The organism is Geminicoccaceae bacterium (assembly GCA_020638465.1).
Taxonomy (GTDB): Bacteria; Pseudomonadota; Alphaproteobacteria; order Geminicoccales; family Geminicoccaceae; genus JAGREO01.
In genome coordinates this window covers 1-115,343 of record JACKIM010000002.1, presented here as the reverse complement: position 1 = coordinate 115,343, position 115,343 = coordinate 1, and the positions used below count along the sequence as shown (strand labels likewise).

Genomic DNA, 115,343 nt, shown 5'->3' with positions numbered 1-115,343 from the left:
CCGGACGCCATGACGGTCGAGATCCCGCAGGCGGCAGCGGACAGGGCGCATGCGCTGGAGAGCGAGGCAAAGACCGTCGCCTTCATCGCCAATGACGAGCGGTTCGAAGGGCTCATCGCCTATGCCGACACGCCACGCGAAGATGCACGCGACGCCGTTGATCAGTTGCGCCGACGCGGCATCCGTGTCGCCCTGCTCACCGGCGACAACAAGGCCACGGCCAAGATGATCGCGGCGGAACTCGGTATCGACGAGGTCCACGCCCAGTTGCGCCCGCAACGCAAGGTCGAGACCCTTCGCCAGTTGATCGACGAAGGAAGAAGGGTGGCGATGGTGGGAGACGGCATCAACGACGCCCCCGCCCTCGCCGCCGCCGATGTCGGCATGGCCATGGGCAGCGGCTCGGATGTCGCCCTGGAAGCCGCCGGCATCACCTTGATGCGGCCGAGGCCGACGCTGGTGGCGGGAGCGATTGACATCGCGCGCCGAACATCGTCCAAGATCCGCCAGAATCTCTTCTGGGCATTCATCTACAATGTGATAGGGATTCCGATCGCCGCATCGGGCTATCTGAGCCCTGCGCTGGCCGGGACCGCCATGGCGCTTTCGAGCGTCTCGGTCGTCGCCAACTCGCTTCTTCTCAAGCGCTGGAAGATGGAACAGGACTGATGAACATCGGCGAAGCCGCGCAACGTGCGAGCCTTCCCGCGAAGACCATTCGCTACTACGAGGAAATCGGGCTGGTCACGGCCAGCGGCCGCCTGCCCAACGGCTATCGCGACTACGATACCGGCGACGTCCACCGCCTGCGCTTCGTCCAGCGCGCGCGCTCGCTCGGCTTTACCGTCGAGGAGTGCCGCGGGCTGCTGGAGCTCTATGCCGACCGCAACCGTGCGAGCGCCGACGTCAAGGCGATGGCGGCCGCTCGCATCGCCGACATCGACCGCAAGATCGAGGAACTGGCCTCGATGCGCCAGACACTGCACGAACTGGTGTCGCGCTGTCATGGCGACGACCGTCCGGACTGCCCCATCCTCGACGGCCTCGCCGACCACGACGAGCCCTGAGGCAGCGGCAGCTCACGGCAGGACAACGTCCGGATCGAAGGATGCAAGGAACTCGACCAGCACATCCACGGCGACCTGCGCATCGTCGACGGTGATGCTTTCGAGCGGATTGTGCGAGATCCCGTCCCGGCAACGCAGGAACAGCATGGCCATCGGCATCACGCCGCCGATGGCCATGGCATCGTGCCCTGCACCGCTGGGCAATTCGAGAACGCGGTATCCGCAACGCCGGACAGCGGCGGCGAGTGCAGCGCGCATCGACCTGTCGGCAGCAATCGCCGGCTCGTCATAGGTGCGGGTCATGCGCAATTCCGCCCGTCGGCGAACGGCGATGTCCGACAGCTTCCGCTCGATGGCGGCAATGGCGTTTTCGCGATCGTCGTCACGTGGCGAGCGGATATCCAGGGAGAAGCTCACCTTGCCGGGAATGACATTCCCCGCACCTGGCATTGGTCGCAACATGCCAACCGTCGCCACAAGGCCATCACGACCAAGTGCCTCCCTTTCGATTGCCAGGATCATCTCGCATGCGGCCGCAAGCGCATCGCGGCGCAGCTCCATCGGCACCGTGCCGGCATGGCCGGCGACACCTTCGACTTCGATGGAAAATCTCGTTGCGCCATTGATCGCCGTCACGACACCGATCGGCAGCCCGGCATCCTGCAGTACCGGCCCCTGCTCGATATGCAGTTCGACATAGCCCAGCGCCCGGCCGCCGTTTCTTGCAATGGCGGAGATTGCTGTCGGGTCGGGATTGCAGCCAAAAGCCAGAAGTGCCTCGCGCAAGCTGATCCCTTCGGCATCGGCAAGGTCCAGCGTTGCCGGGTCGAACACGCCGGCGACCGCCCGCGAGCCCGACAGGGTCGTCGGGAAACGCACTCCTTCCTCGTCGCCGAAGGCCAGAACCTCGATGGCAAAGGGCAGCCGCCGGCCCTGCCGGTGCAGTTCGTCCACCGCCTGGACCGCCGCAAGCACACCCAGATTGCCGTCATATCGCCCCGCATCGCGTACCGTATCGATATGCGAGCCCACCAGCAGCGCGGGCGCACCGGGCGGCTCACTCTCGTAACGCCCCACCAGCGTCGCCATGCCATCGACATGCGTGGCCAGCCCGGCCTCCGCCATCCACGCACGCACCTGTTCCATGGCCGCCTTGTGTTCGCCGGTCAGGTAGAGGCGGGTGAGCTTGCCGGGCTCGGCGGTGAACTGCGCCAGCGCATCGAGGCGTTGCATCAGCCGCGCGCCGGGTGTTGCCGGAACCGCCGGGTCATCTCCAGACAGTCTCAGCCAGACGATTTTCTCTATCTGCCGAAGGGCCTCATTCAGCTCACTTTCCCGGTCATGGGAAATGCGCTCCTCGAACGCCTTGCGGATCTCGTCCTTGCCACGCCCTTTCACAGCAAAGATGAAGGGGAAATCGAAGCGGGCCTTGTAAGCGTCATTCAGTTCGGTGAACCGGCGCCGCTCCTCGTCGGTGAGCCGGTCGAGCCCGGCCGACGCCTGTTCCTTCGCCGAGTCGGCCGTGAGCCGTCCGGCCGCGGCGAGCCTGCCCGCAAGGTCGGGATGCGCGCGAACCAGTGCCAGCCGTTCCCCGTCCGAGGCCTCGCGCAGGGTTCGGCAGAAGGCGGCGTGCAGGGCATCGACCGCATCGCCGGCACCGACGCTGCCGGAATCGAACGTCCGCTCCACCACCCAGGGAGAATGCTCGAAAAGGTGGGCAAAGCGCGCAAGGAACAGTTCGCGCTGTGCGATCCGGGCGGTATCGGTCATGGCCATGCTCCCTGTTTCTGGCCGCAAGGAGGATAGCAGCGGCCCCGGCAAGGTTTATGCGACATTTTTTGAAAGTCCTTTTGCGGCGTGTCGGCTTCGTCAGCAGTTGAATGTCGGGCCGCAAACCGCTCAAATCAACACAACGGGAACAAGCGGGGACGGTCATGCGCCACGGGATAAGGTTTCTGCTCGGAAACCGGCTTGTCGAGATCGACAGGGCCGATCCCACCATGACGGTTCTCGACTGGCTGCGCCGGGAGGCGGGACTCACCGGCACCAAGGAAGGCTGCAATGAGGGCGATTGCGGCGCATGCACGGTGCTGGTCGGGGAACTTGCCCATGGCAAGGTGCACTATCGCCCGTCCAATGCCTGCATCCGCCTTCTGGCAACCCTCGACGGCCGCCGGCTGGTCACGGTCGAACACCTGGCATCAGCCGATGGCACCCTGCACCCGGTACAACAGGCCATGGTCGAACATCACGGTTCGCAATGCGGTTTCTGCACGCCCGGATTCGTCATGTCGCTCGCCGGGCTGATGCAGCAACATGACCATGCTCCCGATGACCGCACCGTCAACAATGCCCTGTCGGGCAATCTCTGCCGCTGCACCGGCTACGCCCCCATCGCCCGCGCAGCGCGCCGGGCCTTCGAGATCGGCGGCGGCCGGCTGGATGACGATCCGTCCGTGCTGGAGGCGCTGGTGGATGACGACGATCTGGACCTGAGCGACGGAACCCGCCATTTCCATGCCCCGGCGACACTTGCTTCGCTGCTCGAACGGCTGGCAAAGAATCCTCAAGCGAGGATCGTTGCCGGTTGCACGGATGTCGGGCTGTGGATCACCAAGCATCTGCGGGTGCTGGACGAGGTGATATGGCTCGGCCGGGTCGGGGAACTTCACCGCATCGAGAACACTGCCGACGGGCTTGTCATTGGTGCCGGGGTGAACTGGGAGGACGCATTCCATCCGCTCACGAGCCTCTATCCCCACATGGCGGACATGTTGCTCCGCTTCGCCTCGCCGCCGGTGCGCCATTCGGCCACGGTTGGCGGCAATATCGCCAACGGTTCGCCCATCGGCGACGGCTCGCCCGCCCTGATCGCCACTGGCGCCATTCTCCATCTGGCGAGCGTTGACGGATCGAGATCCATGCCGCTGGAAGATTTTTTCATCGATTACGGCAAGCAGGACCGCCAGCCCGGGGAACTGGTGACAGCCGTCACCATTCCCCATCCCAAGGCCGGTTCCGTTTACCGATGTTACAAACTCTCCAAACGTTTTGATCAGGATATATCTGCCGTATTGGGAGCCTTTTTGCTGGAACTCCAAGGCGGAAAAATTTGCGAGGCCCGGATCGCCATGGGTGGCATGGCAGCCACTCCGAAACGTGCGCTCAGGGCCGAGAACGCCTTGAAGGGTCGATCCTGGAACCGTCAGGCCATGGAAGCGGCCCGCGCCGCACTCGCCGATGATTTCACGCCCATCGACGACATGCGCGCCAGTGCCGCCTACCGCATGACGGCCGCAGGCAACCTGCTCGAACGCCTTTTCTTCGAAACCGGCGCGGGCATGGAGGCAACAGCCATGACCCGTCTGCAGGAGGTTTCGGGTATGGAGCACGATGAGGCCATTCCATGAGCAGGCATGGCATGGGGGCCGCCGTCCGCCACGACAGTGCGGTCAAGCATGTCCGGGGCGAGGCACGGTACATCGACGACCTGCTGGAGCCCACAGGACTGCTGCATGCCTGCCTGGGCATCGCCGAAAGGTCGCATGCACGAATCGTCGCCATCGACCTTGGCGCCGTGCGCGATGCGCCGGGCGTGGTCGATGTCATCACCGCGGCAGACATTCCCGGTCTCAATGACGTCAGCCCGACCCATCGTCACGATGAACCGCTTCTTGCCGAGGGCGAGGTCCACTATGTGGGCCAGCCGGTCTTTGCCGTCGCCGCCACCAGCCGGGACGCGGCAAGGCGGGCGGCGAGGCTTGCGCAAATCGCCTATGAGGAGCTCGACTTCGTCATCGACCTGACCGAGGCGCGAGACACGGTCACGCCCGGCATGACCATGCAGCGTGGCGATGTGCGGGCCGCACTGGATGCCGCACCGCACCGCATCGACGGTCGGGTCCGCATGGGCGGTCAGGACCACTTCTACCTCGAAGGACAGATCGGCATGGCGTTGCCGGGCGAGGACGGCGATGTCACGGTCTTCTCGTCCACCCAGCATCCGAGCGAAGTCCAGACGATGGTGGCGCAGGTGCTGGGCATCGCCGCCCACGGCGTGACGGTCGAGATCCGGCGCATGGGTGGCGGCTTCGGCGGCAAGGAGACGCAGGGAAACCTGTTTGCCTGCATCGCCGCCGTTCTGGCACGGCGCAACCGGCGTCCGGTCAAGATCCGTCCCGACCGCGACGACGACATGATCATCACCGGCAAGCGCCACGGCTTCCTCGTGGACTACAGCGTCGGCTTCGACGACGACGGCCGCATCCATGGCGTGGACATGCGCTTTGACGGCGATTGCGGCTGGTCCTCCGACCTCTCCGGGCCCGTCACCGACCGGGCGCTGTTCCACGCCGACAACGCGTATTTCTATCCGGCGGTCCGCCTGCAATCGCGCCCCCTGCGCACCAACACCGTATCGAATACCGCCTTTCGCGGATTTGGCGGCCCGCAGGGCATGGTCGCCTGCGAAAGGATGATCGAGGACGTCGCGTTCGCCACCGGCCTCGACCCGCTCATCGTGCGCAAGCGCAATTTCTACGGGCGCGACGAGCGGAATGTCACCCCGTATCACCAGACAATTGACGACAACATCATCGACGAGATCGTCAGCGAGCTGGAAGAAAAGACGGCCTACGCCCGGCGCAGGGAGGCCATTCGCCGGTTCAACGGCGACAGTCCGGTCATCCGCCGCGGCATCGCCCTCACCCCTGTCAAGTTCGGCATCTCCTTCACGCTCACGGCCTTCAATCAGGCGGGGGCCCTGGTGCATGTCTACAGGGATGGCAGCGTGCACCTGAACCATGGCGGCACGGAGATGGGCCAGGGCCTTCACACCAAGGTGGCGCAGGTGGTGGCCGATGTCTTCGCCATCGACCTCGACCGGGTGAAGATCACCGCGACCACCACTGGCAAGGTGCCCAACACGTCGGCCACCGCGGCGTCGTCGGGTGCCGATCTCAATGGCAAGGCTGCGGAAGCCGCCGCCCTGACCATTCGTCAGCGTCTGGTGGATTTTGCCTGTGAGAAATGGTCTCTCGATGTCGACCAGATCGAATTCGAGGATAATCACGTCCGCATCGGCAACCAGCGCCTGAGCTTTGCCGAACTGGTGGACCAGGCCTATTTCGGCCGGATTTCACTGTCCTCGACCGGGTTTTACAAGACACCCGACATCCACTGGGATCGCGAGGCCGGGCGCGGGCATCCCTTCTATTATTTCGCCTATGGGGCAGCCTGCTCGGAAGTGGCGATCGACCGGCTGACGGGCGAATATCGCGTGTTGCGGACGGACATCCTGCACGATGTCGGTCGGTCGCTGAGCCCGGATATCGACAGGGGGCAGGTCGAAGGCGGTTTCATCCAGGGCATGGGCTGGCTCACCACGGAGGAACTCGTGTGGAAAAGGGACGGCGCCCTCTGGACCCATGCGCCCTCCACCTACAAGATACCGGTCATGGGCGACCGCCCGCCCGTCTTCAATGTCGAGCTGCATGACCGCTCGATCAACAGCAAGGACACGATCTTTCGTTCCAAGGCCGTCGGCGAGCCGCCCTTCATGCTCGGCATCTCCGTCCTCCACGCGCTTTCCGATGCAGTCGCGTCCGTGGCCGGTTACCGGCACAGCCCGAGGCTGGATGCACCGGCGACGCCCGAACGCATCCTGACTGCCGTACGGAGACTGGAAGCCATGACCACATGAACGGCATGGCCGACCGTTTGCGGGACTGGCTGGCCGGCGATGAGCCTGTGGCCATGGTGCGGATCGAGTCGACCCGCGGCTCCACCCCGCGCGACAGCGGCACGGCCATGCTGGTGACACGCGACAGCCTCGCCGGCACCATCGGCGGCGGCTGGCTGGAATGGGAGGCGATCAGGACCGCCCGCGACTGGCTGGCCGGGCCGGCAGCGGAGACCGGCGCCCCGGCGACTGGCCGATACATTCTCGGACCGGAACAGGGTCAGTGCTGCGGCGGCAGCGTCACCATCTCGCTGCGCCATGCCGGTGCCGGCGAACTCGAAGAACTCGAAGAATGCGAGCGAAATTCGACGCTGGGCGATCTCTGCCTGTTCGGTGCGGGGCACGTGGGACGCGCCATAGCCCTGGCCGTGAAGCCGCTGCCCCTCACCCTGCACTGGTTCGACGAACGTCCCGAAGCGTTCGGGCCGGAAGAACCGGGCATCGTCAGCGCCAATCCCCTGACCGAGGCAGCAAGGGCGCCTTCCGGCAGCGCCTATCTCGTCGCCACCCACTCTCACGCACGGGATTTCGAACTGTGCAGCACTATTCTCCGCAGAGATGATTTCGTCTATCTCGGACTTATCGGTTCGAAGACCAAGCGTGCGCGTTTCGAGAACGGCCTGCGCAAGCTGGGGCTGGATAGCGGGCGGCTGACCTGCCCGATCGGAGATGCAAACGTGAAGGACAAGAGACCGCCGGTGATTGCGGCCCTGACGGTCGCGGAACTGATCCGCCGGATGCATGAGGGACGCAGGTCATGAACACCACGCCGCCACCGCGACTTGCCCTGAGGAACATCACCAAGCGCTTTCCCGCCGTGGTCGCCAACAGCGACGTCAGCTTCGAGATCGGCCAGGGCCAGATCCATGCCCTGCTGGGCGAGAATGGCGCCGGCAAATCAACGCTTGTGAAGATCATCTACGGCGTACAGCAGGCTGACGAAGGCGAAATCCTCTGGGAGGGGAAATCCGTCCGCATCGGCGATCCGCGCGAAGCCCGGCAGCTCGGTATCGGCATGGTCTTCCAGCATTTCTCGCTGTTCGAGGCGATGACCGTGAAGGAGAACATCGCCCTCGGCATCGACAATGAGCGCGACATGCGGGCGCTGTCCCGCCGCATCGTCGAGGTCAGCCGGAGCTACGGCCTGCCGCTCGATCCCGAACGTGAGGTGCATTCGCTGTCGGTTGGCGAACGTCAACGCATCGAGATCGTCCGCTGCCTGTTCCAGAATCCGCGCCTGCTGATCATGGACGAGCCGACCTCGGTGCTCACGCCGCAGGAAGTCAATCGCCTGTTCGAGACCTTGCGCCAGTTGGCAAGCGAGGGATGCTCGATCCTCTACATCAGCCACAAGCTTGAGGAGATCAAGGTGCTGTGCGAGCACGCCACGATCATGCGCGGCGGCAAGGTGGTGGGGTCATGCGATCCGCGCAGGGAGACCGCGCGCAGCATGGCCCAGCAGATGATCGGTGCCGAATTGCGCACGGTCGAGCGCCGCACAGGCGGTAACAGCTCCACGACTGGCGAACCGCGCCTTGAGGCAAGGAACCTCAACCTGGAACGATTGACACCGTTCGACACCTCGCTCGACGACATCAACTTCACTGTGGAAACGGGGGAAATCCTGGGTGTCGCCGGAGTGGCGGGCAACGGGCAGGGCGAGCTGTTCTCGGCGCTGTCCGGCGAGCGCCGGCTGGCCCATGTCGGCATGATCCGGCTCGATGGCCGCCCCTTCGGCACCAGCGGTCCCGGTGCGAGACGCCGTGCGGGGCTGTGCTCGGTGCCGGAGGAGCGCAACGGCCATGCCGCCGTGCCCGACATGACCTTGACCGAGAACACGCTGATCAGCGCCCGCCAGAGGCAGAAGCTCGCCGGGAGCGGTTTCCTGCGGCTGGGAGCCGCGCGACGTTTCGCCGCAGATATCATCCAGCGCTTCGATGTCCGTTGCTCGGGCCCGTCAGCGGCCGCGCGCAGCCTGTCCGGCGGCAACCTGCAAAAATATGTGGTCGGCCGCGAAGTCCTGCAGAATCCGGGCGTGCTGGTCGTCTCGCAGCCGACCTGGGGCGTGGATGCCAGCGCCGCCGCCGCCATTCACCAGGCGCTGGTCGACCTTGCCGCGGCCGGTACGGCGATCCTCGTGATTTCACAGGATCTCGATGAACTTCTCACGCTGACCGACCGTCTCGTCGTCATCAACCGGGGGCGGCTGTCGCAGCCCATGCGCACCAGCGACGCGTCGCTCGACGAAATCGGCCTGCTCATGGGCGGGCTGCACGACATGGCCGAACACGATCCCCACCGCGAGGCTGCAGCCCATGGCACTTAAGATCGAACCGCGTACCGAGATCGACCGCCGGCTGGTATGGGTCACACCGCTGCTCGCCGTCGCCCTCACGGTCCTTGTCGGCTTCTTCCTCTTCTGGGCCATGGGCAAGAACCCGCTGGTCACACTCTACCATTTCTTCATATCGCCGGTACGAGACCTTTACGGCGTGTCGGAACTATGCCTGAAGGCGGCTCCCCTGATCCTCATCGGCGTCGGCCTCTCGCTGGGCTTTCGCGCCAATGTCTGGAACATCGGCGCCGAGGGCCAGCTCACCATGGGGGCCATCGCCGGCGGTGGCATTGCCCTCTATTTCTGGGAACAGGACGGAGCCTTCATCCTGCCGCTGATGGTGGTGGCGAGCATCCTCGGCGGCATGCTCTACGCATCGATACCCGCCCTGCTCAAGACCCGCTTCGGGGTCAACGAGATCCTGACCAGCCTGATGCTGACCTATGTCGCCACGCTGTTCTTGAGCATTCTCGTCTATGGTCCGTGGAAGGACCCGGACGGCTTCAACTTTCCTGAAACGAGGATGTTCTCGGAATCGGCGACGTTGCCGCTTCTCCTTGAGAACACCCGCCTGCATGTCGGCTTCCTCGTCGCCATTGCCGTTGCCGTGCTGGCCTGGATCCTCATGAGCCGCACCGTGCTCGGCTTCGAGATCCGCACCGTCGGCGAGGCACCCCAGGCCGCGGGCTTCGCCGGTTTCGATCCGGCGCGTACCACATGGTTCTGCCTCCTGCTGAGCGGCGGCCTTTCCGGGCTTGCCGGACTGTTCGAGGTGGCGGGGCCGATCGGCCAGCTCGTGCCGGTCCTCACCCCGGGCTATGGCTTCACCGCCATCATCGTCGCGTTCCTCGGACGCCTTCACCCCATCGGCATCATCTTCGCGGGCCTGCTCATGGCGCTCTCCTACATCGGTGGCGAGAACGCCCAGGTCGAGGTCGGTCTGCCCCAGGCCGTGACCGGCGTGTTCCAGGGGCTCCTGCTGTTCTTCATCCTCGCCACCGATTTCCTCACGCGCTATCGAATCCGCAGCGTCGAGGCCCCTGCCGCGACGTCGAAGGGAGGTATGGCATGAGCGTCGAACTGCTGGTCACCGTCATCGGCGCCGCCACCCCCCTGCTGTTGGCGGCGCTTGGCGAGCTGGTCACCGAGAAGGCCGGCGTCCTCAATCTCGGCGTCGAGGGCATGATGATCGTCGGTGCAATCACCGGCTTTGCCGTCGCCATGTCGACAGGCAGCGCAACGCTCGGCATCCTTGCCGCGGCGGCCAGCGGCATCCTCATGTCACTGCTGTTCGGGGTGCTGACGCTGACCCTGCTGGCCAATCAGGTTGCAACCGGTCTCGCATTGACGATCTTCGGCATCGGCCTGTCATCGCTCATCGGAGCGAATTTCGTCGGCACGCCGGTCGACCGCCTCCCTGTCCTGCCGATCCCCGTCCTCTCCGACATCCCGATCATCGGCCCTGCCCTGTTCAATCACGATGCACTGGTCTACGTTTCGATCGTCGCCACCGTGGCCATCACCTGGTTTCTCGGCCGCACGCGTGCCGGCATGATCCTCCGGGCAGTCGGCGAGAGCGACATTTCCGCACATTCGATCGGCCATGACGTCATCAGGGTCCGCTACCTGGCCGTCATGTTTGGCGGTCTCATGGCCGGCATTGCCGGTGCCTTCCTGTCTCTAGGCGTCACGCCCATGTGGATCGAGGGGATGACGGCGGGGCGGGGCTGGATCGCACTGGCGCTGGTGGTCTTCGCATCGTGGCGGCCCTATCGCGTGCTGATCGGCGCCTATCTCTTCGGTGGGGTCAGTATCCTCCAGCTCTATGCCCAGGGTGTGGGAGGTGTCGGCATTCCCTCGCAGGTCTTCAGCATGCTGCCCTATCTTGCCACCATTATCGTCCTGACGATCATCTCGGCCGGGCCATGGCGGGGTCGTCTCGATGCACCGGCCTGCCTCGGCAGGCCATTTCGCGCATCGAGCTGAATTTGAACGGCCTTGACGGCGGTACCTGTCAGGGCATCAGCGAGCCGCCATTGACCTCGACGATCTGGCCGGTGAGGTAGCCACCCAGCTTCGGGCTTGCAAGATAGAGGAAGGTGCCGGCACAGTCGTCGCCCGTCCCCAGGCGCTGCAGCGGAATTTTCCGCCGGGTGGCCTCGAGCTTTTCCGGCGTCGAGTAGATCTCGTGAAAGCGGGTCGAGATCGTGCCCGGCGACACCGCGTTCACCCGGATGCCGCGCGGTGCGAGTTCGTTGGCCAGCGAACGCGTGAAGGTCGAGACGAATCCCTTGGAAGCCGCATAGAGCGACGAGCCGGTGCTGCCGCCCGAGCGCGCCGAGATCGAGGTGACGTTGACGATCGAGCCCTGGCTCGCCTCCAGTGCTGGAAGGGCTTCGCGGCAGGCGACGATGACCGAGCGGGCATTGAGATCGAAGACCGCGTCGATGTCGGCATCGCTCATGTCGCCCAGCGGGATGCGGGCCACCATGTGCCCCGCATTGTTGACCAGCACGTCGAGACCGCCAAGGTGGGCGATGGCATCCTGGACGACCCGGCGGACATCGGCCATCCGGGTGAAGTCGCCCTGCAACAGGCAGCTGTGCACAACAGTACTCGCCTCGCCCGGGTCCGAGTTGTAGTGCAGGGCCAGATGCGCACCGGCCGCGGCGAAGGCCCGCGCAGCGGCGGCACCGATGCCGCGGCTCGCACCGGTGATGAGGACACGTTTTCCGGACAGGGCAGTATCGATGGCGGCCAAAGCTTGCTCCCTCGTTTCTTGATCCCCCCAACGCCGTCGACTACGACAGGCCGGTCAGATCTCCAACCTAGTAGGTTTATCCCCGTGTCCGCACCGATTTTCGTCGATGGCCTGCACGCCTTTTTCGAACATTTCGACGGTTTCATCATCGATCAGTGGGGGGTCCTGCACAACGGCTCCGCCCCCTACGAGGGAGCCCTGGAAGGGATCGAGCACCTGAAACGGCACGGCAAGCGGCTGGTCCTGCTCACGAATTCCGGCCGCAGGGCGTCGACGAACGAGCGAAGGATGCGCGAACTCGGCTTCGATACGGGCGTATTGGAGGGCATTGTGACCTCCGGCGAAGCCACATGGTCGGCCCTTCGCGACGGCTTGCTGCCGGCGTTCGGGAATGTGGGAAAGCGCTGTTATTTCGTTACCAACGGTTCCGACATGGGCCCGATCGAGGGGCTCGACATCGAGCCGGTGGATGATATCGGAGATGCCGATTTCCTCTATTTCACCTTTCTCCAGTCGGAGATCGATGACGTTCCGCAATTTGATCCCCTGCTCGAACGGGCCCTTGCCCGAAACCTTCCCTTCCTGTGTTCGAATCCCGACCGCATCGCCGTGACAGCCAATGGCATGACCGCGGCACCGGGCTCGGTTGCCGCCCGCTACGGCGACATGGGCGGCGAGGTGATCTATGTCGGAAAGCCGCATCGGCCGATTTATGAAGCATGCCTTGCGCATCTCGACGGCGTCGACCATTCTCGAATTGTATGCATTGGCGATTCCATCGAACATGATATCAAGGGAGCCAATAACATGAATCTGGCCAGCTGTTTCATCGAGAACGGAATTCACAAGGACGCCTTTGACAAGGGCGCCGATGCCGGGCAAGCGCTTGAAAAGCTGGTCGCCGAACATGGCGGCCGGCCGACCTATGTGATGCCGGGCTTTCGCTGGTGACCTTTTCCATACGGCCGTTCGCACAGGATGATCGGCCGGCCGTGGAACGGTTACTGACGGAGGCTTTCCCGACTCCGACCGAATCCGACCTGGTCGATGAACTCCGCCAGGCGGAGGATGTGATCGTGGAACTCGTGGCAATCGAGGACGGTCAACTCGTCGGTCATGTCCTGCTGAGCCGGCTGAACGCGCCGATGCATGCCCTCGCTCTGGGACCGCTCGGCGTCGCGCCGGACCGGCAGGGGCGCGGGATCGGCACAGCTCTGGTCGAGGCGGCGGTCAGGGACGCGCGACGGCTGGACGTCCAGCTGGTCCTCGTCCTCGGCGACCCCGATTATTATGGCCGTTTCGGCTTTTCGGCCGAGGACGCAGCCTCGTATGACTGCGTCTATGCCTCGCACTACCTGATGGCCCTGCGTCTCGATCCCGCCTGCCCCCGCGATGGCCGGATCATCTACGCGGCACCGTTCAACGCGCTTGGCTGAGCACACGCAGGACGTTGTCGGCGGTGACCGATGAGACCCGCACGTTGCTTTCCTCGGTGACGCCGGCGATGTGCGGCGTGAGGATCAGGTTGTCGACGCCGGCAAAGACCGCCGCGGCCTCCCGGGTCAGCGGTTCGGTCTCGAAGACATCGAGCGCCGCGCCGAACGGCCGCCCGCCGCGCAGGGCTTCCGCAAGGGCTGCCTCGTCCACCACGCCCCCCCGCGCCGCGTTGACAAGGACGGACCCCTCGCGCATCAGCGCCAGCCGCCGCGCATCGGCCAGATGCCGGGTTCCGGCCGTGAGGGGCACATGCAGCGAAACGATATCCGCCTGCTCGAATACCTCATCCAGGGAACGGTGGCCGATGCCTTCCCATGCCGGATCGTGAACACTGACGAACGGGTCATGGGCGATCACGCCCATGCCGAGCGCCGTGGCCCGCGCGGCCACCCCCCGGGCGATGGACCCGAGCCCCACCAGCCCCATCGTCCGCCCGGCAAGCTCGCGGCCCATCAGCGCATTGCGTGGCCACCCGCCATCCAGCATCGCCTGCCGCGAGGTATAGGCGCCGCGCAGCAGCATCAGGGCCGAGGTGATGACATATTCGACGACGGAAAGGTCATTGGCACCGCTCGCCGGGCAGACCTCGATGCCGCGCGCCTTGCAGGCATCGACATCGATATTGTCCAGCCCGACGCCCAGCCTGCCGACGACTTCGAGGCGGGATGCAGCCTCCAGCAGCGTACCGCGCACCTGCGTCCGGTTCCGCACGACCAATGCCCGGCAATCGCCCAGTTGCCGAAGCAACTCCTCCTTCTTGTCGACCAGTGCCGGGTCGTAGACAGTCTCATGGCGGGACTTCAGCCGTTCGACCGCTGTCTCGTCCATGAACTCGGTGATGACGATCGTGGTCATGCCGGTTTCCTCCCCCTGGCGTCCTCATGGCTCCCGCCATCCACGCCCGTCGTCACATGGTGCGTGGACCAGCCCCTTCCCGTCGTGTTATCGCCTTTTGGCAATTGTCGGCAAGCAGGCTCGGCGATGGGCGTACGGGGGAAACGGGACCGTCCATGAAACGAATTCTCACGAGCGGTATTACCGTGCTCGATATCATGTTACCTGTGAAAAAGCTGCCAGCCGGAGATGGCAAGACACTGGCCACAGGCCGACAGGACGTGATCGGTGGCATTGCCGCCAACGCAGCGCTGACGGTGAAGAAACTCGATGGTATCCCGGTCCTGTCGACCCGGCTTGGTGACGATTCGACCGGCGACGAGATCATGCGCCAGCTTGTTGCAGCCGGAATCGACACGTCCGCCGTGGAATGGATCAACGGAGCCCGCAGCTCGCTCACGGCCGCCATCGTCGACGCCAGTGGCGAGCGCATGCTCATCAATCATTCCGATGCCCACCTGTTCCACGGCCAGCCCGACCTGTCTGCGGTCGAGGCGGATGGGGTCATCACCGACACGCGCTGGCTCGATGGTGCATTCGCCTCGCTGGAATTTGCCCGCGAACGGGATATTCCCGGCCTGCTGGACTTCGACATGATACCGGATGCGCGGCCATACGAGCTTATCGCCACTGCCAGCCATGTCGCCTTCGGCGCCCAGGGCCTGCATCAGCTCACCGGCATCGCCGACCCGGCGGACGGCCTCATCGAGGTCCGCAGGCGTTATCCCGGCTGGCTGGCCGTCACGGCGGGCGGCAAGGGGGTCTACTGGCTTGAGGACAACGAGGTATGCCACATACCGGCCTTCGAGGTCGAGGTCGTTGATACGCTCGCGGCCGGCGATGTCTTCCATGGTGCGTTGGCCCTGGCACTGGCCGAAGGGCAGCCGATGCGCCAGGCGCTACGCTTCGCCTCGGCAGCGGCGGCGATCAAATGCACGCAGTTCGGCGGCGGTGCCGGCATTCCGACCCGCAGCCAGCTCGAACGCTTTCTTGGGGAGAGGAGCGGCACATGACGATGACACCCGGCAAGCTCTGGGGCATGCGGCGACTGGCGGACGATGGAGGTTTTTTCCGCATGACCGCCCTCGACCAGCGCCCGCCGATCATGAACCCGATCAGGGAGAAGCGGCGCACGCCGGAAGCGCCGGATCAGGATGTGGCAGCGGTCAAGCGGGTGATCGCCCAGAACCTCGCCCTTGGCTCGTCGGCCCTGCTGGTCGATCCGATATGGGCCTATGGCGCCTGTATCGACGTCATTCCACCGTCGCGCGGTGTGGTGATAACGCTTGAGGATCACCGTTTCGAGGACACGCCGGGCGGTCGCCGTTCGGCGAATATCCCCGACTGGAGCGTGGAAAAGATCCGCCGCATCGGCGGGGATGCCGTCAAGGTGCTGGCCTGGTACCGCCCGGACGCGGCGCCCGACATCATCGAGCACCAGAAGGCCTATGTCCGCGCCATCGGCGAGGATTGCCGGCGCTACGACATCCCGTTCGTCTTCGAACTCCTGGTCTATCCATTCGCCAATGCCGCCAGTGACTATGAGGAAGATCAAAAGAAACATCCCGAACTGGTGATCGAGAGTGTACGTACCTTTGCCGCACCTGAGTATGGCGTCGATATCTTCAAGCTGGAGAGCCCTATCCCGGCAAGATCCGTGCCCGAATTCGGCGGCACCGGCTCGTCCGAGGTCCAGGTCCTTTTCGACGAGCTGAACGAGGCCGCGGGCAGGCCGTGGGTGATGCTGTCCGCCGGCGCAAGCCCGGCCGACTTCAAGCGCGTGCTGCACCATGCCTTCAAGGCCGGTGCCTCGGGCTTCCTTGCGGGACGCGCAATCTGGCTCGAAGCCTTTCGCCATTTTCCCGACCTTGCAGCCATGGGTGCGGAGCTGGCCGCACGGGGTACGGCCTATCTCGATGACCTGCAGGCACTCACCGCCGCAGCCGCGACGCCGTTTCACGAGATCATCGACAGCAAGGCCGTCATGCGCCACACCGGCTTCGACCTGCCGCAGGTCTATGGCGGCATGAAATGACGTGAAAGCCGCAACCGGAACGAGGAGCGAGCGAGATTGAACGAGCGACTGTTGCGCATCATGGCCCCCGTGGCGATCGGCGCCCTGCTCCTGCTTGGCTGGGAAACGCTGGTCCATTTGCGCAACATTCCGCCCTACATCCTGCCCGCCCCCAGCCTCATCGCCTCGACCATGGTGAACGAATGGCCGAATCTGTGGCCGTCGCTCATGGTCACCCTGCAGATCACCACGATCGCCCTCATTGCCGCGGTGATCGGCGGGGGCGGGCTGGCGATCCTGTTTTCGATGTCGCGCCTCGTCGAACTCTCGCTGTTCCCCTACGCGGTCGTCCTTCAGGTCACGCCCGTCGTCGCCATCGCTCCCCTGCTGCTGATCTACATCGACAATACCCTGGTCGTGGTGGTCATCGTCGCCTGGATCGTCGCGTTCTTTCCGATCCTGTCCAACACGACCCTGGGACTCAATTCGGCCGACCACAACCTGCGCTCGCTGTTCGAGCTCTATCGCGCCTCGCGCTGGCAGACCCTGCGCCACCTGCGCATCCCGTCGGCCATGCCCTACTTCCTCGGCGGACTGCGCATCGCCGGCGGACTGTCGCTGATCGGAGCGGTCGTCGCCGAATATGTGGCAGGGACATCGGGAACCGGCACCGGCCTCGCGTTCCGCATTCTTGAGGCCGGTTACAGGCTGCAGATCCCCAAGATGTTTGCAGCACTCATCCTGCTGGCCTTCACCGGCATCGCTATTTTCATCTTTTTCTCCACCATCAGCCATCTGGCCCTGCGCAGTTGGCATGAAAGTGCCGTCAAACGAGAAAGCTGAATTCTCCATGACCCATACCGGAAAACGCTACGATGCCTCCGCCCTTCGCCAGTTCGCGCAAGCGATCATGCAGGCTGCCGGCTTTGAGGACGACAAGGCAGCCGTCACCGCACGCCATCTGGTCGATGCGGACATGATGGGGCACGACACCCACGGGTTGAACCTGCTCGTTCCCTATGTCGACCATGCCGTATCGGGCGGGATGGAGCTCGGCGGCGACGTCGAGGTCATTGCCGACCGGCCGGCGGCCATCACCTGGGACGGGCGCAACCTTCCCGGGGTGTGGGTCACCGACAGGGCCGTGGACGTCGCCATCGAACGCGCCCGCACCTATGGCCAGGCCGCCATTGCCATCCGCCGCAGCCACCACATCGCCTGCCTGCAGACCTATCTGCCCAAGGCCACCGACCAGGGCATGATGGTCCTCATCGCCTCATCCGATCCACATGTGGCGACCGTCGCCCCGTATGGAGGGAGAAAGCCGCTTTATACACCCGACCCGGTGGCTTGCGGCATTCCCACCGACGACGATCCGATCCTCATCGACATCTCCGCGTCCATCACCACCAACGGCATGAGCGGCAGGCTGGCCGCCCAGGGCCGGCAGATGGACTATGTCGCCTATCTCGATGCCGACGGCGAGCCCACCCGCGAGCCCTCCGTCATCACCGCCGATCCGCCCGGCAGCATTCTACCTCTGGGCGGTGTGGATTATGGCCACAAGGGCTACGGCCTCGCCCTGATGATCGAGGCCATGACCCAGGGGCTGTCCGGCTTCGGCCGCTCGGCAATGGCCACGGGCTGGGGAGCCTCGGTCTATGTCCAGGTGATGGACCCTGCCGCATTTGCCGGCGGCGACGCGTTCAATCGGGAAACGGGCTGGCTGGCGCGGGCCTGCCGCGACAATCCCCCCAGGCTGGGCGTGGAAAGAGTCCGCCTTCCGGGCGAGCGTGCCCTGGCACGCATGCGCGATGCACGGGAAAACGGTGTGCAACTCTATCCGGGCATCATGGACAGGCTGCTGACCAGGGCCCGGGAGCTCGGCGTCGCGACACCCGACGGCTGGACAGACTGACATCATGATGGCGGCATCGGCAGGAACGGCAAAATCGCAGGTCGAGGTCATCGGCCTCGTCACCACGGCCCACTTCTTCTCGCATCTCTACATCCTCGCCCTACCGCCGCTCTTTCCCGTGCTCACGGCCGATGCCGGCTACAGCGCGACGCAGCTTGGCGTTGCCATTGCCGTGTTCAACCTGCTCACAGCACTTCTCCAGGCGCCCATGGGCTTTGCCGTCGACCGCTTCGGCTCCGCCGTGATCCTGGCTGCCGGCCAGGCACTCTCCGGCATTGCCTTCATCCTGATCGGCATCATACCCGGCTATGCAGCACTGCTGGCGGCCATGGTGATCGCCGGCATCGGCAATGCCGTCTATCACCCGGCCGACTATGCCATCCTCGCCGGCCGCATCGACAACCGGCGCGCCGGAAGGGCCTTTTCCATACACACTTTCGGCGGCTATCTGGGTTTTGCCATCGCCCCGCCGGTGATGGTCGGGCTTCACGGGATGGTCGGCTGGCAGACCGCCGTGCTGACCATCGGCATAATCGGCCTGCTGTTCGCCTTCGTGCTGATCGCCCGGCAGGGTATGCTGGAGCCACCGCACCAGGACCCCCGCGAACCGCGTGCGTCGGCATCGGATGGCGACAGGTGGCGCCTGCTGTTCTCGCCTCCCATTCTCATGGCCTTCCTGTTCTTTGTCGCGATCGCCATGTCGCATACGGGTTTTACCAATTTCGGAGTTCTCGCGCTGGAACGGCTGCAGGGGCTCGATCTCGCCCATGCCGCCATTCCCGTCACCATCTACCTTGCCGCCAGTGCGGTCGGCGTGCTGATGGGCGGCTGGGTCGCGGATCGCATCAGCGACCATGACCGCTTTGTGATGGTCACGGCACTGGTCGCCGCCATCCTTACCCTGCCCCTGGCCTTCTTCGCCCTTCCCTTCGCAATATCGGCGATATTGTTCCTCTTCATTGGCATCGCCAGCGGCATCATCGCCCCCTCGCGCGACATGATCGTCAGGAAGCTGGCCCCGGAGGGGCGCGCCGGCGTGGTGTTCGGCTTCGTCACGACAGGCTTCAACGCCGGCGGCCTCATCGCGCCGCCCCTGCTCGGGCTGGCCATCGACATGGACCGGCCGGAACTGGTCTTCCTCACCTCCGCCGTCTTCTTCGCCGCCATCATCGCCACGCTGGGACTGCGCCGGACGGCCGCCTGATCCGCGGGCCGGAGCGGGAAAACCGTGGGAGGCCACACGATCCACGACGGGCGCAATCTTTTCGAAACCGCAAAGAGTGCCCATCTCTTGTTGTAGTTCAACAAAGGGAGATTGCGATGGGCCTCGTTCGAACCGGCGTCCTGCTCGCCGCCATGACCGCGTTGTTCCTCGCCATCGGATATGTGCTCGGAGGCGAAGGCGGCATGATGATGGCGCTGCTGGGGGCCATGGCGATGAACGGCTTTGCCTTCTGGGGATCGGCGGACATGGTGCTGCGGATGCACAATGCCCGCGAGGTGGACCGCCGGTCGGCACCGGATTTCTACGGGCTGGTCGAGCAGCTGGCCAGGAATGCCGGGCTGCCGATGCCACGCGTCTTCATCATCGACAGCCCGCAACCCAACGCGTTTGCCACCGGTCGCAGCCCGTCCCACGCCGCCGTCGCGGCCACGACCGGCATCCTGCGGACATTGACCCGCGAGGAGCTGGCCGGCGTGATGGCGCATGAACTGGCCCATGTGCAGCATCGCGACACCCTGCTGATGACGGTCGCGGCCACCATCGCCGGTGCGATAGGCTTCCTTGCCCAGTTCGCCTTCTTCTTTCGCGGGTCCAGCGATGGCGAGCGGACCAATCCCATCGCCGCCCTGCTGATCATGATCCTGGCGCCGATCGCCGCCTCGATCGTGCAGATGGCCATCTCGCGCACCCGCGAGTTCGCCGCCGACCGTCGCGGCGCGGAGATTTGCGGGAACAGCCGCTGGCTGGCGGGCGCATTGCAGAAGATCGAAGCGGCAGCAGGCCACCAGCCCATGCCGTCGGTCGAACGCCACCCGGCAACGGCGCACATGTTCATCATCAACCCGCTGATGCCGGGCGGCCTCTCCGGGCTCTTCCGCAGCCACCCACCGACTGCCGAGCGCATCAGCCGACTGATGGCGATGGCGCAGGCACCCCGCAACACACCGCCGGCACCACGGGGCGGCGTTCGCGCTTCGTCTTCGGCATCCTCCGCTCCCAAGGCATCTCCATGGCCGGTCGGACGCCCGGCAAAACCGCGAGCCCGCCGCTCCAGTGTGCCCTCGTCCGGCCGCGGGAAGCGCTGAATTCCGCACCGGCGAACGGAACACCAGACGAAAAACGCCCCGCCGGGGAGGGTGGCGGGGCGCTCAGCGGACCTGTCTGCCTCCGGGAGGCATGGGGCAGACAGGATATCCGGGTATCGAGTCGATCAGAAGAAAACTCAGGAAGCGAGAGCCTTGACCTCTTCGAGGTTGGCGGCAACGCGCTTGGTGACCAGGTCGACGACCTCGTTCTGGGCCTTCATGCCGAGATCGATCTCTTCCTTGGCAACCTTGACGACCTTCTCGGCCGCGGCCTTGGCATCAGCCATCAGCTCTTCGGGCTTGCGGGCGGTGACATTGCCCTCGAAAGCGCCCTCGAACGCCTTGAGGCTCTCGGCGACCCAGCCGTACTGGACCTTGGAAATCGCCTGAGCGGCGTCGATCAGGATGGTCTGGGCCTGCACGAGGGTCTCGATGTTGGACTTCTGCAGGGCGATCAGCGCATCGGCGTTGAACTTCGGAGCGACAAAACGGGGAGTGACGGGTTTGACGGCCATGGAATGTCTCCTGTTGGCTGGTAGGTTTGCTTTGCTGCGATGCACAATAATTAGTCTGAAGAAGCCGTCACCGCAAGTGTTTTTGTGCAGTGCAGCATGAATTTTTTTGCATCGCACCGATGCGGATTTGCCGGATGACCGGTCGGCCTCGCCTCCTTGCCGCTATCCGGGGAAAGCGGGAGACATGCTGCGGACGGACTTGATCGCGGTGGCGAAAGCGTGGATGGATCGCCGGTACCGTCAGCAGGAGAACACCGTGCCCCCGACCGTCATCCCCGCCAACGCGACCCGGATCAGGGAGAGTTTCGCCCGGCAGACGATGATGACCTCGTTGGGCGCGGAGCTGGCTTCCATCGAGCACGGTCGGGTGACGATCACGGCGCCGGTCCTGCAGGGTTTCCGCCAGCAGCAGGGCTTCGCCCATGGCGGCCTTGTCTTCACGCTGGGCGATACGGCAGCGGGCTACGCGGCGTTGAGCGTCATGCCGGCCGATGTCGAGGTGCTGAGCGTCGAACTCAAGATCAACCTCCTTGCTCCCGGACGGGGGCGCCTTGTCGCCGAGGGACGCGTCGTTCGACCCGGCCGCCGCCTCGTCGTCGTCACTGCCGACGTCTGGTCCGAGGATCCCTCGGGTCATCGCGCCCGGATCGCCCTGCTTCAGGGAACGATGATACCCGTCCGCCCGTGACGACCTTGTCCATGGAGGTAGCCGCTGCCGGTCTGCAAACCCCACCCCGTGTTCGGCAAATCGCTCTCCAGCATCCCCTGACGCCTTCGCACGAGGTTATTTTACACTTAAAAATCGATATTTGATGATCTCACCGCCCGGGCTGTGCGGTCGTCACCCCGCTCCTCAGGAGGGATGGATTTCACACCAGACAATCACGTCGTCGTCGCCGTTCTCCTTCGACCTGCGCTTGGCCGCATACATGGACCGATCCGCCCGGGCCAGGAGATCGTCGATGGTCATTTTCGGATATCCGGCATATTCGACGATGCCGGCACTGACACGGACGGCAAGATCGAAGGTCTGCCGGAGTCTCCCGCCCATGCGTTCGAGCATCTGCTGCGCACCGGCGGCCCGGGTCTCGGGCATGATGAGGACGAACTCGTCGCCGCCATACCGGCAGGCCGTGTCGCAGTCACGGCTTTGCGACTGCATGATTCCCGCCAGTTGCCTGAGCAGCCTGTCGCCGGCATGGTGACCGTGTCGATCGTTGATCGTCTTGAAACCATCGAGGTCGATGAAGACCACCGACAGGGGACGGGAATATCGCTCGCTGCGGATGACTTCACGACGCAGCACCTCGCGCAGCATCCGCGGATTGCCGAGCCCCGTCAGCGGGTCCTTGCGGCTGGCGGCCTCGAGCTGGGCGGTACGTGCCGACAGCATCTCCTTGAGCTGGATGGCATGGGTCTCGGCGGCGTCACGGGCCTCCTTGATCTCGCCCACGAACCCGTTGATGAAGGTGTCGAAAATCAACTGGGTATCGAACATCAGCACCTTGTGGACCGAACGCTGCACGGCGGTCGCACCGTCCCTGTCCGGCCCGAATTCCCGGCTGATGACGTCACAGATCATCATCTCGAGATGGAATACGGCGGCGATATAGAGCCGGGGGGCGACATTCAGGCGATGATGAATCTTGCCGATCCGCAACCGGCTGTTGACATAGGCAATGTCGAATATCCCTTCGAAGATCTCGTTGACATATCGCCGAAGGACCGAACGCAGACGGGCGAGAGTGTCGCTATCGCCGATGATGAGATCGACACGGGGCACCGAAAGCTGGTGTTTGTAAAACCTGTCGACAACCTCGTCAACATGCGGCTTCAGCCTCTGTCTCGCCTCGCGGAGAATGCGCGTATCCCGGTCGTCGAGGAGAAAGAGCTTCTTGCGCGCGTCCAGATCGTGCTCGGTGATCCGGAGCTGTTCCGCCAGCGAGCGACTGGTCAGCGGCGCATGCGAGGCGGGCTCCGGCCGGCAACCGTCGGACCGGTCGGCGTTTTCCTGCCCATCCTCCCGGTCGTCCTCGCGATCCAGGCAACAGGCACGTGGCGGCCGGTCGACGGCCCCCTCTGCATCGGCAATCGTAGGGGAATCATCCTCGGAATCGCTCAAGGGTCAGTGTTCCATGGGCTGGGTCGGATCAGGCGGACCGAAGCAAACCGGATCATCGAATGAGAACGTCTTGTGTTCCCGTCGAACGCGGAACCTTTCGCGACTCTATCAAGGAACCTTTAACAAATGGTAACAAATGACCGTTCGAGGCCGCCGCCTGCGGAAAACGCCCGGCACGAAAAAAGCGGGGCCCGTGCGCGACGGCACGAGCCCCAGTATTTAGGGGGGGGAGTCAAGCGGAACCGGGACACGACCCTATGGCCTCGTCCACGAGGGGAGAGGCGGGGAACCGTCCGGCGACATCGGGGGTACGTTCACGCCTGCGGTTGACCGGTCGTCATGCGTCTCGTTTCCGGCAGTAAGGACGTGCCATGATCGCAGCCCGCGATCGATAGAAGGGCTGTTATCAGCTTTTAACGGGAGCCGGCCGGGGAAGGCGGACGGGCGAAACGGCCGACGAACCCGGACCTGCGACATCAGGCAGCGCCCTGACGGGTTGCCTCGATCCGCCCGAAGCCGGATCCTTGGCGGGCACCCTCTCCGCTTCATCAAGGACATGAAAACCCCATGATCGGCCGTCTCAATCACGTCGCCATCGCCGTTCCCGACCTCGAGGCCGCCCGCTCGGTCTACGAGACCATGCTCGGTGCGAGCGTTTCGGCGACCGAGGATCAACCCGACCACGGCGTGCAGACGGTCTTCGTCGAGCTGCCGAATACCAAGATCGAGTTGCTCGGGGTTCTGGGCGAGGCTTCGCCCATCCGCGGCTTTCTCGACCGCAACCCGCGGGGCGGCATCCATCATCTGTGTTACGAAGTGGAGGACATCATCGCCGCCCGCGACCGCCTGGTCGCGCAGGGCGCGCGCGTGCTGGGCGATGGCGAGCCGAAGATCGGCGCCCATGGCAAGCCTGTCCTGTTTCTCCATCCCGGGGATGTATGCGGCACGCTGACCGAACTCGAACAGGCCGAAGCTGTCATTTCATGAGCACGGCAGGCGGTATCGTCACCTATATCCTTATGTGGTGGCTGTTCTTCTTCATGGCCCTGCCCTTCGGTTCCCGGCCACCGGAAGTGGTGGAGAAGGGCCATGCCACCAGCGCGCCCGAAAAGCCGCGGCTATGGATCAAGGCGGCCGTGGCCACCCTGCTGGCAGCCGCCGCCACCTGGGGCGTGGCCCAGCTCATCGCCAGCGGTCTCATCAGCCTGCGTCCCGCCGGACCCGTCGGCTGACGACCCGTTCGTGACGTTCTTTTTTTTCGAAAGGCCAGGCTCCCGGCACCCATGCGGTGAGGGCCGCCATGGCAAACGGGTTCGGACATGTAGATATTATAGGATTTTATACCTTGTTTAGCAAGAAGTATCATGTGAGGTTTTATTCTTTTTTCGGGAATCGGGGAGATGCGGGAAATTGGTCCTGCGAAATCCTGTACCGATTTTCCACGAAGGTCGACTGAGCCTCATGGACCCGAATTTCGTAATTCTTGCATTCCGGCTTGGCGAGAACATCGGCCGTCAGGAAGGTCTTCTCGGAGTTCGACGCGTGCAATTCTGCTGAGAATTCTTTCGAAACATTCTTGCCGGCATTCCGAACTGGGCACGAAAGGTCTTGCTAAAATGGGAGCTGTCATTGAAGCCCCACGATAAAGCAATGTCCGTCAAGGAGCGCCACCTTGCCGATGTTTCGATATCACGCCGGCAATGTTCCAGCCTCTGCCTGAGAATCCATCGCGACACGGACAGGCCCCGAGTTGAGAACAACTTGTGGAGATAGCGCAGCGAGATTCCATTCGATGCAGCAATGACCGCAGGGGAGAGATCCGGATCGGACAATTGCCGCATGATGAAGGAGCAGACCTTGTCGTAGATGTGCTCGCTGAGTGCGGGACCAGCGTCCTGCTTGGCCCGTACGCCTGCCGCGACCAGTTCGAGCGTCGTGTCTGCGATAAGGCGAAGATGCCGCTCTTCGAGGGAGTGCAAACCGGACAACAATTGCCGGAGATGAGCGCCGACGAACGGCCCCAGCTTCTCACTGCCTTCGATGCGCATCCCCGCGATGTCATCAATCTCTGGCAGGAAACGGCGCATGCAATGCTTTGGTACGAGGATCGTCATCTTTTCCAGTGGTTCGAGGACACGAAACTCCATCGGTTTCAAGCTGTCCCAGATCACGAAGTCGCCAGGACGCAAGGTGGCCTCCTGGTTACCCTGACGTACCGACTCGGTTCCCGCGAGCTCAAACAATATCCCGGTATAGTCGCCATCCGAGTGTTTGATATGTCTTGACGTGCGGAATCCCTCGCACGGATCACAGCGACATCCAATCAACCGCAAATCACCGCAATCACGTGCCACGACCTTCGCATCGAAGTCTGCCTTGCGCCCGACCATTTCCCAGTCGAGATGCGTTGAGTTCAATGCATCACTCCATGCATCGAAGCGTGATGTTGTCGGTAGTCCCTCTGTTGTCCAAGTGTGAACAGGCATCCGCCCCTCCCAGAGCCTTGCCCATCTTCGGGGCGTGAGGGCGATATTCCACCCTGACGCGAGGGTACACCAGAGTGCACTCTCAGACAAGTTCGGGGGGCCGGACGGACAAGACTGCGCTCACGTCCCATGCGATCCTTGCCGCACAAATCCAAACGGGAGGTTGACGCATGAACACGGAACTTGACGGCAAGGTCGTCGTCATCACGGGAGCAAGCACCGGTTTTGGCCGTGGCATCGCCGACAAGATGGCGGCCGAAGGCGCACTGATCGTCATCGGGGACTTGAAGGAGGAAGCCAATCCTTCCGGTTTCGACGAAAAGCCTGAACTCACGACCGTCCAGCTCGTGGAAAGCAAGGGTGGCAAGGCCACGTTCAAGAAGTGCGACGTCACCAAGCGGGCAGACGTCGCCAGCCTCGTAGATCACGCGGTCAGGACTTTCGGCCGCCTCGATGTCATGGTCAACAACGCCGGCATCTATCGCGGTGGCAAGCTTCTCCACGAGTTCGAGGAAGCTGACCTCGACCTCTGCTTCAACGTCAACGTCCGCGGCAGCTTCCTCGGCGCCCAGGAAGCCATCAAGGTCTTTCTGAAGCAGGGTGACGGCGGCAACATTATCAACCTGGTGTCCACTGCCGGCCTGCAGGGCCACCCCAACCAGTCCGTCTATAACATCTCGAAAGGCGCACAGGCCAACCTCACACGCTGCCTGGCCATCGAGTACGGACGCAACAATATCCGCGTGAACGGCATCTGTCCGACCTACGCGAAGACCGCCCTGACCCGTGCCTTCGCTGACGACAAGGACTTCGACACGATGTTCACCGAGAGCATTCCCTTGAAACGGTGGGGCGAGGTGCCGGACATCGCCGACCTGGCGGTGTTCCTGGCTTCGGAACGCTCAAGCTACATCCATGGCGCCCTGGTCCGCATCGACGGCGGCGAGACACTGTGCCGGTATTCCGTTTAACCGAAGGGGAAAAATTCAATGCGGAAAGACGTGGAGTTCAGGACAGAGGATGGCGTGACCCTGCGCGGCTGGCACTACATGCCGGACAATGGCAAGGGTCCGTTCGCGACCATCGTCATGGCGCATGGCTTCTCAGCCGTGAAGGAAATGTACCTCGACAAGTTCGCCGAGGCCTTCGCCAAGGCCGGGATGGCCGCCATCGTGTTCGACAACCGCAATTTCGGAGCAAGTGACGGCGACAATCGCCAACATATCAACCCGTGGACACAGGTATCGGACTATCGCGATGCCATCACCTACGCGGAAACGCTTGCCGAGACGGATGCCACGCGGATCGGGGTGTGGGGTTCGAGCTATTCCGGCGGACATGTGCTGGTGGTGGCGGCGATCGACCGGCGCGTCAAGGCGGTGGTTTCACAGGTACCGCTCGCGAGCGGCCATGAGAACGCTCGAAGGCTGGTCCGGGCCGATTTCATCGCGGGTCTCCAGCAAGCCTTCGAGGATGACCGCCGCAATCGCATGAAAGGCGGAAAGCCTGCCATGATCCCCGTCGTTGACGAAGACCCGAACGCCCCATCGGCGCTTCCCACGCCAGACTCATGGAAATGGTTCAGCGAAACGCACAAGGCTCGCGCGCCGTCCTGGAAGAACGAGGTGACGCTCCAGTCGGTGGAGATGTTCACGGAATATGAGCCCGCGAGCTACATCTCGCATGTCAGCCCCACGCCGCTTTTGATGGTCGTTGCGCTGGGAGATCATCTGACCGTCGCAGATCAGGCCCTTGCCGCATATGAGCGTGCCCTCCACCCGAAGAAGCTCGTGACCCTCAAAGGAGGACATTTTGACGCCTACGTCGCTAATTTCGACAAGGCCGAGCCGCCAGCCACCCAGTGGTTTCTCGAACACCTTGCTGTCAAATGAACCTGCCGCGTTCCGAACAATCGATGAAGGGGATGGAGATGAAGCGCTTGGAAGGCAAGGTTGCCATTATCACGGGCGGTACTGGTGGAATCGGCAAATCGACCGCGGCAAGATTCCTCGAAGAAGGAGCGAAAGTCGTTATCGTCGATTTGTCGAAGACGGAACTGGAGAAGGTCGAAAGGGAGCTTGCCAGTCTTGGCGACCTTCTCGCAGTCCAGGCTGACGTTACCCAGGAAGACCAGGTACGAGGTTACGTCGACCGGACGATCGAGCGATTTGGCACCATCGACATCTTTTTCAACAATGCGGGAATCGAGGGCAAGGTCCAGCCGATCACCGACGTGTCGCTCGACGATTTTGAAAAGGTGCAGGCGGTCAATGTCCGTGGCGTATTTCTGGGCCTCAAACACGTCCTGCCGACGATGATAGAGAAGAAAAGCGGCAGCATCATCAACATGTCGTCCAATGCCGGACTCGATGGCACTGTCAATCTGGGCCCTTACGTCGCCAGCAAGCACGCCGTTTGCGGCCTGACGAAGACTGCGGCCCTCGAAGTGGCTGCGAGCAATGTCCGGGTGAATTCCGTTCATCCGTCTCCCGTCAACACGCGGATGATGCGATCGATCGAATCCGGTTTCAATCCGGCAGATTCCGACACGGCCCAAGAGCAATTCGCGGCTCGCATTCCGCTGATGCGCTACGGCGAAACCCACGAAATAGCGAACTTGGTCCTGTTCCTTGCAAGTGACGAGAGCGCATTCGTCACGGGCGCACAATACAGGATTGATGGCGGCATGGGGGCGACGCCTTAAGACCGGTACACTACCCACGCCCGACATCTGTTCTTCGATGCCGGGTGTGTGGCAGGGGGCGATCCAAAGGGATCGCCCCCTGTGCCGGTGCGTTCGAACGGAAGCGACTAGCGCGATCTCGGACCGGCAAAGAACCATAGCAGCAGGCCGATCACCGGCAGAACCAGGATGATCACGATCCACAGCACCTTGCCCGGGACGGATGCGCTGCTTCCCATGACATTGACGATCGCCCACACGTCAGCGATCAGGATGATGAGGCCGAGCAGGCCACCGCCAATTCCGAAGCTCATGGCAGTCTTCTCCCTTGTTGTAAGCAATCAGGATTATGCCCGTTTCGCAAAGCCGTACAACTTCGACATTCTGCGACGACAAATGAGGCTTTGCGTCCCGATGTCATGAGCGAAGAAGCATAATGGGGAAGGATATTGGTCGGGTGCGAGAATACTCAAGGGATAAAAAGACGCCAACTCGCGCAAGTCAATTCAAGAAAAAAGCCGCGGCCGAAGCCGCGGCTAATTGAATAGGGAGGAAACGCCTCAAGTCGGGTGTCATAGGGAAAACCCATGAACACAAGACATAATGTAAACCTTAAGTAGATATTTGCCAATTAAAAACATCAACCACCGGGCATGTATCGTCTTCATTTGATTCAATTTTAATCGAAAACTTGCCTAAAATGCGACGGGCATGCCCCCGGCATGTATCGCATGCCGGGGCGAGGACCACGAACACCGCCTTGTTCGAGATGGGCTGCCGCAATCGCTGTCAGGCGGCAAAATGGCTTGATATCCTTGCATGTCGCAGCTGCTGCATCGGCGCGTTCAGCGTCCCAATCCGGGCAATTTCATGCCTGCTGACATCGTCCCCTCCCCCAGCCGCAGGAGTGCCCCATGCCTGGCGCACGAAAAAGGGACGGTGCCGGGCACCGTCCCTTTCTCCCCGCACCACGGATTGGTCAGTGGACCGCGGCGGCGGCCTGTTCAACGAGTGTCGAAGCGAGCTTGTCGGGGACTTCCTGGAGGTGGTCGTATTTCCACTCGTAGAAACCCGTGCCCTGTGACAGCGATCTCAGATTGATGATCAGGTCGTGGACCTCGCCCTGAGGCATGTGGACCTTGATCTCGTCCCAGCCGCTCCAGTCCGACTTGGCCTCGTAACCGAGGATCTGCCCGCGCTTCTGGCTCACGAGTTGCAGGGTGCGCGAGGTGTATTCCGATGGAACGGATATGGTGATGTCGAGGATCGGCTCGAGCAGTACCGGACCGCAATGTGGCAGTCCCTCCTTCAGCGCCAGGGCCGCTGCCATCTTGAACGACATCTCGTTGCTGTCGACGGAGTGGAACTGGCCGTCATTGAGCGTCACGGCGATATCCACCACCTTGAAACCGAGCGGACCCTTTTGCAGGTGATCGCGCGCACCCGCCTCGACCGCGGGGATGAACTGCCTGGGCACCGCCCCGCCGACGATCTTGTTGTGGAAAACGAAGCCCTCGCCGCGCGGCAGGGGCTGGATGTCGATCTTGACGTCGCCGAACTGGCCATGACCGCCCGACTGCTTCTTGTGCCGGCCATGTGCGCTCGCGGTCTTGCGGATCGTCTCGCGATAGGGCGTGCGCGGCGGCAAGGTCTCGACCTCGATATTGTACTTGTTGCGCAGACGGTCGAGAGCGACCTTGAGATGCATCTCTCCCTGTCCCCAGAGCAGCGTCTGGTGCATCTCGGGATCCTGCTCCAGCCTGAGCGACGGATCCTCGTCGACCAGCTTGGCGAAGGCGCCCGACAATTTGACCTCGTCGTTGCGGTCGGCCGCCTGGATTGCGAAGGCGAACATCGGCTGGATCTGGCCGGGGTCCGAAACGGCGAATTCGGGATCGCCGCCGCTGGCGGTCAGTACTGCCCCGACCCTGGCATCCTCCATGCGCGCCAGTCCGACGATATCGCCGGCCATCGCCTTCCCGACGGCCTCCTGCTGGTGCCCTATCAGCCGGTAGACACCGCCGACACGCATGCCACCGAGCTGCATGCCATCGCCGACCTCGCCGCGCCACACGCGCACGAGGGACAGCTTGCCGGCATGCGGCAAGTGGAAATTCTTGAGCACCTGGACAGCGGCATCGCCCCCGGCGGCAACACCGAGGAGCTCGGCATGGGTGGAAGGTTCGGGAGCCTCCTTGACCAGCGCCTCAAGGAAACGGCGCACGCCCATATCGCTCTCGGCCACCCCCATGAACACGGGCACCACCTGGTCGGTCCCCAGGGTCTTCTGCATGTCGAGAAGGATCTCGTCCGTGGTAGGCTGCTGGTCCTCAAGCAGCTTTTCCATCAGATCGTCGTCAAAATCGGCCAGCGTCTCCAGCATCTCGGTACGGGCAACCTGTTCCCTCTCACGATAATCGGCCGGCAATTCGATACGGTCGGAGGGGCCATCCCTGTTGTAGCTGTAGGCCTGCTCGCTTATGAGGTCGATGTAGCCGACCAGATCATCGCCCCGTCCGATCGCATACTGGTGCGGCACCACGGGACGGGTGCTGACATCGCGAACAGCCTGCAGAAGGTCACGGTATCGTACTTCGGAACGGTCCATCTTGTTGATGAACACCATGTGCGGCATGCCGTGCGAGTCGAGGAAATGCAGCAGGGGAGCGATGGCGATCATCCGTTCGATGACCGGCTCCACCACAACCACGGCCAGATCGGTTCCAAGGACCGCATTGCGCATTTCCTGCTGAAACTCGATGGAACCGGGACAGTCGATCAGATTGAAACGCAACCCCTCATGTTCGAAGCTGGCGGTGGAGACCTCGGTGCTCATCTGCCGCTCACGCGATTCGGCGCTGTTGTCGCCCACCGTGTTGCGGTCGCTGACCCTGCCCTTGCGCGAGATGGCCCCGGACACCGACAGGAGACTCTCCATGAGGCTCGTCTTGCCGGTACCGTTGGGTCCCACCAAAGCAACGTTACGGATAGCGGCATTGTCTGCCATGAACCCTCCCTGGCTGGTTGGCCCGGAGTACCGGCGGACCGGACCGCCGTGATCCGGGAGCAGTATCGTCTTGATCGCCGGACAGTGTGACGGGTTGCGGGAACAAGGCAACCCCAATTTCATTTCGATGACTGATTGAATTTTCCTTGAATTTCACTCCCTTTTTGATTGCAATTAAAATTTATTGCTCACGATTCATCAATGACATCCTTCAGGGCAGCTGTGGACCGTTGCGTTTATGTGGCGTTTCCTACACATTTGATCGACAATTCGTAACGGTGTGAAAAATCGAGCGGGCGGCCTGCCTTCCGGGACCGTTCCCGCCAATGGCACATGAGGGTGATCATGCACTGCTCTGATCTTGAGCGGTATCTCGAAGCGATCCTGGACGGACGTCTGGGCCGCGGTCGAACTGCGGTGCTGCGCCAGCACATTGCGCAGTGCGAGAGCTGTGAGGCCCGAGTCGAGGAACTGCGCCGGTTCGAGCGTGATCTGAGGCGCCGGTTCCGTGCGATGGGCAACGAGGAATCGCTCTGGGCCCACATCGATGCCCATATGGTCGCCAGCGAAGGAGCGACCCGCACGGCCGAGCGGCCGCCTCGCGGTGTGGTGGCGCTCAAGCCCGTCGAGAGCCGTTCGCCAGCCACCGAGACGCAGGAGTCGCGCGAGATGCTGGTCGCCGATGGCGAAGAGCCGGGCAAGCCGTCGTTTCTGCACAGGCTTGCCCCGATGGCCGCGCTCGTGCTGATGCTCGGCCTTGCCGCCCCGGCCCTGATAGGAGTTGTCGAAGTTCTCGGCCTGTGGCGCAGCGAGCCGGATATCGAGGAGACCTACTGGCTGGTTGCGTCGGGCAAGAAGATGCCGAGCCTGCGCACCGAGGACAGCCGCATGTTGCAGCATTGGCTGGCGGCACGGCTGGGGTACTCGGTGCCCGCGGTTCCGACGGCCGCCGGCTTTCCCATCATCGGTGGAGATATACAGACCGTGGATGGCAACCAGATGGCGATGGTCGCCTATGGTAATGAAAGCAGTCCTGTCCTGATGTTCATGCGGCCCGCCGACGACATCGATACGATCAAGTCCGGCCCATTCTACAGTGCGCAAGACGGACTGAACCGGGTGGTCTGGACAAGCGACGGTTACACCTACGAGATCATCTCCACACTTCCGGGAGAAAAGCTGCACAAGCTGTTCGAGATACAGACCTGACACACGGAACATCCGCTCACTTCCCCGCCCGCCCGGGACCGTTTCCGGCGGCGGACCCGATCTCGTCATGATCGGGAGCAAGACCTTACCCGTTCGGAGTATTGCCCCGACAGGTTGAAGGTCCCCCTTCCGGGACGACATCCTGCTCATCGAGCGCACGCATGCGTTCGAGGGTCCTGTCCAGCGACCGGCGGCGACTGCCATTGAGCTTGCGGATCTCGCCCAGCACCTGCTCAAGCCCCTGCTCCGCACGGTCGGCACGCTCGCCGTAGGCCTGCCAGTCGCGGGTGAAGGTTTCAACCATCTGGAGAAGTTCCCGTGCATGATGGCTGAGCTGCCACTGCCCGGCGATGTGCCTCATCACCACCAGCACGGCAAAGGAGGACATCGGCGAGACCAGCGCCACCCGCCTCGTCAGCGCCTCGTCCAGCAACCCCGGCGCCAGTTCGATCATCGCGCGATAGACACCCTCGTTGGGCACCAGCAGCAGTGCCAGGTCCAGCGTACCGTCCTGGGGCGCGACATATCCCCGCGCCACAATCTCGGCGATCTTCTGCCTCACATCCCGCAGGAATGCCGCCTCGCCCCGTTCGCGCGCCGCCTTGTCATCAGCGTCGAGACTGCGCTGGAGATTGTCGAGCGGAAACTTGACATCCATGTGGAGCGTCCGCCCGCCGGGCAGGAGAAACGTGAAATCCGGCCGCCCACCCGACGCCAGGGATTGCTGGCGGAGAAAGTTCACTCCTTCCTGCATGCCCAGCGACGTCAGCAGATCCTCCGCCATCCGCTCGCCCCACTGTCCGCGAGCCCGGGCATTGGTGAGAGCCCGCGACAGTTTTTCGGTCGTCTGCTGCAGACGCTCGGCACCCTTGCCGGCCTGACGCAGCTGGGCCGTCAACTCGCCGAACTTGCCCGAACGATCCTGTTCGAGCTCGCGCACGAGCTGCTGCATGCGTTCAAGTTGTCCCATGATGGTGGCCATGCGGGTTTCGAGCTCCGCCCGCTCCACCGCCAGACGCTCCCCGTGGGCCCGGCGTTCGCCCGTCAGGGTAACCTGTGCCAGACGCATCACATCGTCGCCCGCTCGACGGAAGGTATCGTTGGAAATGTCGGCAAAGGCGAGCTTGACGCCATCGAGCAGCGCGTCGGTCTCCGACTGGCGGTGGTTTTCCGCACGTTCGAGCATGTCGAGAATGGCCTGCCGGCGCCGCTCGCCCCAGATGAGGCCGATGAGCATGCCCCCCAGTCCACCGATCAACAGGCCGGCAACCATCGCCCAGAACGTCACATCCAACCTCGCATCGTGCCGGGAAACTCGCCCGCAGGAACCCTTGCCGCCCCCGGGACATCCTCGGGTGCGCGTCTCGTCCGGCGCAGGATACACGCCATGGCATCATAAGTTATAGGGAATTGAAGCGCTTGGACACGCCTGCTCCGGTCCGATGGCGAACGGAATGATGGTGGACAGGTACCGGGAACGAGACAGCAACCAGCCTCCCTGGTGCCGGTTCTGTCGAAATGGTGGAAAGGAACAGGATGCGGTCGATCTCACAGGTGCTCGTGCTCATACTGCTTTCGGGCAGTGCCGCCATGGCCGAGATGCAAGTCGAACTCAAGGATGGCCGCAAACTGACGATTCCCTTCGAACAGAACGAAATTGCCGGCATCACCGTCGACGGGAAGCCCATGCGTCTGGTCGATGACAACGCACCGTCCCGGCCTTCCGCGACGGCACAACAGCGCGCAGGTGCAAGCGGCCTGCAGGCAGGACTCGCCACCGAACAGCCGACGACCGAGAATGGCCGCCGTATCCTGAGGGTGGGACCCGGACGGGAATTCCAGTTGCCGAGCGAGGCGGCGGCCGCCGCCCAGGACGGCGACATCGTCGAGATTGATGCCGGCCTTTACCGTGGCGATGTCGCCGGCTGGCCGCAGAACGATATCATCATCCGCGCAGTTGGCGGAGATGTCCATGTGGACGCGGCCGGACGCGGCTTCGGCGACAAGGGGCTTTGGGTCGTGAGCGGTCGCAACGTCACCATCGAGGGCATCGAGCTGTCGGGCTGCAAGGTCAGCGACCACAACTGTGCGGGCGTTCGCGCCGAGGGAGCGGACCTGACCCTGCGCGACGTCCACTTCCACCATAACGAGATGGGCCTGCTCGTCTCGCAGGACTTCACCGGCAACCTGCTCATCGACCGCAGCGAATTCAACGACAACGGTGTGGACTACGAGAGTTACGGCATCCAGCCCGGCCACAACATCTACATGGGCCGCGGGGGACGCCTGACCGTCCAGGGCAGCTACATCCACAACCCGATCGCCGGGCACAACATCAAGTCGCGCGCCGATGAAACGGTGATCCTCTACAATCGCATCGAGGATGGCGAAGGCGGCAACGGTTCCTACCAGATCGATATCTCGGAAGGGGGAAAGGTGCTGATCGAGGGAAATATCATCCGGCAGGGGCCGCTGGCCGACAATCATTCCATCATCGCCTTCGGCGCCGAGAGCAGCAACCGGGCCAATTCCAGCCTGGAGCTGATCCACAACACGATCATCAACGACTTTGGCACCGGTATCTTCCTGCGCAATGACTCCCCGGTGGTCGCGACGGTCGTCAACAATCTCTTTCTCGGTGCAGGCGAACTCACCATCGGGGCGGCCGACGAAGCGGGAAATGTGCGCGTTGACGAAGCGATGTCACTGGCAGCCATCGCGAAATCGGGAATTGGCGTCGACAAGGGCGTGGAACCCGGGACAGTGTTAGGATTCACAACGTTGCCAAAGTGGGAATATCTTGATCCGCGTCAGATAGAGCCGCGTCCGGTCATCGGCGCCGGCCCGGATGCGGGGGCCCACGAACAGGGGCCACGATAGGCCCCCCCCCGCGAACGGGAATGCCGGCAGAGGCGGCGCTGCGACATCAGACCCCTATCGCCGCAAGCGACTGACAACGCGTACCGTTGACATCCCGACCGGGTCCTTCTGAAATGTGTCAACCGCCAACACGCCCAAGGATGGAGGATCCATGCCGCGTCGCCCCAGTCCCATTGCCATGCCAGCCATCAACCGGCGCCATATGCTCGGCGGCACGCTTGCCGTTGCCGCCACGGCGGCGAGTCTGCCCCGCCTCGCTCGGGCGCAGGACCGCATCGTGAACATCTACAACTGGGACACGTATATCGGCGAGACCACGGTCTTCGACTTCACGGACAAGACCGGGGTCGAGGTCCGCTACGACCTGTTCGCCTCGAATGACGAGCTGTTTTCCAAGCTGCGCGAGGGCAATCCCGGCTATGACGTGATCTATCCGTCAAATGACTGGGTCGAGCGGATGATCCTTGCCGGCATGCTGACCGAACTCGACCATGCGAAGATCCCGAACTTCGCCAACATCGACGGGAAGTTCGCCAATCCGGAATTCGATCCGGGGCGCAGGTTCTCGATGCCCTACATGTGGGGAACGATGGGTATCGGCTATCGCAAGTCGGTCGCCTCGCCGAACTCCTGGAAGGATCTACTCACCGATCCCGCGCTGGCGGGCCGCGTGTCGCTGCTCGACGACAAGCACGTCATCCAGATGGCGCTGAAATATCTTGGCCTGTCGCTCAACAGTCGCGACCCGGCCGAGATCGCGGCAGCGGCCGATGCCCTCATCGAAGTCAAAAGCCAGGTCAAGACTTTCACCCCGGATACCGGACAGGATCTGCTGATCTCGGGCGAGGTCGACGCCGCGCACGAATGGTCGGGCGACATCCTGCAAGTGATGGCCGAAGACGACGACCTCAACTATGTGGTGCCCGAGGAGGGAAGCAACATCTGGGAAGATACCATGGCCATTCCCAAGGATGCGCCACATGTCGAAGAAGCGCTGGAGTGGATCAACTACATCCTCGATGCGCAGGTCCATGCCTCGATTGCGGAATACATCCAGTATGCCTGCCCCAATGCGGCGGCCATGCAGTACATTCCGGAATCCGACCGGGACAATCCGGCCATCTACCCCCCGCCCGAGGTTCTCGCCCGCTGCGAAACCCTGATCTACAAGGGCGAGGAAGTGGAATCGCTCTATGACGAGGCGCTGACGCGGGTCCTCGCGGCCTGAACCTTTGCCGACCGGGTGCCGCGCAGGCTCGACACCGTCCCGCGGCGCCCATCTCCATGCTCCATTGCCGCCCGTCTCCCGGACATGCGCCAACGGGGGCGGAATCTTATCAGTGCAGGTTCCACATTCCCGATGCGTGAATGGTTGTCGCCGGTCCGACGAGCTGCTTGCGCGCGACGGTCACGGTGTGCAGGCGACCCTCGATGTTCTCGCACCAGAAATCGAGAAAACGATGCAGTTCGGGATAACGCGGTGCAATATCGTAATGCTGCCAGACGAAGCTCTGCAACACGCCGGGATGATCGGGCAGATGATATACGATCTCGGCCGTCGTCAGCCGATAGCCCTTGAGCTGAAGTTGCATCGCGGATGACACTTCGGGCATGTCATGCTCTCCAATGAACCGTTCGACCTCGTCCATGATTCACGCAAAAAGGTTAAGGTCAACTTTCATTTGGAAAAAATCATTGATTTTCATATTGTTGGCAGCAGGTCGACATGAGTGCCAACATTTTTTCCGGCGATCCCCTTGAACCGGTGATGCCCGGATCATACTTCCAAGTCCGAAGTTAGCACTCGCCTCCAGTGAGTGCTAACAGGTTCATCTGGAGGGACATCATCCATGAAATTCAGGCCGTTGCACGACCGCGTGCTGGTTCGTCGCGTCGAGGAAGAACAGAAGACCGCCGGTGGCATCATCATCCCCGACACCGCCAAGGAAAAGCCGATGCAGGGCGAGGTGATCGCCGTCGGTCCCGGCGCGAAGAATGACAAGGGCGAGGTTGCCGCCCTCGATGTCAAGCCCGGCGACCGCATCCTGTTCGGCAAGTGGTCCGGCACCGAGGTCAAGATCGACGGCGAAGAACTGTTGATCATGAAGGAAAGCGACATCATGGGCGTCGTCGAGGGCGCTTCCGTCGCCAAGGCCGCCTGAACCAGAAATCATTCCAGGAGAGATTCGCAACATGGCTGCCAAGGAAGTCAAATTCGATACCGATGCCCGCAACAAGATGCTGCGCGGCGTCGACATCCTCAACAACGCCGTCAAGGTGACGCTCGGCCCGAAGGGTCGCAACGTCATTCTCGACAAGAGCTTCGGTGCTCCCCGGATCACCAAGGACGGCGTGACCGTCGCCAAGGAGATCGAGCTCAGCGACAAGTTCGAGAACATGGGCGCGCAGATGGTGCGCGAGGTGGCCTCGAAGACCAACGACGTGGCCGGTGACGGCACGACGACGGCGACCCTGCTCGCCACCGCCATCCTGCGCGAGGGCAACAAGGCCGTCGCCGCGGGCATCAACCCGATGGACCTGCGCCGTGGCATCGACCTCGCCGTCGCCGCCGTCGTCAAGGACCTCGAGGGCCGGTCGATCAAGGTCTCGACCAGCGACCAGGTCGAGCAGGTCGGCACCATCTCGGCCAATGGCGATCGCGAGATCGGCAAGATGCTCGCCGAGGCGATGCAGAAGGTCGGCAACGAGGGCGTGATCACGGTCGAGGAGGCGAAGAGCCTCGAGACCGAGCTCGACGTCGTCGAGGGCATGCAGTTCGACCGCGGCTACCTCTCGCCCTACTTCATCACCGACAGCGAGAAGATGCGCGCCGTCCTCGAGGATCCCTACATCCTGATCCACGAGAAGAAGCTCTCGAACCTGCAGACCCTGCTGCCGGTGCTCGAGGCGGTCGTCCAGAGCGCCAAGCCGCTCCTGATCATCGCCGAGGACATCGAGGGCGAGGCGCTCGCCACCCTCGTCGTCAACAAGCTGCGTGGCGGTCTCAAGGTCGCCGCCGTCAAGGCGCCCGGCTTCGGTGACCGGCGCAAGGCCATGCTCGAGGACATCGCCATCCTGACCGCCGGCCAGGTGATCAGCGAGGACCTCGGCATCAAGCTCGAGAATGTCACCCTCGACATGCTCGGCCATGCCAAGCGCGTGGTGATCAACAAGGAAGACACCACCATCGTCGACGGCGCCGGTGGCAAGGAGGAGATCTCCGGCCGCATCGCCCAGATCAAGGCGCAGATCGAGGACACCACCTCGGACTACGACCGCGAGAAGCTGCAGGAGCGGCTCGCCAAGCTGGCCGGCGGCGTTGCCGTCATCCGCGTCGGCGGGGCGACCGAGATCGAGGTGAAGGAGCGCAAGGATCGCGTCGACGACGCGATGAACGCGACCCGCGCCGCGGTCGAGGAAGGCATCGTGCCGGGTGGCGGCGTGGCGCTGCTGCGTGCACTCAAGGCACTGGACGGCCTGAAGACCAGCAATGACGACCAGCGCTTCGGCGTCGACATCGTCAAGAAGGCGATCCAGGAACCGGCAAAGCAGATCGTCAACAATGCCGGTGCCGATGGCTCGGTCATCGTCGGCAAGCTGCTGGAGAGCAGCGAGGCCAATTACGGCTTCGATGCGCAGAATGGCGAGTTCTGCGATCTGGTTGCCAAGGGCATCATCGACCCGACCAAGGTCGTGCGTTGCGCCCTGCAGGATGCCGCTTCGGTAGCCGGTCTGCTGATCACGACCGAGGCCATGGTCGCGGAGAAGCCCGAGAAGAAGGCTGCTCCTGCCGCTCCCGACATGGGTGGCATGGGCGGCATGGACTTCTAGGAAGTCCTACCGGACAGGATCCGAGGGAAGGGCCGCACGCTGGTGCGGCCCTTTTTTCTTGTGTCGTCGACGCTCGACAGGCGGCAAATCCGCCCTGTAGAGCGGAACCGGAATCGTGTCCTGCCTGCCCGGCGGAAGGAGATAGGATCCCGCAAGCGTTATCGCTTCGCCACCTGTCCCCAACTTGAAACGGGCCACACCTGGTGAACTTTCAGTGTCGATGCCGCCCAGATCGAGCGCCGTCGCGCCTGATGCCTTCAGCCGGCCGAGCGCTTCCCAGACCAGCCGGTGATGGGCCCGCCATTGACGGCCGGTCTCTGTCGTGCAGCCCGCATAATAGGTGGCCGACGCGCCATGACGGTCCATGATGACACCGGCTATCGGCTGCCGGTTGTCGAACGCCACCAGCACCATGCGTCGCCCTGCCGGTTGCGCCATGCCAAGGGCGCGAATGAAGTTTGGCGAAGGTCCCCGATATCCGACCTTCTTTCGATGTGTCTCATTGGTCTCGATCAACCAGTCGAGTGCCTGGCCACCGCGCACCTCGCGGACGGCCATGCCGGTTTCCTCCGCACGGCACAACATGTTGCGCCACTTGCCATCCAGCCGTCCGCGCAAGTCGTCGAGACCGGGACGCAGATCCAGCCAGATGGTCGAGTAGCCCGTATAAATCCGGCGAAATCCGCAACGTATCGGTCGGTCATCGGTGTCATCCGGCGTCCAGATGATCAGCGTTCGCGGCAGGGCGGATCGGATGGCCCCCATGATTGCCCTCGCTTCATCATCGTCCGGCTGTTGCAGCCATACGGGGCCACGCATCAGCATCGCCACACCAAGCCCCATCGGATAACGACGCCAGAGTATCTGCGCCAGGCCGAGCGGATCGCCATCACGGGCAAAGAGAAAACGCCGGACCTGCTGTCCCTGTGCGGATGCTGCCTCGCCATAGGCCCAGCCCTGCTGCAGGCCGCAGCGTTCCGCCCTTGCCAGCCAACGTTCCCAGGTCGCACGATCAGATATCTCGCGGACCGTCGCCATCCGCTGCCCCTCACCTTGCATACACGTGAATTGAGATGATATTGTTCAACTTATAGGAGATGAATGGAGACTCCACAATGGCAGGACGGCAGCCGATCCGGGGGGTGACTGCCCCCACTCCACGGCCGACCCCTTGGGCGTGGATCTATGCGATCGCCTTTGTCGCACTGCCATTCATCGGCATCCTCCTGCTCGCCGATGCCGGCCTATACCTGTTCTTCAAGTATGTTCTCGGGCGTTGTTATGGAGTTTTCTGTTTATTTTAAACAGGTTGATCGAACAAAGGATTCGCAGATTGGTTAGCGGCCCGTCTGCCATATGGTGCCTTGTCAGATATCTTCACGATAACAGCCCAGCACTGCGCGCCTAGGATCAAGCCAGCGATCCACCCGGGATCAGGTTCATCTTCAAGCCCGTGCGAGCAGTCCCCATGTTCCCTCCCCACCATCACCGGACATCCGGTTCATGAGTGCGCCATCGCTGATTGTCTCCGGTTTCGGCACCGGTGCCGGCAAGACGGCGCTCACCCTCGGCCTCGTGCGTGCGCTGGCACGTCACGGCGTCCGCGCATCAACCCTGAAAATCGGCATGGATCCGGTCGATCCGGATCTCCTGCGACGTGCCAGCGGTCGCGAATGCGCGAATATCGACAGTTGGGGCATGCGTCTCGACACGCTGAGCGGCCTGATCGATCAGGCCGGCCAGGGTGCTGACGTGACCCTGATCGACGGCGCAGGCGGACTGTACGATTTCGACATCTGCGGCATGGGCTCGACTGCCGACATCGCTGCCATGTTCGACATTCCCGTCATCCTCGCCGTCGACACCAGCCATTGCGGCTCCTCGCTGGTGGCAATGCTCGAAGGCTTCTGCCGCCATCGCGGCGACGTCGAGATCGTCGGTTTCCTGTTCCATGGACTGGATGAGAAAAACAACCACGAGGAAACGGCACGACTGCTGGATGATCGCCTGCCGACACCCGTACTCGGGTGGATCGAATCCGGGATTGATCCCGCATATCGCCTGCGCGGCTTCGGCCCCGCGACAGGCGCCAACCGGGTGATGACCGATCACGTGATCGAGAGCCTGGGCGATGCCGTCGATGCGCATGTGGACCTTCATCGCCTGATGCGCCTTGCCCGCACCCCCAATCTCGCCACCGCCTTTACGATGCCGCGGCCGCTCGCGCCGATCGGGCAGCGCATCGCCGTTGCCATGGATGAGGCCAGCAGCTTCCTCATGCCGGCCATCACGCACGGCTGGCAAAGCATGGGAGCGGAGATCCTGCCATTTTCACCGCTGGCCGACGAGGCACCAGACGAGCATGCCGATGCCGTCTATCTGCCCGATGGCCCGATCGATCTCTTCATGCCTCGCATTGCCTCCAACCGGACCCTGATCCGGGGATTGCATGCGGCAGCACATCGCGACGCCTTCATCTATGGCGAAGGCGGTGGCTACATGATGTTGTCGGAACATGCATTCGATGCCCAGGAACGCAATCACGCCATGGCGGGATTGCTGCCGGTGATGGTCAGCACACGCGCTCCGCGGGCGGCGCCGGAACGGATCGAAGCCGAGCTCACCGGCATCTCCCGGCTCGGACGCAGCGGCAGTCGTTTTCGCGGCTGCGCGAGCCGCACCGGTCAGGAGCTTGAAAGACGGGGCGATCCCCTGTTCCGCTGCCATGTCCCGGGACGCGAGCCCATCGAGGAACAAGGGTCGCGTCTGGGGACAGTTGCCGGATCCATGGTCCGCATCCTCGACCGCCAGATGCACCTGGGTATTGTCCGTATGGCCAGTTGACGCCATGGAGCAAGGCGGAACGACGGCGGATCGTATCGGAGGATAGTGGCATCCACGCAAGCCGCAACGTCGCGGTCAGCCGTCCGGCCTCAGGGCGATCAGGCAGCGCTCGATGCCGGCGAGATCGTTGCGGCTGCCGAGATTGACCAGCCCCGCACGGTCGAACAGTTCGCGAACGGCATCGCCCTGCCCCTGCCCGATTTCGAGGAAGGCCATGCCTCCGGGAGCCAGCAGGCGCGGCAGGTCGGCGATGATCGCCCGATAGGCGTCGAGTCCGTCATCCCCTGCGACGAGCGCCATTCGCGGCTCATGGAAGCGCACCTCCGGCTCCAGTCCGTCATGGTCGACATCGCGGATATAGGGCGGGTTGCTCACGACCAGATCGAAGCGCTGGTCGATGGGCGCCGCCCAGTCGCCCTCGACCAGGGCCATGCGGCCCGCGACGTCCGCACGCCGCGCGTTGCGATGCGACATGGCGATGGCCTGCGCCGATCGATCCACACCGATGCCACGGGCCCGGACAAACAGATGCAGCAATGTGACGAGGATGCACCCCGAACCGATACCGAGATCGAGGATGTGCAACGATGCGGCTCGGTCCGGCCATTTCTCCAGAACCGCCTCGATGAGGCTCTCGGTCTCCGGGCGCGGCACGAGAACGCCCTCGTCCACGTCGAATTCGAGATCCCAGAAGGCACGCCGCCCGGTGATGTAGGCAAAGGGCTCGCGCGCGGCCCTGCGCTCCACCAGTTCAAGGTAGCGTTCGGCGGCGGCCAGTTCGCGTTCCGGCCGGGCAATCTGCTCCTGCAGGGTCAATCCGCACGAATGGGTCAGCAGCAACCGCGCCTCGCGCCTCGGCTCGTCGACACCGGCCGCCGCAAGCCTGCCGGTCGCGATGGTCAGCGCCTCCTCGACAGCGAGCCCGGCATCAGTCCGCTTCGGCAAGGCGCTCCGCCTGATCGTGGGATTGCAGCGCATCGATGATCTCGCCCAGCGCCTCGCCGGAAATCACCTGATCGAGCTTGTACAATGTGAGGTTGATGCGATGGTCCGTCACCCGTCCCTGCGGGAAGTTGTACGTGCGGATGCGTTCGCTGCGGTCGCCGGACCCCACCTGCCCCTTGCGCTCGGCGGAACGCTCGCTGTCGGCACGTTGGCGTTCCATGTCATAGAGCCGGGCGAGCAGGATCTTCATCGCCTTTGCCCGGTTCTTGTGCTGTGATTTCTCATCCTGCATCGACACCACCACACCCGTGGGAATGTGGGTGATGCGCACGGCACTCTCGGTCTTGTTGACATGCTGCCCCCCCGCGCCCGACGCCCGGAACACGTCGATGCGCAGGTCTTCATCGGCCACTTCGACATCGACCTCCAGGGCCTCCGGCAGGACGGCGACCGTTGCGGCCGACGTATGGATGCGCCCGCCCGATTCCGTCACCGGCACACGCTGCACGCGATGCACCCCGGCCTCGAACTTGAGCCGGGCATAGACCCCCTTGCCGTTCACGCCCACCGAGATTTCCTTGATGCCGCCGATCTCGCTCTCGCTCAGCGACAGGACTTCCAGCCGCCAGCCGGAAATATCGGCGAAACGCCGGTACATCTCGAACAGGTCGCGGGCGAACAATGCGGCCTCTTCCCCCCCCGTGCCGGCGCGGATCTCGATGATGGCGCTCTTGTCGTCTGCGGCATCCTTTGGCAGGAGAGCCAGCTTCACCGCATCCATCAATCCGGGCAACCGGTCGTCGATGACCTGCAATTCCTCCTGCGCCAGCGCACGCATCTCGTTGTCATTGCCCGCCTCATCCAGCAACGCCCGCGCATCGTCGCGATCAGCCAGCGCTTTCCTGTAGGCCATGACCTGCTCGACCACCGGCTCCAGCGAGGCGAGTTCGCGGCCCAGCGCCGCATAGTCGCCACCCTCCCCTTCAGCCATCAATGCACTGAGCTCGTCGCGGCGCGCGAGAATGGCATCGAGTTTGTTGTCGAGGGATGAGCGGCTCATGGATTTCGATCATTTCAGGGCGGCGCGGGAATGACGTCGCAAGGCGTCGGTAGCTTTTTCACCCCGCGGTGGCAAGCCCCCAGGCATCCGGCGCACCTCGGCGGACCGGATGCCGCCGTCCGGCCACGCCCCCGAAAAGCTCGATCGGACGGTGCCCCATGCTGTTCACGGCTTCCGATTTGCCTGGACATCGATTCCAGTGGTCGCACTGGGTGGACTGAAAACGTCGATGGCCCGGCAATCCTCGAGCGCCAGCCCGCCATGGGCGACATTCCCGGGAAGCAGGAGGGCATCGCCCGAACGCAATTCGAAGCGCTGGCGCTGCCCATCGGCCAGTTCGACATCGAATTGCAGGTGGCCTTCGAGCAGGACGACAATCTGCTCATTGACATGCCGGTGCCATGGAACCTCGCACCCGCGGGCGACCGTCATCACACTGACCATGACGTTCTCGCCAATGATCCTCTTCCGGCCGAAACCCGGCATGGGCTCCTCGGTCGACATTTCGTTCAATCGAAAGAGTTTCGCGGTGTTCTGCGTCACAATCATCCCCCAAGGCATGCCATAGTTCCACTCAGGATCACCGGAGGCCGGATCGAACGCAACCTGTTTCCGGTCGGACGATCCATCCCGCCCGTATCCGTGACGCTACCGATCCGGCCAGCCGGCACTTGCCTAGGGCATGGAGAGTCGTCTAGGTCATGCCCTGTATAATGTGGCGCCAAGAAGCCGCAAAAATGGGGAAACTCCGAAATGACCATTGAACGCATGGAAACCGGCGATCGGATGAGCCAGATCGTCATTCACAATGATACCGTCTATCTTGCGGGCCAGGTCGCGCAAAACGCTCCCAATGGCTCGGTCGCGGAGCAGACGAAGGATATTCTGGCCCGTATCGACGGGCTGCTGGCGAAGGCCGGAACCGACAAGACCAGGCTGCTCTCGGTCACGATCTGGCTGTGTTCGATGGACAGCTTTGCCGAGATGAATTCGGTCTGGGACGCATGGATACCCAAGGGGCATGCCCCCGCGCGCGCATGTGTGGAATCCCCGCGGCTTGCCGCGCCGCAGTTCACGGTCGAGATCGGTGTCGTCGCCGCCAAGGATTGATGCGGGGCCGGCCGGAGGCCCTCCGGTCCAGGTGTTGCCGGCATGAGTGGTGACAAGGCCCCGGTTCCGACGGTCGTGATGGAACACCTTCCATTCACGACCGATGCCGGCATCGGGGCAAGGGCGCGGATCGGTTTGATCGTGCTCGCATCCGACTACACGGTCGAGCATGAATTCCGGCAGATTATCACCATTCCGGGTGTGGATTTCTATGGAGCCCGGATCGCCAGCGATTCGCGGATCACCCCGGATACGCTGCGGGACATGGGTGAGCGCATCGCTCCCACCCTGCGCCTCATCCTCCCGGGATCACCACTGGATGTGGTGGCCTTTGGCTGTACCTCGGCCACCATGGTCCTGGGCGAAGGGCATGTCTTTGCCGCCATGCGCAGCGTTCAACCGCAGGCGCGGCTGACGACGCCGATCACCGCGGCCCTTGCCGCCTTCAGGGCGTTCGGCGCACGACGCATCGGCGTGCTCACGCCCTATACCCGCGACGTCAACACGGTCGTCCAGCGCTATATCGAGGAGCGGGACTTCGAGATTCCGGTGTTTGCCTCGTTCAACGAACCGCTGGACCCGGTCGTGGCCGGCATCGATACGGCCAGCCTGAAGGGCGCCATCCGCCGCATGGCCGCCGAACGTCTACTCGACATGGTGTTCGTCTCCTGCACCTCGATCAGGATTGCCACCGGTTGTGCCGAAATCGAGGCCGAACTGGGTTTCCCGGTCACGTCTTCAAATCATGCGCTGGCCTGGCACTGCCTGCGCCTTGCCGGCGTAAGGACACGCCTGCCCCGGCTCGGGCGCCTCTTCGAACTGTAAAGCCCCGTTGTCTCGGCCGGACATGGGCGGATGGGACGCCAGCACTCTCTCCACACAAAAAGACGGCCCGGAAAGGGGTGCTCCGGGCCGCGACAGTGCTAGGGCAGTTGGAAAGGGATGGATCGAGGATCAGCCGGTCAGTTGTCGCCGCGACGCCCCTTGCCGTCACGGTCGCCATGGCGACCGTCGCCGCGCTTGCGCATTTCGCTCTTCTCGATGGCGCCATCGTCATTGGCATCCATGCGGCCGAAGATCATCTCGACCGGGGCCCCGAGTTCCTCGCGGCTGAGCTGGCCATCGCCATCGCGATCGAAGCGCTGGAAGCCCCGCACCATCATCTGGCGGGTCTGGTCGAGATAGAGTCCCTGGAATTCGTCGAGCGACAGGGTGCCGTTGCCGTCGGCATCGAAATCGGCGAGCTTGGTGTCGATCGTGCCGTTGGCCTCCTCGAGCGTGATCTTGCCATCGCCGTTGGTGTCAAACCGCTCGAACATCATGCTCATGCCGGGACCGCCGCGCATGCCGCCATCGCCATGCCCCCAGCCGCCATCCGCGTGGGATGAGGTGGCGGCAGCAGCGACACCGAGAATCCCGGCGATGCCGAGAGTGCCGAAGATCAACTTGGTACGGGTCTTCATGTGAAGGTATCCTTGTCTGTCGAAGTGGGTTCGCGCAATTGCTTGCCGAGCCATATGTGCCCGCAGTTTGTCACAAATTTTCGCCCGTGCACGCGCCAAAGGGTCGCCAACGGTCGCAGAGGCAAAAGCCGTTACATCCGGTTACATTTTTCCGGCGCGCGGCGGCGAACGCGTTGATATGACGTCGACATGAGCGATAACCCGCATATCCTGATCGTCGACGACCATCGCGAGATCCGCGACCTCGTCGGCAAGTATCTCGGCCAGCACGGCTTTCGCACGACCACCGCCAGCGGCGGCGAGGAGGCGCGCAAACTGCTGCGCACCGGGAGCTTCGAGCTCGTCGTCCTCGACATCATGATGCCCGGCGAGGATGGCCTGTCGCTGTGCCGCCACCTGCGCGAAGCCACCGACATCCCGGTGATCCTGCTCACGGCCATGGCCGAGGAAACCGACCGCATCGTCGGGCTGGAAATCGGCGCGGACGACTACATCACCAAACCGTTCAACCCGCGCGAACTGCTGGCGCGCATCAAGTCGGTGCTGCGCCGCACCCATGCCCTGCCGCCCCAGCGCGAGAAACTGCCCGACGGCGTCCTGCGCTTCGAACGCTGGAAACTGGATACCGCCCAGCGCGAGCTGATCGACGAGAACGGCGTGGCCGTGGCCCTGAGCTCGGCCGACTACCGGCTGCTCCGCGCCTTCATCGACCACCCCGGCATGGTGCTCACCCGCGACCAGCTGCTCGACCTCACCTCCGGCCGCGAGGCGCGGGTGTTCGACCGCTCCATCGACAACCAGGTGAGCCGCCTGCGCCGCAAGATCGAGGCCGACCCGAAACAGCCCACCATCATCAAGACCCACTGGGGCGGCGGCTACAGCTTCGTGGCACCGGTGGAAAAGGTCTGAATGCCATGAGACTGCGGCCGTGGCCCACCTCGCTCATGGGACAGATGACCGCCGTGCTGGTGCTGGCCCTGCTCGCCGCCCAGATCGTGGCGGTCATCGTCTTCGCCCAGGACCGCGAGCGCGCGCTCATCCTCGCCAACCGCACCCAGATCCTCGACCGCACGGTGAGTCTCACACGCATCCTCTCGATCACCCCCCCCGACCGGCGCCAGCGCGTGGTGGACGTGTCCCGCTCCCGCGGGTTCAGCGCCAGCATCGACGGGCAAGCCCAGGTGGAGAACGACCGAAAACACCGCGCCAATCCGATCAGCCGCGACATCGCCCGGCGCATCGACGAGCATGTCCCCGGCCCCGTCCTCATCGACCTCGACGACGACGACGGCTTCATCCGCCGCTACCGCGACCACGACGGTCACGACCGCGACCGTCCAGAACCCCTGCGCCTCATCATCTCCATCGGCCTTGGCGACAGCCAGTGGCTCAATCTCGAACACCGCCTGCACCCGTCGCCGATCCTGCATCTCGGCGGGCCGCTGCTCTGGGTGCTGACCACCGCCGCCGCCGTCTGTCTCGCCGGAGCCTTCATGGTCCGCCGCATCACCCGTCCGCTGCGCGCCCTGGCACTGGCCTCCGACCGCTTCGGCCGCGGTGAGGATGTGGACCCCCTGACCGAGACCGGCCCCAGCGAACTGGCCCGGGCATCGTCCGCCTTCAACCGCATGCGCGAGCGTATCCGCCGCTTTGTCGACGACCGCACCGCCATGCTGGCGGCCATCAGCCACGACCTGCGCACCCCCATCACCACGCTCCGCCTGCGCGTCGAGTTCCTCGACGACGGCGAGGACAAGGAGAAGATGCTCCAGACCCTCGCGGAGATGGAGGCCATGACCGAGGCCGCCCTCGCCTTCATGCGCGAGGAGGGCAAGGGCGAACCCATGCGCCCCACCGACTTCGCCTCGCTGGTCGAGAGCCTGTGCGACGACCTCGCCGAGCACGGCGCCGACATCGCCTTCGACGCCGACCGCCGCATCGTCCTCCCCTGCCGCCCGGTGGCCATGCGCCGCGCCCTGCGCAACCTCATCGAGAACGGCGTGCGCTACGGGCATGCCGTCCGCCTCGCCATCGCCGAACATCCGGACCGCATCGAACTCGCCATCGACGATGACGGCCCCGGCATCCCCGAGTCCGACCTCGAACGCGTCTTCGAACCCTTTGTCCGCCTGGAGGAAAGCCGATCGCGGGATACCGGCGGTACCGGCCTGGGCCTCGCCATCGCCCGCTCGATCCTGCGCGCCCATGGTGGCGACGTCCACCTCGCCAACCGCAGGGAGGGTGGCCTGCGGGCCAGCGTCACCCTCCCCCGCGACTCCGCGTCCTGAAACCGCCTGCCCCGTCCCGCCCGTCCCGCCCGTCCTGCCTGTCAGTCCTGCCGGGCGGGACCGCCATTGCACAGGCGGACCAGCCATCGGACCAGCGCCAGCGCCCCGCCGGCCATGGGACCGCGGGGTGGAACAGAGAGTTCCGTCGTCGGTGGGACCGCCGGAGGCGACTGCCCCGACGGCGAAGGAGCGAACGGCGGTCCGCGCGACGACATTGCGCCGACGGGCGCGCATTCGAATCTCTGCGAGGTCCCCGTCGATACCGGCACGGTACCGGTCCGGGTCGCGGCCATGGCGTTCAGGGTCGTTTCGACATCCCGCCGCTCGCCGGCATTCAGCCCGCGCAGACTGGCAGGCCCGCCGTCCGGCGGATCGTCGTCATGGGCAAGATCCTGCATCACCCGCCCGGCAAGATCGCGCAGCAGGAGCCGCCGGCCCCGTGCCATGGCCGATCGCTGGCGGGACGCATGGACCTGCCTTTCGAACTGTCCGGCCGTGGGCGGCCCCTGCATGGCAGGCACCGACGGGCGCGGGGAAACCCTGTCCTTCGCGGCGCTGCCCGGTTCGCGCACCTGCTCGACACGACGAGCCAGCAGGGTTGCCAGACGCTTCGCCGCGTCCTCCACCCTGCCCCGGCCGATGCGCTCGATCCAGAACATCCGTGCAGCCATCGCCCCGCCGGTCTCGCGGGCGAGATCGGCCAGCAGCCGCTGCAGGTGCCAGAGGGTCGAACCGGCAATGACATCGCCGATCGTGCGGCCACGCCCGCTCAGCTGGGTGACGGCTTCCAGCAGCGGGGCCATGGGCCAGATCCGCCGCAGGACCGAAATCTCCTCACCGCTGAACCGCGGCCCCTCGGCCTCCAGCTCGCGCTGCCGGTCGAGGGCAAGCAGCAGGCAGAACCGCAGGATGCGCAACGGATTCATCCGCAGCAGCCGCGCCCGCAACCTGAAAGGACAGGGCTTGCGCTGAACGGGCGTTCCGGCCGGACGCGGGCCTGCGGAAACTGAAAAATCCATGCCGTCATCCTCGTATGGCCTGTCGAAAGATTCAAGGTATTTTTTCCTATTAAGGTTTTTGAGACGATTGCAGACAAACGAAACGGGAAGACCCGCAATGACAGGGGCAGTGACCCGCGCACGAATGCTGCATCAACCCGGGATTTCATGCCCCAAATGAAATCAATCCTTGACGTCCGGGGGTTCATACGTCGTCATTGGCATAACCATTGAGCGAACAATCATGCCCGAAAGCCACCGCACGATGCCGCACGACGACAACGGCCATGTCAGGATCCTGTCGATGGGTCCTTCCGCCTGGAATGACTGGCGAATGACCTGCCCATCGGAGGTTCCCGACCTGCGGGGCATCCGTCTGCGCGGGAAGGACCTCAGGGGAGCCAATCTCGAAGGGGCCGACCTCAGGGGAGCCGATCTTGCGGGAACCATCCTCCTCAAGGTCGATCTCAGGCGTTCCCGCCTCGATCGCGCCAATCTCGAAGGGGCCTTCCTCGAAGGGGCCACCCTCGACGAGTCCAGTCTCCAGGACGCCAATCTTGCCGGTGCCAACCTGAAAAGCGCCAGCCTCCAGAGGTGCAGGCTCGAAAAGGCGAACCTCGTGCGGGCCATGCTCGCCGGGGCCAATCTCACGCGCGCCAATCTCCGCAAGGCCGATCTCAGGGACGCGAACCTCTTCAAGGCCGTTCTCGACGGCGCCAATCTCGACGGTGCGGTCATGGATCGTCACGATTGCGGCGAGAAAAGCGACAGGCAGGCGATGCTCGACCGCAACCATCCCGCCGATCTGTTCCCGGCGCTCGCCGCGGGGTCTCCCGGCCTCGCCGAAGACCAGAGTCCATTCGCCGCCACAGTGCCGGATGACGATGCCATCGGGCAGGGCATCGAAAGGCTCCGCGACGACATGAACCGGCACTTCGCCGCACAGAGGCAGGAGATGGACCGTCTGGTCCAGGCCATCGAACGGCTGAGCAGGCAGGTCGACGACAAGGGCTGAGGCCTGATGCGCGGAGCGTGCACGGCATGTTCCGCCGTGAGTTGTCCATCCATCCGCCCGGCCGAACCCCGGCAAACATGAGGTGTATCGCCGTCCTGTCCGTGCCGACGCCGCGGGGCAAAGTCATTTGCCGCTTGAACGGCATCTCGATCGGTGCCATCTGACGGAACGTTGGGCCAGATTCGGGGAACTATTCCTGCCGCGCCGGTGAATACCCGGGCGTTCGCAAGGCAGTCACGCGATCCGGCCCGCAAGACGAGCATCGAAACGCCGATAGAAGGGGCAAACGTCAATGAAGACGCCGTATGTCCGGCTGGACAAGAACAACGCTGCCGTTCTCATGGTCGACCATCAGGCAGGTCTCCTGTCGATGGTCCGGGACATCGATCCTGACAAGTTCAAGAACAATGTTCTCGCACTGGCTGATCTGGCGAAATATTTCAACCTGCCAACCATCCTCACGACCAGTTTCGAGGACGGGCCGAACGGGCCGATGGTGCCCGAGCTGAAGGAAATGTTTCCCGATGCGCCCTACATCGCGCGGCCAGGCCAGATCAATGCCTGGGACAACGAGGACTTCGTCCGTGCGGTCAAGGCGACGGGCAGGAAGCAGCTGATCGTTGCCGGTGTGGTTACCGAGGTGTGCGTCGCCTTTCCCGCATTGTCGGCCATCGAGGAAGGGTTCGATGTCTTCGTCGTCGCGGATGCCTCCGGCACCTTCAACCCGATGACGCGCGATGCGGCATGGCAGAGAATGATCGCGGCCGGTGCCCAGATCATGACCTGGTTCGGAACGGCCTGCGAGCTGCATCGCGACTGGCGCAACGACATCGACGGACTGGCGCAGCTGTTCTCCAACCACATTCCGGACTACCGGAACCTGATCACCAGCTACAGCACGCTGACCAGGCGCTGAGCCCGCGCCCTGTTCCGTCGCGACGGAACAGGGCTTTCACCTGCGTCACGGCATGGACCGGCGTCAGGAAGCCGCGGTCAGGGCGGCGGCCAGTTGGGAGCGTGACACCTCGCGGTCCTCGCCGGTGTCGAGAAAGCGCAGCTTGACGATGTCCCGGGCCAGTTCGTCATCGCCGATGGTAATCGCAAGGCGGGCGTTGGCACGATCGGCTTTCTTCATGCGCTGGCCGGGCTTGCCCCTGAACGCGAGTTCGACGGCATGTCCTGCCCGGCGCAGTTCGAAGGCGAGCCTCGTTGCTTCGGATTCCGCTGCGGCACCGATGGGAATGATGGCCACGGGGCGGACGGGTTCGGGTGCGCCGTCGAGCAGCATGGCCAGGCGCTCGATGCCGGAGGCCCAGCCCACGCCGGGAGTGTCGGGACCGCCCATCTGCCTCATGAGCCCGTCATAGCGGCCGCCGGCAAGCACGGCACTCTGGGCACCGAGACGATCGGTGGTGAACTCGAAGGTGGTGTGCGTGTAGTAATCGAGGCCGCGCACGAGCTTCGGGTTGAGGGTGAAGCCGATGCCGAGACTGACGAGGCCATCCTGCACGCGCGCGAAGAAGTCGCGGCTGAAATCGTTCATGGCCTCGCCGATGGGCGGGGCATTGGCGATGATGGCCCTGTCGTCATCATCCTTGCTGTCGAGGATGCGCAACGGGTTGCGTTCCAGGCGGATCCGGCTGTCGGCGGATAGGCGGTCCCTGTAGGCCGAGAGATAGTCCACCAGCCGGTCGCGATAGGCCGTACGGCTTTCGGGATCGCCGAGGCTGTTGAGTTCGAGTGCGATGCCGTCGCCGATGCCGAGGGTCTGGAGAATGAGCCAGCCGAGCGCGATCACCTCGATATCGGCCGCGGGCTCGGGGCTGCCGATGGTCTCGACACCGATCTGGTGGAACTGGCGCATGCGGCCCTTCTGCGGCCGCTCGAAGCGGAACATCGGGCCGCTGTAGAACAGCTTGAGCGGCGGACTCTGCATGAGGCCGCCAGAGATCACCGCGCGGACCACGCCGGCCGTGTTCTCCGGGCGCAAGGTCAGCTGGTCGCCGCCACGGTCGGTGAAGGTGTACATCTCCTTGGAGACGACATCGGAGGTATCGCCGAGCGACCGGGCAAAGACGTCGGTAAACTCGAAGATCGGGGTGGCAATCTCCTCGAAGCCGAAACACCGGGCAACGCGCAGGGCGGTCTCACTGACATGGCGATGCCGACGCATGTCCTCGCCCACGAGATCATGGGTTCCACGGACGGTGCGGACATCAGCCATTCGACATTTCCTTGTGGTTTCCGTTGGGCGGGTTCCCGCGGATCAGGTCGCGGGCGTGAAGCGCTGTTCGATATAGGTCTCGACGATCTGCTGGAACTCTTCGGCGATATGATCGCCACGCAGCGTCATCGCCTTCCTGCCGTCGATGAACACCGGTGCCACCGGGCTCTCGCCGGTGCCGGGCAGGCTGATGCCGATATCGGCATGCTTGCTCTCGCCCGGACCGTTGACGATGCAGCCCATGACCGCGACCTTGAGTTCCTCCACCCCGGCATGGCGGCTGCGCCAGATCGGCATGTTGGCTTCCAGATAGCCCTCGATGCGCTGCGCCAGCTCCTGGAAATAGGTACTGGTGGTGCGTCCGCAGCCCGGGCAGGCGGTGACCTGTGGTGTGAAGGACCGCAATCCGAGCGATTGAAGTACATCCTGGCACAGCCGTACCTCGGTGCTACGGGATTCACCCGGGCGGGGCGTCAGCGAGGCGCGGATGGTGTCGCCGATGCCATCCTGCAGCAACAGGCTGAGGGCAGCGGTCGTCGCTGCGATGCCCTTTATCCCCATGCCGGCCTCGGTCAGGCCCAGATGCAGCGCATAGTCGCAGCGGCGCGACAATTCGCGATAGACGGCAACCATATCCTGCACCCGGCTCACCTTGGCCGAAATGATGATGCGATCAGCGGCAAGCCCGATCCTTTCGGCCTGTTCCGCACTTTGCAGGGCCGAGCGCACCAGGGCCTCGCGCAGGACGAACTCCGCCGGCATCGGATCGGGCTTGCCCGCATTCTCGTCCATGAGGCCGGTCGCGAGATCCTGATCGAGACTGCCCCAGTTCACCCCGATGCGTACCGGCCGGTCATGCCTCAACGCGGCTTCCACCATCATCTCGAACTGCCGGTCGCGCTTTTCACCGAATCCGACATTACCCGGATTGATACGCAACTTGGCCAGGGCAATGCCCAGTTCAGGCACCTCGGCAAGCAGGCGATGGCCATTGTAGTGGAAATCGCCGACAACCGGCACATTCACGCCGAGGTCATCAAGGCGCTCGCGGATCAGCGGTACAGCACGGGCCGATTCGATGTTGTTCACCGTAACCCGCACAATCTCCGATCCGGCACGGGCCAACTCGACCACCTGTGCTGTCGTCGCCTCGACATCGGCAGTGTCCGTATTGGTCATCGACTGAACGACCACGGGCGCGCCAGCGCCGATCTGGACGCCGCCAACGCCGACGGCGTGGGTCTTCTTCCGCCGGATCCCGGCCAGAGCTACCATCGTGAATATCTCTCTTCGACGATCGATTCGAAGCGGGTATGGCGCGACACCGCCCTGCGCGCAAGTCCCGTACCGGTCCCCGCGGTCTGCCCCCGCCTTCAACGCAGATTGGCGAGCAGCATCTCCGGCGACAGGGCGACGTCGCGCATCACCGCGCCATGACTGCCGAGCCGGCCCAGGTTGCGGCCGTCGACAACCACTTCGAGACCTCCGGCATTCCCCGTCCAGAGCGCTAGATCATTGCGGTTCGGCAGGGCGAACCGATCACCCGGCTCAAGGGTCCGGGAACGGATGTAGTCGCGCTCGCTGCTCTTGATCTGGATCCAGCTGCTCTCCCTCGCCACGAGCACCACACGGGCATCCGCCAGCGGCTCGCCATAGACCCTCTGCTCGCCATTCCCGGTCCCCGCCTGCAGGCGGCCGAGAAGTGCTGTCGCCGTTTCACGAGAAATTTCAGAAGCGTTGGCGCTGACGGGATCCTGACTCTCCTGAGGAACAGTGTCCGACGCCAGATGTTGCGCCTTGTCAAGGAGGGCCTGGTCAAGAGGCTCGACCTCGACGGTCTCGCCCGCAGGCGACGAAGCCAGCCTCTCCGGCAAGCCAACCTCCACAGCCGGAGCCGGCTGCCGCAGGTTCCCGACATCGATCTGTCGTACGATAACCGGCACGGTCGCCGTGGACTCCGGTGCCTCGATCCTCTCGACCTCCGCCACAACCTCGCCATCCGTTGCCGGCGGTGGCGTCTCTTCCGCCACCTCATCGCTCTTCGGGTCGGCCGCGATGATCTCCGGCTCATCCCGGCCACGATCCACCACCGGATCCTGCTTCGTCGCCGGGGGTAGTGCCGTGCCGCTGGCCGTCCGGACCTGCGCTGGTGGCGGCAGCGGCTGAACGATATCCCGGTCGCTATCGATCACCGAGGACAGATAGGCTCCGATCTGGCCGGGCAGGCTTGCAATTCGGGAAAGGGTATCGCTATGGCCGCCCGTCACGACCTTCCATGCCCCCAGGGCGGCGACGAGCAGGATGATACAGGCTGTCACCAGCGACCATGCGGGCCGACGGCTCTCCACCGGCCGGCGAGGCGCCTGGATCCTGGCGGGTGGCACACCCTCGAGCAACCCCTTGACCTCGGCGACCACGGCATGACCGTCGAAGCCGAGATAGTCGGCATAGCTACGCATGAAGCCGAAGGCGTAGGGGCGACCCGGCATCGCATCAAGATCACCTTCTTCCAGTGCGAACAGGTAGGAAGGGCGAATCCGCAGGAAATCGGCGATATCATAGAGGTCCTCGCCACGCTCCTGTCGCGTGGTTCGCAAATACTGGCCGATAGCCTTGATTCGCGGCATTGCCTCATCGCGCATCGGTGATAACCTATCGAGTAGTTGAAAGTCTTCAGTTCATCCGCGCACGGTCAGTCTGCACGGTCTCGCAAGCTGTATTCATAGCAAACGGAAAAGGCCCCGCCAAACCGTTTGCATTCATGAACAGCCGGGTATCCCTTCATCGCAGCGAAGGGTTAAGGTTAACGGCATGGTCACGTGCATAGGCTCCAAGGCTGTTGCGCAAGCTGTGGTCCGGCAAATCCAGCTGCCTTAACAGGTAGGTCGCAAGACTGCCCGCGTCCAGACTTCGGACCATCGCCTTGACCGGTCCGATCTGTGCCGCAGCCAGGGAAAGGTGGCGCACGCCGAGGCCGACCAATGCCATGGCCTCGATCGGCCGGCTGGCCATTTCGCCGCAGACACTCAGCCGCACGCCTGCCTCGCGACATCGGATCACCAATGCACGCAGAAAGCTCAGGGCCGGAGGCGAAAGGACGTCATAACGGTCGCTCAGCGAGGGAGAGCCACGGTCACAGGCAAACAGGAACTGGATGAGGTCGTTGCTCCCCACAGAGATAAAATCGACCTTCGGCAATAGTGCCGGCAACTGCCAGTAGAGAGCCGGTACCTCCATCATGGCCCCGACCCTGAGCGTCGCCGGTGGAGGCGTCCCTCGTTGTCGGGCGCGTTCCATCTCGAGATCGAGCAACTGCCTCGCACGCACGAATTCCGACACCTCGGCTACCATCGGAAACATCAGTTGCAGTTCCCGACCGGCACCCGCCTCCAGCATGGCGCGAAGCTGGGCCCGCAGGATTGATGGCCGGTCAAGCAACATGCGCAGGGCCCGCCAGCCCATCGCTGGATTTTCTTCCTCTGGCATCCGCCAGTAGGGAATCTGCTTGTCGCTGCCGACATCGAGCGTGCGGAACACGACGGGCCTGTTGCCGGCCTGATCGAGCACAGACGAGTAGTAGCCGGACTGGACCTCCGGGTTGGGGAAGTCGGGACGCGCCATGAAAGCCAGTTCGGTGCGGAAGAGTCCCACACCTTCCGCACCGGACACCTCCAGCTCGGGCAGATCGACAAGAAAGGCCGCATTGATCGACAGGCTGACGCGGATTCCATCCCGGGTCACGGACGGCTCGCCGCGCAGCGCATCATACGCCCGGCGTCGTTCCCTGCGCATCCTGACCGAGCGACGGAACGCCTCGACCACGTCCTCGGCGGGGCGAACCAGAGCAGCCCCATGGTCACCGTCAAGGGCCACCTGATCGCCACTGTCGATGAGCGTCATCGCCCGCTCGACCCTGCCTACCATCGGTACGTCAAAGGCACGTGCCACCACGGTGACATGCGCCGTGCTGGACCCCTCTTCGAGGACAATGCCCCGGATCTTGCCACGGTCGTACTCGATCACATCCGCAGCCGAGAGATTGCGGGCGACAATGATCGAGTTGGCCGGCATGGCGCGGGCCTCTTTCGCAGGATCGCGGCCCACCAGCTGCATCAGCAACCGGTTTGCAAGATCATCCATGTCGAGCAACCGCTCGCGAATGTAGGGGTCGCTGGCATGCCCCAGCCGCAGCTGGGTGTCTTCCTGGACCCGGCGCACCGCCGCCTCGGCCGTGACGCCGGTGTGAATTGCTTCGTTGATCCGCCGCAGCCAACCACTGTCGTGCGCGAACATGCGATAGGTTTCGAGGATCTCGCGATGCTCGCCACTGCCCAGATCGCTGCGTTCGAGCATCTCGTCAACCGACCGGCGCAATCCGTCGATGGCTTCGCCAAGCCGTGCGACTTCCCTCTCCGGGTCATCGGCGATGAAGGTCCGCACCTCGATGCGCGGCGCGTGCAGCCACGCATGGCCGATGGCGATGCCATCGACGAGGCGCAATCCTTCGAGGCGCAGAGGCTCCCGGCCGACCCCCTCGACGTCGGTATAGCGCGAACGATCGACAATTCCCCCAGACGAGAACATCTCGGCAAGGATGGAAGCGATGACCTGCAAGGCATCGACATCGTCATCGTCATAGACCTTGCGGGCGGAATTCTGCACCACCACGACACCGGCAACCTTGCCGCCGCGGATGATCGGCACGCCCAGGAACGAATGATAGATTTCCTCGCCCGTTTCCGGACGAAAGGCGAAGTTCGGATGGGAGGACACATCATCGGTATTGATGATGTCGCCATGGGCAGCAATCGTGCCGACGAGACCTTCCCCGACGGCAAGGCGAGTCTGATGTACCGCTTCCGCGGCCAACCCCTCGGTGGCAAACAGTTCGAGGACGTCTCCGGCCCGCAGCGCGTAGACAGAACAGACCTCGGCCACAAGGTTGGAAGCAATCAGCTGGACAATACGATCCAGCCGTTCCTGGGGCCCGATCGGCTGCGCGACAACCTCAATGAGCCGTTTGAGAACCCGGCGTGCGTTGGACATTTCCACCCCGCGCCGCGGCTCGGCCGCAGCATCATTTTCGCCCCGACCTCTAGGGCGATAGCTCAAAAGTCGCCTTCCGCGCGATAGTCTCTCTGTATCCGCTCCAAGGCAACCTCCGCCTGACCGACAACTTCCCCCAGAATGTCGGCCACCGGCTTGATTTCCCTGACGAAGCCGACACTCTGGCCGGCCATCAAGGAGCCATTCTCCACGTCGCCGTCAACAGCTGCCCGACGCAACGCACCGGCCCAGAAATGCTCGATGGTCAAGGACGCTTCCTCCTGACTGATCTCCCCCCTGCGGAAACGATCGATCACTTCGCGCTGGGTCAACGCAAACCGTCCGGTCGCCGCATTCGCGAGAGCGCGCACCGGAATGACCTTGAATTCCGGATCAACCTGCACCGATGTTACCGCATCTCGCGCCGATGCGCGAATGAAGGCCTTCTTGAACGAATCATGGGCCACGGATTCGCTGGCGCAGACAAAACGCGTACCCATCTGCACCGCGGCAGCACCCATGGCCGCATAGGCTGCCACCCCCTCGCCATGGCCGATGCCACCGGCAACGATGACCGGCACCTCATCGAGAGATGGCAGGATCTCCTGCGCCAGTACCGATGTCGAGACCGACCCTACATGTCCGCCAGCCTCCATGCCCTCGATGACCAGCGCATCGATACCCGTGCGGACCAACCGCTTCGCGATGGTCAGGTTGGGCGCAAAGGCGATACACTTTCGGCCGGCATCGCGAATGCGCGCCGGCACGCCACGCGGAGGCAGGCCACCGGCCAGGACCACGTGTCCGACTTCCATTTCGAGGCAGACCTCGACAAGGGCATCGAGATCGGGATGCATGACGATCAGGTTGACACCGAATGGCCGTGTCGTCAGCGCCTTGGTTGCCTCGATCTCGGTGCGCAACAGTTCCGGAGTCATCGCCCCGCATGCAAGGACGCCAAAGCCGCCGGCATTGGATATGGCCGCCACCAGATTGCGCTCGGACACCCATGTCATCGCCCCGCACATGATGGCGACATCACAGCCCAGAAGTTCGAGGCCACGTTCGGTCAACGCCCGCAGGCGGGGATGAGAAGGAATGTTCACAAATGCTCCTCAGGCCGCGTCGAGGCCGTAGGCCGTGTGCAGCGCGCGCAGGGCCAGTTCGGTATAGTCTTCGGAAACGAGCACACTCACCTTGATTTCCGAGGTGGCAATCGCATGGATATTGATGCCCTTGCTCGACAGGGTCTCAAACATGGTGTGGGCCACGCCCGCATGGCTGCGCATACCGACGCCGATCACCGAGATCTTGGCCACGGTCCGGTCGCCGACGACCCTGTCGAAACCGATGTCTTCCTTGTGCGCATCGAGCACTTTCTCCGCACGTGGAAGATCCGCGCGGCTGACCGTGAAGGTGAGTGCCGCGGACACGCCGTCACGCGAGGCACTCTGGACGATCATGTCGACATTGATGCCGTTGGTCGACAACGGACCGAAGATGGCCGCCGCCACGCCCGGGCGGTCCTTGACGCCCACGACGGTGATGCGGGCCTCATCGCGACTGTAGGCGATACCGGTGACGATTTTCTGTTCCATGATCTCGTCCTCGCTCACCACGAGCGTTCCAGGAATGTCGTCGAAGCTGGAGAGCACCTGCACCCGCACACCATGCTGCATGGCCACGGCCACGGACCGCGTCTGCAGGACCTTGGCACCCAGCGATGCCATCTCCAGCATTTCCTCGTAAGTGATCTTGCCGATCTTGCGTGCCTTGGCAACGATGCGTGGATCGGTGGTATAGACGCCATCGACATCGGTGAAGATGTCGCAGCGCTCGGCGTCAAGGGCGGCAGCCAGCGCCACAGCCGAGGTATCGGACCCGCCACGCCCCAGCGTCGTCACCCTGCCCTCGGGCGAAATGCCCTGGAAACCGGCGACGATGGCCACCTGGCCGCTGTCCATGGCCGCCCTCACCCGGGTGGCGAGAATCTCGCGGATGCGCGCCTTGCCATGGGTGCCGTCGGTATGAATTTCGGCCTGCCAGCCGGTGAACGAGCGCGCAGGCACCCCGATCGTCTGCAGGGCGATGGCCAGAAGGCCGATGGTCACCTGCTCGCCGGTGGACACGACCATGTCGTGTTCGGCCGGGTCATAACCCGCCGGATCGAGCTGGGTAACCCAGTCGACCAGCTGGTTGGTGCTGCCTGCCATGGCCGAGAGCACGACACAAAGACGCTCACCCTTTTCATGGTGACGCTTGACGCGCTCGGCAACTGCGCGAATACGACCGATATCGGCAACGGATGTACCGCCGTACTTTTGAACGATGATCGACACGGATTTGGGCCCGAACGGATAAATGGCGCCGCTTGCCGCAGGACAATGCCGCGGACGCCACCTTCTAGTCGCAAAGGATGGGAATGAGCAAGTCACCGCCTGACACGACATTGGATCGTGATGAAATCGAGCGCTTCGATGCGCTTGCCGAGGACTTCTGGGACATCGACGGTCCCATGCGCCCGCTGCACAAGATGAACCCGGCGCGCCTGGCATACATCCGCGACCGGCTGACGGAACTTCACGCCGGGAAGACCGCCGGCACCGGCAGCCTGCGGCCGCTGGATGGCCTGCGCATGCTCGATGTCGGCTGCGGTCCGGGAATGGTCAGCGAACCGCTGGCACGGATGGGCGCCGACATCACCGGGCTCGATCCGAGCGAGCGCAACATCGAGGTCGCCCGCCTTCATGCACGGACCATGGAACTCGACATTCGCTATGTCGCCGGAGATACGGCCAGCCTGTTGCGGTCCGGTGAGCCCCCGTTTACCGCGATCACCTGCCTTGAAGTGATCGAGCACAGTGCCGACCCGGAAATGCTGATGGCCGATCTTGCCGAACTGCTGGCACCAGGCGGAACCCTGATCCTCTCGACACTGAACCGTACGGCGGCGTCATTCATCAAGGCCATCGTGGCGGCCGAATACCTGCTGGGCTGGCTGCCACGCGGCACCCACAGCTGGAAGCGCTTCGCCACGCCGTCGGAGACCGCGCGCCTGATGCGGCATTCCGGCCTTCGGACGGTTGACATCCAGGGGTTCGACTACAACCCGCTGAAGGACAGCTTCGAACTGTCGCACAGACGCGACACGAACTACATCATGACCGCCGTAAAGGACTGAACGCCCTTCCTCGCCAATCGGGGAAAGAACTCAGCTGTCGAGCTTGGGGAGCGAGGGAAGCGGCACGACGACGATCCCCTCCTCGTTCAGGGCAGTCGCGTCCTCGATGGTCGCCTGGCCATAGATATCGCGTCTCTCGGCTTCGCCGGCGTGAATGGCACGGGCTTCCCTGACAAAGCGGTCGCCCACATTCTCGAAGTTCTTTTCGACATGGTCGTGTATCTTGCGCATCAGCTGGAGCAGCTGTCCGACATGCCGGGGATCGACCTTTGCGGCCTGCGGCTCCGAAGCCGCCGGTGGCTTGCCTTGCGGCTCTTCCCGCCTGGTTCCGTCCCCGTCGCGGCGCGTGACACCGCGCGCGATCGCCGGCGCCATCACGCCCTTGGAAACCTGATTGCTGCTGCATACGGGACATTCGAGCACGCCCTGCGCCGCCTGGTCCTCGAAAGCCTTCCCCGAGCGGAACCACCCCTCGAAACCATGCCCGTTGCCACATACGAGATTGAAACTGATCATGAGTCGTTCGCCAGCATGGGATCAAGCCTGCCATCGTGATCGAGGGCATGCAGGTCATCGCAGCCACCGATCCCGACATCGTCGATGAAGATCTGCGGCACGGTATGCCGCCCCCCGGCGCGTTCCAGCATCTCGCCGCGCCGTCCCGGCGACTGCCACAGGTCGATCTCGCTGAAGGCCACCCCCTTCCTGGACAACAGCCTCTTGGCACTGATGCAGTAGGGACAAAGCGGCGTCGTATAGATTTCGACCTTGGCCATCACATCACGCCACGAAAGGTGTATGAACACGAACCCGTCATGGGCCTATCATATAGGCGCACTTTCTTCGCGCGCCACCCTTGCGAGTGTCAGAACATCCACACTTCGGGCGCCGGCGCGTCTCAGTACCGCCGCACAGGCATTGACGGTCGATCCCGTGGTCAGCACATCGTCGACCAGGATCACTCCATGCCCGTCAATCCTCGCTGCCCCCGAAGCGGTCATGGCGAACGCCGCGGGCGTGATGTTCACCCGGCGCTCGCTCGCGCCCAGTCCCTGTTGCGAGACCGTTGCCTGACGGCGTTCGAGCGCTTGCGGCAGATAGGGCACACCCGTGATGCGGCCGACATGACCGGCAAGCAGGGCGGCCTGATTGAACCCTCTCGACCACAATCGCCACCGATGCGCGGGAACCGGCACCAGAAGGCTGGTATCGTCGATCAACGGACCCGCCACCGACGCCATCCACCGCGCAAGCGTCCTCGCGCCCTCGATATGCCCCCCGTGCTTCAACCTCAGGACCAGCCGCCGCCCCACCCCTTCATACAGGAGGGGCGCACGCGCCCGGTCATAGAGTGGCGGCTCATCCATGCAGTCGCCACACAATCGCTCGTGCGGTAAGATCCCGCCGAACGGACGACCGCAGATGCGGCAGACATCGCCCTTGATGAACCGCAGCGCATTCCAGCAGACCTCGCAGAGTTCGCCCTGAATGTCGATGATACGGCTGCACGCGAGACATCGGGCCGGAATGACGGCATTGACCATCATCGTTACGACAGATCGTATCACATGCCGCTGGTGGTTCATCCGACAAACTACAAATTTCAACCGAAAAGTGGATTGACATTTATACTATTTCGACCACACCGTTTGCAAGTTTTTGGACAGTCCCCTTGGCGTCCTGCTCGATCGAGGCCGGAATACCGGGGCTCCGGTCGTCGGCAGGCTGGCGAAATCAAGTTGGATAAATTCGCCTTTTCGGGTAAATCTTTGACACACCGTTTCGCAAGGCATCGCAGGCTCGTGAAAACCGGAAGAACAATCATGGCGCACTCCTTCAGCTCGTTCAAAGCCTGCTCATGGCCGTTGGTAGCGGCAGTGCTCATGGCGGCCACCCAGATGCCATCCCTGGCCGAGGCGCAGACGGTTGCCGGCGGCAAGAACTCGAAGACCGTGATTCTTCCCACCGATACCGAGCATAATCCGGACGATCCGGTCACCAAGGGTCCGCCGCCAGCCGGGCCGGCGGCCATCGACGACTCCAGGCAGCTGCCGACCGGCGCTCCCGAAATCGCCGACCGCATGCCGACCTCGACGGAGGATTTCGACAATCTGCTGAAAGTGCTGCGTTCCCGCATCGCCGCTCTGGAAAACCAGCAGCAGCGCAGTGAATTGCCTGTGGGACAACTCGCCCGCAATCTCGAAGAGGCCCGGCGCGACGTCGAACGCATGGCCGAGCTGTTGTTGCGCAAGGAAATCACCGAAGTGCGCCAGCGCTCGGAAGTCCTCCTGTCCCAGCGGCGGGTCGAAAGCCTGACGGCACAGCTGGACGGTACCCAGGGCGAACTCGAGTCGCTGCGTGGCGAGCGCGACCGGCTGGACAGTCTGGTCGCGGAAAGCACGTCGCGGGTCGAGGAACTCGCGGGCCAGTTGCTCAGTCTCGACGAGGAGCGCAACAAGCTCACAAGCATGCTCAACGGCAGCCGCGAAGAAGCCAGGCAAGCCCGGGAGCAACTGGAAAAGGCGGATCAAAGGGTCGCCGACATCAACGTCGAGATGCGCGATCTCATTGCCCGCAACGAGAAGGAGGAGAAACGGTACCAGCAGCGCGTGGCCGAGGCCCAGGCCAGCATGACCCTGCTCGAACAACGCCTGCAGGATGACCGGACCCGCTTCGAGGATGAGCTGCGGCAACGCGAGCAGCAGGTCGCGATGATGCAGAACCAGCAGAAGAACGTCCGTGCGGTGCTCGAACAGGCGCTCGAGGAGATCAAGCAGGTCACCATCGAGCAGTCGGCATCAGACTACGAGAAGGAGATGATCCGGGCGGCCGATGCCAGCGATCACGCCCGCCGCGAACTGCTGGGCAATCTCGGCTTCAGGCGCGACCACAATGGTGCCCTGCAGATGCCGGACATCGACGTTGCGGGACTGGCTACCCGCGAGGAAGATATCGAACCGGCCGCGGGTGCCGATCCAGCCTGCCCGAACATGAGCAAACCGGTCAAGAGGACCTATCTCGCAGGTCAGGATGCCGAGGAATGGAAACATTACCTGATCGGCACCCTTCGCTTCGGCGAGGCCCGGACCAGGATCGACCAGGCCCAGCTCTCCTCCATCGCCGACTGCATGGCCAGCCTCGGCCGCTCGCCCGGCTATTACTTCAAGATCGTCGGCCATACCGATTCGCTGGGTGCGGCACCCTACAACGAGGAACTGTCACTCGAACGTGCACAAGTGGCCCGCGACCTGTTTCTCCAGAAGGTGGCCATCCAGCCCTGGAGACTGTTCGCTCAGGGCCGCGGCGAGAAGTTCCCGCTCGCAAGCAACGGCGACAACCAGGGACGGGCGATGAACCGTCGCGTGGAGATATTCGCCGTCAAGGCACCCAACTGATCCCGCCCGTCCCCGAAATCCTACCGATCACCTGAAAAACGCCCAGGTCGTCATCTCTCCTCAGGTATTTTCCAATCGTTCAGGGACTTTCCCCTGAACGATTGGATTTCTTGCCCACCCCGCGAGAAGCCCTCAGCGACCCACGGCGTAGGCCTGCATGAGCCTCGGAGTCGCCGCCGCGCGCAGCAGGCCATTGGTCTCGCGCAGGGCCGCCGTCAGCCGTCCCACCGCCCATGCATCCGAGACCTCGATGTCGTGCCCCCTGCGGCGCAGTTCGCCGATGACCTCGTCGCCTGCCGACGGCTCGATCATCAGATGTCCCGGACGGGCCGCGCGCGGATAGAACGACGACTGGAAATGCGCCGTGTGGAAGAGCGGCGTGTCGATCGCCTCCTGCAGGTTCATCCTGGAATGCACCAGCCGCAGGAACAGGATGAGCTGCCACTGGTCCTGCTGATCGCCTCCCGGCGTGCCGAAGCACAGGCAGGGGCGCCCCTCGAAGGCCGCCAGCGACGGCGTGAGCGTCGTGCGCGGGCGGCGCCCGGGCGCGAGCGAGGTCGGCAGGCCCTCCTCCATCCAGAACATCTGCCCGCGGGTGTTGAGTGGCATGCCGAGACCGGGAACCACCGGAGACGATTGCAGCCAGCCACCCGAAGGTGTTGCCGAGATCATGTTCCCGTGTCGATCGATAACATCGATATGCACCGTATCGCCCCGGCGTTCGGAGAGATGGGCCATGGTCGGCTCTCCGGCACCCGCACCGACGCCCCCTTCCACGGCCGCGGAGGCGCGGCGGACGGCCGCCTGCGCCCAGGCTTCAAGTCCGGGGATGTGGCCCGGACGCTGCTCCAGCGATGCCCGCTCGCCCAGCAGTGCCCGCCGCCCGGCGGCATGTTCCCGCGACAACAGGCGTTCCACGGGAATGTCGCTGTGCAACGGATCGCCGTAATAGGCCTCGCGATCGGCCATGGCGAGCTTGATGGTCTCGACCACCCTGTGGACAAACTCCGGACCGAGAAGGTCAATCTCGCCGATATCCGTTCCATCGAGGATGTTCAACGCCTGCAACAGGGCAGGTCCCTGTCCCCATGGACCGGTCTTGTACACCGTCCAGCCATGGTAATCGGTGGAAAGCGGCTCCTCGTAGGCGGCCTCCCAACGGGCCATGTCATCGCCGGTCAGGACCCCCTTGCGCCGCCCGCCCTCGGCATCCATCACCTCGGCATCGCGCATCCAGGCATCGATCGCCTCGGCGACAAAGCCCCGATAGAAGGACTTTCTCGCAGCCTCGTATTGTGCCTCATGGCCAACATGCACCTCGGCCTCGGCAAGCAGCCTCTCCCAGGTCGATGCGAGCTCCGGATTGACGAACAGTTCATCGGCCTGCGGCGCCCGTCCGCCCGGACACCATGTGGCCGCGGAGGTCGGCCATTCCGTTTCGAAGAACTCCTTCATGTCGGCAATGGTCGTCGCCACGCGTGCGAGCATCGGATGGCCATGCCGCGCGTAATGGATTGCAGGTTCGAGAATGGCGCGCAGCGGCAGACTTCCATGGTCGCGCAACAACTGCATCCATGCATCGAAGGCGCCGGGCACGACGGTCGCGAGCAGGCCCGACCCCGGCACCCGCGTCAACCCGACGCTGCGGAAATGCCCGATGGTCGCCTTCGCCGGCGCCACTCCCTGCCCGCACAGCACCTGCGGCCGGTCCGAGCCCGCCTTGCAGAAGATGATCGGCACCTCGCCCAGCGGACCGTTCAGGTGCGGCTCGACCACATGCAGGGCAAATGCCGTGGCGGCGGCCGCATCGAAGGCGTTGCCGCCGCGTTCGAGCATGCGCATGCCCACCGATGACGCCAGCCAGTGGGTCGATGTGACCACACCGAAGGTCCCGCGGATTTCGGGCCTGGTCGTGAAGCTCAAGGGTCGTTCCTCCCCGCAATGGATCCGGCCCGGCGCCTCGCCGGTCCCGGGCAACGGCCGCATGCTCACAACAAGCCCGGCAAAAACGCAAGACAACAACGCCGCGATGGCCCCTCCCGCCCGGCAAAAGCGCCCGGCCATGGGCTATTGCCGCGCAACGGACACGCTGGTAGCCTTGCCTGATCGTCCGTTCCAACGCGGCGGCAACAGGGAGGAATTTCGAATGCACAGGGGTTTTGCGGCTTTGGCGGCACTGGCGGTGTGGGCTGTGGGCAGTGTGGCCGGCGCCCAGGACAAGCCGGTGGTGGCACTCATTCCGGGTCTGACCACCGATGCCTTCTATATCACCATGGAAAAAGGTGCCCAGGCGGCAGCCGACGAACTCGGTGCGGAACTGATCTTCCAGGGCGGGCCGGAATTCAATCCGACCGTGCAGGTTCCCGTCCTGCAGGCCGTGATCGCCCGTCATCCGGATGCGATCCTCATCGCCCCCACCGACAAGCAGCAGCTCATCGCGCCGATGAAGCAGGCTTTCGACGAGGGCATCAAGATCCTCACCGTCGACACCTTCATCGATGACGGCAAGTACCAGGACGGTTCCGGCGAAGGCGACTTCCCGCTGTCCTACATCGCCTCCGACAACGTACTCGGCGGGAAGATGGCCGCCGACGCGCTGGCCAAGGCCATTGGCGAGGAGGGCAAGGTCTACGTCTCCAACGTCAAGCCCGGCGTCTCCACCACCGACCAGCGTGAGGAGGGCTTCAAGGAGGCGATGGCGGCCTATCCGGACATCGAGGTGCTCGAAACCCAGTTCAACGACGACGACGCCAACAAGGCTGCCGCGCAGGTCCAGGCCGTGTTCGCCCGCAATCCCGACCTCAAGGGCGTGTTCGGCGCCAACCTGTTCTCGGCCATCGGTGCCGCGGACGGCGTGAAGGCACTCGGCAAGACCGGCGAGATCAGGGTCGTCGCCTTCGACACGCCGCTGCGCATCGTCGACGACATCAAGAGCGGCCTGATCGACATGGCCATTGCCCAGCATCCCTACGATATCGGCTACGAGGGCGTGAAGGCCGCGGTTGCCGCCATCAAGGGTGAGCCGGTCGAAACGTCGATCGGGACCGGCTTCACGGTCATGGACGCCTCGAACATCGACGAGCCGGACGTCCGCGCCCGGATCTACTCCGACTGAACGCCACGGACCCACATCGGTGAGCACATCGTCGGATGACGGCGGCGAGGGCGGGAGACATCCCGCCCTTTCCTTCCTCGTCAGGGCGTGGCCCTGGCTGTTCCTCATTCTCCTTTGCGTGTTCTTCGAGACATGGGCGCGGGCCAGCTACGGCATCTCGTTCCTGCTCAACAAGTTCAACCTGCAGAGCATCGCCCTCTTCGCGGCCTTCCCCCTGCTTCTCGGGCTGGGGCAGACCTTCGTGATCATCGCCGGCGGCATCGACCTCTCGGTGGGCTTCGTTATGGGCTTCACCGCCGTCATCATGGCCCGTGTCATGCAGGCGCTCACGCCAGTCGATCCGGCGCTGGCACTGTTCGCCGGGATCGTCGCCGCGTTCCTCATCGCCATGGTGCCGGGCTGGATCAACGGCACGCTGATCTCGCGCCTGCGGGTCCCCCCCTTCATCGGCACGCTCGGCATGTTCGGCGTCGCCCGGGGCATCGGCTTCCTTGCCGCCGGCGGCACCACCGTTCCGGTGAACAATTCCTGGCTGTTCGCCATGGGCAACGCGAAGCTGTTCGAGATTCCGCTGCCCGTGGTCATCACCATCGTCATCCTGCTGGCCATGCACTGGACCTTGAGCCAGTCGAAGTTCGGCCAGTACACCTACGCGCTCGGCGGCAACCGCACGGCGGCCGTGCGCTCGGGCATCAACGTCCGCAGGCACACGCTCTACCTCTACATGATCTCGGCGGGCTGCGCCGGCATTGCCGGGATGATCTACACCGCGCGGTTCTCGGCGGGCGCCGCCCAGGCCGGCGAACCGATCCTGCTCGACTCCATTGCCGCGGTGGTCATCGGCGGCGCGTCGCTGTTCGGCGGTTCGGGAACCATCATCGGCACGCTGATCGGCGCTCTCATCATCGCCATCATCCAGTTCGGCCTCGTCTTCATCAATGTCGAGCCGTTCTGGCAGTTCGTCGCCGTGGGAATCGTCATCATCGTCTCGGTGCTGATCGACCAGAGCCGCGAGCGTCTCACCGGGGAGCGCCACGATGCCGAGTGAAGCCACGACCGCCGCGCAAGCCGGCACGACCGCCGACCGCGAACCCATCCTGAGCTGCGTCGAACTCTCCAAGCGCTTCGGCGGCGTTCATGCGCTGGACAAGGTGAGCTTCGAGGTCCGCCGCGGCGAGGTCCTGGCGCTGGCCGGCGACAACGGTGCGGGCAAATCCACCCTGATCAAGACGATCTCCGGCGTGCACAAGCCGGACGAGGGAGAAATGCGGTTCAAGGGGAACCGCATCAGTCTCGACAATCCCCGCCATGCCCGCGAACTCGGCATCGAGACCATCTACCAGGACCTGGCTCTCGCCGACAATCTCGATGTCGGCGCCAACGTCTTCCTCGGCCGCGAGCCCACCACCCGCTTCCTCGGGCTCGAACGCCTCGACAGGCCGAAGATGCGGGCCGTAGCCCATGACGTGCTGGAGACACTCGACATCGACATTCCAAAACGCAAGCTGCGCGAACCGGTGCGCAACCTGTCGGGCGGCCAGCGTCAGGCGGTGGCCATCGGCCGGGCGATCTACTGGAACGCCGAACTGCTGATCATGGACGAGCCCACTGCGGCACTGGGCGTGCCCGAACAGCGCAAGGTCAAGGAACTGATCCTGCGGCTGAAGGACCAGAACGTGGCGATCATCTTCATCAGCCACAACCTGGTCGATATCTTCGACGTCAGCGACCGCATCATGGTGTTGCGTCGCGGGATCAAGGCCGGGGAACGGCGACCGGCCGAAACTGACCACAACGAGGTGGTCAGGCTGATGATCGGCGGATAACCTCACCATAGCCGGAACAGGGGAGCAGACGGCATGGAGTACACGACACTCGGCCGGACCGGCCTCAGGGTCGGCGTCGCCGGACTGGGCTGCGGCGGCAGCAGCAGGCTCGGCATGGGCCATGGACGGACCGCAGAGGAGGCTGCCGGCATCGTCCGCGCGGCCTTCGACCTGGGCGTGAACCTGTTCGACACGGCCGAAGCCTACCGCACCGAGGAGGCGGTCGGGCTGGCGGGCCTCCCCCGCGACGAGATCGTCCTCTCGACCAAGTCGCGCATCGTCGTCGACCAGCGGCTCGTCGGCCCGGATGAGCTGCTGGCCGCTGTCGACGGCTCGCTGAAGCGGCTGCGCACCGACCATGTCGACGTCTTCCACCTCCACGCCGTCCCTCCGGAACATTACGAACACGCGCTCGAACTGCGCGGAACGCTGGAACGGGCGAAGGCCGCGGGCAAGATCCGTCACGTCGGCATCACGGAAACCGGCCCGGCCGATCCCGGGCACCGGATGCTCGAACGCGCGACACTCGATCCGGGCTGGGAGGTGACGATGCTGGCCTTCCACATGCTCAACCAGAATGCAAAATCCCCGGTTCTGGAAAATACCCGCAGGCTCGGGATCGGCACCTTCGTCATGTTCGCCGTGCGCGCCATCTTCAGCCGCCCCGAACGCCTGGCGAGCGCGCTTTCGGAACTCGCCGATGCCGGCAGCATCGACAGCGCCGACCCCGCCCAGCTCGACTTCCTCATCCACCAAGGAGGTGCCGCATCGCTCATCGATGCCGCCTACCGCTATGTCCGTCACGCGCAGGGGACCGACGTCATCCTGTTCGGCACCGGCGATCGCGACCACCTCGCGGCCAATATCCGCTCGATCACGGCCCCGCCCCTGCCCGCAGCCGATGTTCAAAGACTCGAGGCCCTCTACGGGCACCTCGTCGGCGTCGGTCTCGACCGGCCCGAGGGACGGGACAGGAGCTGAAGCAGACAAGATCGTCCGGTAAAGGATGACGTATGGCACATGATGGGCATGTCAAATTTAACAGAATTTTTATGTAGAATTTTCGTGTGAAAAGACGTCAGGTGTCCACCCGGCCTTTTTGCGGATCGGCCGGCATGGCTGCAATTTCGGAACGCGAGAACTGCCGTATCCTTCCGGCCCAGCCGGCCGGCATCAGGATCCCCGACAGGCGAGACAACAGGGATGCCGGACGGGTGCAGGCAGACGGCACCATCGCCTTCAGCCGTGCCAGCACGTGTTCGCACAGATCGCGCAGCAGCCGCAGTCGTCCGCTTTCACGCTGGCGCGATGCCGGGTTCGCCGTACGCTGCCGTCCGCACCTCGCCACCCCGGCCTCACCGGCAACCGCCGTTCCGCGACCGCAAGGACCGTCACCGTCGATCCGGCGAAGCGCGGATTCCAGCAGCCTGTCCAACGGCCCGACATGACCCTTGCGATGCGCGGCCCGTTCCAGCCACGCACGCGCGGCATCCTCCCGGACCGATGCTCCATTCACCCGGCCTTCCAGTTCGCGGAACCATTCCAGAACATGCGGGGCAATCAGCCGGCGAAGACCGTCGCGGTCCGGGCAGACGCGCTTCATCGCCGCGATCACGGCCGCCACATGCGGCAACCGCTCCATCCTTCCGACATCCGCAGCGGCGACATTCATGCCGGGACCGCCAAGAATCTCCTTGCGCCCGGTGACCACCAGCCAGCACACCTTCAGGAATCGTGGCGCCCGCCAGCGGGAGGCCCGGCGGACAATGGCTCTTGTGGTCGGAGTGACGGATAGGGTCATGACCGTTACCATACCGCGCACACAAACAGGTATCAAGGAATATTTTCTTATAATGGAACAATCTTCGACCCTTTGCCGCGATATCGGCCTGATCGCCTCCTGCCTGCGCGCAAGCCAGGAGGCCATGGACTGCCTCGAAGCAGTTCGTTCGCTGGAACTGCCGGATGCATGGATTTCCGCGGGTTTCGTGCGCAACCGGGTGTGGGACCGCCTGCACGGCTTCAGGCGGGAAACGCCGCTGAACGACATCGACCTGCTGTTCTTCGATCCCGCCGATGCAAGCCGGGAACATGAGGCGGCTGTCGAGCGGAGGCTTGCCGCCATTCTTCCCGGCCGCCCCTTCGAGGCCCGCAACCAGGCCCGCATGCATCTCAAGAACGGCGATGCACCCTATGTCGATACCTTCGATGCCCTGTTTGGCTGGATGGAGACACCGACGGCGATCGCCGTGCGGGTGGACGATGCCGGAACGCTGCATTTCCTGCACCCATTCGGCATCGACGACCTGATGATGATGCAGGTGCGCCCGACGCCACGGGCCGTCGGCTGTATCGAGGTCTACAACGAACGGATGGCGGCGAAACGCTGGCCGGAAATCTGGATAAAGGTCCGCGTGCTCGGCGATCCTCCCGACATGGCCGTACCTCGCCGCCAGCGCTCGGCCGTCCTGGCGGTTCCCGGCCGCAACTGACCGGGAACCGCCCGTGGCCCCTACCGCGGCTCGGAACGCAGCCCCTTGAAGATGGCCCAGCACATGAGCAGCAGCACGACCGTGAAGGGCAGCCCGGTCGAGATCACCATGGCCTGCAGGGCGCTCAGGCCACCACCGACCAGAAGCACGATGGCGACGGCTCCCTCGAACGTCGCCCAGAACACCCGCTGGGGAACCGGCGCATCGACCTTGCCGCCGGCGGTGATGGTGTCGATCACGAGAGACCCCGAGTCCGACGAGGTGACGAAGAACACGATCACCAGCACGATCGCGATGACCGAGGTGATCGAGGACATCGGCAGCCCTTCGAGCATGGCGAAGAGTGACAGCGGCGGATCGTAGGTATCGATCACGTTGGCCTTCACCGCCGATGTGGCCGGGTCGGAAATCACCTGATCGATGGCGACACCGCCGAAGACGGCCATCCACAGGACGCAGACGATGGAGGGAATCAGCAGGACACAGACGATGAATTCGCGCACGGTGCGTCCGCGCGAAACGCGCGCGATGAACATGCCGACGAACGGCGACCAGCTGATCCACCAGGCCCAGTAGAACGCCGTCCAGCCGTCGCGATAGGAATCGTCGGTGCGGCCAAAGGGGGCCGAGAGCGGAATGATCTCGCGGGCGTAGGCGAGCATTCCCTCGCCGAAATCACTGAGGATCGCGAAGGTCGGCCCGGCCAGCAGGACGAAGACCAGCAACAGCGCGGCGATGCCCATGTTGATCTCGGAGAGCAGCTTCACGCCGCCATCGAGCCCGCGCAGCACGGAAAAGAGCGCGATGCCGGTGATGATGGTGATCAGAACGATCTGCACCGTCGTGCTGACCGGCACGCCGAAGACATGGTGCAGTCCGGCATTGGCCTGTTGCGCGCCGAATCCGAGGCTGGTGGCCAGTCCGAACAATGTGGCGAAGACGGCCAGGGTATCGATCACATGGCCTGTCCAGCCCCAGATCCGCTCGCCGAAGATCGGGTAAAAGGCCGAACGTATGGTCAGCGGCAGTCCCTTGTTGAACGAGAACAGGGCAAGGGCCAGCGCCACGACGGCATAGATCGCCCAGGGATGCAGTCCCCAGTGATAGATTGTCGCCGCGAGGCCCATGGCCTTGGCGCGGTCGACATTCTCCGGGATGAGATTGCCATCGGCGTCGAAGGGAGACGCGGTGCCGAGGGGACTGGAGATCGCCATGTGGTAGACCGGCTCCAGGACGCCGAAGAACATCAGCCCGATGCCCATCCCGGCGGCGAACAGCATCGCGAACCAGCCCATGTAGGTGAAGTCCGGCACGGCCTCCTTGCCGCCGAGACGCACGCTTCCCCAGGGGCTGACGATCAGGAACAGGCAGAAGATGACGAAGATATTGGCGGCACTGAGGAAGAACCAGTCGAATGCCGAGGTGAGCCACGGCCTCAGCCAGCCGAAGAAGGCACTCGCCTGTTCGGGCAGTGCGAGCGCATAGAAGACGAAGGCGACAATGGTCAGGGCCGAAACCATGAAGACCGGATTGTGCACGTCGAAGTCGAACGGGCCCAGCCGGCCCTCGTAGTTGTCCTGCCCGATCTCATATTCCGTGTCGATGAGTTCCGTATGACCTTCGGGAGCAGGGATGCCCGCTGAGTCCTCGGCATTCGCCATGAACCGTCCTCCTGTTGCCTGTTTCTGTTCTTATGCCGTCACGATGCGCCGTCGTTCAGCCGCGCACGAGAAAGACCGAAGTCCGCGCGTGATTGGCGAGGTAGCTTCCATGCGAGGACCAGATGTAGTCGGTCACCCTCGGAAGATGCGTGGCCATGACCACCAGGTCGGCATCGATCTCCTCGACGGCCCTGGCAAGCTTCGCATCGATATCGATCGCCGGGTCGTTGGCGACAATCACATGGGCCTTGGCCCGATGGCCATGTGCCTTCGCCTGCTCTGCCGCGAACATGTCGAGCTTCTCGCCGAATTCCTTGGGGCTGTGGCCCAGTTCTCCCGGTTCGGGACTGGTGACACCGACATAGGTTACGGTCGCGCCTTCCGCCTTGGCCACGGCGGCCGCTGCTGTCAGGGCCTTGCCCAAAGCGGAAACATGTCGCAAATCCACCGGAACCATGATCGTATTGAACATTATGATCGCCCCTCGTCATCTCCATGATTTTCTCGCATGGGAGCCTATGAAAATGTTTCAAGGCTGTCCACCATGATCTGGAAAATACAAGCCCATTCTTCACGCAGGCTTTCTATCATCTAATTTATAGAGATATTTATTTCCATGTCGTGACGAAGCGGCGGATGCTTTGCCCCGCGCGTCGAATTCAGAAGCAATAGATATGCCATGAATGATACATGGCTCCAATGCCATGGGTATTCATGAAACACGAATGCGTCGACAGCACAGTCGCCCTGACGACACGCAATGCCGACCTTGCGGCATATGCCGAATTATATCGGGAAGACATGATCGGGAGCGCCCGCCAATACTCGACGATTGGCCGAAGCGCTCCTTTTCATGGTTCAGCCATGATATTCCAATGGATCAGATCGCATGATGACTACGAATATTCTCGATTGATCCGGGAACGTGGCCTGGTCAATCGTCCTCGGAAAGGTCCTCGGCATTGGCGAGAGCGCGGGCGAGGCTGCACAGGGCCTCCTGGTGGCGGCGCGAGGGCAGCGAGATGAAGTTACGTGCCAGCTCCAGCAGCATGCGCTGCTGCGGGGTCGGCTTGAAGTTGCGCTCGTCGTCCATGCCCTCGAAGAAATAGGACACATCGACGCCGAGTGCCTGGGCAATCGTGTAGAGCCGCCCGGCGGCGATGCGGTTGATGCCCTTCTCATACTTGTGGGCCTGCTGGTAGGTCACACCGATGAGTTCGGCCATCTGCTGCTGGGTCAGGCCCAGCATGATGCGCCGTTCGCGCATCCGCGAGCCGACATGTCTGTCGATATCTTGAGCGCGAGACCTGCCGGGACCCGATTGGGCGGTCGGCTTTGCCATCATTGTCGTCGTCATCTTTTCTCTCCGAACAAGAATGACCTTCCGGAACGCCACGCATCGACTTTGCCTGGTCTGGCCCTGGAAGACCCGAGGGCGACGATTTGCTGTCACCCTCAACTTCTACCCGAAGTTAGTCGATGAATATTTAAGAAAAGTTAATTGAACGACGGCAACGACAAATAATGTCGAATCATTCTCCTTTATGGATCGCAACTCAACGTTTGGCTCTTCTGAAATTGTTGTGTTTGTTGGATTAAGATGGTTAATTTTTATTTGGTTAATTACTTCATAATCACAGCAATAACCGATTCCGTTCGCAACCAAAGCGGTGCGATCACCCAGATCAGCAAGCTTTTCGGGTCAACCGGCGATTTTTGCCGGATTCACGGCACGCCCGTCCTGCGCGGAGGCATAGGCCGCTTCGACAAGGGTGAAGGTCTTGAGATTATCGCGGCCCGAAGTTGCCGGCACGACATTGCCGCGCAGGCAATTCACCCAGTGCTGCTGGGTATTAAGAACACTTTCCTGAACAAGTGCCCATTGCGGGTCGGCCCAGGCCGGCACGGTGGGCGATACATCGAGACGCTCGATTCCGTCGGGTTCGTGAATCTCCAGCACATAGTCGCGCAAGAGCCGCAGGCTGCCCTTTGTCCCATCAATCTCCACCAGTGTCTGTGGAAACGGGTCGGGATCGATGCGTGTGGTGTAGCTGCATACCACCTCGCTCAGCGCGCCCCCCTGATGCTCGAGCACCATCACCGCAGTGGCCTCGCCGCGCGCCGTGGGATGCGTGCGCTGGGTGCGGCAATGGATGGACGTCGCATCCCCCATCAGGAACCGGGCGATATCCAGCACATGAATGCCGAGATCGAGGATGATGAACCTTTCGACATCGTTCAGATAGGGTTGCCCGGCGACCACGTCGTAGCCCGTGCACCAGCTCACATGGGCAAAGAACGGCTCGCCGATTCGTGCCATCGCTCGCCGCAGTTCGATCATCGGCGTCTGGAAACGGAAGTTCTCATGCACCATGATCGGCAGTCCCGCCGCCTCGACCGTAGCGAGGATGCGCTGTACGGCTGCGATATCGGGCGCAAACGGCTTCTGGCAGATGCATGGCACGCCATGCCGTGTCGCAAGCTCCACCAACGCCTCGTGCGTCTCCATGGTCGTGGCGATATCGACGAAATCGAGGTCCATTGCCTCGAACATCGCCTGCGCATCGGTAAATGGTGTCGCGCCGGTAAGGTCGCCCGCAGCGCCCGCCTTCGCCGCATCGCGGTCGCAGACGGCCACGAGTTGCGCTCCCTCGACATCTCCCCAGGCCTTCAGGTGGTTCTGAGCGAAGAAACCACAGCCGATCACAGCTCCGCGCAAGGTCATGCCGCAGCCTCCTCATAGGCCCGCCAGGCCAGATCCAGCACCTTCAGGTTGTCGGCCCCCGAGGTGGCCGGATCGACATCGCGACGCAGGCAGTCGAGCCAGTGCTGCTGGATGGCAACGACGCTCTGCTCGATGAGACCGTCGCCGGATCGAACCCAGGCGGGCGATTTCGGCGACACGTCGAAATTCTCGCCGCCACGACTGTTCGACACACGCATATGAAAACCTTCGCCAATCTCGATGGTGCCCTCGTCGCCGGCGATACGCAGCAGCGTCTGTGGAAACGGATCGGGCTGCATCCATGTGGCAAAGGAGATATCGACCAGGGTTGCGGCCTCGTCGTCATGACCGAGGCTGATGACCACGCTGTCCTCGCCTGCCAGTTCCCTCTGCACGCGGCGCGTACGTGCGTACAGATCATGCACCTCACCCATGAAGAAGCGCGCGAGATCGAGCATGTGCACCCCGACATCCATGATCGCCAGTTGTGGCTCGGTGCGCAGATAGGGTTGGGCGGAGAATATGTCGTGGTGGTGACGATGCTGGATGCGGGCATAGTTGGGTCGCCCGATACGCCCATTGTCGATCATCCGCCGGGCCGCCTGCATCGGGGCCTGATAGCGGAAATTCTCATGCACCATGAAGTGCACGCCAACCCGTCCGCATACATCCACCATCGCCGTCGCATCATCACGATCGAGCGCCAGCGGCTTCTGGCAGATGACATGGCAACCGGCATCCACTGCAAGCTCGACCAGCGCACGATGGGTCTCGTGAGTGGTGACGATGTCGACGAAATCGGGTTTCAGTGCATCGAGCATGGCGGCAGCGTCACCGAATGCCCGCCCGCCGACGATATCGGCTCCCGCTTCGGCGCGGCGGGAATCGAGATCGCACACACCTGCAATGGTCACGCCTTCGAGATCTTTCCAGGCATGAAGATGGTTGCGGGCAAAATAACCGGCACCAATCACGCATCCACGAATTTCACCCATGAGAGAACGCCACCGAATAGGCATCGAGAGTCATTCCCTCGACCGTTGGATGGTCAAGCCATTGCGGATCGGTACAGGCCGCCTCGAAACCCGACACATCGAGAAGCGCCATGCTCTGCGGCAGGTGGACGGGATCCATGCCGGTATTGGCGATGGCCGTGCCCCGACCGGTCTCGATGGCCACTGCCGTATCGCCAAACCTCTTCACGACCGCCTGTTCACCCGCACGTCCGATCAGCCATCGCATCACATGATAGACCGGATAGACCAGAGGCCCGGTCCGGGCGGAAAAACCCGGAGCGGGATGGACTGCCGGATCATGGAGAATACCCAGCGGACCGCTGATGTGATTGAGTAGCAGCGCCTCCAGTCCGCAAGGCAACAGGGCTGCCGCATGGGCCAGGCTCCACGAGGCCGCGAACAGCCCTCGCTGGCGGGGGTCGGGATCCGCCATCGCAAAGCGCCGGTTCTCCGGGTTGGGAATGAGCGCTGCCCCATAGGGATTATGGCGCATTCCGATGGCCGAAGGTCCGAGGCGCACCGGCTTGCCCCCGGCAAGCCCATGGGCACTGCGGGCGACCTGCGGCAGGGCCTGAAGCGTTTCCATGACGGAGACATCGTCACCAGCGTGAACGATGGCCGTTGTGGTATGACTGACCAGGTCGATGCACGCCGTCGGCGGCCGCTTTCGGTTCAGTTCGGTAAAGTAGCTGAGCATGCCGCCCGCGATGCGGGCAGCCGGAAAGGCCCTGCGCGCCTCGTTGTAGATATGGGCCAGATCGGGAACGTTCGGCCACGGCCCGACCGGCTGGATGCTCTTGAGGTACGGTGCCGGGCATGGCAGCACGATGGCCGGTTCGAGCCCTGCCTCCCGACAGAGATCCGCAGCCCGGGTCAGTTCCTCCGCCGGGGTTTCCTGCGGCGACAACACCAGTTCGAGCTGGATCGATGCCCCCATGGCCTCGGCGATGTCGCGACAGGCGGCAAGCCCTGCACCATCGTCTCCGGCATCGAGATCGAGGTAAAAGGATAACCAGTCGGCCGGGGGAACATCCCCGATGCGCGAATGGGCATGCGACGCCGCTTCCGGCATCAGACCCAGGCCGATCGGCGGGATCCTGTGGGATTGCGATGCGTCAGCCACCGATCCACCGGCAGACCCGGGTTCGCCCTCGAAGCTGACGATGACGGCCTGTTTCCAGGTACGTCCCGGCTCAAGGCGATAGGGCCACGGATCGAGCAGCGAGGCGACATAGGTCTTGTAGGAGGCATCGGTCCAGTTGCGCTGGTCCTCCATCTCGAACTTGCCGTCCGGATCGTGCGGCAACTCGGCCTCCATCCGGCAGGTGCAGGTCAGCCCCGGTGCGGGCGCATGTGTCATCGCGCGAATGGAAAAGATCGGCTGCCCGGGCGATATCAACAGGGGAAAGCAGGTCTCCTCACGGGAACCATCGCAATGCTCCACCGTTACCGGCGCGCCAGCCGTCCCTTCGATGGGATGAAGGATCGTAAATCCGGTACGATTGGTGTCGAATGCCGTTTCAGCCTGACCTTCGACCCGGAAGACGAGACTGCGGATACCGGCCTGAATGACCACGTCGTAGACATAGCGAATGGGCTCGGCATCGACGGTCCCGCGAAAGCGCACGGTAACGGCCCTGTCGTCATCGCGGTCGACCGAGAAGTTCGAAAGTTCGGCTACCGGTGTTGCCCAGTTCGCATCGCGGACCAGATAGTCGATGCCGCGAATGGCCTCGACACCCCGATAGCGGATGTAGCGGACCCGCCCGCCATCGAGCATGAACGACAATGGCCCGACCTCGATGAGTTCTGCCGGTTCCTCGGCACTGTCGGTACCGACCAGGGCAATCGAACGTGAAACAGACATCATGCCTCCCCTGCATGGGCGGGAGATCCTGCACCACCAGACCCTATCGGCCCTTGCACAAGGCGATAATCTGCTCTCCCTTGTCTCCCAGCATAGCAACAGGCCGGCACAAAGGTGAAGGGGGCGAAGGATGCATATCCTCATGGTGGGATCGGGCGGCGTAGGCGGCTACTTCGGCGCAAGGCTTCAGGCGGCGGGCCGGCAGGTCACCTTCGTCGCCCGTGGAGGCCATCTGGCCGCGATGCGCGATCACGGCCTGTTGATCGAAAGCCCGCGGGGCGATCTTCATCTTCGCGAGGTGAAAGTCGTCGACGAGCCTGCCGGGGCCGGCACGGCCGATCTGGTGCTGATCGCGGTCAAGCTGGGAGATACGGCAGCGGTCATCGAAAGCCTGCCACCGTGCCTTGGCGCAGACACCACCATCGTGTCGTTGCAGAACGGGATCGACGCGGAAGGCATGCTGATCGAAGCCTTCGGGCGGAACCGGGTGATGGGCGGCGTTACCCATATTTCGGCGGCCATACCCTCTCCGGGAACGGTGCGTCAGGTGGGACGGTTTGCGAAGATCCAGATCGGTGAGCTCGACGGCAGCCGCAGTGAGCGCCTCGAACGGCTGACGAAGGAATTGACGGTCGACGGGATGGATTTTATCGCGACAGACAGCATCGCTCTCGCCATCTGGGAGAAATTCATCTTCCTGGCCACGATGAGCGCCTGCACCGCCACCAGCCGCTGCGCCATCGGTCTGCTGCTGGAGCAGTCGGAAAGCCGGGCATGGATCGCCGAGCTGATCGCCGAAGCAGCAGCAGTGGCACGTGCTGAAAATGTCGAAGTGAAGGATGGCTTCGAGGCGAGTGTACTTGCGAATATGGAAAAGCTGCCAAGGGCGATGATCGCTTCGATGGCGCATGACCTCGATGCGGGAAAGCCACTTGAGCTTGACTGGTTGTCCGGTGCGGTCGTGAGGCTCGGGCTCGTGCATGGCATCGATACGCCAGCGCATCGTCACGCGGTGGCGGCACTCGCACCTCACCGCGCCGGACGCGGCGCTTGAGCCAGCGGATCGACAACGAGACGGCGCGGCGGCTGCTGCTGGAGCGCTATGCCCTCGCCGATCCTCCCCGGCGCAAGATCGATGCCGACGGCCTTCTGGGCCTCATCGAGAAGATCGGCTTCGTCCAGCTCGACAGCATCAACACGGTGGCCCGTGCCCATCACATGATCCTGTTCGCCCGCAACGAAACCTATCGCCCTGCACTGCTGGAAGGGCTGCACGAGAAAAGCCGGGACCTGTTCGAGGCATGGACACATGATGCCTCGGTCATACCCACCCGCTTCTGGCGCTACTGGCGGCCGCGATTCGAGCGCGAGGCCCCCGGCCTGCTCGAACGCTGGAGCAAGTCGCGCGGCGAGCCCTTCGAGGACCATCTCGACCGGGTCCTGGCGCATGTGCGCGACAACGGTCCGGTGATGTCCCGCGAACTCAGGACCGCCAAGGAGCATGGTTCGCAGGGCTGGTGGGTGTGGCACCCATCGAAGAGCGCGCTCGAATATCTATGGCGCACCGGGCAGCTTTCCGTCACGCGAAGGGAAGGTTTCCAGAAAGTCTACGATCTCACCGAGAGGGTCATTCCCGATCCGGAACAGGCTGCGTCGCACGAGGAGATGATCGACTGGGCGGCAGCATCGGCTCTCGACCGCATGGGTTTTGCCACCCCGTCCGATCTGGCCCGCTTCTGGGACAATATCAGCATCGAGGAGGCCAGGGACTGGTGCGGGCGGAACGGCGGTCATCTGGTCGAGGTCGAGGTGGAAACGGCCCGGCGCGGCAGCTACCGCCGCTATCTCATGCCCGAGGCGACATTCGACAATCTGGACAGGCTTGGCGACCCGCCGGCCCGCCTTCGCGTGCTCAGCCCGTTCGACCCGCTCATTCGGGACCGCAAACGGCTCGATGCCCTGTTCGGCTTCGACTACCGCATCGAGGTGTTTGTTCCCGAACCCCAGCGCCGCTACGGTTACTACGTCTTCCCGCTGCTCGAAGGCACCCGGTTGACGGGACGTATCGACATGAAACGTACCGGGGATCGGCTGGCGGTGCGCAGGCTGTGGCTGGAACCCGGCGTCCGTGCATCGGCCGGGCGGCGACAGGCGCTTGAGGCCGAACTCAATCGTGTGGCACGATTCGCCGGCTGCGATAGCTTCACCTTCGAGGATGGTGCCCTCGAAGGTTATTTCCCGGATTGACAGCCACAACGACCATTTGACGACATTCGGGGTCGCCGCGACACATGTCCACGGATGACCATCGGCGCTAACAGCCTATTGAAGAAATCCGACCACGAATCGGGGGAAAAGATCATGACCGCGAACAGGGACCCGCTGCTCCAGCCCTATCGGCTCAGGCATCTCACCTTGCGCAACAGGATCATGTCCACCGCGCATGAACCGGCCTATACCGAGGATGGCATGCCGAAGGAGCGCTACCGCCTCTACCACGCCGAAAAGGCCAGGGGCGGCATCGCACTGACCATGACCGCCGGATCCGCCGTCGTCTCTCCCGACAGTCCGCCAGCCTTCGGCAACATCCTCGCTTGGCGCGACGATGTCGTGCGCTGGATGAAGGACGTCGCCGACAGCTGCCATGAGCATGGCGCGGCGGTGATGATCCAGCTGACCCACCTGGGCCGAAGGACGGGATGGAACAAGGGCGACTGGCTGCCGGTGCTGGCCCCCTCGCCTATCCGCGAACCGGCCCATCGCGCCTTCCCGAAGGAGGCCGAAGACTGGGATATCGAACGGATCATCGCCGATTATGCCGCCGCCGCCGGGCGCATGCGGGAAGCCGGGCTGGATGGCATCGAACTGGAAGCCTACGGACACCTCATGGACGGCTTCTGGTCGCCGGCCACGAACCATCGCGACGACGAATGGAACGGCAGCCTCGACAACCGCCTGCGCTTCACCCACGCCGTGCTCGACGCTATAAGGGCCGTTGTCGGACCGGATTTCATCGTCGGTGTGCGCATGGTTGCCGACGAGGACTGGGACAGGGGTCTCAGCCGCGAGGAAGGCGTGGAGATCGCCCGCCGCCTGGCCACATCCGGCAAGGTCGACTTCCTCAACCTCATCCGCGGCCATATCGACAGCGACGCCGCTCTGGCCGGGGTCATCCCGGTGGCTGGCCAGCGCTCCGCGCCGCATCTCGATTTCGCGGGCGAAGTCCGACAGGAGACGAAATTCCCCGTCTTCCATGCGGCCAAGATCAGCGATGTCGCCACTGCCCGCCATGCCATCGCCGAGGGCAAACTCGACATGGTCGGCATGACCCGTGCTCATATCGCCGACCCTTACATCGCGAAGAAGGTCGCCGACGGGATCGAGGAACGCATCCGTCCCTGCGTTGGCGCGACCTACTGCCTGGACCGGATCTACGAAGGTCACGAGGCGCTGTGCATCCACAATCCCGCCACCGGCCGCGAGGCGACCATCCCGCAGATCGTGCCGCGCTCGGACGGTCCCCGAAGGAAGATCGTCATCGCCGGAGCCGGACCGGCCGGGCTCGAAGCTGCACGGGTCTGCGCCGAACGTGGCCACGAGGTCGTGCTGTTCGAGGCCGCCGACCGTCCGGGCGGGCAGGTCCTGCTCGCCGCGCGGCAGAAACGGCGGGCCGAACTGATCGGCATCGTCGACTGGCGGCTGGCCGAATGCGAACGGCTTGGCGTGCTACTGCACACCAACAGCTATGCCGAGGCCGGTGACGTGCTCGACCTCGGTCCCGACATCGTGCTGGTCGCCACGGGAGGAATACCCGACAGCGACATTCTCGAAGATGGCAACGACCTCGTCCATTCGAGCTGGGACATCCTTTCCGGCGACACCAAGGCAGCAGCCGACGTTCTTCTCTACGACGATAACGGTGCCCATCCGGGCATGCAGGCCGCCGAACTCATCGCCGAAAGCGGCTCGTCCCTGGAAATCGTCACGCCCGAGCGCTTCTTCGCCCCCGAGATCGGCGGCCTCAATCACGTCGCCTATGCCCGCTGCTTCAAGGAACGAGGCGTACGCATCACCATCAATACCCGCGTGCTTTCCGCCCGTCGCGAAGGCAACCGCATCCGGGCGATTCTCGGAAGCGACTACACGAAAGTCACCGAAGAAAGGCTGGTCGACCAGATCATCGTCGAGCACGGCACCCTGCCCCATGCCGACCTCTACCACGAGCTCAAACCGCTCTCGCGCAATCGTGGCGCGGTCGACCACAAGGCATTGACGACGGTCCGACCGCAAACGCTGGTGGTCGACCCGGGTGCACCTTTCGCCCTCTTCCGCCTTGGCGACGCCATCTCGTCACGCAACATCCACGCCGCCATCTATGACGCCACGAGGCTGTGCATGACGTTCTGAGGTGACGTCAATCCGGGACGGACAGATGCGGAGACCATGAGGACTCAGCGTCTCGTTTCCCCGAATTTCAGTCCCTTGACCCGGATCGTGCCGGCCAGCAGCGCTGACAACTCCTCGCGTGCCGGCGCTGCTGGCGGATCGGAGAAACCGTTGGGCGATCCCAGAAAGGCACCTGCCAGCCAGGTTTCGCCGGGCTCGATATCAATGTGCAGTTGTGGAACGTGGGTCTGCGGGAAATACAGCGAGGAATTGGGAAGCGGTTGGCGAAGGACGCCCGTTCGACGTGACGCCCCTTCGACATCGAGGTCGCAGGCAACGGCCGCATGCCCCCCGGCAAGAACGCGGGCCAGTCCTTCGCCGGCTTCGGCAACGGCCGGCGGATCGTCGTCGCGCGGAACGGCGAAGCCACCCTCGATGGTCTTCATCGGCCGGCCGGACACGATGCGGTGAAGGCGCAGATGCCATGGATTGCGCGGGATGAGCCAGGTCTCGACTTCCACATCCGCACATGGACTCCATCGCGCCCACAGGCAATCGTCCGAGATGCGGGCATCGATGTTGCCGACACGCGGGTAGAACTGCCGACCGTTGTCGGAAAAGCTCAGCATGTTGTCGAACGAGCAGACGTCGAAGCCTCCCGACTCCGGGTCGACCGAAAAGCCGTAGGCCGTCGAATAGGCGAACTTGGCATATTTCTCGGGCACACCGCGATGCGGATGGCAGTTTTCCGACCCCGACGACAACGCTGTCGAATTTCCTTTTTCCGACATGATCAACATACCGGGAACAGACAGGCGCACAACTGGCGATCGTTCGAAATCCTTTTCCGGTTCGCTCCAGAAGGCGTGGTCGCCGGAAAGCGCCAGCGGCAGAAACGCCTTCATGGCCCAGTAGGGCGATCCGGGCGAATTGTAGCTCTCGGACATCAGGAGATTGGGATAGCCGTATCCGACAGGCATGACCCCGTCACGGTCGAACCAGTCCCGCCTCGCCCACCAGCGCATGTTGGAGGCCCACAGGCGTCTGGATACCCCGTGACCGCCCGGCGCTTCGACGCCGGCATAGGCGAGACCGGCCCAGAACGAAGCCTGGGCAAAGCGATAGGTCATGGAACGGCCATAGGCGAGTGAAGCACCTTCATCGTCCGTCCAGTGGCGGAACTGCCCGGCAAACAGGGCCGCACGTTCGCGGAAGCGGGCTGCCCGGTCCGCATCCTGCGGGTTGAGGACGGCATAGACCAGTCCGTAGAAGTGCATGGCAAAGCCGATGTAGTGATCGAAATGCCGGTTCCTGCCGTCCGAATACCAGCCGTCTTCCTGATAAAAGCCTTCAAGCGTGCGCAAGGCGTTCTCGCGCACCTCGGGATCGTGCCTGACGCCGATACGGTCGAGTCCGAGCGATCCCAGCACATGAAAGAAATGCCAGTTGTTGGGATGGACCTTGCGGCCCTGGCAGAATTTCAGCCAATTGCCGAGATTGACCCTTGCCTTCGCCGGCAACGGCTCGAAAAAGGCCTCGGGAGCGAGGGCGAGGGTAAAGCCGATCGCGGCGGATTCTACCAGTCGCTGGTCGTAGTCATCCGGCCAGCCCCAGAAATCCGGATGGTCCGGATCGGCGCCGTTGGCCAGTCCCTCAAGGAAATACGGGCGTCCCTCGAAATCCCGGCCGCCCGCGCACAACGGCGCGAGCCCGAACAGCGGCCGTGAGAACCCCTCGAGCTCGGCAGCGGCCACACGGAAATGCGCCGCCGTTCGGCCCAGCGATACCCGTCCGCGTCCCTCGCTGAAATACGGGCGCAACGGTTCCCACAAGGCAATGCAGGCGGCAGCAGACTCGTCGGGTGTCCGGAACTGGCAATCGGCAATCGGATTCATGCGCTATCGTGCTTTCTTCAGGCGATTCGGGCTTCAGGCGACGCGGGGAAACAGGCGCCGTTCGGCAGGGCTCGCGCCGGGTACGGCGGCAATCAGGGAACGGGTGTAGGGATGCTGCGGATCCTCGCATATCTGCCGGGCCGTTCCGGTCTCGACGATCTCGCCCAGCCGCATGACGGCGATGCGGTCGCAGAAATACCGGACCACACCCAGATCGTGGCCGACAAAGATGTAGGAAAGATCGAATTCGGCCTGCAATTCGAACATCAGGTCGAGAACCTGGGAACGAACGGAGCCATCCAGGGCCGAGGTCGCCTCGTCGGCGACGATCAGGCGTGGCTGCACGCTCAAGGCCCGGGCGATCGAGATCCGCTGGCGTTGTCCTCCCGAAAAGGCATGCGGATAGCGACCGATGATGTTGGCCGGCAATCCCACCTTGTTCAGCAGATACTCCGTGCGCTCGCGGCGCTCGCGGGCATCGAGACGCCCTTCGAGCAGCAGGGGCTCCTCGATGATCTGGGCAATGGTCATGCGCGGATTCAACGACGAGAACGGATCCTGGAAGACCATCCGGATCTCGGTGTTCAACCGGTTTCGCCGAAGGGCATCCTGCCCGAGCAGATTGACTTCCCGGCCATCGCGGGACCGGTAGACGGCCTCGCCATCATGCGCCGCCTGCAGCCCCAGCAGCGCCTTGACAAGAGTCGTCTTTCCCGAACCGCTCTCTCCGACAATCCCCAGGTTCTCGCCATTGCGCAGGTCGAATGACACATCGCGCAAGGCATGAAGCTCCTTGACCTTCTTGCGGATGAATCCGCTTGTCGAACGATAGGTGAGGTTGATGTCGTGGCCTTCCAGGATGGTTTCCGCACCCGGCGAAGGCAGCTTCCCGCCACGCGCGTGGTCGCCTTTGATGCGGAACTTCGAGGACGATTCGACGAGTTGCGCGGTGTAGTCCGCATGTGGCGCGGTGAAGATCTGTTCGACATCACCCTGTTCGATCAGCCGCCCGCGATACATTACGGCCACCCGGTCGGAAATCTCCGCGACCACACCCATGTCATGGGTGATGAAGATCACCGACATCCCGAATTCGGCCTGAAGCTCCTTGATCAGGCGCAGGATCTCCGCCTGGGTGGTGACATCGAGCGCGGTCGTGGGCTCATCGGCAATCAGGATGTCGGGATTGCACGACAGCGCCATGGCAATCATCACCCGCTGTCGCTGACCGCCGGAGAGTTCAAATGTATACTTGTCGATGGTCTGCGCTGGATCGGGAAGATGGACACGCCCCAGCATCTCGATCGCCTGACGCCGCGCCTCGTCCCTGCCGACCGGCTGATGCAGGGTGATGGCCTCGACGATCTGGTCGCCGACCCGGTGGACCGGCGACAGGGAAGACATCGGCTCCTGGAAGACCATAGCAATCCGGTTGCCACGAATGGCACGGATCTCGGCAGATTTCTCGTCGAGTTGAGCAATATCGACGGGCCCGTCGGGCGAGAAATAGCGGATTGCTCCGGACAGGATCCGCCCCGGCCGGGCAATCTGCATGATCGCCCGGGCCGTCACCGACTTGCCCGAACCGCTCTCGCCGACAATGGCGAGAGTTTCGCGCCGGCGCAGGTCGAACGAGACATCATTGACGGCGAGAACCTGTCCTCCATCGAGTTCAAAACCGACGGAGAGATTTTCCACTTTCAGAGCAAGTTCCGTCATTTGCGGCCTCCATAGGGATCCGCCGCATCGCGCAATCCGTCACCGACGAAGTTCATCGCCAGAATGGTCACGACAATCGCCACACCTGCGGAAAGCAGCCAGGGGGCAGATGCCAGTGCCCGTATATTCTGCGCCTCCTGCAACAGGACACCCCAGGAGATGACGGGCGGCTGGAGACCGAGTCCGAGAAAGGAAAGTGCCGTCTCGGCGAGGATCATTCCCGGTATGGCAAGAGTGGCGGCGGCGATGATATGCGAGGTGAACGCGGGCAGCATGTGCCGGAGGATCACACGCATGTCGCTTGCTCCGTCCAGCCGCGCGGCTGCGACATAGTCCTCGGATTTCAGCGCCAGGAAGCGGGAGCGGACGACGCGGGCGAGTTCGGTCCATCCGATCAGCGAGAGGATGAGCGTGATCGCGAAATAGATCTCGAGCGCCGACCAGTCGCGCGGCAATGCGGCTGCGAGCCCCATCCACAGCGGTATGGGCGGCACCGAGCGGATGAACTCGATGACCCGCTGGACCATGTCATCGATCCAGCTGCCATAGTAACCCGATATGCCGCCGATGATGACGCCGAACAGGATCGACAGGAAGACGCCGAACAGCCCCACCGAAAGCGTTATGCGCGCTCCGAATATCAATCTCGATAGCATGTCCCTTCCCTGACGGTCTGCGCCGAGCAGGAACATGACCGCCCGCCTGCCCTCCACGCCGATGAGATGATGGTCGCCCGGGATCATTCCCCAGAAGTTGTATCGATCACCCTTGACCCAGAACCCGATGTCGAAGGTCTTCTCCGGATCACTCACGAATGTCCGCCGCAGCGCCCTGGGATCGACCTCCATCTTCAGTGCATGGACGTGGGGCTGCCAGGTCCAGCTGTCATCGGCAAAGAAGTGGATGGCTTGTGGCGGGGCATAGGTATACCGGGCATTGACATCGTTGGGATCGTAGGGTGCCAGGATCTCGGCAAATGCCGCCACGAGATAGAGCAGGGTCAGGACGAGCAGGCTCATCATGGCGAGGCGATGCCGGCGAAAGCCGCGCCAGATCAGCCGTGCCTGGCTGGCATCGGTGCGCCGTGCAGGCATGGCGGCCAGTTCGGGAAGGGTGTCGGTTGTTCCGGTCTCGATCATGTCGTCAGCCCTTCGCTCTCATGCCATGGCGAATGCGCGGATCGATCCAGACCAGCAGCAGGTCGGAGATCAGCGTGCCGATCAGCGTCAGCAATCCCATGAACATGATGAGGGCGCCGGCGAGGTGCATGTCCTGGGTCAGGAGCGCCCGCAACAGGATCGGGGAGAGCGTGGGAAGATTGAGGACGATCGAGGTCACGATCGATGACGATATCACGGTCGGCAGCACCCAGCCGACCGTGGCGATCAGGGGCGTCATGGCGACCCGTACGGGATAGCGCATGATGAGCGTCCGCTCCTCGAGTCCCTTGGCGCGGGCGGTGACGACATAGGGCTTGTTCAACTCGTCAAGAAGGTTGGCACGCAGGGTGCGGATCACGGCCGCCGCTCCACCGGTGCTGATCACCAGAACCGGCACCCAGACATGGCCGAGGAAATCCCACAGGCGGCCGAGGCTCCACGGCTGGGCCGAATACGCATCGGAGAAAAGTCCCGATACCGGGGATCCGGTCACCAGATAGGTGATGTACATGATCAGCAGCGCCAAAAGGAAGTTCGGCACCGCAAGGCCGATGAAGCCGAAGACGGTCGCGAACATGTCGCCCGCCGAATACTGGCGGACCGCGGAATAGATGCCGATCGGAATGGCGACCGCCCACATCACCACGATGGAGATCGTCTCGACCACCAGCGACATGCCGATACGACTCGATATGATTTCGGAAACAGGCTTTTGCATGTTGAATGAAAAGCCGAAATTCCCGGTCAGCGCGTTGGTGATCCATTTGTAGTACTGGACGATGAATGGCCGATCGAGGCCGTACAGCGTGCGCAGGTTCTCGGCCTGCGCCGCCGTCACGGAATCGCCGCGCGATGACAGTTCGGCAATATACGCTGTGAGAAAGTCTCCAGGCGGCAACTGGATGATGAAGAAACAGACGAAAGAAAGCACGAGCATCGTGCCAACCATCGCCAGAAGCCGCCGTGCCACATAATCGAGCATGCCAATCTTCCGCGTCTCGCGGAAGGCGGGAGCATGTCCCGCCTTCCCAGTCGACTATTTCTTCTTGTAGACCACGGCCGTATGCATCGGGCCCGGGTTCGGATAGATCCAGCTATAGGGCTGGTTTTCGGGAATATTTCCCATGTCGTTGCGGGCAATGCCGTATTCGCTGGCCGGCAACGATATCCCGATCACCCAGAACTGGTCGGCGGCGATGTCGAGGATCTGGCGGAACAGTTCGTCGCGCTTCTCGGCAGACGCGGTCTGCGCCAGCTCGCGATACAGGGCCTGCTGCCTGACGGCGGGCTCCGGCGGGGTCTGCGCCATGCCCTCGCCCGGTGTCATGTATTCGGTGGCCCACGGAAGGGCGAATGCACTCTCCATGGAGAACGGGAAGTAGTAGCGGGGATCGAGCACGGCGTCACCGAGCCCCCCATCGCCCTTCCACACATGGGCCATGTGCTGGTTGGAGTCCTTGCGTTCGTAGACGAGGCTGCGTTCGGCCTGGCGGGCGTCGAGCTCGATGCCGATATCGCGCCACTGGCTCGCAACCAGTTCCATGATGTCGAGGAACGGTCCCAGATCGGTGGTCACATCCATGCGTATCGAGATCGGCCTGCCATCGGGAAGGAGCCTGATGCCATCGTCATTGCGGTCGGCCAGCCCGAGGCTGTCGAGCATCTCTTCGGCCTTGTCCGGGTCGAAATCCGTGTACTGCTTCGCCAGACGCTCGTTGAAGAACGGCGAGGTCGGTCGCGGACCCGCCTGCCAGGGCTCGCCCTGTCCGGCATAGACGACGTCGACGATCTCCTGACGGTCGATGCCGAGGCTGAGCGCGACACGGAAATCCCTGTTCTGGAACAGATCGCGGAACGCCTCGTCCTCATAGGTCAGGTTGAGCTGGATGATGGCAGTATTCATGTCCGCGGGAATGGTGTCATAGATGAAATAGCCGCCCTGCTCCTGGTTGTCGAAGAACACGGGCTTGTTGGCGACTGTGGCGATATGTCGGTTCATGAAGTCGATTTCACCGGCGATCGCCTTGAGGACGATGGCATTGACGTCCTCGACCTGGGTCATCGAAAGATTGTCGATATAGGGCAACTGGTTCCCTTCGGCATCGACCTCGTAATAGTAGGGATTGCGTTCGAAGGTGATGGGCGTGTTGATGCCATCGTAATCGACCGTCAGCTTCCACGGATAGAGCGTCGGTCGGTCGGCTCTCCGGTTCCTGTCCGCATCGCAGGCGTTGAACAGGGCTTCCAGGCCGCTCGTCATGCCCGCGGCCTTCGCCTCTTCATCCGCCTTGGGATTGTAGTCCGGGTGAAACTGCGAGCAGTATGCCTTCTGGAAGCGGGTCAGTTCGTCGCCGTCCACGCTCGCCAGGCGCTGCATCAACAGGCCGTTCGGCTCCGGCGTCGTCAGAACGAGTGTCTGGTCGTCTCTGGCCACGGCGGTCAGGGTCTTGAAGTCGCTGTGGGGGTTGCCCGGATAATCGGTGCGCTTGAACACGTCCTCGACGGCAAAGACCACATCGTGCGCGGTAAAGGGCGTTCCATCCGACCATTTGTGTCCCTTGCGCAGATGGAAGGTGAACTCTGTCGCATCGTCATTGATCTCGAAACTCTCGGCGACGCCGGGGATGACATCGTTCCATTCAAAATTGTAACGCACCAGCGGGTCATAGCCCACGGCCCGGCGGATCCAGCCATTGTCGAAGGTGCCCTTGAGCGCGGAGCGCCATGTCCCGCCGTAGGTGCCGATATCCCATCCTTCGACGACAAGCGGCTGCTCGGGAAGACGTTCGTCAACAGGCGGCAATTCACCGGCCGTGACTTTCCCGGCCAGTTGCGGGGCCTCGCTGTAGGCTGCCGCAATGCCCGGCAGCCCCAGCGCGGTCGCGACCAGCAAGGCTGACGCGAAACGTTTCAAGCCGCGTGATTTCATCTCATCCTCTCCTGTCCTGTTGCTTCCATTATCACTGGTGCACGCCCGGATCAGCTTCCGGTCCGAGCAGTTGCAGCAAGGCCGCCGCCTCCCTGCCGAGACATGCGGGATCATCTCCCGGTACGAATTCCAGAAACGCATGGCCGCCACGCGGAACGCGTCGCCCGTTGAGGATCCGCGCCCAGTAGGCACCACCTTCCGATAGCGGATAGCGGATCCGCTCACCCCTCCAGAAGAACATGTGCAGATGCGCGAGATGCTCGCCCAATGCATCCAGATCGTCCCGACAGTCCTCCACGGGTTGATCCGGAACCGGTTGCCAATAGGATTTCAGTGCCGGATGGGCGACCTGCTCAAGCAGCCAGGCCGCTCCCCTCCGGCAGTCGGTCAACGTATCCGGGTGATATTCCAGGGCGATTTTCAGACCGCGAGCACTCGCCGACTCCGCATAATTGCGAACAGCATCGGCGACATCGTGACGTGTCCGGTTATCGGTTTCGGCAAACCCCGATTCCCCGGCCCAGATCCTGACGGTGGTCGCTCCCAGTGCTTCGGCCGTATCGAGCAGCGGTGACCATGGCTGCGAGCGGGCGCTGGCGGTTGCACGGGCATAGGACCCCAGAGTGGGACAGGCGAGCCCGGCCGAATGGCACAGGCTGGCGAGCTCGCGAGCACGGGCGAGATCTCCCGGCGGAGCGTGCACATCCGTCCCCCATTCGATGGCCCGGAGCCCTGCCGCAGCGGCCCGTTCCACGATCTGGACAGGTGAGAGCTGCCGGAAAGTCACCGAACACAGGCCGGGTACCCAGCTCATGCCGCCCTCCCCCAATCGCTGGGTCTGATTTCCGAGAGCAGGGCCTCGCCGCGGCAATACCGCTCCACCTCGCTCAAGCACCAGTCGGTCATGCGGAAGACCTCGTGCCCGAGCGATCCGGCGACATGCGGCGTGATCCACACATTCGGCATGTCCCACAGCGGACTGCCCGACGGCAGCGGTTCGGGATCGGTCACATCGAGGACTGCGGAGATCCGTCCCTCGCTCAATGCGTCCGCCATGGCCTCGTGATCGACAATGCGACCGCGGGCCGTGTTGATGAACAGGGCACCATCCTTCATCGCCGCAAACTGCCGGGCGCCGATCATCCGCTCGGTTGCGGGCAGAAGCGGTGCATTGAGCGAGACGACATCGGCCATTTCGAGCAACGGCTCCAGATCGACCTTGCGCGCGCCCATGGCACCTGCTGCGGCTTCGTCGACGAACGGATCGAAGAGCAGGCACTCGACGTCGATGGGCTGCAACAGGCGGATCAGGGAACGTCCCACATGACTTGCGGAAATGATACCGACCGAAATGCGATCATCGCCGGAACCGACGGCACTCCTGTCCGCGAAGTCATAACCGGACCGCGACAGGCGATAATCGCGTTCGAAGCGGTCGATGCCCTTGTTCCAGCGCAATATCCAGGAGAGGCAAAATTCGGCGACCGGCGCCGCATTGACGCGGGCTGCCGTGGTGACCCGCAGGCCATGGGGGAAGAGGGCCGGATCGACGATATTCTTGAGAGTCCCGGCCGCATGCGCGACCAGCCGCAGACGCGGCAACACGGCCAGGCTGTCCGGTCCGATGCGGGGACTTCCCCACCCCGTGACAACGATCTCGACATCGTCGCGACAGGCACCGATGTCGGCGATCGAACCGAAGGGTTCCCGCGAGACCAGGTCGCAACATGCAGCCAGCCGGTCGACATGATCCGGCCGGAAATGTTGCACGAACCTTTCGCGCGCCATCAAGAAGGCCGCGGTAGCCAGGACGACTCCTCCCCGGTTTGTCGTTGTGTCGCCAGAATAGCAGGTCGTGCAAACTATGCAATAAATTTAATAATAATGCAAAATTTGCATTTAATTTCTGAAGGCAGTGCTTTGCCGCTCCACCAGTTGTCCGCCGATCTGCAACTCACGCGCGGCTCCTTCCGGGCGGGCCCGCCGCTGCCGCAGATGGTGCACGGCATCGCTGCCGATGCCCCGCCAGTCGATACGGAACGTGGTCAGTTTGGGCGTGGTCATGGTCGCCATCGGCATGTCGTCGAAACCGACGACCGAAACGTCGTCCGGCACCGATCGCCCCAGCGATGTCAGGGCCTCAATGGCCGAAATGGCGATGCTGTCATTGTAGCAGAACAGGGCGGTCGCCTCGTCCAGGACGGTCGGCAACCATTCGCGCAGGCGGTCGATGTGCCGTTGGGTGATGTCGGAATGCAGGTGCAGCACATCGACAACGCCGTCATCATCGCCGCGAAAGTCACCAAGCGCATCACGAAACCCGTGAAACCGGCGGACGAGCGTCCAGCGGCTGGTGCCGCCGACGAACGCGGCCTTGCGGTGCCCGAGCCGGGTGAGGTATTCGGCGACAAGCCGTCCACCGAAATAGTTGGCCGGAGAAACGGAATCGACCCGAAGGGTCGGATCGACGCCATTGACGATGATCGAAGCGATATCGCGCTGCACGAGCCAGTCTATGGTCGCTTCGTCGGGCACGATGCCGAGGAATACCAGCCCGGTCGCGGGATCGAGATCGGATGGCAGCCTCTCGATTTCCGTTGTCATGTGACATTCGACGGCGATACCGCCCTGCCGGGCACCCAGTGTGATCCCCTCCAGCATTTCCTGATAGACCCAGGACAGGGTGCTGTTGACATCATAGAGCGTGGCCATGACGACGATGCGCCCGAACGCGGAACGCAGCGCAGCGTCGCGGGTCCGGTAGCCGAGTCGCAGGGCGGCTTGCGAAACGCGGTAACGCACGTCGTCGGATATGCCCGGTGCATTCGAAAGCGCGCGGGAAACCGTGCTCACCGAAAGATTCAGTTCCGCCGCGAGGTCCGCCTGACTGGGCCCGGTGCCTCTTGCACGTGCCATGCACTTCCACCTTTCGCAAATTAATGCAAATAAGAGCAAGACCGCAAAGACATGGCGGGGTCAAGCCATCAGTTGCCGATCGCAAGGAGGTATACCCATGTCGTCAAATGTCGATAGCTGCAGATTCGATGCCCACCCGTGGGAGTTCGCCGCTCATGCCGGACCGGACGAACGGGCACGGCAGGAGGCCTACCGGGCCCACCTCGGGACATCGGGCCGCGTCGTGGTCGGCACCGGCGGTTACCTTTCGCCACATGCTTACATTCTCGGTCAGTCGATCACCCTCGGAAGCAACTGCGTGGTGGCCGCAGGTGTACGCCTGGATGGAACCATTGCCGCAGGTGACAATTGCTCGTTCAACCTCCATTCGACCGTTGCAGGCAAGGTGACGCTCGGTCACGATGTCCGGGTGGCAACTGGTGCCAGCCTGTGGGGCTTCGACCACGCCCATGATGATCCCGGGCGTCCGATCATCTGCCAAGGCATCGTCAGTCGCGGCATCGAGATTGGCGATGACGTGTGGATCGGTGCCAACGCGGTCGTAACCGACGGCGTGCGCATCGGCAGTCATGTGATCGTCGCCGCCGGTGCCGTGGTGACCCGCAATATCCCCGACTACGCCGTCGCCGCCGGCAATCCCGCCCGCATCATTCGCGATCGCCGGGCGCGGCGATCCGCCGGAACGGACAAGGGCACCGCGTCTCTCCAGTCCCTGTCGGACCTCGCCGACAGGGACTGGCGGGTTGTGCTGAGCCGCCATCGCACGGAAGATCGGCCGGGTTTCCGCTACAGCGACCCCCGCAATGACGAGGACGACCCGGTCCGTCCGGATTGCGATGCCATCCAGATCGCCGCCATGTTCGGCGAGGTTGCCGAAGGACGCGAGCGTGAAGGCTGGCGCGACACCCTTCAGGCCCGTCAGGATCCGGGATCGGGCCTGTTCCTGCGGAACATGGAAGGTCCGCTCCCGGATGCCGGCGACGGACAGCCCGACAATTGCCATCTCTACGACATCCTGTGCGTCACCTATGCGCTCGAATGCCTGGGCGGAGCTCCCCTTCACCGCATGTCATGGGCCGACCGGATACTGGAGAGCCTGCCGGTGTGGCTCGACGACCTGCCATGGCACGGCCGTGGCTGGCACAGCGGAGCCATGATCGATTCGCTCGGCACGGCAAGCTATGTCAACACACGTTATTTCCAGGGTCAGCCGGGCCTGCCATCCCTGATCGGCGAACTCTCCATCCGCTGCCATCCATCCAGTGGCATGTGGTCGCCGCCGACAGGCGATGACTGGTTGCAACCGGTCAACGGCTACTACCGTTTGACGCGCGGGACATTCGCCCAGTTCGGTTTGCCCGTCTGCTGGCCCGATCGCGCGATCGACACGGTTCTTGCCCATGCCGTGCGCAACGACTTCTTCGACTCGACCGGACGAACCGCCTGCAACATCCTCGATATCGTCCATCCCCTGTTACTTTGCTCCCGGCAAACAGACCACAGGGCCGCCGATATCGACATCGCCTTCGCCCGAATGGCCGCCAGCCTCGCCAACCAGTGGCAACCGCAGGCGGGATTTGCCTTCGGCGGCGATGAACCGGCGGGGCTGCAGGGGACGGAGATGTGGCTCTCCATCGCCGCCCTGATTTCACACCGCTTCAAATGTACCTCATCCCTGAGTTTCAGCCTTGCCGGAATCCATCGCCTGGAACCCGCGATGTCCCTGACGACGGATCCATGACCGCGACGGGAGACCTTGACCGGAACGCGGCATTCCCTCCTTGCACGGCAAGACTCTACCCCTCACCCGTGAACCATCGACCGAAGCCACCGGTGAGCAGGGTCGTTCCGGGTGCGGGGATGCCAGCCGAGATGAACTGGGACTCCCGGGAGATCAAAGGGCAGTCTTGCGCTGCGCAGCCCGGACTTGTCGTAGAGCGCAAGGCGTGAGGGCACGATGGCGACAAGGTCGCTGCTGCGAATGACGGGCGGGACAAGCATGAATGTCGGCAGGGAGGCGACGACGCGGCGGGTTCGGCCCAGCCGCTGCAATGCTTCATCCGCGCTCCCCCGGTAGCCGCCGCCATCGGACGAGACGATGAGGTGATCCAGTCCGCACAGGTTGTCGAGTGTCAGCGGCTCCTCCACGCCGGGATGTCCTTCCCGCCAGATAAGGCGGAAATCGGCATCGAAGAGATACCGGGTGACGAGTCCTTCGTGCATGTCGGCAAGCGAAGCGATTACCAGGTCGACCTCCCCCCTCTCAAGCGCGCGGATATCGTGGCGAGCTGACAGGGGCAAGGCCGTCAGGCGCAGGTTCGGTGCCTGAGCCCGAAGTTTTTCGAGCAGTGGCGGAATGACGATGGCGTGGGCGAGGTCGTAGGCGGTGATGACGACGGTCCTGTCGTCACGGGTCGGATCGAAACGACCATCGTCACGCAACAGGCGACGCAGCCCGTCCAGCAGTTCCCCGAGCTGCCCGCGCAACTGTTCGGCACGCGGAGTCGTCGTCATGCCATGGGCATTCCCGACCAGCAGATCATCGCCGAACAGATCCCGCAGCCTTGCCAGCTGGGCGGAAAGCGCCGGCTGGCTGATACCCAGACGGCGGGCAGCGGCAGTCACACTGCGCTCTTCGATGAGCACCTCAAGAGAGACGAGCAGACCGAGATCGCTACGCTTAAGATCCACTATTCTTATCCTTGGTATATGAATAATCGATTTAAATTATTCGATGCGTCGGACTATTGTCCACTCGTCGATCGGAACCGAACCGGACGACAGATGTAAGACAAGACAGGGTGACACCAGTCACCCACTCACAACAGAGGAAAGCTGTCATGTCCAATCTCATCGCCATCACGTTCGAGGATCAGGCCTATGCCTTCGAACTGCGGGCCGACCTCATCCGCATGCAGAAGGAATATCTGATCGAGATGGACGATGCCGTTGTCGTCACCCGCGATCAGGATGGAAAGGTCAAGCTGCATCAGGCGGTCAACCTGACAGCCATGGGCGCTGTCGGAGGTTCCTGGTGGGGACTGCTCGTCGGCCTGCTCTTCCTCAATCCGATCGCCGGCGTCGCGGTCGGTGCCGGAGCCGGTGCGCTCGCCGGTGCGCTGTCCGACGTCGGTATCGACGACGACTTCATGAAGAAGGTCGGCGAGAGCCTGAACCCGGGCGGCGGCGCTGTCTTCGTCCTGGTGCGCAAGGTCACCGGCGACAAGGTTTTGGCCGGTCTGGAACGCTATCGCTCGCTGGGCAAGGTCTACACCACCTCGCTGAGCCATGATCAGGAGCAAAAGCTCCGCGACCTGTTCGAGGATCATCACGCCGCCAAGGCCGGAAGCACCGTGACCAGCTAACCCTCTTTTGTCCTCAGCAGTTTTCGTTCGTACCCGAAACACCCAAGATACAATGTTCCTTCAGGGGACCACAACAATGACGACCTCGCCCGACATCAATCGACAGATCATTCTCGCAAGCCGCCCGTTGGGTTTCCCCAAGACTTCGGATTTCTACCTGGAGCAGGCAGCTGTTCCGGAAGCGGGAACCGGCGAGATGCTGCTCCGCACCGAGTATCTCTCACTGGATCCCTATGTCCGCCTGCTCCTCGATGAGAACAGCCGCATGGGTCCGTCCATACCGATTGGCGGCACGATCACCGGTGCGACAGTCTCACGTGTCGTGACGTCGGATGTCCAGGGCTTCAGCAAGGGTGACCATGTGGTCGGCCTCACCGGCTGGCAGGATTTTTCCGTCAGCGACGGAACGGGCATGACGAATATCGGCCCCGATCCGGAGCATCCGTCATGGATGCTGGGTGTTCTCGGCGTCACCGGCCTGACTGCCTATGGCGGCATGACGGCCATCGGCAAGCCGCAGCCGGGCGAGACGGTCGTGACCCCGGCGGCAACCGGCGCCGTGGGCTCGATCGTCGGCCAGATGGCAAGGATCGCAGGCGCCCGTGCCGTCGGCTTCGCCAGCACGGCCGACAAGTGCCGTTACGCCGTCGAGGAACTGGGCTTTGATGCCTGCGTCGACCGCCTCGCTCCCGACATGGCGGAGCGGCTGGCCGAAGCATGCCCCGACGGTATCGATGTCTATTTCGAAATGGCCGGCGGCAAGATTCTCAAGGCCGTGTTGCCACTGTTGAACGACAAGGCCCGCATTCCGCTTTGTGGCGCGGCGTCGCAGTACAACCTTTCGCGAAAGCCCGAAGGCCCGGATACGGCGGATGACATGATGCGCCTTTTCCAGCTGAAGCAGGTTCGCATCGAGGGCTTCCTCGTCATGGAGGCATTCGCCGACCTGATCCCCGAATTTACCCGCACCATGACGAAATGGATCGGGGAGAGAAGGATCAGGCATCGCGAACAGGTGTTCTCGCGCCTCGAAGATGCCCCCCAGGCCTTCATCCAGATGCTCGACGGCGGCAATATCGGCAAGTCCATCGTCAAGGTTGCCGCCTGACCGTCCGCACGCCTTTCTCTCTTTCTCCGTTCCCTCAGCGATTTGGCCCGCCACAGATGTACAAACATTCTGGGCGGGTCCTTTTTTTGCTGCGGATGCATGGGAACATCGCCCCGGTCCCGGAGCAAACGACAACCGGACCTCCGGGCGTTGCAGAACGGCGCTTCGACCGGATCTTTGCCACGGTTGTCGACGATCAGGGATAGGCCGTCGATCCATCGGGTCTTCTGGGAACCTTCCGCTCCCAATGAACATAACGGTCCGTCATGATGTACTCCTCGTCGATCTCGACGCCCCAACCCGGCCGATCAGGACGCAGTTCGAGATATCCGTCGACAGGCAGATAGGGGTCGATGACATAGGCTGCCTTTTCCCGGGCATCATCCATGCCATTGCTGTCATAAGCCGCGCCGGACGGCAGACGGTATTCGAGTATCTTGAAATTCGGCTGGGCTGCCGAAAAATGGACGTTGACCGCCGTGGCGAGAGGTCCCATCGGATTGTGCGGCGCCACCGTAACATAATGCGCCTCGGCAATGGCGGCAATCTTCCGCATTTCGAGAAGTCCACCGACCACGCAGATATCGGGCTGGATGATGTCCGCACCGGCAACCTGCAACAATCGCAGGAATTCAAAACGCGAGTAATAACTCTCACCGGTTGCAAGCGGACAGCGCAACTGCGGCTTCAATCGTCCCCAGGCCTCGATATTCTCCATGCGCATCGGCTCCTCGTAGAAAAGCGGATCAAACTCGGCGAGAACATTCCCGAGCTGGGCCGCTTGCCAGGGTTCGAAGAGCTTGGCATGGGCATCAAACGCCAGTTCGATATCATCGTCCAACGTGGAACGTAATCTTTCCACCCAATCGCGGGTGGTCTTCAATACCCTGCCCCAGGGATTCGCATGAATATCGATGCGATAGGGGCTGAGCTTGAACGCGGTGAGCCCGAAACCTTCGCGCATGGCCTGGCAATGCTCGCGAATCTGCTCAGGCTCCGGAGCCGTGTAGACCCCTTGATAGACCCTTACCCGCTCGCGCGCATGACCGCCCAGCAGACGATAGACCGGAACATCCAGGGCCTTGGCCGATATATCCCAGAGAGCATGGTCAATTGCCGAGATCGCCGCAAGTGTCAGCGATCCGGGCGGAAATCTCTGCAATTGCAACAGTTTGAGAATGAGATATTCGATCCGCGTAGGATCTTCCCCCGCAAGCTGCATTGCCAGATAATCGATAATCGGCGGAAGTGCCCGATCCGGCCCATGATTGTAGCATTCGCCCCAACCGGTAATTCCTTCATCCGTGTCGATTGCGAGCAGGACCCGCGGCCGGTCGCGATCCGCCGTCATGAATGTTCGAATTGCGGTGACCCGCATGTCTCCCCTCCCCCTCTGTTGCCGCGACTGATCCCCTACGATCAGCCAGCAAATCTCGTCTGCGGCAGTCCCTGAACGCCGAGCCCCGAGATCGCAAACAACCCGCCCGCCTGCGGCTGCCGCTCCTCGCTGCCTTCCGACAACCCGTTGCCGATCGAGGTCACGTAGAGCGTGTCCAGCCCCGCACCGCCGAACATCGGTTTCGACGGGCGTTCAACCGGCATCTCGATGATCCGGTCAACCTTGCCCGCCGGCGTGATGCGGACGATCTGCCAGCCCGACACGCCGGCCATCCAGTAGCAGCCGTCAGCATCGACCGTGCCGCCATCGGGTCGCCCCGCCACATCCCGCGTATCGAAAAACACGCGTTCATTGTGCGGCATTCCATCATCGAGATCATAGTCGCATGCCCAGATGGTCCTCACCGCGGGATTGGAATCGGAAAAATACATTGTCCGACCGTCGGGAGAAAAGGCCAGGCCATTGGTGGTCCAGATTTTGTCGCGCCACGCAAAGCAGGAATGATCGGGATCGAGCCTGTAGAACCGCCCCGCCGCCACGGGTTCGCCCCTGTCCTTCATGGTTCCCGCCCAGAATCGGCCGCGCGCATCGGTGGTGCCATCATTGAAGCGGCTTTCCGGTCGATTCGCCTCGGGATCGGTGATCGCATCCTTCCTGCCGGTTTCGAAATCGAACAGGTGGAATCCGGAACGGGTGGCGATCACAAGCCCACCGCGCTCGCGCAGGGCCAGGCAAGCGGCATCCTCGTCGATCTGCCTGGTCTCGTTTCTTCCCGTCGAAGGATCGAAGCGATGGATAAGGCCTGCCGGAATATCGACCCAGTACAGGCGTTGCTCCCCGACATCCCAAACCGCTCCCTCGCCAGTCTTTGACCGGCTGTCGACCACACAGTCAATATTCACAGCACAGGCACTCCCTCATGGTCTCGCGTCGTCTGGAAGAGCAGAATCGAGCGTCGCCTCGGTTCATCCCCTCTTCGACGCCGTTTTATCGACGAGCAGGATCCGGCGGAATGACGAAACGCCGCAGCCTGCGCCATCCCGCCTCCCCTCAAAGCCGGTCAAACAGTTCACGGATGCGTTCAAGGGCGATACGCAGGCGATCGGTCTCGATGGCGAAGCAAAGGCGCAAATGGCTGTCATTGCGCTCACCGAACGTATAGCCCGGCGATACACCGACCTTGCATTCGTCCAAGATCCTGCGTGCGAGAGCGAGGCTGTCGGTCACGCCATCGATACGCGGAAAGGCGTAGAACGCCCCTTCCGGCTCCAGCATCGACACGCGCTCATGGCTGCCCACGATGTCCAGCACCAATTGCCGATTGATCGTGCATCTCCGACGAAACGATTCGACAAACGACTCGCCATGATCCAGTGCGGCCGTGCCACCGCGCTGGGCGAATACCGTCGCGCCGGTATTGTTGCACTCGGCCAGCACGGCGAGAGGCTCTGCCAGATTGCGCGGGCCGATGACCCAACCAAGGCGCCATCCCGTCATGCACCAGCCCTTTGAAAAGCCGTTGACGACGAAGACCGGCTCGTTCTCGTCCGCAAGCTCGAGAAATGACGGAGCAGGGTCACGACCGGAAAAAACGTTGCGATGGTAGACCTCGTCCGAGATGATCCCCAGTCCGCGCTTGCGGCAGACATCAAGCAGGGCCTTCTGTTCATCGGTTGACATGATCCAGCCGGTAGGGTTCGACGGCGTATTGACATAGACCGCCTTTGTCGAAGATGTCAGCGAGGCGGACACCTCTTCCATGTCGAGCCACCAGCGCTCGGGTCCCTCGCGCAGGCGGACTTCACGGGTCGTCGCACCGCACATGGCAGCCACCGAGCCGATATTCGGCCAGTAGGGGCCAATCAGCAGGATCTCGTCACCCCTTTCCAGCATGCACTGCCCCGAGAGCAATACACCCAGCATGGTCGATCCGGGGACGATGATGCGTTCATCGGCAATGTCGAGGCCATAGATGCGCTGATGATAGCGTGCCAGTGCCTGACGCAGATGTTGCGTCCCGCGCGAGTTCGAATAGAAGGTCTCGCCATCCCGGAGACCACCGACCGCCGCTTCGCGAATGAAATCCGGGCTAATGATGTCACTCTCGCCGAACCACAGCGGAATGACCTCCGGATCATCCAGCGCCCCCACGGCAATACGGGCGATACCGGAGCGAACGAGATTGGCGACGGACGGTCGAATGGGTGACATGCAGGACTCTCTCACGTTGAAACAGTCCTGCTCTACCAGCCCTTCCCCGTTTTGAGAACGGCCGGAAGGGGCATTATCATCAGCGAAGCTGACACCACCACGGGAAAAAGAGACAAAAGCCGCCGGGCCGATACGAGCCCGGCGGCCTCAGGTCCGAATTCGTCAACCGAATCCGGGAATTCCCGACAACCTCAGTTCGGCAGCCGCCCCTGTGCGGCTTCACCGCTCGCTGTCGCATGGGCAGCGATTTCGGGTTCGATCACATCGTCGGGCAGCGGCCTGGGAGCCTTGGCCAAAGCCACCTTGAGCACCTCATCGACAGTCGAGACCGGAATGATCTTCAAACCTTTCTTCACATTATCCGGGATTTCGGCGAGATCCTTCTCGTTCTCCGCGGGAATGAGAACTGTCTTGATGCCACCACGCAATGCCGCCAGCAGTTTTTCCTTCAAGCCGCCAATCGGCAGGACGCGGCCACGCAAGGTGACCTCGCCCGTCATCGCCACATCGGCAAGGACCGGGATCTTCGTCAATACCGAGACAATCGATGTCACCATGGCCACACCGGCGGATGGGCCATCCTTGGGAGTTGCCCCTTCGGGTACATGGATATGGATATCCATCTTCTCGAAGGTGTCCGGCTTGATACCAAGCTGCTGGCTCCTAGCACGAACAAAGCTGCGCGCCGCCTGAATCGACTCCTGCATGACATCGCCGAGCTTGCCGGTGATGGTCATCTTCCCTTTTCCGGGCACCGTGATGCCTTCGATCGACAGCAATTCACCACCGACCTCCGTCCAGGCCAGACCGGTCGTGACACCGATCTGGTTCTCGTCCTCGGCGGCTCCGAAGCGGAACTTGCGCACTCCCGCATAGCGCTCGATCAGTTTCGGCGTGATCTTGATCGCCTTGCGGTCTCCCGCAACGATTTCCTTGACCGCCTTGCGGATCAAGCCGGCAATTTCCCGCTCAAGATTACGGACACCGGCCTCACGAGTGTAATAGCGCACCAGATCGAGGAGCCCGGCGTCGTTGATCGACCACTCCTTGTCCGAAAGTCCGTGCTGTTCCAACTGTTTGGGTATCAGGTGGCGCTTGGAGATCTCCACCTTCTCATCTTCGGTGTAGCCTGCCAGACGAATGATCTCCATGCGGTCCAGCAACGGTTGCGGCATCCGCAAGGTATTGGCCGTACAGACGAACATCACGTCCGAAAGATCGTAATCAACCTCCAGATAGTGGTCATTGAAGGTCGAATTCTGTTCGGGATCGAGCACCTCCAGCAAAGCCGACGACGGATCGCCACGGAAATCCGCACCCATCTTGTCGATCTCATCCAGCATGAACAGCGGGTTGCTGGTCTTGGCCTTTTTCATCGACTGGACGATCTTCCCCGGCATCGACCCGATATAGGTGCGCCGGTGACCACGAATTTCCGCCTCGTCACGCACACCGCCCAAGGAGAAGCGGACGAAGTTGCGACCGGTTGCCTTGGCCAGCGACTTGCCCAGCGAGGTCTTGCCCACTCCCGGAGGTCCTACCAGACAAAGGATCGGTCCCTTGATCTTGTCGACACGCTGTTGCACCGCGAGATACTCGATGATCCGCTCCTTGACCTTCTCAAGGCCATAATGATCGGTATCGAGAATCTCCTGCGCAAGCCTGATGTCCTTCTTGACCTTGCTGCGCTTCTTCCACGGAATGCCCAGCATCCAGTCGAGATAGTTACGCACGACCGTCGCCTCGGCCGACATCGGGCTCATCGACTTGAGCTTCTTCAGCTCGGCCGTAGCCTTCTCCCGCGCCTCCTTGGTCAGCTTGGTCTTGTTGATCTTCTCCTCAAGCTCGGACATTTCGTCCTTGCCATCCTCAAGCTCCCCCAGCTCCTTCTGGATGGCCTTCATCTGCTCGTTGAGATAATATTCCCGCTGGGTCTTTTCCATCTGCCGTTTCACACGGCTGCGGATCCGCTTTTCCACCTGCAGGACGCTGATCTCACCTTCCATGAAGCTGTAGAGCCGCTCAAGGCGTTCAGCCAGCGAACTCGTCTCCAGCAATTCCTGCTTGTCGGAAATCTTCAGTGAGAGATGTGCGGCAACGGTATCGGCCAGCTTGCCGGCATCCTCGATCTGGGTCAATGAAACGAGAACTTCAGGCGGAACCTTCTTGTTCAGCTTGACGTATTGTTCGAACTGGCTGACGACCGCACGAGCGAGCGCATCCGTCTCGCGGGCATCCACCGGCGCTTCCGGAAGGATTCGACCATGAACCTGGAAGAAGTTCGGGTTGTCGACGAACCCCTCGATTTCGGCACGACCGTTGCCTTCCACCAGAACCTTGACGGTACCGTCGGGCAATTTCAGCAATTGGAGAACGCTCGAGACCGTCCCGACCTGGTAGATGTCTTCGGGACCGGGGTCATCGTTCCCGGCATTCTTCTGGGTAACGAGAAGGATCTGCTTGTCCTCCTTCATCACCTCTTCGAGGGCATGGATCGATTTTTCCCGGCCCACGAACAACGGCACGATCATGTGGGGGAAAACCACAATGTCACGCAACGGCAGGACAGGAAAAATCTGGGCGTTGGATGTGTCGACCATTTCACCTCGCTCAGGCGGTACCTAGGGGATCATACCCCATTCCCGCCGAATCAACTCGAAAAAGTTAGGTGGCGTGGTTGATGCGCAGTTTCAAGGCGGGCGGTGCCATTCAACAGTTTGAATACTGCAGGATCAGGATGCCGAGCCAACGTCGCCCTTGCGTTCGGCATAGGCCATCAGTGGCTTTGCGCCGTGCTCGACGACCTCCTTGTTGACCACCACTTCCTCGACACCGTCGAGCGATGGCAGGTCAAACATTGTCTCGAGCAGGATGCCCTCCATGATCGAACGCAGACCACGGGCACCCGTCTTCCGTTCGATGCCCTTTTCCGCAATCGACACCAGCGCATCGTCGGTAAATGACAAATGGACATCTTCCATCTCGAACAACTTCTGGTACTGCTTGACCAGAGCGTTCTTGGGCTCCCTGAGAATCTGCACCAGGGCATCGATATCGAGATCGGTAAGTGTGGCGACCACCGGGAGACGACCGACGAACTCGGGAATGAGTCCGAACTTCAACAGGTCGTCCGGCTCGACCTCACGCAGGATGTCACCGGTCTGCCGCTCGTCGGGCGAATGAACTTCCGCCCCGAATCCCATCGCACGCGGCTTGCCACGCGCACCGATGATCTTGTCGAGTCCAGCGAAGGCACCACCGCAAATGAACAGGATGTTGGTCGTATCGACCTGGAGGAATTCCTGTTGCGGATGCTTTCGGCCGCCCTGCGGCGGAACGCTCGCCACCGTTCCCTCGATGATCTTCAGCAACGCCTGCTGCACACCCTCGCCCGAAACATCCCGGGTGATCGAAGGATTCTCGGCCTTGCGGCTGATCTTGTCGACCTCGTCGATATAGACAATTCCCCGCTGGGCGCGCTCGACATTGTAATCCGCCGCCTGGAGCAGCTTGAGGATGATGTTCTCGACATCCTCGCCGACATAGCCCGCTTCGGTAAGCGTCGTAGCATCGGCCATGGTGAACGGGACATCCAGCGTCCGCGCAAGGGTCTGGGCCAGCAATGTCTTGCCGCAACCCGTGGGGCCGATCAACAGGATGTTGGACTTCGCCAACTCGACATCGCCGCCCTTGGAGCCGTGCGCCAGGCGCTTGTAGTGGTTGTGCACGGCCACCGACAGCACACGCTTGGCATGCGCCTGCCCGATCACATAGTCGTCAAGAACCGAATTGATTTCCTGCGGGGTCGGAACACCGGCGCGGCTGCGCGCCACGGCACTCTTGTTTTCCTCGCGGATGATGTCCATGCAGAGTTCGACACATTCATCGCAGATGAACACCGTCGGACCCGCAATGAGCTTCCGCACCTCATGCTGGCTTTTCCCGCAGAAGGAGCAGTACAGGGTATTCTTGGAGTCGCCTGCGGTTTTGCTCATCGGAACCTATCGCCCACCGTGTCCGTTGAAGATCATCGTAGCGGTTGAAGCGCTTGCCCGCAACCCACGAGCAAACCATATGCGAGAACAAAAAATAGCAAACTATCCTCTCACGCTACAAAACAACACGCCATCAATTTATCAGATGGGATGGTTTGGCCAATGTCAAGATCTTGCGCATGACATACCCCTCGACACGGGCCAAACACGGTCCGATTTTCCACTGCACGCTCGGCCAATACGGCCTGAGGATTCCCCTACTTGCCGTCAGTCGATCCGGTCGGCCGGTGCGTGATGACATCGTCGACCAGACCAAACGATTTGGCCTCGTCGGCATCCATGAACGTGTCACGCTCCATGCGGGCCTGCACTTCCTCCAACGCCTTGCCCGTGTGCCTGACGTAGATATCGTTGAGTCGGGCCTTGATCTTGAGAATCTCGCGGGCATGGATCTCGATATCGGTGGCCTGCCCCTGGAAACCTCCCGACGGCTGATGCGTCATCACCCGTGCGTTCGGCAGACAGAAGCGCTTGCCCGGCGCACCGGCCGTGAGCAGCAGCGAACCCATGCTCGCTGCCTGCCCAAGGCACAAGGTTGCCACGTCACAACGAACATACTGCATGGTGTCATAGATCGACAGGCCAGCCGTCACCACGCCGCCCGGCGAGTTGATGTAGAGCGAGATGTCCTTGTCCGGGTTCTCGGCTTCCAGGAAGAGAAGCTGGGCATTGATGAGGCTCGCCATATGATCCTCGACCGGACCGGTCAGGAAGATGATGCGCTCCTTGAGCATCCGTGAATAGATGTCGTAGGCGCGCTCGCCACGAGCCGTCTGCTCGACCACCATGGGTACGAGCTGGTCAATAATAGGTTGCATAGCAACTCCTGCCTGTTTTCCTCAACATCCGATCTCCGGCGCGGGGCGCAGGATTACTCCTTGTCTTCCCCATCCTTGCGATCGGCAGGCGTTTCCTCGTCATCGGGATCGCGCATCAGTTCCTCGGCCGACACATTCTCGTCGGTAACCGAAGCCCGTTCGATCATGTAATCGACGACCTTGTCTTCGAAAATGGGCGCACGAAGCTGTTCCAGCGCTGCGGCGTTGTTGCGGAAGTAATCGAATACCTCCCGCTCCTTCCCAGGATAGGCGCGAGCCTGTTCGACAAGCGCCCGCTGGAGCTCCTGGGGTTCCACCTTGACGTCATTCTTCGTTCCGACGTCGGACAGGATCAATCCCAGACGCACGCGACGCTCGGCGATCGAGCGATATTCCTTGCGCGTTTCTTCCTCGGATTGCTCCCCGTCACCGAAATTCTGACCAGTGCGCTTCATCTCTTCTTCGAGCTGAGTCCAGATAGCCTCGAACTCAAGATCGACCATACCCTGAGGCACCTCGAAATCGAACTGCTCGGCAAGCCGATCAAGAAGCTGCCGCTTCAGCTTGCTCCTGCTGGCCTGCGCGAACTCGCTGCCGATGCGCTCCTTGAGGCGGGTCTTCAATTCATCGAGGGTATCGGCGCCGAACTGCTTGGCCAGCTCATCATCAATCACGACGGGAGCAGCTTCGCGGATCTCCTTGACCTTGACGGCAAAGCTCGCGGGCTTCCCTGCCAGATGCTCCGCACCGTATTCTTCGGGAAATGTCACATCGACCGTCACATCCTCGTCGACATTCTTGCCGACGAGTTGATCCTCGAACCCCGGAATCATCCGTCCGGCACCAAGGTCAAGTTCGAAATCCTCGGCCTTGCCGCCATCAAATTCCACACCGTCGACCGTGCCGACGAAATCAATGACGATCTGGTCGTCCTTCGCCGACGGACGCGGCGTTTCCACGGCCTTGTACTGGCGCCGCACGCGGGCGAGGTTGTCGAGGCTTTTCGCGAGCTGATCCTCGGAGACTTCCGTAACCTGGCGGGTCAGGATCAGCGAGGCGGGATCCACCGACGGAACTTCCGGCAGGATCTCGACATCCATCCTGAATTCGAGATCGGCACCGTCATTGAAAGACGTTACCTCGACCTTCGGCCGCAGCGCGGGCTTCAGCGCATTGTCGCTGATGGCACGCCGACTGCCTTCATCTACGGCCTGCTCGAGAACTTCGCCCATGACCGAACGGCCATATTGCTTGCGCAACAGCGATACCGGCACCTTGCCAGGACGAAAACCGGGGATTTTCGCCGTTTTGGCGAGCTTTTTGAGCCGGCTCTGGACCCGATCCTCGATCTCGCTGGCTGCGACCGTGACCTTGTATTCCCGCTTGAGCCCTTCGGCCGCAACTTCCGTGACCTGCATTCCCTAAAGCCTCGATTGCTGGTGTAGCCGCAACGGTACCCTCGCCACGGCGCATTCCCTTCACGAGTCCGATCCATCACTGCGGGAGTATCGAGGGCTGGTGCGGGTGAAGGGACTCGAACCCCCACGGCTTTCGCCACAGGAACCTAAATCCTGCGTGTCTACCAGTTCCACCACACCCGCGTCCCGCCGCAGCAGATCGGCCTGATTGGGCGCTGCATATATCATAGGCAGCGAGCATGCCAACTCGTTTGTGGATTCCATTGCGATTCGCCCGCCCTGCGAGCCTTGCCGGCCACCCTGCTTGTGGCGCGCGAATAGCGGGGCTATGACCGCCGCCAGCAGTTGCATCGCCCTTGAAAAGCCCTCCGACCTCCAGGGATCATCGCCATGCCAGAGCGCGTGCTCATTGTCGATTTCGGCTCGCAAGTGACCCAGCTCATCGCCCGACGGCTGCGCGAGCTCAAGATCTATTGCGAAATTCTCCCCTGCACCATCGGTATCGACACCATTCGCCAATTCAACCCGGCAGCGATCATCCTGTCCGGTGGTCCGGCATCCAGTCATGAAACCGAGGCCCCCATGCCGCCGGCAGCGCTGTTTTCGATGTGCAGGCCGGTCCTTGGCATCTGTTATGGCGAGCAGGTCATCTGCCAAATGCTCGGCGGTTCGGTGGAAAGCAGCCACGAGCGGGAATTCGGCCGGGCGGAAATCGACATCATCGACCCGAGCGGTCTCTTTGAGGGACTCAGCGGCCGGTCGCACGTCTGGATGAGCCATGGTGACAAGATCACCGCCCTGCCCGAGGGCTTCCACGTGTCGGCGGCCAGCCCCTCGTCCCCATTCGCGGCGATAGCCGATCCGGCACGGCGGATTTATGGCGTTCAGTTTCATCCCGAGGTCCATCATACCGAACTCGGCCGGGAGATCCTCGCAAACTTCTGCTTCAAGGTCGCGGGCTTGTCCGGAGACTGGACGATGGACGCCTATCGTGACCAGGCCGTCGACCGGATCCGTCGGCAAGTGGGCCAGAAAAAGGTCATTTGCGGGTTGTCCGGCGGCGTTGACAGTTCGGTGGCAGCCTTGCTCGTTCATGAAGCCATCGAGGAGAACCTCACCTGCGTATTCGTCGATACGGGTCTCCTGCGCAAGAATGAGGCCAACGAGGTTGTGTCGCTTTTCCGCGATCACTACAATATCCGGCTCATCCACGTCGATGCCGGCCGCCTGTTCCTCGACAAGCTTCAGGGAGTGAGCGACCCCGAAAAAAAGCGCAAGATCATAGGCGGTGCCTTCATCGACGTTTTCGAGGCCGAGGCGAAGAAGATCGGCGGTGCCGATTTCCTCGCCCAGGGCACCCTCTACCCCGATGTCATCGAAAGCGTTTCCTTCCGCGGGCCTTCGGTCACCATCAAGTCGCACCACAATGTCGGCGGCCTGCCCGAGCGCATGAACATGAAGCTGGTGGAACCCTTGCGCGAACTGTTCAAGGACGAGGTTCGCGAGTTGGGCCGGGAACTCTGCCTCACCGAAGCCTTCGTCGGCCGGCACCCCTTCCCCGGACCGGGACTGGGCATACGCATTCTGGGGGAAGTCACCAGGGAAAGGGTGGCCATACTTCAGGAGGCGGACGCGATTTACCTGGAAGAGATCCGCAAGGCCGGCCTCTACGATGAGATCTGGCAGGCTTTCGCCGTGCTGCTGCCGGTCAACACCGTGGGCGTGATGGGCGACGGGCGGACCTATGAAGCGGTCTGCGCCCTGCGTGCTGTCACGTCCACCGACGGAATGACCGCCGATGTCTATCCCTTCGAGCCCGCCTTCCTAACCCGCGTCGCCACCCGCATCGTCAATCGGGTCAAGGGCATCAACCGTGTCACCTACGACTACACCAGCAAACCACCCGGAACGATAGAGTGGGAATAATTCGGGCCTATCCGAACGCCGCCGATTACCGCCGATCCCCGCACATAAATAACTGAAATCATTATATAATTTTGTCACCATCTATCGCGGTCTATTGTCGTGTAAGCCTCGCAAATGACGGTATAGGTGACGGTATGGCGAAACTTGTCACATTCGGAAATCACATATACCGTCAGGGGCAAGAGAGCTTCTGACGGTATATTTTTTGACCTTATTCCATTGAGAATAAAGGTGAATTTACCGATCAGGAAGGCTGATTTTGGCCTGACGGTATAATTGGCTGCTTTCTGACGTTTTTGGACGGTCTTGGAGGGTCAAAATGCTGACTGACGCGGGCATCAAAGCTCTGAAACCAAAGGATAAATTGTATAAGGTCGCTGACCGTGACGGTATGTATGTCGCGGTCAATCCCTCGGGGGCGGTCGTGTTTCGGTATGACTACCGCCTCAATGGGCGGCGGGAAACGTTGACGCTGGGTCGATACGGTGCAGCCGGCCTATCTCTGGCGCGGGCGCGCGAGCAGTTGATCGATGCGCAGCGGGCTATCGCGGAAGGGCGGTCGCCCGCGCGCGAGAAGCAACGTGAGAAGCGCCGTATCAAGGAGGCAAAGAGCTTCGGCGAGTTCGGCGAACGCTGGTTGCAGGAGGCGCGGATGGCGGACAGCACCCGTGCGATGCGTCGCTCGATCTATGAGCGGGACATTCTGCCGACCTTTCGGAACCGGCTGCTGACGGAAATCAGCTCCGACGATCTGCGCGCGATGTGTGCAAAGGTGAAGGGGCGTGGAGCACCGGCCACCGCCGTTCACGTCCGCGACATTGTGAAGCTCGTTTATGCCTTCGCAATCCTGCACGGGGAAAAGGTGGCAAATCCGGCCGATGAGGTCGGGCCTGCATCTATCGCAACCTTTGTTCCCAAAGACCGCTCACTATCGCCTGCTGAAATCCGGGTCATGTTGGGCCAGCTTGAGCATGTGCCAACGCTGCCGACAATCCGGCTCGGAATGAAGCTGTTCCTGCTCACCATGGTCAGAAAGAGCGAGTTGCAGGACGCGACTTGGGATGAGGTCGATTTCGAGAACGCAGTCTGGTCGATCCCGAAGGAGCGGATGAAGCGATCCAAAGCGCACAACGTCTATCTCGCGCAGCAAGCAATCGACATTCTCATTGCGCTCAAGACCTGCGCCGGCAATTCCAAATATCTGCTGCCATCGCGCTACGATGCGGATGCTCCCATGTCGAGGGCGACCTTCAACCGTATAACCACCGCTGTCGTGGCGCGGGCGAAGAAGGAGGGCTTGCCGCTCGAACCTTTCACTGTTCACGATCTGCGCCGAACAGGCTCTACGCTCCTGAACGAGCTGGGCTTCAATAGTGACTGGATCGAAAAGTGTTTGGCACATGAGGATGGCCGCTCGTCCCGTGGCATCTACAACAAGGCGGAATACGAGCACCAGCGCCGCCATATGATGCAGGAATGGGCGAACCTTGTGGACGCTTGGGTGGCGGGCCAGAAATACGCGCCGACGCTGTATCCGCCGTCAATGGACCTGTTGGTGCCTGAACCTAGCGTTTGACGGGCCGGAATTTCCTGAGCTTCACATCGGGCGACGGCGCGCGCCTGATAGCTTTCTCTCTGGAAGCTTGGCGACGTTCTTCAAGCCAAGCCTCCACTTCGGCGAGGTCCCAAACCACACACCGGGCCGTCAAATAGAACCGCTGGGGAAATTCGCCCCGTTGCTCCATGTCGTAGATTGTCGTGTCGGCAAGGGGAACGAGTTCCCGAAGCTGATGCCTGCGAATCGTCCGTTTACCCAGCGCGTATGTCGGATCACTCATATTCATAATCTCGCTTGCCATGTTCGACGGGATTCCGGGCAACTGGAGGTCCCCGAAACTATGCGAACCATGGAGTGAGGTCGCCGGCCTGTAGCGTGCCGCATTTGCGCCTATGCGCTGGCGGCACCCCTGCCGGGATGGGATTCAGTTGGCGGCTCGCCGTGCCTTGGCGAAGCCGCGATCCGTGGCGATGAACCGCTCCAGCATGGGCACGATGAGCCTGACGGGATCGGCGACGGGCTGGCCGCTCTGGCGGGCCAGCACCTCGGCATAGGCGGCCAGATCGCGGTGGAGCGGCGCGGGCAGCTCCATGGTGATCTTCACGGGCTTGTCGTCGGGCAGCGGGCCGAGTTTCAGCTTTGGTCATGGTCAACCTCCTGCCGGCTCGAATACAAGGTCGCGGGTAACGATGATCCTGACCGGGAAGCCCGGCCGGATGGTCAGCGTGGGCGCGACCTGCAACTGACGCTGGACGATCTGCTGGCCCGCCTGATTGACGGTATCCTGCGCCCCGTCTCGGATAGCCCGGATAAGCCGGTCCTCGTCGCTGGTGGCAAGTTCGGTTCCGACCGCGAGCAGCGTGGACAGCCCTGCGGCCTTCATCAGATCCCACCAATGATAATCGACGCCATCCTCAAGCCCGGCGTAGCCGCTGGCGTCCGCACCCGGCAGGCGCTCAAGGACGATGGAACGGCCGCCCGGCAGGATCAGGCGATTCCACACCAGCAGGACGCGGCGCTGGCCGAAGGTCACGCCGTCATCATACTGGCCGATGATGCGCGTTCCCTGCGGGATCAGGAGCAGGCTGCCGGTGGGGCTGTCATAGACATTCTCCGTCACCTGCGCGGTGATCTGGCCCGGCAGGTCCGAGCGGATGCCGGTGATGAGCGCGGCCGGGATCACGGCTCCGGCTTGCAATATCCAGGGCGAGGCCGGTGGCGTCACCCGATCCGCCGCGACCGTCTGCCGGTCCACGGGTCCATTGAGGAAAGCCGTGTGCCGATCCTGCGTCGCGGGCTGTCCGCCGAGGCCGAGACTGGCAAGGCTGGGGATGGCCGTCCCTGCCGGCGCTCCCGTGCGCGGGCCGGATTGGAAGAACACATTGCTCAAGCGCGCGGCTTCTTCCTCGGCGCGGCGGCGTTCTTCCTCTGGATCGACGGCGGGCGTCGCCATGACGGGCGGCACGACTGGTTGTCCCCGGTTCTGCGCGTCGAGGATCGGGCGGCCGAGGTCGCCCGGCAATGCCGGCCCGAGGACCGGCCCGCTATAGTCGCTCGGCAGGCCCGCCAGCCCATCGGCAGTTTGCCGGTTGTTGGTCGAATAGAGTTCTTCGCCTCCCGGCCCTGCGTCGCGGGTCTGGAGTGCGTAGATCAGCGCGCCGCCGATGCCGAGCAAGGCGACCGCGCCGACGCCTGCCAGCATCTTGCGCGACAGGCGGGTGACGCGGGGCGATTCAGCGCGCAGGCGCATGGGGGCTGCGGTATTGGTATCGCTCATTAGGACGATCCTCCCGTGGTCGTGCTGGCTGGTTCTGCTGCGGCCTGCGTCGGGTTGGTGCGGACGATCCTGACGACCTGCTGGCGGTTGCCGCTGCCAAGGCGCAGCTCGGCCGCGCCGAACAGGCGGTCCACGATCAGGACGTTCTGGTGGATGCGGGAATTGACGATTTGCGGCTCGCCGTTCGCGCCAAGCACGAAGATCGGCGGCATTTCGCCCTGCACGATCCCGGCCGGGAAGACGACATAGACGCGGCGGCCATCGTCGAAGACGGAGACGGGCCGCCACGGCGGGCTGTCGCCCTGCACCTGCAATCCGTAGCGATAGTTCCGCGCCGCCTCGGCCGGGATGATCGGCGCGGCCGGAACGGTCTGGCGCTGGCCCGGCGTTGCGGGATAGGCCCATGCCACGGCGGGCATGTAGAGCGATTCCCGCGCGCGCAGCTCGAGCATGTAGGTGCGCCGGTCGGTGGTGACGACAAGGTTGGTCGAAATGTCCGGCCGCGTCGGCTTCACGAGAATATGGACACGGCGGTTTGCGCCGCTGCCGCTCTCGGTGTCGCCGATGATCCAGCGGGCGGTGTCGCCCGCCGCAATCGGCCCCGCGCCTGTCAGGCTCTCGCCCGGCTCCAGCGCGATCGTCGTGATCTGCCCGACTGCGGCATAGACCTGATAGAGCGCGCCTTCCGACCACGGATAAATCTGGATGGCGTTGTAGTAACCTTCGCGGCGCGGCTCGACGCGAGCGGCTGCATTGGCGTTCTCGACGCGGCCGGTCGGCGTGCCGGCAGCCGTGCCGCCGCGTGCGACGGTCCATGCCGGTGGCGTATGCAACGGCCGGGGCGTGTTGTCGGCTGCTGCCGCCTGCACGGTCGGCAGCGGCGGCACGCTTGCATCGTAGCTGAATTGCGGCGTCCGGTTGGTGGCGCAGCCTGCCAAAGTAATTGCAAACGCCGTCGCAAAAATCGCATAGGTTAGCGACTTCAGGATCAGTAAGGAGGAATCGACAGAATGGATTCTGTGCCGACGATTATTGCCCGGTATATCGACGCCTACAACAGGATGAATGTTCAGGCGATGCTCGACTGCCTGTCGGGCGACGTTCGGTTTATCAACAGATCGAACGGAGAGACGACGAACGAAACGCACGGGATCGAGGCATTT

102 protein-coding genes and 1 tRNA gene (1 of these 103 running past the window's edge) are annotated in these 115,343 nt (G+C 62.9%); 49 read left to right on the top strand and 54 right to left on the bottom strand.

All coding sequences use genetic code 11. The features are described 5' to 3' along the window. On the top strand, positions 1-669 hold the final stretch of the coding sequence (locus tag H6851_10965) for a copper-translocating P-type ATPase (GenBank protein MCB9944123.1). 1,521 nt of this gene lie to the left of the window's left edge; only the last 669 of its 2,190 coding nucleotides appear in the window; the start codon falls outside the window, past its left edge; its stop codon occupies positions 667-669. Then, entirely contained in the window at positions 669-1,067 is a 399-nt protein-coding gene (gene cueR, locus H6851_10960; GenBank protein MCB9944122.1) for a Cu(I)-responsive transcriptional regulator, read from the top strand. Before H6851_10965 ends, cueR begins: the two co-directional genes overlap by 1 nt. A 12-nt stretch (positions 1,068-1,079) precedes the next feature. On the opposite strand, the gene H6851_10955 is transcribed toward cueR, so the two are convergent. Further along, positions 1,080-2,837: an allantoate amidohydrolase gene (locus H6851_10955; GenBank protein MCB9944121.1), complete on the bottom strand. Its 1,758-nt coding sequence runs from the start codon at positions 2,835-2,837 to the stop codon at positions 1,080-1,082. 164 nt (positions 2,838-3,001) lie between these two features. Between H6851_10955 and xdhA the strand changes: the two genes are divergently transcribed. Genes xdhA through H6851_10925 form a run of 6 tightly spaced genes read left to right on the top strand, consistent with a single transcriptional unit; the run spans position 3,002 to position 11,128 of the window. Then, positions 3,002-4,477 carry a xanthine dehydrogenase small subunit gene (xdhA, locus tag H6851_10950; GenBank protein ID MCB9944120.1) on the top strand — a complete coding sequence of 492 codons (1,476 nt, stop codon included), beginning with the start codon at positions 3,002-3,004 and terminating at the stop codon, positions 4,475-4,477. Then, entirely contained in the window at positions 4,474-6,768 is a 2,295-nt protein-coding gene (gene xdhB, locus H6851_10945; GenBank protein ID MCB9944119.1) for a xanthine dehydrogenase molybdopterin binding subunit, read from the top strand. Before xdhA ends, xdhB begins: the two co-directional genes overlap by 4 nt. Next, entirely contained in the window at positions 6,765-7,568 is an 804-nt protein-coding gene (xdhC, locus tag H6851_10940) for a xanthine dehydrogenase accessory protein XdhC (GenBank protein MCB9944118.1), read from the top strand. Before xdhB ends, xdhC begins: the two co-directional genes overlap by 4 nt. Next, complete coding sequence (locus H6851_10935; GenBank protein MCB9944117.1) at positions 7,565-9,133, top strand: ABC transporter ATP-binding protein; 1,569 nt, start codon at positions 7,565-7,567, stop codon at positions 9,131-9,133. The genes xdhC and H6851_10935 overlap by 4 nt, the downstream gene beginning before the upstream one ends. Further along, complete coding sequence (locus tag H6851_10930; protein MCB9944116.1) at positions 9,123-10,214, top strand: ABC transporter permease; 1,092 nt, start codon at positions 9,123-9,125, stop codon at positions 10,212-10,214. The genes H6851_10935 and H6851_10930 overlap by 11 nt, the downstream gene beginning before the upstream one ends. Next, entirely contained in the window at positions 10,211-11,128 is a 918-nt protein-coding gene (locus tag H6851_10925; GenBank protein ID MCB9944115.1) for an ABC transporter permease, read from the top strand. The genes H6851_10930 and H6851_10925 overlap by 4 nt, the downstream gene beginning before the upstream one ends. Positions 11,129-11,156: 28 nt before the next feature. On the opposite strand, the gene H6851_10920 is transcribed toward H6851_10925, so the two are convergent. Continuing rightward, positions 11,157-11,903 carry an SDR family oxidoreductase gene (locus tag H6851_10920; protein ID MCB9944114.1) on the bottom strand — a complete coding sequence of 249 codons (747 nt, stop codon included), beginning with the start codon at positions 11,901-11,903 and terminating at the stop codon, positions 11,157-11,159. Positions 11,904-11,987: 84 nt separating this feature from the next. On the opposite strand from H6851_10920, the gene H6851_10915 reads away from it, so the two are divergent. Both H6851_10915 and H6851_10910 read left to right on the top strand, forming a co-directional pair. Further along, positions 11,988-12,854, top strand: coding sequence for a TIGR01459 family HAD-type hydrolase (locus tag H6851_10915; protein ID MCB9944113.1), 867 nt, complete (start codon positions 11,988-11,990; stop codon positions 12,852-12,854). 8 nt (positions 12,855-12,862) lie between these two features. Beyond that, positions 12,863-13,339 (top strand): N-acetyltransferase, encoded by a 477-nt coding sequence (locus tag H6851_10910; protein MCB9944112.1) that lies wholly within the window; start codon positions 12,863-12,865, stop codon positions 13,337-13,339. On the opposite strand, the gene H6851_10905 is transcribed toward H6851_10910, so the two are convergent. Further along, the gene (locus H6851_10905; GenBank protein MCB9944111.1) at positions 13,323-14,255 is read right to left on the bottom strand and encodes a hydroxyacid dehydrogenase; all 933 of its coding nucleotides are present in this window, start codon (positions 14,253-14,255) and stop codon (positions 13,323-13,325) included. The two genes, H6851_10910 and H6851_10905, sit on opposite strands and share 17 nt — an antisense overlap. Positions 14,256-14,410: 155 nt before the next feature. On the opposite strand from H6851_10905, the gene H6851_10900 reads away from it, so the two are divergent. The 6 genes from H6851_10900 (at position 14,411) to htpX (ending at position 20,536) form a co-directional block, all read left to right on the top strand. Beyond that, positions 14,411-15,307 (top strand): ribokinase, encoded by an 897-nt coding sequence (locus H6851_10900; GenBank protein MCB9944110.1) that lies wholly within the window; start codon positions 14,411-14,413, stop codon positions 15,305-15,307. Continuing rightward, entirely contained in the window at positions 15,304-16,329 is a 1,026-nt protein-coding gene (locus tag H6851_10895; GenBank protein ID MCB9944109.1) for a tagatose 1,6-diphosphate aldolase, read from the top strand. Before H6851_10900 ends, H6851_10895 begins: the two co-directional genes overlap by 4 nt. 60 nt (positions 16,330-16,389) lie before the next feature. Continuing rightward, positions 16,390-17,151 (top strand): ABC transporter permease, encoded by a 762-nt coding sequence (locus H6851_10890; protein ID MCB9944108.1) that lies wholly within the window; start codon positions 16,390-16,392, stop codon positions 17,149-17,151. A gap of 7 nt (positions 17,152-17,158) precedes the next feature. Next, positions 17,159-18,226, top strand: coding sequence for an Ldh family oxidoreductase (locus tag H6851_10885; GenBank protein ID MCB9944107.1), 1,068 nt, complete (start codon positions 17,159-17,161; stop codon positions 18,224-18,226). A 4-nt stretch (positions 18,227-18,230) separates the two neighbouring features. Beyond that, positions 18,231-19,430: an MFS transporter gene (locus tag H6851_10880; protein MCB9944106.1), complete on the top strand. Its 1,200-nt coding sequence runs from the start codon at positions 18,231-18,233 to the stop codon at positions 19,428-19,430. A 116-nt stretch (positions 19,431-19,546) separates the two neighbouring features. Next, positions 19,547-20,536, top strand: a complete 990-nt coding sequence (gene htpX, locus H6851_10875; protein ID MCB9944105.1) for a zinc metalloprotease HtpX — start codon at positions 19,547-19,549, stop codon at positions 20,534-20,536. Between the two features lie 137 nt (positions 20,537-20,673). Here the strand turns inward: htpX and H6851_10870 are convergent, their stop codons facing one another. Beyond that, the gene (locus H6851_10870; GenBank protein MCB9944104.1) at positions 20,674-21,051 is read right to left on the bottom strand and encodes a phasin family protein; all 378 of its coding nucleotides are present in this window, start codon (positions 21,049-21,051) and stop codon (positions 20,674-20,676) included. Positions 21,052-21,274: 223 nt separating this feature from the next. On the opposite strand from H6851_10870, the gene H6851_10865 reads away from it, so the two are divergent. Then, entirely contained in the window at positions 21,275-21,739 is a 465-nt protein-coding gene (locus H6851_10865) for a PaaI family thioesterase (protein MCB9944103.1), read from the top strand. A gap of 165 nt (positions 21,740-21,904) precedes the next feature. Here the strand turns inward: H6851_10865 and H6851_10860 are convergent, their stop codons facing one another. Further along, a complete protein-coding gene (locus tag H6851_10860) occupies positions 21,905-23,173 on the bottom strand; it encodes a GGDEF domain-containing protein (GenBank protein ID MCB9944102.1) in 1,269 nt (422 codons plus the stop codon). Positions 23,174-23,740: 567 nt separating this feature from the next. On the opposite strand from H6851_10860, the gene mce reads away from it, so the two are divergent. Then, complete coding sequence (mce, locus tag H6851_10855) at positions 23,741-24,160, top strand: methylmalonyl-CoA epimerase (protein MCB9944101.1); 420 nt, start codon at positions 23,741-23,743, stop codon at positions 24,158-24,160. Next, complete coding sequence (locus tag H6851_10850; GenBank protein ID MCB9944100.1) at positions 24,157-24,405, top strand: DUF1467 family protein; 249 nt, start codon at positions 24,157-24,159, stop codon at positions 24,403-24,405. The genes mce and H6851_10850 overlap by 4 nt, the downstream gene beginning before the upstream one ends. A gap of 282 nt (positions 24,406-24,687) precedes the next feature. Here H6851_10850 and H6851_10845 read toward each other — a convergent pair whose 3' ends face one another. Next, positions 24,688-25,659 carry a helix-turn-helix domain-containing protein gene (locus tag H6851_10845; GenBank protein MCB9944099.1) on the bottom strand — a complete coding sequence of 324 codons (972 nt, stop codon included), beginning with the start codon at positions 25,657-25,659 and terminating at the stop codon, positions 24,688-24,690. Positions 25,660-25,829: 170 nt separating this feature from the next. Between H6851_10845 and H6851_10840 the strand changes: the two genes are divergently transcribed. Genes H6851_10840 through H6851_10830 form a run of 3 tightly spaced genes read left to right on the top strand, consistent with a single transcriptional unit; the run spans position 25,830 to position 28,363 of the window. Then, a complete protein-coding gene (locus H6851_10840) occupies positions 25,830-26,630 on the top strand; it encodes an SDR family oxidoreductase (protein ID MCB9944098.1) in 801 nt (266 codons plus the stop codon). A gap of 18 nt (positions 26,631-26,648) precedes the next feature. Further along, complete coding sequence (locus H6851_10835; GenBank protein ID MCB9944097.1) at positions 26,649-27,551, top strand: alpha/beta hydrolase; 903 nt, start codon at positions 26,649-26,651, stop codon at positions 27,549-27,551. 38 nt (positions 27,552-27,589) lie between these two features. Further along, positions 27,590-28,363, top strand: a complete 774-nt coding sequence (locus H6851_10830; GenBank protein MCB9944096.1) for an SDR family oxidoreductase — start codon at positions 27,590-27,592, stop codon at positions 28,361-28,363. Between the two features lie 107 nt (positions 28,364-28,470). Here H6851_10830 and H6851_10825 read toward each other — a convergent pair whose 3' ends face one another. Both H6851_10825 and H6851_10820 read right to left on the bottom strand, forming a co-directional pair. Continuing rightward, positions 28,471-28,656: a PLDc_N domain-containing protein gene (locus H6851_10825; GenBank protein MCB9944095.1), complete on the bottom strand. Its 186-nt coding sequence runs from the start codon at positions 28,654-28,656 to the stop codon at positions 28,471-28,473. 665 nt (positions 28,657-29,321) lie between these two features. Then, complete coding sequence (locus tag H6851_10820) at positions 29,322-31,349, bottom strand: elongation factor G (protein ID MCB9944094.1); 2,028 nt, start codon at positions 31,347-31,349, stop codon at positions 29,322-29,324. 345 nt (positions 31,350-31,694) lie between these two features. On the opposite strand from H6851_10820, the gene H6851_10815 reads away from it, so the two are divergent. Beyond that, positions 31,695-32,558 carry a zf-HC2 domain-containing protein gene (locus tag H6851_10815; GenBank protein ID MCB9944093.1) on the top strand — a complete coding sequence of 288 codons (864 nt, stop codon included), beginning with the start codon at positions 31,695-31,697 and terminating at the stop codon, positions 32,556-32,558. An 85-nt stretch (positions 32,559-32,643) separates the two neighbouring features. Here H6851_10815 and H6851_10810 read toward each other — a convergent pair whose 3' ends face one another. Further along, positions 32,644-33,846 (bottom strand): DNA recombination protein RmuC, encoded by a 1,203-nt coding sequence (locus H6851_10810; protein ID MCB9944092.1) that lies wholly within the window; start codon positions 33,844-33,846, stop codon positions 32,644-32,646. A 248-nt stretch (positions 33,847-34,094) separates the two neighbouring features. Between H6851_10810 and H6851_10805 the strand changes: the two genes are divergently transcribed. Together H6851_10805 and H6851_10800 are read left to right on the top strand one after the other, a co-directional pair. After that, complete coding sequence (locus H6851_10805; GenBank protein ID MCB9944091.1) at positions 34,095-35,438, top strand: right-handed parallel beta-helix repeat-containing protein; 1,344 nt, start codon at positions 34,095-34,097, stop codon at positions 35,436-35,438. A gap of 178 nt (positions 35,439-35,616) precedes the next feature. Next, positions 35,617-36,666, top strand: a complete 1,050-nt coding sequence (locus H6851_10800) for a spermidine/putrescine ABC transporter substrate-binding protein (protein ID MCB9944090.1) — start codon at positions 35,617-35,619, stop codon at positions 36,664-36,666. Between the two features lie 109 nt (positions 36,667-36,775). Here H6851_10800 and H6851_10795 read toward each other — a convergent pair whose 3' ends face one another. Beyond that, positions 36,776-37,030, bottom strand: coding sequence for a Usg family protein (locus H6851_10795; protein MCB9944089.1), 255 nt, complete (start codon positions 37,028-37,030; stop codon positions 36,776-36,778). Between the two features lie 258 nt (positions 37,031-37,288). Here H6851_10795 and groES point away from each other — a divergent pair, with 258 nt between their 5' ends. Continuing rightward, on the top strand, positions 37,289-37,600 hold the full coding sequence (gene groES / locus H6851_10790) for a co-chaperone GroES (protein ID MCB9944088.1): 312 nt from the start codon (positions 37,289-37,291) through the stop codon (positions 37,598-37,600). 31 nt (positions 37,601-37,631) lie between these two features. After that, positions 37,632-39,269, top strand: a complete 1,638-nt coding sequence (groL, locus tag H6851_10785; GenBank protein ID MCB9944087.1) for a chaperonin GroEL — start codon at positions 37,632-37,634, stop codon at positions 39,267-39,269. A gap of 6 nt (positions 39,270-39,275) precedes the next feature. Here the strand turns inward: groL and H6851_10780 are convergent, their stop codons facing one another. Beyond that, positions 39,276-40,307 carry a peptidoglycan bridge formation glycyltransferase FemA/FemB family protein gene (locus H6851_10780; GenBank protein ID MCB9944086.1) on the bottom strand — a complete coding sequence of 344 codons (1,032 nt, stop codon included), beginning with the start codon at positions 40,305-40,307 and terminating at the stop codon, positions 39,276-39,278. Between the two features lie 465 nt (positions 40,308-40,772). Between H6851_10780 and H6851_10775 the strand changes: the two genes are divergently transcribed. Further along, complete coding sequence (locus tag H6851_10775; protein ID MCB9944085.1) at positions 40,773-42,113, top strand: cobyrinate a,c-diamide synthase; 1,341 nt, start codon at positions 40,773-40,775, stop codon at positions 42,111-42,113. Between the two features lie 75 nt (positions 42,114-42,188). Here the strand turns inward: H6851_10775 and prmC are convergent, their stop codons facing one another. From prmC to H6851_10760, 3 genes are all read right to left on the bottom strand, one after another. Then, complete coding sequence (gene prmC / locus H6851_10770; protein ID MCB9944084.1) at positions 42,189-43,091, bottom strand: peptide chain release factor N(5)-glutamine methyltransferase; 903 nt, start codon at positions 43,089-43,091, stop codon at positions 42,189-42,191. Beyond that, positions 43,042-44,118 carry a peptide chain release factor 1 gene (prfA, locus tag H6851_10765; protein MCB9944083.1) on the bottom strand — a complete coding sequence of 359 codons (1,077 nt, stop codon included), beginning with the start codon at positions 44,116-44,118 and terminating at the stop codon, positions 43,042-43,044. The genes prmC and prfA overlap by 50 nt, the downstream gene beginning before the upstream one ends. A gap of 165 nt (positions 44,119-44,283) precedes the next feature. Next, positions 44,284-44,631 (bottom strand): cupin domain-containing protein, encoded by a 348-nt coding sequence (locus H6851_10760; protein MCB9944082.1) that lies wholly within the window; start codon positions 44,629-44,631, stop codon positions 44,284-44,286. 240 nt (positions 44,632-44,871) lie between these two features. On the opposite strand from H6851_10760, the gene H6851_10755 reads away from it, so the two are divergent. Together H6851_10755 and H6851_10750 are read left to right on the top strand one after the other, a co-directional pair. Continuing rightward, entirely contained in the window at positions 44,872-45,228 is a 357-nt protein-coding gene (locus H6851_10755) for a RidA family protein (protein ID MCB9944081.1), read from the top strand. A gap of 42 nt (positions 45,229-45,270) precedes the next feature. Continuing rightward, positions 45,271-46,053, top strand: a complete 783-nt coding sequence (locus tag H6851_10750) for an aspartate/glutamate racemase family protein (GenBank protein MCB9944080.1) — start codon at positions 45,271-45,273, stop codon at positions 46,051-46,053. A gap of 137 nt (positions 46,054-46,190) precedes the next feature. Here the strand turns inward: H6851_10750 and H6851_10745 are convergent, their stop codons facing one another. Beyond that, entirely contained in the window at positions 46,191-46,691 is a 501-nt protein-coding gene (locus tag H6851_10745) for an EF-hand domain-containing protein (GenBank protein MCB9944079.1), read from the bottom strand. A 189-nt stretch (positions 46,692-46,880) separates the two neighbouring features. Between H6851_10745 and H6851_10740 the strand changes: the two genes are divergently transcribed. Then, on the top strand, positions 46,881-47,600 hold the full coding sequence (locus H6851_10740; GenBank protein MCB9944078.1) for a response regulator: 720 nt from the start codon (positions 46,881-46,883) through the stop codon (positions 47,598-47,600). Positions 47,601-47,605: 5 nt separating this feature from the next. Beyond that, positions 47,606-48,979, top strand: coding sequence for a HAMP domain-containing protein (locus H6851_10735; protein MCB9944077.1), 1,374 nt, complete (start codon positions 47,606-47,608; stop codon positions 48,977-48,979). 41 nt (positions 48,980-49,020) lie between these two features. On the opposite strand, the gene H6851_10730 is transcribed toward H6851_10735, so the two are convergent. Beyond that, complete coding sequence (locus H6851_10730) at positions 49,021-49,998, bottom strand: hypothetical protein (GenBank protein MCB9944076.1); 978 nt, start codon at positions 49,996-49,998, stop codon at positions 49,021-49,023. A 223-nt stretch (positions 49,999-50,221) separates the two neighbouring features. On the opposite strand from H6851_10730, the gene H6851_10725 reads away from it, so the two are divergent. Continuing rightward, positions 50,222-50,992 (top strand): pentapeptide repeat-containing protein, encoded by a 771-nt coding sequence (locus H6851_10725; protein ID MCB9944075.1) that lies wholly within the window; start codon positions 50,222-50,224, stop codon positions 50,990-50,992. Positions 50,993-51,284: 292 nt separating this feature from the next. Continuing rightward, complete coding sequence (locus H6851_10720; GenBank protein ID MCB9944074.1) at positions 51,285-51,908, top strand: hydrolase; 624 nt, start codon at positions 51,285-51,287, stop codon at positions 51,906-51,908. A gap of 63 nt (positions 51,909-51,971) precedes the next feature. Here the strand turns inward: H6851_10720 and H6851_10715 are convergent, their stop codons facing one another. The 6 genes from H6851_10715 to H6851_10690 form a co-directional block, all read right to left on the bottom strand. Continuing rightward, positions 51,972-53,216: a histidine--tRNA ligase gene (locus tag H6851_10715; protein ID MCB9944073.1), complete on the bottom strand. Its 1,245-nt coding sequence runs from the start codon at positions 53,214-53,216 to the stop codon at positions 51,972-51,974. Positions 53,217-53,258: 42 nt separating this feature from the next. Then, positions 53,259-54,491, bottom strand: coding sequence for a flavodoxin-dependent (E)-4-hydroxy-3-methylbut-2-enyl-diphosphate synthase (gene ispG, locus H6851_10710; protein ID MCB9944072.1), 1,233 nt, complete (start codon positions 54,489-54,491; stop codon positions 53,259-53,261). A gap of 98 nt (positions 54,492-54,589) precedes the next feature. Continuing rightward, the gene (locus H6851_10705; protein MCB9944071.1) at positions 54,590-55,858 is read right to left on the bottom strand and encodes a helix-turn-helix domain-containing protein; all 1,269 of its coding nucleotides are present in this window, start codon (positions 55,856-55,858) and stop codon (positions 54,590-54,592) included. Positions 55,859-55,997: 139 nt separating this feature from the next. Next, positions 55,998-58,262, bottom strand: coding sequence for a phosphoenolpyruvate--protein phosphotransferase (gene ptsP, locus H6851_10700; GenBank protein MCB9944070.1), 2,265 nt, complete (start codon positions 58,260-58,262; stop codon positions 55,998-56,000). 62 nt (positions 58,263-58,324) lie between these two features. Continuing rightward, complete coding sequence (locus tag H6851_10695) at positions 58,325-59,290, bottom strand: nitronate monooxygenase (protein ID MCB9944069.1); 966 nt, start codon at positions 59,288-59,290, stop codon at positions 58,325-58,327. Between the two features lie 87 nt (positions 59,291-59,377). Beyond that, positions 59,378-60,601, bottom strand: coding sequence for an aspartate kinase (locus tag H6851_10690; GenBank protein MCB9944068.1), 1,224 nt, complete (start codon positions 60,599-60,601; stop codon positions 59,378-59,380). A gap of 83 nt (positions 60,602-60,684) precedes the next feature. Here H6851_10690 and ubiG point away from each other — a divergent pair, with 83 nt between their 5' ends. Further along, a complete protein-coding gene (gene ubiG, locus H6851_10685) occupies positions 60,685-61,443 on the top strand; it encodes a bifunctional 2-polyprenyl-6-hydroxyphenol methylase/3-demethylubiquinol 3-O-methyltransferase UbiG (GenBank protein MCB9944067.1) in 759 nt (252 codons plus the stop codon). A gap of 30 nt (positions 61,444-61,473) precedes the next feature. Here the strand turns inward: ubiG and H6851_10680 are convergent, their stop codons facing one another. From H6851_10680 to H6851_10670, 3 genes are read right to left on the bottom strand one after another with little or no spacing between them, the layout of a single operon-like run. Continuing rightward, positions 61,474-61,959, bottom strand: coding sequence for a DUF1178 family protein (locus H6851_10680; GenBank protein MCB9944066.1), 486 nt, complete (start codon positions 61,957-61,959; stop codon positions 61,474-61,476). Beyond that, complete coding sequence (grxC, locus tag H6851_10675; GenBank protein ID MCB9944065.1) at positions 61,956-62,219, bottom strand: glutaredoxin 3; 264 nt, start codon at positions 62,217-62,219, stop codon at positions 61,956-61,958. The genes H6851_10680 and grxC overlap by 4 nt, the downstream gene beginning before the upstream one ends. A gap of 48 nt (positions 62,220-62,267) precedes the next feature. Then, positions 62,268-62,990: a ComF family protein gene (locus tag H6851_10670; GenBank protein MCB9944064.1), complete on the bottom strand. Its 723-nt coding sequence runs from the start codon at positions 62,988-62,990 to the stop codon at positions 62,268-62,270. 276 nt (positions 62,991-63,266) lie between these two features. Between H6851_10670 and H6851_10665 the strand changes: the two genes are divergently transcribed. Then, a complete protein-coding gene (locus tag H6851_10665; protein ID MCB9944063.1) occupies positions 63,267-64,838 on the top strand; it encodes an OmpA family protein in 1,572 nt (523 codons plus the stop codon). Positions 64,839-64,970: 132 nt separating this feature from the next. On the opposite strand, the gene H6851_10660 is transcribed toward H6851_10665, so the two are convergent. Then, positions 64,971-66,824, bottom strand: a complete 1,854-nt coding sequence (locus H6851_10660) for a gamma-glutamyltransferase family protein (GenBank protein MCB9944062.1) — start codon at positions 66,822-66,824, stop codon at positions 64,971-64,973. A gap of 160 nt (positions 66,825-66,984) precedes the next feature. On the opposite strand from H6851_10660, the gene H6851_10655 reads away from it, so the two are divergent. From H6851_10655 to H6851_10640, 4 genes are read left to right on the top strand one after another with little or no spacing between them, the layout of a single operon-like run. After that, on the top strand, positions 66,985-67,953 hold the full coding sequence (locus tag H6851_10655; GenBank protein MCB9944061.1) for a substrate-binding domain-containing protein: 969 nt from the start codon (positions 66,985-66,987) through the stop codon (positions 67,951-67,953). A 19-nt stretch (positions 67,954-67,972) separates the two neighbouring features. Continuing rightward, positions 67,973-69,001 carry a ribose ABC transporter gene (locus H6851_10650; protein ID MCB9944060.1) on the top strand — a complete coding sequence of 343 codons (1,029 nt, stop codon included), beginning with the start codon at positions 67,973-67,975 and terminating at the stop codon, positions 68,999-69,001. Further along, the gene (locus H6851_10645) at positions 68,991-69,779 is read left to right on the top strand and encodes a sugar ABC transporter ATP-binding protein (GenBank protein ID MCB9944059.1); all 789 of its coding nucleotides are present in this window, start codon (positions 68,991-68,993) and stop codon (positions 69,777-69,779) included. Before H6851_10650 ends, H6851_10645 begins: the two co-directional genes overlap by 11 nt. A 33-nt stretch (positions 69,780-69,812) precedes the next feature. After that, positions 69,813-70,760, top strand: coding sequence for an aldo/keto reductase (locus tag H6851_10640; GenBank protein MCB9944058.1), 948 nt, complete (start codon positions 69,813-69,815; stop codon positions 70,758-70,760). Between the two features lie 97 nt (positions 70,761-70,857). Here the strand turns inward: H6851_10640 and H6851_10635 are convergent, their stop codons facing one another. After that, positions 70,858-71,580: a hypothetical protein gene (locus H6851_10635; GenBank protein ID MCB9944057.1), complete on the bottom strand. Its 723-nt coding sequence runs from the start codon at positions 71,578-71,580 to the stop codon at positions 70,858-70,860. Between the two features lie 124 nt (positions 71,581-71,704). Here H6851_10635 and H6851_10630 point away from each other — a divergent pair, with 124 nt between their 5' ends. Then, positions 71,705-72,271: a nucleotidyltransferase family protein gene (locus tag H6851_10630; protein MCB9944056.1), complete on the top strand. Its 567-nt coding sequence runs from the start codon at positions 71,705-71,707 to the stop codon at positions 72,269-72,271. Between the two features lie 20 nt (positions 72,272-72,291). Here the strand turns inward: H6851_10630 and H6851_10625 are convergent, their stop codons facing one another. From H6851_10625 to H6851_10600, 6 genes are all read right to left on the bottom strand, one after another. After that, positions 72,292-73,932 carry a BCCT family transporter gene (locus H6851_10625; protein ID MCB9944055.1) on the bottom strand — a complete coding sequence of 547 codons (1,641 nt, stop codon included), beginning with the start codon at positions 73,930-73,932 and terminating at the stop codon, positions 72,292-72,294. 55 nt (positions 73,933-73,987) lie between these two features. Further along, positions 73,988-74,404: a universal stress protein gene (locus H6851_10620; protein ID MCB9944054.1), complete on the bottom strand. Its 417-nt coding sequence runs from the start codon at positions 74,402-74,404 to the stop codon at positions 73,988-73,990. Positions 74,405-74,866: 462 nt separating this feature from the next. Beyond that, complete coding sequence (locus H6851_10615) at positions 74,867-75,277, bottom strand: helix-turn-helix transcriptional regulator (GenBank protein MCB9944053.1); 411 nt, start codon at positions 75,275-75,277, stop codon at positions 74,867-74,869. 357 nt (positions 75,278-75,634) lie between these two features. Continuing rightward, on the bottom strand, positions 75,635-76,657 hold the full coding sequence (locus tag H6851_10610; protein MCB9944052.1) for a Gfo/Idh/MocA family oxidoreductase: 1,023 nt from the start codon (positions 76,655-76,657) through the stop codon (positions 75,635-75,637). After that, entirely contained in the window at positions 76,654-77,652 is a 999-nt protein-coding gene (locus tag H6851_10605) for a Gfo/Idh/MocA family oxidoreductase (GenBank protein MCB9944051.1), read from the bottom strand. Before H6851_10605 ends, H6851_10610 begins: the two co-directional genes overlap by 4 nt. Then, entirely contained in the window at positions 77,645-79,543 is a 1,899-nt protein-coding gene (locus tag H6851_10600) for a hypothetical protein (GenBank protein MCB9944050.1), read from the bottom strand. The genes H6851_10605 and H6851_10600 overlap by 8 nt, the downstream gene beginning before the upstream one ends. A 127-nt stretch (positions 79,544-79,670) precedes the next feature. Between H6851_10600 and H6851_10595 the strand changes: the two genes are divergently transcribed. From H6851_10595 to H6851_10585, 3 genes are all read left to right on the top strand, one after another. Next, positions 79,671-80,594, top strand: a complete 924-nt coding sequence (locus H6851_10595) for a 2-dehydropantoate 2-reductase (protein MCB9944049.1) — start codon at positions 79,671-79,673, stop codon at positions 80,592-80,594. After that, positions 80,591-81,787, top strand: a complete 1,197-nt coding sequence (locus tag H6851_10590; protein MCB9944048.1) for a YcaQ family DNA glycosylase — start codon at positions 80,591-80,593, stop codon at positions 81,785-81,787. The genes H6851_10595 and H6851_10590 overlap by 4 nt, the downstream gene beginning before the upstream one ends. A gap of 114 nt (positions 81,788-81,901) precedes the next feature. Then, positions 81,902-83,947 carry an NADH:flavin oxidoreductase gene (locus H6851_10585; protein MCB9944047.1) on the top strand — a complete coding sequence of 682 codons (2,046 nt, stop codon included), beginning with the start codon at positions 81,902-81,904 and terminating at the stop codon, positions 83,945-83,947. A gap of 44 nt (positions 83,948-83,991) precedes the next feature. Here H6851_10585 and H6851_10580 read toward each other — a convergent pair whose 3' ends face one another. The 8 genes from H6851_10580 to H6851_10545 all read right to left on the bottom strand — a co-directional run bounded on the left by H6851_10580 (position 83,992) and on the right by H6851_10545 (position 94,545). Continuing rightward, positions 83,992-85,821: a DUF2264 domain-containing protein gene (locus tag H6851_10580; protein MCB9944046.1), complete on the bottom strand. Its 1,830-nt coding sequence runs from the start codon at positions 85,819-85,821 to the stop codon at positions 83,992-83,994. Positions 85,822-85,854: 33 nt separating this feature from the next. Further along, positions 85,855-87,540: an ABC transporter ATP-binding protein gene (locus tag H6851_10575; protein MCB9944045.1), complete on the bottom strand. Its 1,686-nt coding sequence runs from the start codon at positions 87,538-87,540 to the stop codon at positions 85,855-85,857. After that, on the bottom strand, positions 87,537-88,679 hold the full coding sequence (locus H6851_10570; GenBank protein ID MCB9944044.1) for an ABC transporter permease: 1,143 nt from the start codon (positions 88,677-88,679) through the stop codon (positions 87,537-87,539). The genes H6851_10575 and H6851_10570 overlap by 4 nt, the downstream gene beginning before the upstream one ends. 4 nt (positions 88,680-88,683) lie before the next feature. After that, complete coding sequence (locus H6851_10565; GenBank protein ID MCB9944043.1) at positions 88,684-89,682, bottom strand: ABC transporter permease; 999 nt, start codon at positions 89,680-89,682, stop codon at positions 88,684-88,686. A 54-nt stretch (positions 89,683-89,736) separates the two neighbouring features. Beyond that, positions 89,737-91,629 (bottom strand): ABC transporter substrate-binding protein, encoded by a 1,893-nt coding sequence (locus H6851_10560; GenBank protein ID MCB9944042.1) that lies wholly within the window; start codon positions 91,627-91,629, stop codon positions 89,737-89,739. A 31-nt stretch (positions 91,630-91,660) separates the two neighbouring features. Next, complete coding sequence (locus tag H6851_10555) at positions 91,661-92,443, bottom strand: TIM barrel protein (GenBank protein MCB9944041.1); 783 nt, start codon at positions 92,441-92,443, stop codon at positions 91,661-91,663. Beyond that, positions 92,440-93,417 carry a hydroxyacid dehydrogenase gene (locus tag H6851_10550; GenBank protein MCB9944040.1) on the bottom strand — a complete coding sequence of 326 codons (978 nt, stop codon included), beginning with the start codon at positions 93,415-93,417 and terminating at the stop codon, positions 92,440-92,442. The genes H6851_10555 and H6851_10550 overlap by 4 nt, the downstream gene beginning before the upstream one ends. Before the next feature lie 111 nt (positions 93,418-93,528). Beyond that, a complete protein-coding gene (locus tag H6851_10545) occupies positions 93,529-94,545 on the bottom strand; it encodes a LacI family DNA-binding transcriptional regulator (protein ID MCB9944039.1) in 1,017 nt (338 codons plus the stop codon). A gap of 97 nt (positions 94,546-94,642) precedes the next feature. Here H6851_10545 and H6851_10540 point away from each other — a divergent pair, with 97 nt between their 5' ends. Further along, on the top strand, positions 94,643-96,286 hold the full coding sequence (locus tag H6851_10540) for an acyltransferase (GenBank protein ID MCB9944038.1): 1,644 nt from the start codon (positions 94,643-94,645) through the stop codon (positions 96,284-96,286). A 62-nt stretch (positions 96,287-96,348) separates the two neighbouring features. Here H6851_10540 and H6851_10535 read toward each other — a convergent pair whose 3' ends face one another. Next, complete coding sequence (locus H6851_10535; protein ID MCB9944037.1) at positions 96,349-97,236, bottom strand: LysR family transcriptional regulator; 888 nt, start codon at positions 97,234-97,236, stop codon at positions 96,349-96,351. 149 nt (positions 97,237-97,385) lie between these two features. Here H6851_10535 and H6851_10530 point away from each other — a divergent pair, with 149 nt between their 5' ends. Together H6851_10530 and H6851_10525 are read left to right on the top strand one after the other, a co-directional pair. After that, a complete protein-coding gene (locus H6851_10530) occupies positions 97,386-97,910 on the top strand; it encodes a DUF1269 domain-containing protein (protein MCB9944036.1) in 525 nt (174 codons plus the stop codon). Positions 97,911-97,986: 76 nt separating this feature from the next. Continuing rightward, a complete protein-coding gene (locus tag H6851_10525; protein MCB9944035.1) occupies positions 97,987-99,018 on the top strand; it encodes an NADP-dependent oxidoreductase in 1,032 nt (343 codons plus the stop codon). Positions 99,019-99,214: 196 nt separating this feature from the next. Here the strand turns inward: H6851_10525 and H6851_10520 are convergent, their stop codons facing one another. The 8 genes from H6851_10520 to H6851_10485 all read right to left on the bottom strand — a co-directional run bounded on the left by H6851_10520 (position 99,215) and on the right by H6851_10485 (position 109,102). Then, positions 99,215-100,396, bottom strand: a complete 1,182-nt coding sequence (locus H6851_10520; protein MCB9944034.1) for a mandelate racemase/muconate lactonizing enzyme family protein — start codon at positions 100,394-100,396, stop codon at positions 99,215-99,217. Between the two features lie 41 nt (positions 100,397-100,437). Beyond that, entirely contained in the window at positions 100,438-101,319 is an 882-nt protein-coding gene (locus tag H6851_10515) for an SMP-30/gluconolactonase/LRE family protein (protein MCB9944033.1), read from the bottom strand. A gap of 148 nt (positions 101,320-101,467) precedes the next feature. Further along, complete coding sequence (locus H6851_10510; protein ID MCB9944032.1) at positions 101,468-102,628, bottom strand: pyridoxal phosphate-dependent aminotransferase; 1,161 nt, start codon at positions 102,626-102,628, stop codon at positions 101,468-101,470. A 191-nt stretch (positions 102,629-102,819) separates the two neighbouring features. Then, the gene (gene lon / locus H6851_10505; GenBank protein MCB9944031.1) at positions 102,820-105,228 is read right to left on the bottom strand and encodes an endopeptidase La; all 2,409 of its coding nucleotides are present in this window, start codon (positions 105,226-105,228) and stop codon (positions 102,820-102,822) included. A 132-nt stretch (positions 105,229-105,360) separates the two neighbouring features. Beyond that, complete coding sequence (gene clpX / locus H6851_10500) at positions 105,361-106,623, bottom strand: ATP-dependent Clp protease ATP-binding subunit ClpX (protein MCB9944030.1); 1,263 nt, start codon at positions 106,621-106,623, stop codon at positions 105,361-105,363. Between the two features lie 257 nt (positions 106,624-106,880). Continuing rightward, the gene (clpP, locus tag H6851_10495) at positions 106,881-107,501 is read right to left on the bottom strand and encodes an ATP-dependent Clp endopeptidase proteolytic subunit ClpP (protein ID MCB9944029.1); all 621 of its coding nucleotides are present in this window, start codon (positions 107,499-107,501) and stop codon (positions 106,881-106,883) included. Positions 107,502-107,554: 53 nt separating this feature from the next. Further along, complete coding sequence (locus H6851_10490; GenBank protein MCB9944028.1) at positions 107,555-108,919, bottom strand: trigger factor; 1,365 nt, start codon at positions 108,917-108,919, stop codon at positions 107,555-107,557. 98 nt (positions 108,920-109,017) lie between these two features. Then, a tRNA-Leu gene (locus H6851_10485) sits at positions 109,018-109,102 on the bottom strand. A gap of 207 nt (positions 109,103-109,309) precedes the next feature. Here H6851_10485 and guaA point away from each other — a divergent pair. Both guaA and H6851_10475 read left to right on the top strand, forming a co-directional pair. Next, complete coding sequence (guaA, locus tag H6851_10480) at positions 109,310-110,845, top strand: glutamine-hydrolyzing GMP synthase (protein ID MCB9944027.1); 1,536 nt, start codon at positions 109,310-109,312, stop codon at positions 110,843-110,845. A 319-nt stretch (positions 110,846-111,164) separates the two neighbouring features. Further along, entirely contained in the window at positions 111,165-112,421 is a 1,257-nt protein-coding gene (locus H6851_10475; GenBank protein ID MCB9944026.1) for a tyrosine-type recombinase/integrase, read from the top strand. Here H6851_10475 and H6851_10470 read toward each other — a convergent pair. The 4 genes from H6851_10470 to trbG form a co-directional block, all read right to left on the bottom strand. Beyond that, positions 112,411-112,683: an AlpA family phage regulatory protein gene (locus H6851_10470; GenBank protein ID MCB9944025.1), complete on the bottom strand. Its 273-nt coding sequence runs from the start codon at positions 112,681-112,683 to the stop codon at positions 112,411-112,413. The genes H6851_10475 and H6851_10470 overlap by 11 nt on opposite strands. Before the next feature lie 144 nt (positions 112,684-112,827). Further along, positions 112,828-113,040 carry a DUF2274 domain-containing protein gene (locus H6851_10465; protein ID MCB9944024.1) on the bottom strand — a complete coding sequence of 71 codons (213 nt, stop codon included), beginning with the start codon at positions 113,038-113,040 and terminating at the stop codon, positions 112,828-112,830. 12 nt (positions 113,041-113,052) lie between these two features. Continuing rightward, positions 113,053-114,180, bottom strand: a complete 1,128-nt coding sequence (locus H6851_10460; protein MCB9944023.1) for a TrbI/VirB10 family protein — start codon at positions 114,178-114,180, stop codon at positions 113,053-113,055. Then, positions 114,180-115,166: a P-type conjugative transfer protein TrbG gene (trbG, locus tag H6851_10455; GenBank protein ID MCB9944022.1), complete on the bottom strand. Its 987-nt coding sequence runs from the start codon at positions 115,164-115,166 to the stop codon at positions 114,180-114,182. The genes H6851_10460 and trbG overlap by 1 nt, the downstream gene beginning before the upstream one ends. Positions 115,167-115,343: the final 177 nt, after the last annotated feature.

Coding starts and splice junctions, on each gene's coding strand:
- H6851_10925 (MCB9944115.1), top strand. CDS start 10,211: ATGAGCGTCGAACTGCTGGTCACCGTCATCGGCGCCGCCACCCCCCTG.
- H6851_10735 (MCB9944077.1), top strand. CDS start 47,606: ATGAGACTGCGGCCGTGGCCCACCTCGCTCATGGGACAGATGACCGCC.
- H6851_10680 (MCB9944066.1), bottom strand. CDS start 61,959: ATGATCAGTTTCAATCTCGTATGTGGCAACGGGCATGGTTTCGAGGGG.
- H6851_10665 (MCB9944063.1), top strand. CDS start 63,267: ATGGCGCACTCCTTCAGCTCGTTCAAAGCCTGCTCATGGCCGTTGGTA.
- H6851_10660 (MCB9944062.1), bottom strand. CDS start 66,824: ATGCGGCCGTTGCCCGGGACCGGCGAGGCGCCGGGCCGGATCCATTGC.
- H6851_10565 (MCB9944043.1), bottom strand. CDS start 89,682: ATGCTCGATTATGTGGCACGGCGGCTTCTGGCGATGGTTGGCACGATG.
- xdhC (MCB9944118.1), top strand. CDS start 6,765: ATGAACGGCATGGCCGACCGTTTGCGGGACTGGCTGGCCGGCGATGAG.
- H6851_10600 (MCB9944050.1), bottom strand. CDS start 79,543: ATGATGTCTGTTTCACGTTCGATTGCCCTGGTCGGTACCGACAGTGCC.
- H6851_10780 (MCB9944086.1), bottom strand. CDS start 40,307: ATGGCGACGGTCCGCGAGATATCTGATCGTGCGACCTGGGAACGTTGG.
- H6851_10615 (MCB9944053.1), bottom strand. CDS start 75,277: ATGATGGCAAAGCCGACCGCCCAATCGGGTCCCGGCAGGTCTCGCGCT.
- H6851_10870 (MCB9944104.1), bottom strand. CDS start 21,051: ATGGCCGTCAAACCCGTCACTCCCCGTTTTGTCGCTCCGAAGTTCAAC.
- H6851_10630 (MCB9944056.1), top strand. CDS start 71,705: ATGGACTGCCTCGAAGCAGTTCGTTCGCTGGAACTGCCGGATGCATGG.
- guaA (MCB9944027.1), top strand. CDS start 109,310: ATGCCAGAGCGCGTGCTCATTGTCGATTTCGGCTCGCAAGTGACCCAG.
- H6851_10935 (MCB9944117.1), top strand. CDS start 7,565: ATGAACACCACGCCGCCACCGCGACTTGCCCTGAGGAACATCACCAAG.
- H6851_10525 (MCB9944035.1), top strand. CDS start 97,987: ATGACGACCTCGCCCGACATCAATCGACAGATCATTCTCGCAAGCCGC.
- H6851_10585 (MCB9944047.1), top strand. CDS start 81,902: ATGACCGCGAACAGGGACCCGCTGCTCCAGCCCTATCGGCTCAGGCAT.
- H6851_10705 (MCB9944071.1), bottom strand. CDS start 55,858: ATGCGCGATGAGGCAATGCCGCGAATCAAGGCTATCGGCCAGTATTTG.
- lon (MCB9944031.1), bottom strand. CDS start 105,228: ATGGTCGACACATCCAACGCCCAGATTTTTCCTGTCCTGCCGTTGCGT.
- H6851_10475 (MCB9944026.1), top strand. CDS start 111,165: ATGCTGACTGACGCGGGCATCAAAGCTCTGAAACCAAAGGATAAATTG.
- H6851_10955 (MCB9944121.1), bottom strand. CDS start 2,837: ATGACCGATACCGCCCGGATCGCACAGCGCGAACTGTTCCTTGCGCGC.
- H6851_10805 (MCB9944091.1), top strand. CDS start 34,095: ATGCGGTCGATCTCACAGGTGCTCGTGCTCATACTGCTTTCGGGCAGT.
- H6851_10645 (MCB9944059.1), top strand. CDS start 68,991: ATGCCGAGTGAAGCCACGACCGCCGCGCAAGCCGGCACGACCGCCGAC.
- H6851_10460 (MCB9944023.1), bottom strand. CDS start 114,180: ATGAGCGATACCAATACCGCAGCCCCCATGCGCCTGCGCGCTGAATCG.
- H6851_10695 (MCB9944069.1), bottom strand. CDS start 59,290: ATGTGCGGGGCGATGACATGGGTGTCCGAGCGCAATCTGGTGGCGGCC.
- H6851_10715 (MCB9944073.1), bottom strand. CDS start 53,216: ATGGCTGATGTCCGCACCGTCCGTGGAACCCATGATCTCGTGGGCGAG.
- H6851_10510 (MCB9944032.1), bottom strand. CDS start 102,628: ATGTCACCCATTCGACCGTCCGTCGCCAATCTCGTTCGCTCCGGTATC.
- H6851_10580 (MCB9944046.1), bottom strand. CDS start 85,821: ATGAATCCGATTGCCGATTGCCAGTTCCGGACACCCGACGAGTCTGCT.
- H6851_10640 (MCB9944058.1), top strand. CDS start 69,813: ATGGAGTACACGACACTCGGCCGGACCGGCCTCAGGGTCGGCGTCGCC.
- H6851_10470 (MCB9944025.1), bottom strand. CDS start 112,683: ATGAGTGATCCGACATACGCGCTGGGTAAACGGACGATTCGCAGGCAT.
- ubiG (MCB9944067.1), top strand. CDS start 60,685: ATGAGCAAGTCACCGCCTGACACGACATTGGATCGTGATGAAATCGAG.
- H6851_10540 (MCB9944038.1), top strand. CDS start 94,643: ATGTCGTCAAATGTCGATAGCTGCAGATTCGATGCCCACCCGTGGGAG.
- groL (MCB9944087.1), top strand. CDS start 37,632: ATGGCTGCCAAGGAAGTCAAATTCGATACCGATGCCCGCAACAAGATG.
- H6851_10520 (MCB9944034.1), bottom strand. CDS start 100,396: ATGCGGGTCACCGCAATTCGAACATTCATGACGGCGGATCGCGACCGG.
- H6851_10545 (MCB9944039.1), bottom strand. CDS start 94,545: ATGGCACGTGCAAGAGGCACCGGGCCCAGTCAGGCGGACCTCGCGGCG.
- ptsP (MCB9944070.1), bottom strand. CDS start 58,262: ATGTCCAACGCACGCCGGGTTCTCAAACGGCTCATTGAGGTTGTCGCG.
- H6851_10815 (MCB9944093.1), top strand. CDS start 31,695: ATGCACTGCTCTGATCTTGAGCGGTATCTCGAAGCGATCCTGGACGGA.
- H6851_10670 (MCB9944064.1), bottom strand. CDS start 62,990: ATGATGGTCAATGCCGTCATTCCGGCCCGATGTCTCGCGTGCAGCCGT.
- xdhB (MCB9944119.1), top strand. CDS start 4,474: ATGAGCAGGCATGGCATGGGGGCCGCCGTCCGCCACGACAGTGCGGTC.
- H6851_10560 (MCB9944042.1), bottom strand. CDS start 91,629: ATGAAATCACGCGGCTTGAAACGTTTCGCGTCAGCCTTGCTGGTCGCG.
- H6851_10625 (MCB9944055.1), bottom strand. CDS start 73,932: ATGGCGAATGCCGAGGACTCAGCGGGCATCCCTGCTCCCGAAGGTCAT.
- H6851_10490 (MCB9944028.1), bottom strand. CDS start 108,919: ATGCAGGTCACGGAAGTTGCGGCCGAAGGGCTCAAGCGGGAATACAAG.
- htpX (MCB9944105.1), top strand. CDS start 19,547: ATGGGCCTCGTTCGAACCGGCGTCCTGCTCGCCGCCATGACCGCGTTG.
- groES (MCB9944088.1), top strand. CDS start 37,289: ATGAAATTCAGGCCGTTGCACGACCGCGTGCTGGTTCGTCGCGTCGAG.
- H6851_10725 (MCB9944075.1), top strand. CDS start 50,222: ATGCCCGAAAGCCACCGCACGATGCCGCACGACGACAACGGCCATGTC.
- H6851_10745 (MCB9944079.1), bottom strand. CDS start 46,691: ATGAAGACCCGTACCAAGTTGATCTTCGGCACTCTCGGCATCGCCGGG.
- H6851_10905 (MCB9944111.1), bottom strand. CDS start 14,255: ATGACCACGATCGTCATCACCGAGTTCATGGACGAGACAGCGGTCGAA.
- H6851_10890 (MCB9944108.1), top strand. CDS start 16,390: ATGGCCCCCGTGGCGATCGGCGCCCTGCTCCTGCTTGGCTGGGAAACG.
- H6851_10620 (MCB9944054.1), bottom strand. CDS start 74,404: ATGTTCAATACGATCATGGTTCCGGTGGATTTGCGACATGTTTCCGCT.
- H6851_10605 (MCB9944051.1), bottom strand. CDS start 77,652: ATGGGTGAAATTCGTGGATGCGTGATTGGTGCCGGTTATTTTGCCCGC.
- H6851_10530 (MCB9944036.1), top strand. CDS start 97,386: ATGTCCAATCTCATCGCCATCACGTTCGAGGATCAGGCCTATGCCTTC.
- H6851_10900 (MCB9944110.1), top strand. CDS start 14,411: ATGAAACGAATTCTCACGAGCGGTATTACCGTGCTCGATATCATGTTA.
- prfA (MCB9944083.1), bottom strand. CDS start 44,118: ATGAGCCGCTCATCCCTCGACAACAAACTCGATGCCATTCTCGCGCGC.
- H6851_10610 (MCB9944052.1), bottom strand. CDS start 76,657: ATGACCTTGCGCGGAGCTGTGATCGGCTGTGGTTTCTTCGCTCAGAAC.
- H6851_10635 (MCB9944057.1), bottom strand. CDS start 71,580: ATGACCCTATCCGTCACTCCGACCACAAGAGCCATTGTCCGCCGGGCC.
- H6851_10570 (MCB9944044.1), bottom strand. CDS start 88,679: ATGATCGAGACCGGAACAACCGACACCCTTCCCGAACTGGCCGCCATG.
- H6851_10575 (MCB9944045.1), bottom strand. CDS start 87,540: ATGACGGAACTTGCTCTGAAAGTGGAAAATCTCTCCGTCGGTTTTGAA.
- H6851_10795 (MCB9944089.1), bottom strand. CDS start 37,030: ATGCAACTTCAGCTCAAGGGCTATCGGCTGACGACGGCCGAGATCGTA.
- H6851_10750 (MCB9944080.1), top strand. CDS start 45,271: ATGAGTGGTGACAAGGCCCCGGTTCCGACGGTCGTGATGGAACACCTT.
- H6851_10880 (MCB9944106.1), top strand. CDS start 18,231: ATGATGGCGGCATCGGCAGGAACGGCAAAATCGCAGGTCGAGGTCATC.
- H6851_10720 (MCB9944074.1), top strand. CDS start 51,285: ATGAAGACGCCGTATGTCCGGCTGGACAAGAACAACGCTGCCGTTCTC.
- mce (MCB9944101.1), top strand. CDS start 23,741: ATGATCGGCCGTCTCAATCACGTCGCCATCGCCGTTCCCGACCTCGAG.
- H6851_10755 (MCB9944081.1), top strand. CDS start 44,872: ATGACCATTGAACGCATGGAAACCGGCGATCGGATGAGCCAGATCGTC.
- H6851_10830 (MCB9944096.1), top strand. CDS start 27,590: ATGAAGCGCTTGGAAGGCAAGGTTGCCATTATCACGGGCGGTACTGGT.
- H6851_10850 (MCB9944100.1), top strand. CDS start 24,157: ATGAGCACGGCAGGCGGTATCGTCACCTATATCCTTATGTGGTGGCTG.
- H6851_10800 (MCB9944090.1), top strand. CDS start 35,617: ATGCCAGCCATCAACCGGCGCCATATGCTCGGCGGCACGCTTGCCGTT.
- H6851_10895 (MCB9944109.1), top strand. CDS start 15,304: ATGACGATGACACCCGGCAAGCTCTGGGGCATGCGGCGACTGGCGGAC.
- H6851_10885 (MCB9944107.1), top strand. CDS start 17,159: ATGACCCATACCGGAAAACGCTACGATGCCTCCGCCCTTCGCCAGTTC.
- H6851_10820 (MCB9944094.1), bottom strand. CDS start 31,349: ATGGCAGACAATGCCGCTATCCGTAACGTTGCTTTGGTGGGACCCAAC.
- H6851_10865 (MCB9944103.1), top strand. CDS start 21,275: ATGGATCGCCGGTACCGTCAGCAGGAGAACACCGTGCCCCCGACCGTC.
- grxC (MCB9944065.1), bottom strand. CDS start 62,219: ATGGCCAAGGTCGAAATCTATACGACGCCGCTTTGTCCCTACTGCATC.
- H6851_10775 (MCB9944085.1), top strand. CDS start 40,773: ATGAGTGCGCCATCGCTGATTGTCTCCGGTTTCGGCACCGGTGCCGGC.
- H6851_10555 (MCB9944041.1), bottom strand. CDS start 92,443: ATGAGCTGGGTACCCGGCCTGTGTTCGGTGACTTTCCGGCAGCTCTCA.
- prmC (MCB9944084.1), bottom strand. CDS start 43,091: ATGCGCTGCAATCCCACGATCAGGCGGAGCGCCTTGCCGAAGCGGACT.
- H6851_10840 (MCB9944098.1), top strand. CDS start 25,830: ATGAACACGGAACTTGACGGCAAGGTCGTCGTCATCACGGGAGCAAGC.
- H6851_10930 (MCB9944116.1), top strand. CDS start 9,123: ATGGCACTTAAGATCGAACCGCGTACCGAGATCGACCGCCGGCTGGTA.
- H6851_10595 (MCB9944049.1), top strand. CDS start 79,671: ATGCATATCCTCATGGTGGGATCGGGCGGCGTAGGCGGCTACTTCGGC.
- ispG (MCB9944072.1), bottom strand. CDS start 54,491: ATGGTAGCTCTGGCCGGGATCCGGCGGAAGAAGACCCACGCCGTCGGC.
- H6851_10825 (MCB9944095.1), bottom strand. CDS start 28,656: ATGAGCTTCGGAATTGGCGGTGGCCTGCTCGGCCTCATCATCCTGATC.
- H6851_10550 (MCB9944040.1), bottom strand. CDS start 93,417: ATGGCGCGCGAAAGGTTCGTGCAACATTTCCGGCCGGATCATGTCGAC.
- xdhA (MCB9944120.1), top strand. CDS start 3,002: ATGCGCCACGGGATAAGGTTTCTGCTCGGAAACCGGCTTGTCGAGATC.
- H6851_10740 (MCB9944078.1), top strand. CDS start 46,881: ATGAGCGATAACCCGCATATCCTGATCGTCGACGACCATCGCGAGATC.
- H6851_10730 (MCB9944076.1), bottom strand. CDS start 49,998: ATGGATTTTTCAGTTTCCGCAGGCCCGCGTCCGGCCGGAACGCCCGTT.
- clpP (MCB9944029.1), bottom strand. CDS start 107,501: ATGCAACCTATTATTGACCAGCTCGTACCCATGGTGGTCGAGCAGACG.
- H6851_10655 (MCB9944061.1), top strand. CDS start 66,985: ATGCACAGGGGTTTTGCGGCTTTGGCGGCACTGGCGGTGTGGGCTGTG.
- H6851_10845 (MCB9944099.1), bottom strand. CDS start 25,659: ATGCCTGTTCACACTTGGACAACAGAGGGACTACCGACAACATCACGC.
- clpX (MCB9944030.1), bottom strand. CDS start 106,623: ATGAGCAAAACCGCAGGCGACTCCAAGAATACCCTGTACTGCTCCTTC.
- cueR (MCB9944122.1), top strand. CDS start 669: ATGAACATCGGCGAAGCCGCGCAACGTGCGAGCCTTCCCGCGAAGACC.
- H6851_10835 (MCB9944097.1), top strand. CDS start 26,649: ATGCGGAAAGACGTGGAGTTCAGGACAGAGGATGGCGTGACCCTGCGC.